Origin of the sequence: Sphingomonas alba, assembly GCF_023516555.1 — a bacterium.
In the GTDB taxonomy this organism is placed as follows: Bacteria; Pseudomonadota; Alphaproteobacteria; order Sphingomonadales; family Sphingomonadaceae; genus Sphingomicrobium; species Sphingomicrobium album.
In genome coordinates, this window is the sequence record NZ_JAMGBD010000001.1 from 167,595 (window position 1) to 278,691 (window position 111,097).

At 63.6% G+C, this 111,097-nt stretch carries 109 protein-coding genes, 4 tRNA genes and 1 other RNA gene (2 of these 114 only partly in view); 56 read left to right on the top strand and 58 right to left on the bottom strand.

Going from position 1 to position 111,097, the window contains the following annotated elements:
- From secA to LZ536_RS00875, 3 genes are all read left to right on the top strand, one after another.
- On the top strand, window positions 1-456 hold the end of the coding sequence (gene secA, locus LZ536_RS00865) for a preprotein translocase subunit SecA (protein WP_249846426.1). 2,268 nt of this gene lie to the left of the window's left edge; the window shows 456 of its 2,724 coding nt (coding positions 2,269-2,724); its start codon lies beyond the left edge, outside the window; it ends in the stop codon at window positions 454-456.
- 8 nt (window positions 457-464) lie between these two features.
- On the top strand, window positions 465-3,575 hold the full coding sequence (putA, locus tag LZ536_RS00870) for a bifunctional proline dehydrogenase/L-glutamate gamma-semialdehyde dehydrogenase PutA (RefSeq protein WP_431357929.1): 3,111 nt from the start codon (window positions 465-467) through the stop codon (window positions 3,573-3,575).
- A gap of 186 nt (window positions 3,576-3,761) precedes the next feature.
- Window positions 3,762-4,934, top strand: a complete 1,173-nt coding sequence (locus LZ536_RS00875; RefSeq protein WP_249846428.1) for a sensor histidine kinase — start codon at window positions 3,762-3,764, stop codon at window positions 4,932-4,934.
- A 25-nt stretch (window positions 4,935-4,959) separates the two neighbouring features.
- On the opposite strand, the gene LZ536_RS00880 is transcribed toward LZ536_RS00875, so the two are convergent.
- Both LZ536_RS00880 and LZ536_RS00885 read right to left on the bottom strand, forming a co-directional pair.
- Window positions 4,960-5,034, bottom strand: a tRNA-Asn gene (locus LZ536_RS00880).
- A 92-nt stretch (window positions 5,035-5,126) separates the two neighbouring features.
- Window positions 5,127-5,954, bottom strand: coding sequence for an NAD kinase (locus tag LZ536_RS00885; RefSeq protein WP_249846429.1), 828 nt, complete (start codon window positions 5,952-5,954; stop codon window positions 5,127-5,129).
- Window positions 5,955-6,046: 92 nt separating this feature from the next.
- Here LZ536_RS00885 and LZ536_RS00890 point away from each other — a divergent pair, with 92 nt between their 5' ends.
- Window positions 6,047-6,862 (top strand): EAL domain-containing protein, encoded by an 816-nt coding sequence (locus LZ536_RS00890; protein WP_249846430.1) that lies wholly within the window; start codon window positions 6,047-6,049, stop codon window positions 6,860-6,862.
- Here LZ536_RS00890 and mfd read toward each other — a convergent pair.
- Window positions 6,859-10,353 carry a transcription-repair coupling factor gene (gene mfd / locus LZ536_RS00895; RefSeq protein ID WP_249846431.1) on the bottom strand — a complete coding sequence of 1,165 codons (3,495 nt, stop codon included), beginning with the start codon at window positions 10,351-10,353 and terminating at the stop codon, window positions 6,859-6,861. The two genes, LZ536_RS00890 and mfd, sit on opposite strands and share 4 nt — an antisense overlap.
- On the bottom strand, window positions 10,350-10,628 hold the full coding sequence (locus tag LZ536_RS00900; RefSeq protein WP_249846432.1) for an FAD assembly factor SdhE: 279 nt from the start codon (window positions 10,626-10,628) through the stop codon (window positions 10,350-10,352). Before LZ536_RS00900 ends, mfd begins: the two co-directional genes overlap by 4 nt.
- 54 nt (window positions 10,629-10,682) lie before the next feature.
- On the opposite strand from LZ536_RS00900, the gene recG reads away from it, so the two are divergent.
- Complete coding sequence (gene recG / locus LZ536_RS00905) at window positions 10,683-12,737, top strand: ATP-dependent DNA helicase RecG (RefSeq protein WP_249846433.1); 2,055 nt, start codon at window positions 10,683-10,685, stop codon at window positions 12,735-12,737.
- Here the strand turns inward: recG and tyrS are convergent.
- Complete coding sequence (gene tyrS, locus LZ536_RS00910) at window positions 12,724-13,953, bottom strand: tyrosine--tRNA ligase (RefSeq protein WP_249846434.1); 1,230 nt, start codon at window positions 13,951-13,953, stop codon at window positions 12,724-12,726. The two genes, recG and tyrS, sit on opposite strands and share 14 nt — an antisense overlap.
- An 86-nt stretch (window positions 13,954-14,039) precedes the next feature.
- Between tyrS and LZ536_RS00915 the strand changes: the two genes are divergently transcribed.
- The 4 genes from LZ536_RS00915 (at window position 14,040) to LZ536_RS00930 (ending at window position 16,474) form a co-directional block, all read left to right on the top strand.
- The gene (locus tag LZ536_RS00915) at window positions 14,040-14,384 is read left to right on the top strand and encodes a GIY-YIG nuclease family protein (RefSeq protein WP_249846435.1); all 345 of its coding nucleotides are present in this window, start codon (window positions 14,040-14,042) and stop codon (window positions 14,382-14,384) included.
- The gene (locus LZ536_RS00920; protein ID WP_249846436.1) at window positions 14,375-14,911 is read left to right on the top strand and encodes a DOMON-like domain-containing protein; all 537 of its coding nucleotides are present in this window, start codon (window positions 14,375-14,377) and stop codon (window positions 14,909-14,911) included. Before LZ536_RS00915 ends, LZ536_RS00920 begins: the two co-directional genes overlap by 10 nt.
- 9 nt (window positions 14,912-14,920) lie before the next feature.
- On the top strand, window positions 14,921-16,120 hold the full coding sequence (locus LZ536_RS00925) for an exo-beta-N-acetylmuramidase NamZ family protein (RefSeq protein ID WP_249846437.1): 1,200 nt from the start codon (window positions 14,921-14,923) through the stop codon (window positions 16,118-16,120).
- Window positions 16,121-16,219: 99 nt separating this feature from the next.
- Window positions 16,220-16,474, top strand: coding sequence for a YdeI/OmpD-associated family protein (locus LZ536_RS00930; RefSeq protein WP_249846438.1), 255 nt, complete (start codon window positions 16,220-16,222; stop codon window positions 16,472-16,474).
- Window positions 16,475-16,650: 176 nt separating this feature from the next.
- Here the strand turns inward: LZ536_RS00930 and LZ536_RS00935 are convergent, their stop codons facing one another.
- Window positions 16,651-17,829, bottom strand: a complete 1,179-nt coding sequence (locus tag LZ536_RS00935) for a vWA domain-containing protein (RefSeq protein ID WP_249846439.1) — start codon at window positions 17,827-17,829, stop codon at window positions 16,651-16,653.
- A 177-nt stretch (window positions 17,830-18,006) separates the two neighbouring features.
- On the opposite strand from LZ536_RS00935, the gene LZ536_RS00940 reads away from it, so the two are divergent.
- Window positions 18,007-19,407 carry a methyl-accepting chemotaxis protein gene (locus LZ536_RS00940; protein ID WP_249846440.1) on the top strand — a complete coding sequence of 467 codons (1,401 nt, stop codon included), beginning with the start codon at window positions 18,007-18,009 and terminating at the stop codon, window positions 19,405-19,407.
- Window positions 19,408-19,459: 52 nt separating this feature from the next.
- Here the strand turns inward: LZ536_RS00940 and LZ536_RS00945 are convergent, their stop codons facing one another.
- The 8 genes from LZ536_RS00945 to LZ536_RS00980 form a co-directional block, all read right to left on the bottom strand.
- Entirely contained in the window at window positions 19,460-20,302 is an 843-nt protein-coding gene (locus tag LZ536_RS00945) for an AAA family ATPase (protein WP_249846441.1), read from the bottom strand.
- A 23-nt stretch (window positions 20,303-20,325) separates the two neighbouring features.
- The gene (locus LZ536_RS00950; RefSeq protein WP_249846442.1) at window positions 20,326-20,994 is read right to left on the bottom strand and encodes a DUF6975 family protein; all 669 of its coding nucleotides are present in this window, start codon (window positions 20,992-20,994) and stop codon (window positions 20,326-20,328) included.
- Between the two features lie 131 nt (window positions 20,995-21,125).
- A complete protein-coding gene (locus LZ536_RS00955; protein WP_249846443.1) occupies window positions 21,126-21,506 on the bottom strand; it encodes an OmpA family protein in 381 nt (126 codons plus the stop codon).
- Window positions 21,507-21,664: 158 nt separating this feature from the next.
- The gene (locus tag LZ536_RS00960; protein WP_249846444.1) at window positions 21,665-21,973 is read right to left on the bottom strand and encodes a PspC domain-containing protein; all 309 of its coding nucleotides are present in this window, start codon (window positions 21,971-21,973) and stop codon (window positions 21,665-21,667) included.
- A 176-nt stretch (window positions 21,974-22,149) separates the two neighbouring features.
- On the bottom strand, window positions 22,150-22,554 hold the full coding sequence (locus tag LZ536_RS00965) for a PilZ domain-containing protein (protein ID WP_249846445.1): 405 nt from the start codon (window positions 22,552-22,554) through the stop codon (window positions 22,150-22,152).
- Between the two features lie 52 nt (window positions 22,555-22,606).
- Complete coding sequence (locus LZ536_RS00970) at window positions 22,607-24,715, bottom strand: tetratricopeptide repeat protein (RefSeq protein WP_249846446.1); 2,109 nt, start codon at window positions 24,713-24,715, stop codon at window positions 22,607-22,609.
- Window positions 24,716-24,787: 72 nt separating this feature from the next.
- A complete protein-coding gene (locus tag LZ536_RS00975; RefSeq protein WP_249846447.1) occupies window positions 24,788-25,018 on the bottom strand; it encodes a hypothetical protein in 231 nt (76 codons plus the stop codon).
- A gap of 145 nt (window positions 25,019-25,163) precedes the next feature.
- Window positions 25,164-25,373 carry a cold-shock protein gene (locus tag LZ536_RS00980; RefSeq protein WP_249846448.1) on the bottom strand — a complete coding sequence of 70 codons (210 nt, stop codon included), beginning with the start codon at window positions 25,371-25,373 and terminating at the stop codon, window positions 25,164-25,166.
- A gap of 215 nt (window positions 25,374-25,588) precedes the next feature.
- On the opposite strand from LZ536_RS00980, the gene LZ536_RS00985 reads away from it, so the two are divergent.
- Window positions 25,589-26,341: a hypothetical protein gene (locus LZ536_RS00985; RefSeq protein WP_249846449.1), complete on the top strand. Its 753-nt coding sequence runs from the start codon at window positions 25,589-25,591 to the stop codon at window positions 26,339-26,341.
- Between the two features lie 477 nt (window positions 26,342-26,818).
- On the opposite strand, the gene LZ536_RS00990 is transcribed toward LZ536_RS00985, so the two are convergent.
- From LZ536_RS00990 to dnaG, 7 genes are all read right to left on the bottom strand, one after another.
- Entirely contained in the window at window positions 26,819-27,097 is a 279-nt protein-coding gene (locus LZ536_RS00990; RefSeq protein ID WP_249846450.1) for a hypothetical protein, read from the bottom strand.
- 29 nt (window positions 27,098-27,126) lie between these two features.
- Window positions 27,127-27,585: a ubiquitination-like system serine protease family protein gene (locus tag LZ536_RS13150; protein ID WP_431357905.1), complete on the bottom strand. Its 459-nt coding sequence runs from the start codon at window positions 27,583-27,585 to the stop codon at window positions 27,127-27,129.
- Window positions 27,531-28,718, bottom strand: a complete 1,188-nt coding sequence (locus tag LZ536_RS00995) for a DUF6791 domain-containing protein (RefSeq protein WP_249846451.1) — start codon at window positions 28,716-28,718, stop codon at window positions 27,531-27,533. The genes LZ536_RS13150 and LZ536_RS00995 overlap by 55 nt, the downstream gene beginning before the upstream one ends.
- Window positions 28,693-28,938, bottom strand: a complete 246-nt coding sequence (locus LZ536_RS01000; protein WP_249846452.1) for a multiubiquitin domain-containing protein — start codon at window positions 28,936-28,938, stop codon at window positions 28,693-28,695. Before LZ536_RS01000 ends, LZ536_RS00995 begins: the two co-directional genes overlap by 26 nt.
- 306 nt (window positions 28,939-29,244) lie before the next feature.
- Window positions 29,245-29,535 (bottom strand): hypothetical protein, encoded by a 291-nt coding sequence (locus LZ536_RS01005; protein ID WP_249846453.1) that lies wholly within the window; start codon window positions 29,533-29,535, stop codon window positions 29,245-29,247.
- 350 nt (window positions 29,536-29,885) lie between these two features.
- Window positions 29,886-31,922 carry an RNA polymerase sigma factor RpoD gene (gene rpoD / locus LZ536_RS01010; protein WP_249846454.1) on the bottom strand — a complete coding sequence of 679 codons (2,037 nt, stop codon included), beginning with the start codon at window positions 31,920-31,922 and terminating at the stop codon, window positions 29,886-29,888.
- Between the two features lie 13 nt (window positions 31,923-31,935).
- Window positions 31,936-33,783, bottom strand: coding sequence for a DNA primase (gene dnaG / locus LZ536_RS01015; RefSeq protein WP_249846455.1), 1,848 nt, complete (start codon window positions 33,781-33,783; stop codon window positions 31,936-31,938).
- Between the two features lie 215 nt (window positions 33,784-33,998).
- Here dnaG and LZ536_RS01020 point away from each other — a divergent pair, with 215 nt between their 5' ends.
- Complete coding sequence (locus LZ536_RS01020) at window positions 33,999-34,370, top strand: hypothetical protein (RefSeq protein WP_249846456.1); 372 nt, start codon at window positions 33,999-34,001, stop codon at window positions 34,368-34,370.
- A gap of 52 nt (window positions 34,371-34,422) precedes the next feature.
- Here LZ536_RS01020 and LZ536_RS01025 read toward each other — a convergent pair whose 3' ends face one another.
- The gene (locus tag LZ536_RS01025; RefSeq protein ID WP_249846457.1) at window positions 34,423-34,875 is read right to left on the bottom strand and encodes a GatB/YqeY domain-containing protein; all 453 of its coding nucleotides are present in this window, start codon (window positions 34,873-34,875) and stop codon (window positions 34,423-34,425) included.
- Window positions 34,876-35,016: 141 nt separating this feature from the next.
- Between LZ536_RS01025 and carA the strand changes: the two genes are divergently transcribed.
- The 6 genes from carA to LZ536_RS01055 all read left to right on the top strand — a co-directional run bounded on the left by carA (window position 35,017) and on the right by LZ536_RS01055 (window position 41,451).
- Window positions 35,017-36,210: a glutamine-hydrolyzing carbamoyl-phosphate synthase small subunit gene (gene carA, locus LZ536_RS01030; protein ID WP_249846458.1), complete on the top strand. Its 1,194-nt coding sequence runs from the start codon at window positions 35,017-35,019 to the stop codon at window positions 36,208-36,210.
- The gene (locus LZ536_RS01035; protein WP_249846459.1) at window positions 36,195-36,653 is read left to right on the top strand and encodes a hypothetical protein; all 459 of its coding nucleotides are present in this window, start codon (window positions 36,195-36,197) and stop codon (window positions 36,651-36,653) included. The genes carA and LZ536_RS01035 overlap by 16 nt, the downstream gene beginning before the upstream one ends.
- The gene (locus LZ536_RS01040; protein WP_249846460.1) at window positions 36,650-36,922 is read left to right on the top strand and encodes a hypothetical protein; all 273 of its coding nucleotides are present in this window, start codon (window positions 36,650-36,652) and stop codon (window positions 36,920-36,922) included. Before LZ536_RS01035 ends, LZ536_RS01040 begins: the two co-directional genes overlap by 4 nt.
- The gene (gene carB / locus LZ536_RS01045; RefSeq protein ID WP_249846461.1) at window positions 36,922-40,260 is read left to right on the top strand and encodes a carbamoyl-phosphate synthase large subunit; all 3,339 of its coding nucleotides are present in this window, start codon (window positions 36,922-36,924) and stop codon (window positions 40,258-40,260) included. Before LZ536_RS01040 ends, carB begins: the two co-directional genes overlap by 1 nt.
- An 82-nt stretch (window positions 40,261-40,342) precedes the next feature.
- Window positions 40,343-40,819: a transcription elongation factor GreA gene (greA, locus tag LZ536_RS01050; RefSeq protein ID WP_249846462.1), complete on the top strand. Its 477-nt coding sequence runs from the start codon at window positions 40,343-40,345 to the stop codon at window positions 40,817-40,819.
- Window positions 40,820-40,827: 8 nt separating this feature from the next.
- On the top strand, window positions 40,828-41,451 hold the full coding sequence (locus LZ536_RS01055; protein WP_249846463.1) for a rhomboid family intramembrane serine protease: 624 nt from the start codon (window positions 40,828-40,830) through the stop codon (window positions 41,449-41,451).
- Here the strand turns inward: LZ536_RS01055 and LZ536_RS01060 are convergent, their stop codons facing one another.
- The 5 genes from LZ536_RS01060 to LZ536_RS01080 are packed head-to-tail and all read right to left on the bottom strand — an operon-like array spanning window position 41,452 to window position 43,373.
- Window positions 41,452-41,694: a DUF4170 domain-containing protein gene (locus LZ536_RS01060; protein WP_249846464.1), complete on the bottom strand. Its 243-nt coding sequence runs from the start codon at window positions 41,692-41,694 to the stop codon at window positions 41,452-41,454. It abuts the gene before it with no gap.
- Between the two features lie 49 nt (window positions 41,695-41,743).
- Window positions 41,744-42,142 (bottom strand): hypothetical protein, encoded by a 399-nt coding sequence (locus tag LZ536_RS01065; RefSeq protein ID WP_249846465.1) that lies wholly within the window; start codon window positions 42,140-42,142, stop codon window positions 41,744-41,746.
- A gap of 18 nt (window positions 42,143-42,160) precedes the next feature.
- Complete coding sequence (locus LZ536_RS01070; protein WP_249846466.1) at window positions 42,161-42,526, bottom strand: hypothetical protein; 366 nt, start codon at window positions 42,524-42,526, stop codon at window positions 42,161-42,163.
- Entirely contained in the window at window positions 42,523-42,870 is a 348-nt protein-coding gene (locus LZ536_RS01075; protein ID WP_249846467.1) for a phage holin family protein, read from the bottom strand. The genes LZ536_RS01070 and LZ536_RS01075 overlap by 4 nt, the downstream gene beginning before the upstream one ends.
- Window positions 42,870-43,373, bottom strand: a complete 504-nt coding sequence (locus tag LZ536_RS01080) for a hypothetical protein (RefSeq protein ID WP_249846468.1) — start codon at window positions 43,371-43,373, stop codon at window positions 42,870-42,872. Before LZ536_RS01080 ends, LZ536_RS01075 begins: the two co-directional genes overlap by 1 nt.
- A 139-nt stretch (window positions 43,374-43,512) precedes the next feature.
- On the opposite strand from LZ536_RS01080, the gene eno reads away from it, so the two are divergent.
- The 6 genes from eno (at window position 43,513) to LZ536_RS01110 (ending at window position 48,868) form a co-directional block, all read left to right on the top strand.
- Window positions 43,513-44,790: a phosphopyruvate hydratase gene (gene eno / locus LZ536_RS01085; protein WP_249846469.1), complete on the top strand. Its 1,278-nt coding sequence runs from the start codon at window positions 43,513-43,515 to the stop codon at window positions 44,788-44,790.
- Between the two features lie 191 nt (window positions 44,791-44,981).
- Window positions 44,982-45,227 carry an FtsB family cell division protein gene (locus tag LZ536_RS01090; RefSeq protein WP_249846470.1) on the top strand — a complete coding sequence of 82 codons (246 nt, stop codon included), beginning with the start codon at window positions 44,982-44,984 and terminating at the stop codon, window positions 45,225-45,227.
- 75 nt (window positions 45,228-45,302) lie between these two features.
- The gene (gene pdhA, locus LZ536_RS01095) at window positions 45,303-46,358 is read left to right on the top strand and encodes a pyruvate dehydrogenase (acetyl-transferring) E1 component subunit alpha (RefSeq protein ID WP_249846471.1); all 1,056 of its coding nucleotides are present in this window, start codon (window positions 45,303-45,305) and stop codon (window positions 46,356-46,358) included.
- Complete coding sequence (locus LZ536_RS01100; RefSeq protein ID WP_249846472.1) at window positions 46,358-47,773, top strand: pyruvate dehydrogenase complex E1 component subunit beta; 1,416 nt, start codon at window positions 46,358-46,360, stop codon at window positions 47,771-47,773. The genes pdhA and LZ536_RS01100 overlap by 1 nt, the downstream gene beginning before the upstream one ends.
- 43 nt (window positions 47,774-47,816) lie before the next feature.
- On the top strand, window positions 47,817-48,371 hold the full coding sequence (locus LZ536_RS01105) for an isoprenoid biosynthesis enzyme family protein (RefSeq protein ID WP_249846473.1): 555 nt from the start codon (window positions 47,817-47,819) through the stop codon (window positions 48,369-48,371).
- A 65-nt stretch (window positions 48,372-48,436) separates the two neighbouring features.
- The gene (locus LZ536_RS01110; RefSeq protein WP_249846474.1) at window positions 48,437-48,868 is read left to right on the top strand and encodes an EF-hand domain-containing protein; all 432 of its coding nucleotides are present in this window, start codon (window positions 48,437-48,439) and stop codon (window positions 48,866-48,868) included.
- Here LZ536_RS01110 and trmFO read toward each other — a convergent pair.
- Window positions 48,865-50,196 (bottom strand): methylenetetrahydrofolate--tRNA-(uracil(54)-C(5))-methyltransferase (FADH(2)-oxidizing) TrmFO, encoded by a 1,332-nt coding sequence (gene trmFO / locus LZ536_RS01115; protein WP_431357930.1) that lies wholly within the window; start codon window positions 50,194-50,196, stop codon window positions 48,865-48,867. The two genes, LZ536_RS01110 and trmFO, sit on opposite strands and share 4 nt — an antisense overlap.
- 78 nt (window positions 50,197-50,274) lie before the next feature.
- Between trmFO and LZ536_RS01120 the strand changes: the two genes are divergently transcribed.
- Together LZ536_RS01120 and LZ536_RS01125 are read left to right on the top strand one after the other, a co-directional pair.
- A complete protein-coding gene (locus LZ536_RS01120) occupies window positions 50,275-51,171 on the top strand; it encodes an MBL fold metallo-hydrolase (RefSeq protein ID WP_249846476.1) in 897 nt (298 codons plus the stop codon).
- Window positions 51,146-51,577, top strand: a complete 432-nt coding sequence (locus LZ536_RS01125; protein ID WP_249846477.1) for a DUF488 domain-containing protein — start codon at window positions 51,146-51,148, stop codon at window positions 51,575-51,577. The genes LZ536_RS01120 and LZ536_RS01125 overlap by 26 nt, the downstream gene beginning before the upstream one ends.
- On the opposite strand, the gene LZ536_RS01130 is transcribed toward LZ536_RS01125, so the two are convergent.
- A complete protein-coding gene (locus tag LZ536_RS01130; RefSeq protein WP_249846478.1) occupies window positions 51,574-52,029 on the bottom strand; it encodes a host attachment family protein in 456 nt (151 codons plus the stop codon). The genes LZ536_RS01125 and LZ536_RS01130 overlap by 4 nt on opposite strands.
- A 101-nt stretch (window positions 52,030-52,130) precedes the next feature.
- Window positions 52,131-54,848 carry a DNA gyrase subunit A gene (gene gyrA / locus LZ536_RS01135; RefSeq protein ID WP_249848518.1) on the bottom strand — a complete coding sequence of 906 codons (2,718 nt, stop codon included), beginning with the start codon at window positions 54,846-54,848 and terminating at the stop codon, window positions 52,131-52,133.
- A 359-nt stretch (window positions 54,849-55,207) separates the two neighbouring features.
- Here gyrA and LZ536_RS01140 point away from each other — a divergent pair, with 359 nt between their 5' ends.
- Both LZ536_RS01140 and LZ536_RS13100 read left to right on the top strand, forming a co-directional pair.
- On the top strand, window positions 55,208-56,518 hold the full coding sequence (locus LZ536_RS01140; RefSeq protein WP_249846479.1) for a tetratricopeptide repeat protein: 1,311 nt from the start codon (window positions 55,208-55,210) through the stop codon (window positions 56,516-56,518).
- A 166-nt stretch (window positions 56,519-56,684) separates the two neighbouring features.
- Window positions 56,685-58,256 carry a histidine kinase dimerization/phospho-acceptor domain-containing protein gene (locus LZ536_RS13100; protein ID WP_249846480.1) on the top strand — a complete coding sequence of 524 codons (1,572 nt, stop codon included), beginning with the start codon at window positions 56,685-56,687 and terminating at the stop codon, window positions 58,254-58,256.
- 15 nt (window positions 58,257-58,271) lie between these two features.
- Here LZ536_RS13100 and LZ536_RS01150 read toward each other — a convergent pair.
- From LZ536_RS01150 to LZ536_RS01180, 7 genes are all read right to left on the bottom strand, one after another.
- Window positions 58,272-58,346: transfer RNA gene (locus LZ536_RS01150), tRNA-Ile, on the bottom strand.
- A 141-nt stretch (window positions 58,347-58,487) separates the two neighbouring features.
- Window positions 58,488-58,564: transfer RNA gene (locus LZ536_RS01155), tRNA-Pro, on the bottom strand.
- Between the two features lie 39 nt (window positions 58,565-58,603).
- A complete protein-coding gene (locus LZ536_RS01160; protein WP_249846481.1) occupies window positions 58,604-58,867 on the bottom strand; it encodes a hypothetical protein in 264 nt (87 codons plus the stop codon).
- A 23-nt stretch (window positions 58,868-58,890) separates the two neighbouring features.
- Window positions 58,891-60,291, bottom strand: a complete 1,401-nt coding sequence (locus LZ536_RS01165; protein WP_249846482.1) for a M28 family peptidase — start codon at window positions 60,289-60,291, stop codon at window positions 58,891-58,893.
- Window positions 60,292-60,345: 54 nt separating this feature from the next.
- Window positions 60,346-61,416 carry a PA0069 family radical SAM protein gene (locus LZ536_RS01170; RefSeq protein WP_249846483.1) on the bottom strand — a complete coding sequence of 357 codons (1,071 nt, stop codon included), beginning with the start codon at window positions 61,414-61,416 and terminating at the stop codon, window positions 60,346-60,348.
- A 193-nt stretch (window positions 61,417-61,609) separates the two neighbouring features.
- Window positions 61,610-63,355 (bottom strand): lytic transglycosylase domain-containing protein, encoded by a 1,746-nt coding sequence (locus LZ536_RS01175; protein ID WP_249846484.1) that lies wholly within the window; start codon window positions 63,353-63,355, stop codon window positions 61,610-61,612.
- Complete coding sequence (locus LZ536_RS01180) at window positions 63,352-64,056, bottom strand: uracil-DNA glycosylase (protein WP_249846485.1); 705 nt, start codon at window positions 64,054-64,056, stop codon at window positions 63,352-63,354. The genes LZ536_RS01175 and LZ536_RS01180 overlap by 4 nt, the downstream gene beginning before the upstream one ends.
- Before the next feature lie 95 nt (window positions 64,057-64,151).
- On the opposite strand from LZ536_RS01180, the gene LZ536_RS01185 reads away from it, so the two are divergent.
- From LZ536_RS01185 to LZ536_RS01205, 5 genes are read left to right on the top strand one after another with little or no spacing between them, the layout of a single operon-like run.
- A complete protein-coding gene (locus LZ536_RS01185) occupies window positions 64,152-65,798 on the top strand; it encodes an electron transfer flavoprotein-ubiquinone oxidoreductase (protein WP_249846486.1) in 1,647 nt (548 codons plus the stop codon).
- A gap of 1 nt (window position 65,799) precedes the next feature.
- On the top strand, window positions 65,800-67,446 hold the full coding sequence (locus LZ536_RS01190) for a tetratricopeptide repeat protein (protein ID WP_249846487.1): 1,647 nt from the start codon (window positions 65,800-65,802) through the stop codon (window positions 67,444-67,446).
- Window positions 67,443-68,249: a 4-(cytidine 5'-diphospho)-2-C-methyl-D-erythritol kinase gene (locus LZ536_RS01195; protein ID WP_283938367.1), complete on the top strand. Its 807-nt coding sequence runs from the start codon at window positions 67,443-67,445 to the stop codon at window positions 68,247-68,249. Before LZ536_RS01190 ends, LZ536_RS01195 begins: the two co-directional genes overlap by 4 nt.
- A gap of 10 nt (window positions 68,250-68,259) precedes the next feature.
- Window positions 68,260-69,618, top strand: a complete 1,359-nt coding sequence (locus tag LZ536_RS01200) for an NAD(P)H-hydrate dehydratase (RefSeq protein WP_249846488.1) — start codon at window positions 68,260-68,262, stop codon at window positions 69,616-69,618.
- Window positions 69,615-70,799: a class I SAM-dependent RNA methyltransferase gene (locus tag LZ536_RS01205; protein ID WP_249846489.1), complete on the top strand. Its 1,185-nt coding sequence runs from the start codon at window positions 69,615-69,617 to the stop codon at window positions 70,797-70,799. The genes LZ536_RS01200 and LZ536_RS01205 overlap by 4 nt, the downstream gene beginning before the upstream one ends.
- Here LZ536_RS01205 and LZ536_RS01210 read toward each other — a convergent pair.
- The 3 genes from LZ536_RS01210 to LZ536_RS01220 all read right to left on the bottom strand — a co-directional run bounded on the left by LZ536_RS01210 (window position 70,796) and on the right by LZ536_RS01220 (window position 73,716).
- Complete coding sequence (locus LZ536_RS01210; RefSeq protein WP_249846490.1) at window positions 70,796-71,260, bottom strand: MAPEG family protein; 465 nt, start codon at window positions 71,258-71,260, stop codon at window positions 70,796-70,798. The two genes, LZ536_RS01205 and LZ536_RS01210, sit on opposite strands and share 4 nt — an antisense overlap.
- A 58-nt stretch (window positions 71,261-71,318) precedes the next feature.
- Window positions 71,319-72,404 carry a 1,9-bis(guanidino)-5-aza-nonane synthase gene (locus tag LZ536_RS01215; RefSeq protein ID WP_249846491.1) on the bottom strand — a complete coding sequence of 362 codons (1,086 nt, stop codon included), beginning with the start codon at window positions 72,402-72,404 and terminating at the stop codon, window positions 71,319-71,321.
- Between the two features lie 124 nt (window positions 72,405-72,528).
- Window positions 72,529-73,716 carry a type III PLP-dependent enzyme gene (locus LZ536_RS01220; RefSeq protein WP_249846492.1) on the bottom strand — a complete coding sequence of 396 codons (1,188 nt, stop codon included), beginning with the start codon at window positions 73,714-73,716 and terminating at the stop codon, window positions 72,529-72,531.
- Between the two features lie 197 nt (window positions 73,717-73,913).
- Between LZ536_RS01220 and LZ536_RS01225 the strand changes: the two genes are divergently transcribed.
- On the top strand, window positions 73,914-74,867 hold the full coding sequence (locus LZ536_RS01225) for a threonine ammonia-lyase (protein WP_283938369.1): 954 nt from the start codon (window positions 73,914-73,916) through the stop codon (window positions 74,865-74,867).
- Here LZ536_RS01225 and LZ536_RS01230 read toward each other — a convergent pair.
- A complete protein-coding gene (locus LZ536_RS01230; protein WP_249846493.1) occupies window positions 74,864-75,115 on the bottom strand; it encodes a hypothetical protein in 252 nt (83 codons plus the stop codon). The genes LZ536_RS01225 and LZ536_RS01230 overlap by 4 nt on opposite strands.
- 52 nt (window positions 75,116-75,167) lie before the next feature.
- Between LZ536_RS01230 and LZ536_RS01235 the strand changes: the two genes are divergently transcribed.
- Window positions 75,168-75,335, top strand: coding sequence for a hypothetical protein (locus LZ536_RS01235; RefSeq protein WP_249846494.1), 168 nt, complete (start codon window positions 75,168-75,170; stop codon window positions 75,333-75,335).
- Here LZ536_RS01235 and LZ536_RS01240 read toward each other — a convergent pair.
- The gene (locus LZ536_RS01240; RefSeq protein ID WP_249846495.1) at window positions 75,332-75,982 is read right to left on the bottom strand and encodes an alpha/beta hydrolase; all 651 of its coding nucleotides are present in this window, start codon (window positions 75,980-75,982) and stop codon (window positions 75,332-75,334) included. The genes LZ536_RS01235 and LZ536_RS01240 overlap by 4 nt on opposite strands.
- A 91-nt stretch (window positions 75,983-76,073) precedes the next feature.
- Between LZ536_RS01240 and LZ536_RS01245 the strand changes: the two genes are divergently transcribed.
- From LZ536_RS01245 to LZ536_RS01255, 3 genes are read left to right on the top strand one after another with little or no spacing between them, the layout of a single operon-like run.
- A complete protein-coding gene (locus LZ536_RS01245; RefSeq protein ID WP_249846496.1) occupies window positions 76,074-77,144 on the top strand; it encodes a cysteine desulfurase family protein in 1,071 nt (356 codons plus the stop codon).
- Complete coding sequence (locus LZ536_RS01250; RefSeq protein ID WP_249846497.1) at window positions 77,141-78,250, top strand: cysteine desulfurase family protein; 1,110 nt, start codon at window positions 77,141-77,143, stop codon at window positions 78,248-78,250. Before LZ536_RS01245 ends, LZ536_RS01250 begins: the two co-directional genes overlap by 4 nt.
- Window positions 78,247-78,582 (top strand): 2Fe-2S iron-sulfur cluster-binding protein, encoded by a 336-nt coding sequence (locus LZ536_RS01255; protein WP_249846498.1) that lies wholly within the window; start codon window positions 78,247-78,249, stop codon window positions 78,580-78,582. The genes LZ536_RS01250 and LZ536_RS01255 overlap by 4 nt, the downstream gene beginning before the upstream one ends.
- Here the strand turns inward: LZ536_RS01255 and LZ536_RS01260 are convergent.
- A complete protein-coding gene (locus LZ536_RS01260) occupies window positions 78,579-79,322 on the bottom strand; it encodes an EF-hand domain-containing protein (protein ID WP_249846499.1) in 744 nt (247 codons plus the stop codon). The genes LZ536_RS01255 and LZ536_RS01260 overlap by 4 nt on opposite strands.
- 99 nt (window positions 79,323-79,421) lie before the next feature.
- Here LZ536_RS01260 and ffs point away from each other — a divergent pair.
- The 6 genes from ffs to LZ536_RS01290 all read left to right on the top strand — a co-directional run bounded on the left by ffs (window position 79,422) and on the right by LZ536_RS01290 (window position 85,931).
- Window positions 79,422-79,516: signal recognition particle sRNA small type (gene ffs / locus LZ536_RS01265), an RNA gene on the top strand.
- A gap of 54 nt (window positions 79,517-79,570) precedes the next feature.
- On the top strand, window positions 79,571-81,214 hold the full coding sequence (locus LZ536_RS01270; protein ID WP_249846500.1) for a DNA polymerase III subunit gamma/tau: 1,644 nt from the start codon (window positions 79,571-79,573) through the stop codon (window positions 81,212-81,214).
- A gap of 2 nt (window positions 81,215-81,216) precedes the next feature.
- Complete coding sequence (locus LZ536_RS01275; RefSeq protein WP_249846501.1) at window positions 81,217-81,546, top strand: YbaB/EbfC family nucleoid-associated protein; 330 nt, start codon at window positions 81,217-81,219, stop codon at window positions 81,544-81,546.
- A 125-nt stretch (window positions 81,547-81,671) separates the two neighbouring features.
- Window positions 81,672-83,258, top strand: coding sequence for a long-chain fatty acid--CoA ligase (locus tag LZ536_RS01280; protein ID WP_249846502.1), 1,587 nt, complete (start codon window positions 81,672-81,674; stop codon window positions 83,256-83,258).
- 66 nt (window positions 83,259-83,324) lie between these two features.
- On the top strand, window positions 83,325-85,004 hold the full coding sequence (gene ettA / locus LZ536_RS01285) for an energy-dependent translational throttle protein EttA (RefSeq protein WP_249846503.1): 1,680 nt from the start codon (window positions 83,325-83,327) through the stop codon (window positions 85,002-85,004).
- 3 nt (window positions 85,005-85,007) lie between these two features.
- The gene (locus tag LZ536_RS01290; protein WP_249846504.1) at window positions 85,008-85,931 is read left to right on the top strand and encodes a DMT family transporter; all 924 of its coding nucleotides are present in this window, start codon (window positions 85,008-85,010) and stop codon (window positions 85,929-85,931) included.
- Here the strand turns inward: LZ536_RS01290 and LZ536_RS01295 are convergent.
- Window positions 85,928-86,395, bottom strand: coding sequence for a hypothetical protein (locus tag LZ536_RS01295; protein WP_249846505.1), 468 nt, complete (start codon window positions 86,393-86,395; stop codon window positions 85,928-85,930). The genes LZ536_RS01290 and LZ536_RS01295 overlap by 4 nt on opposite strands.
- A 133-nt stretch (window positions 86,396-86,528) precedes the next feature.
- On the opposite strand from LZ536_RS01295, the gene LZ536_RS01300 reads away from it, so the two are divergent.
- Window positions 86,529-86,822 carry a DUF1905 domain-containing protein gene (locus LZ536_RS01300; protein ID WP_249846506.1) on the top strand — a complete coding sequence of 98 codons (294 nt, stop codon included), beginning with the start codon at window positions 86,529-86,531 and terminating at the stop codon, window positions 86,820-86,822.
- Between the two features lies 1 nt (window position 86,823).
- On the opposite strand, the gene LZ536_RS01305 is transcribed toward LZ536_RS01300, so the two are convergent.
- Complete coding sequence (locus LZ536_RS01305) at window positions 86,824-87,291, bottom strand: DoxX family protein (RefSeq protein ID WP_249846507.1); 468 nt, start codon at window positions 87,289-87,291, stop codon at window positions 86,824-86,826.
- A gap of 156 nt (window positions 87,292-87,447) precedes the next feature.
- On the bottom strand, window positions 87,448-88,155 hold the full coding sequence (locus LZ536_RS01310) for an NYN domain-containing protein (protein ID WP_431357931.1): 708 nt from the start codon (window positions 88,153-88,155) through the stop codon (window positions 87,448-87,450).
- Window positions 88,156-88,270: 115 nt separating this feature from the next.
- Between LZ536_RS01310 and LZ536_RS01315 the strand changes: the two genes are divergently transcribed.
- Complete coding sequence (locus LZ536_RS01315; RefSeq protein ID WP_249846509.1) at window positions 88,271-88,600, top strand: YMGG-like glycine zipper-containing protein; 330 nt, start codon at window positions 88,271-88,273, stop codon at window positions 88,598-88,600.
- 14 nt (window positions 88,601-88,614) lie between these two features.
- Here the strand turns inward: LZ536_RS01315 and LZ536_RS01320 are convergent, their stop codons facing one another.
- Window positions 88,615-89,256, bottom strand: coding sequence for a carbonic anhydrase (locus tag LZ536_RS01320; protein ID WP_249846510.1), 642 nt, complete (start codon window positions 89,254-89,256; stop codon window positions 88,615-88,617).
- Window positions 89,257-89,321: 65 nt separating this feature from the next.
- Here LZ536_RS01320 and lipA point away from each other — a divergent pair, with 65 nt between their 5' ends.
- Entirely contained in the window at window positions 89,322-90,257 is a 936-nt protein-coding gene (lipA, locus tag LZ536_RS01325; RefSeq protein ID WP_249848521.1) for a lipoyl synthase, read from the top strand.
- Window positions 90,257-90,718 carry a type II toxin-antitoxin system RatA family toxin gene (locus tag LZ536_RS01330; protein WP_249846511.1) on the top strand — a complete coding sequence of 154 codons (462 nt, stop codon included), beginning with the start codon at window positions 90,257-90,259 and terminating at the stop codon, window positions 90,716-90,718. The genes lipA and LZ536_RS01330 overlap by 1 nt, the downstream gene beginning before the upstream one ends.
- Here the strand turns inward: LZ536_RS01330 and LZ536_RS01335 are convergent.
- Complete coding sequence (locus tag LZ536_RS01335; RefSeq protein WP_249846512.1) at window positions 90,679-91,182, bottom strand: CinA family protein; 504 nt, start codon at window positions 91,180-91,182, stop codon at window positions 90,679-90,681. The genes LZ536_RS01330 and LZ536_RS01335 overlap by 40 nt on opposite strands.
- Window positions 91,179-92,321, bottom strand: a complete 1,143-nt coding sequence (locus LZ536_RS01340; protein WP_249846513.1) for a bifunctional 2-C-methyl-D-erythritol 4-phosphate cytidylyltransferase/2-C-methyl-D-erythritol 2,4-cyclodiphosphate synthase — start codon at window positions 92,319-92,321, stop codon at window positions 91,179-91,181. Before LZ536_RS01340 ends, LZ536_RS01335 begins: the two co-directional genes overlap by 4 nt.
- Window positions 92,322-92,372: 51 nt before the next feature.
- Between LZ536_RS01340 and dusB the strand changes: the two genes are divergently transcribed.
- From dusB to hflX, 5 genes are read left to right on the top strand one after another with little or no spacing between them, the layout of a single operon-like run.
- The gene (gene dusB, locus LZ536_RS01345) at window positions 92,373-93,371 is read left to right on the top strand and encodes a tRNA dihydrouridine synthase DusB (RefSeq protein ID WP_249846514.1); all 999 of its coding nucleotides are present in this window, start codon (window positions 92,373-92,375) and stop codon (window positions 93,369-93,371) included.
- A 56-nt stretch (window positions 93,372-93,427) separates the two neighbouring features.
- Complete coding sequence (locus LZ536_RS01350; protein WP_249846515.1) at window positions 93,428-95,719, top strand: sensor histidine kinase; 2,292 nt, start codon at window positions 93,428-93,430, stop codon at window positions 95,717-95,719.
- Window positions 95,719-97,101: a nitrogen assimilation response regulator NtrX gene (gene ntrX, locus LZ536_RS01355; RefSeq protein WP_249846516.1), complete on the top strand. Its 1,383-nt coding sequence runs from the start codon at window positions 95,719-95,721 to the stop codon at window positions 97,099-97,101. The genes LZ536_RS01350 and ntrX overlap by 1 nt, the downstream gene beginning before the upstream one ends.
- A gap of 9 nt (window positions 97,102-97,110) precedes the next feature.
- On the top strand, window positions 97,111-97,605 hold the full coding sequence (gene hfq, locus LZ536_RS01360) for an RNA chaperone Hfq (RefSeq protein ID WP_249846517.1): 495 nt from the start codon (window positions 97,111-97,113) through the stop codon (window positions 97,603-97,605).
- A complete protein-coding gene (gene hflX / locus LZ536_RS01365; protein ID WP_249848522.1) occupies window positions 97,602-98,900 on the top strand; it encodes a GTPase HflX in 1,299 nt (432 codons plus the stop codon). Before hfq ends, hflX begins: the two co-directional genes overlap by 4 nt.
- On the opposite strand, the gene mazG is transcribed toward hflX, so the two are convergent.
- From mazG to LZ536_RS01410, 9 genes are all read right to left on the bottom strand, one after another.
- Window positions 98,888-99,631, bottom strand: coding sequence for a nucleoside triphosphate pyrophosphohydrolase (mazG, locus tag LZ536_RS01370; RefSeq protein WP_348538797.1), 744 nt, complete (start codon window positions 99,629-99,631; stop codon window positions 98,888-98,890). The two genes, hflX and mazG, sit on opposite strands and share 13 nt — an antisense overlap.
- Before the next feature lie 87 nt (window positions 99,632-99,718).
- Window positions 99,719-100,306: a retropepsin-like aspartic protease family protein gene (locus tag LZ536_RS01375; RefSeq protein WP_249846518.1), complete on the bottom strand. Its 588-nt coding sequence runs from the start codon at window positions 100,304-100,306 to the stop codon at window positions 99,719-99,721.
- The gene (locus LZ536_RS01380; protein WP_249846519.1) at window positions 100,303-101,070 is read right to left on the bottom strand and encodes an MBL fold metallo-hydrolase; all 768 of its coding nucleotides are present in this window, start codon (window positions 101,068-101,070) and stop codon (window positions 100,303-100,305) included. Before LZ536_RS01380 ends, LZ536_RS01375 begins: the two co-directional genes overlap by 4 nt.
- Window positions 101,067-101,867, bottom strand: coding sequence for a TatD family hydrolase (locus LZ536_RS01385; RefSeq protein WP_249846520.1), 801 nt, complete (start codon window positions 101,865-101,867; stop codon window positions 101,067-101,069). The genes LZ536_RS01380 and LZ536_RS01385 overlap by 4 nt, the downstream gene beginning before the upstream one ends.
- Window positions 101,864-103,369 carry a methionine--tRNA ligase gene (metG, locus tag LZ536_RS01390; protein WP_249848524.1) on the bottom strand — a complete coding sequence of 502 codons (1,506 nt, stop codon included), beginning with the start codon at window positions 103,367-103,369 and terminating at the stop codon, window positions 101,864-101,866. The genes LZ536_RS01385 and metG overlap by 4 nt, the downstream gene beginning before the upstream one ends.
- A gap of 11 nt (window positions 103,370-103,380) precedes the next feature.
- Window positions 103,381-104,358: a DNA polymerase III subunit delta' gene (locus LZ536_RS01395; protein WP_348538798.1), complete on the bottom strand. Its 978-nt coding sequence runs from the start codon at window positions 104,356-104,358 to the stop codon at window positions 103,381-103,383.
- On the bottom strand, window positions 104,355-104,978 hold the full coding sequence (gene tmk / locus LZ536_RS01400) for a dTMP kinase (RefSeq protein WP_249846521.1): 624 nt from the start codon (window positions 104,976-104,978) through the stop codon (window positions 104,355-104,357). The genes LZ536_RS01395 and tmk overlap by 4 nt, the downstream gene beginning before the upstream one ends.
- A gap of 3 nt (window positions 104,979-104,981) precedes the next feature.
- Window positions 104,982-106,157, bottom strand: a complete 1,176-nt coding sequence (locus LZ536_RS01405) for a D-alanyl-D-alanine carboxypeptidase family protein (RefSeq protein ID WP_431357932.1) — start codon at window positions 106,155-106,157, stop codon at window positions 104,982-104,984.
- A gap of 45 nt (window positions 106,158-106,202) precedes the next feature.
- Window positions 106,203-107,333, bottom strand: a complete 1,131-nt coding sequence (locus tag LZ536_RS01410; protein ID WP_249846523.1) for a lytic murein transglycosylase — start codon at window positions 107,331-107,333, stop codon at window positions 106,203-106,205.
- Window positions 107,334-107,467: 134 nt separating this feature from the next.
- Here LZ536_RS01410 and LZ536_RS01415 point away from each other — a divergent pair.
- The 3 genes from LZ536_RS01415 to LZ536_RS01425 form a co-directional block, all read left to right on the top strand.
- Window positions 107,468-107,557, top strand: a tRNA-Ser gene (locus LZ536_RS01415).
- Window positions 107,558-107,716: 159 nt separating this feature from the next.
- The gene (locus LZ536_RS01420) at window positions 107,717-109,897 is read left to right on the top strand and encodes a TonB-dependent receptor plug domain-containing protein (RefSeq protein WP_249846524.1); all 2,181 of its coding nucleotides are present in this window, start codon (window positions 107,717-107,719) and stop codon (window positions 109,895-109,897) included.
- A gap of 73 nt (window positions 109,898-109,970) precedes the next feature.
- Window positions 109,971-111,097 carry the 5' portion of an acyl-CoA dehydrogenase gene (locus LZ536_RS01425; RefSeq protein ID WP_249846525.1) on the top strand. 64 nt of this gene lie beyond the right edge of the window, so 1,127 of the gene's 1,191 nt are visible here — the first part of the coding sequence; its start codon is at window positions 109,971-109,973; its stop codon lies off the right edge, out of view.

The following is a 111,097-nucleotide window of genomic DNA, read 5'->3' on the forward strand; positions in this document are numbered from 1 at the left end:
AAGAGCCTGCTGCTCCAGAACCTCGACCATTTCTGGAAGGAGCATCTCGCCACCCTCGATGCCCTGCGCCAGGTCATCCACCTGCGCAGCTTCGCCCAGAAGAAGCCCATCGATGAGTATAAGCAGGAGGCCTTCCTGCTGTTCGAGCGGCTGCTGATCGCCATCCGCGAGGAAGTGACCCGGACGCTGATGCGTGCGCATATCCAGATCCAGGACGTCCCGCCGCCGCCGATGGAGCTGCCGGACTTCATTACGACCCACTTCGACCCGCTGTCGGGCGATGACGATACGGCGGATTTCGACCTCGCGGCGATCACGGGCTCCGGCGAAAACGGCCCGCCCGCAATGCCCCTGCCGCCGATGCCTGAGGGTGCCGGCGTTCCCGAGAGCCGTAATGCGCCTTGCCCGTGCGGGTCGGGCCGCAAGTTCAAGCATTGCCACGGCGCCCTGGCCTGATCGCTCAGATGGTCGACCGCTCCGCGCTGCGCCGCGCTTACCGGCCCGATGAAAATGCCATTGTCGAACAGAGGCTTGCCGAAGCCGAGCTGACGGCGTCGCAGGCCAAGGAAGCCGCGGCGATTGCCCGCTCCCTGTCGAAGTCCGTCCGCGCCCACAAGCCGACGGGCATTGACGCGTTCATGGCCGCCTATGGCCTTGGCAGCGATGAAGGTATCGCCCTCATGTGCCTTGCCGAGGCACTGCTGCGCATTCCGGATGCCGAGACCGCCGACGACCTCATCGCCGACAAGCTTTCCGGACCCAATTGGGCGGACAAGCTCGGCGAATCCTCTTCGCCCTTCGTCAATGCGGCGACCTTCTCGCTGCTTTTGACCGGCAAGGTCCTCGACAACGCCAAGGATTCGACGGAGGGCTGGACCGCCGCTCTAGGCCGAGCCGTCGGCCGCCTCGGCGAGCCGGTGATCCGCGCCGCCGTCAGCCAGGCGATGAAGATTCTGGGCAAGCAGTTCGTTTTCGGCCGCACCATCGATGAAGCGATGAAGCGCGCAGCGCCGGAGCGCCGGCAGGGCCTCAGTCACAGTTTCGACATGCTCGGCGAGGCTGCAAAGACCCACGCCGACGCAGCGCGCTATGCCAAGGCCTATTCGTCGGCACTCGACCGCATTGCCAAGGAAGCGAAAGACGGCTTCCGCAAGTCGCCCGGCATCTCGGTTAAGCTCTCGGCGCTGCACCCGCGTTACGAGTGGAGCCATATCGAGGAAGCCAAGGCGGCCATGCTGCCGGTCCTGCGCGACCTGGCGCTGAAAGCCTCGCGGGCGGATGTCCACTTCACGATCGATGCCGAGGAAGCTGATCGGCTCGAACCATCGCTCGACATCATCGAAGCGCTGGCCGCCGACGATGAGTTGTTCGCCAATGGTTGGGGCGGCTTCGGCCTCGCCATTCAGGCCTATCAAAAGCGCGCCGTGCCCCTTTGCGATTGGGTCGCCGAGCTGGCCCGCAAGCACAACCGTCGCTTCATGGTGCGCTTGGTCAAGGGCGCCTATTGGGACACTGAGGTGAAGGCGGCGCAGGTCGCGGGCCTCGACGATTACCCGGTCTACACGCGCAAGATCGCGACCGACGTCTCCTACATCGCCTGCGCCAAGCGCCTGCTCGCGGCGAGCGATGTGATTTACCCGGCCTTCGCGACGCACAACGCCAACACCATCGGCGTCATCAAATCGCTGGGCGGCAGCGGAGAGTTCGAGTTCCAGCGCCTGCACGGGATGGGCGAGGGCCTCTACGAGGAACTGGCGAAGCTTGAGAAGGGCATTGGCGAAGACCGCACCCCAGTTCGCATCTACGCGCCGGTCGGCAGTCATGAGGACCTGCTCGCCTATTTGGTCCGCCGCCTGCTCGAAAACGGCGCCAACAGCAGTTTCGTGAATCGCATTGCAGACGAGCAGGTGTCGCTCGACGAACTGGTTCGGGACCCGGTCGCGGAACTTCAGGCACTCGAACCGAAGCGCAATCCGAGAATCGTCGTGCCCGCCGGCCTCTTCGGAGCGAAGCGCCGCAACAGCGCCGGCGTCGACCTCAGCGACCCGCTGGTCCGCGAGCCATTGCTTGAACGCCTGAAGGCGCTCGAGGCCCGCAGCTGGACCGCGAAGCCCGGTCTTGGAAAAGGTGAGGCAAGGTCCATCGTCTCCCCGCATGACCATCGGATCACCGTGGGGACGACATTCGAGGCGACAGCCGCCGATGTCGACCGAATGGTTCGTGCCGCGTCTGACGCGCAGATAGCCTGGGATTCGCTCGGCGGCGAGAAGCGTGCCCGGCTGCTGGAGCGGGCCGCCGACCTGTACGAGGAGCATGCGGAGGAGTTCTTCTCCCTATGCACCCGCGAAGCCGGGAAGACCCTGGTCGACGGAGTGCTGGAAGTGCGCGAGGCAGTGGACTTCCTGCGCTTCTACGCGTCGGAAGCGCGGCGCCAGTTCACCAGGCCGCTGCCGCTGCCCGGTCCAACGGGCGAACAGAATGAGCTGAGGTTGCATGGCCGCGGCGTGATCGCCGCCATTGCCCCCTGGAATTTCCCGCTCGCGATCTTCACCGGGCTTGTTTCCGCGCCTCTGGCTGCCGGCAATGCCGTGATTGCCAAGCCGGCCGGGCAGACGCCGTTGGTTGCCGCGCTTGCAATCGAACTCATGCATAAAGCCGGTATCCCCCGGGACATCGTGCAGCTTGCGCCTGGCTCCGGCAGGGTGGTGGGCGGTACGCTCACCGCGCATCCTTTGCTCTCGGGCGTCGTATTCACCGGCTCCACCGAAACCGCCCGCATGATCAACCGCACCTTGGCCGAGCGCGATGGCCCGATCATCCCGTTCGTCGCCGAAACCGGCGGTCAGAATGCGATGATCGTCGATAGCTCGGCGCTGCCCGAGCAGGTGACTCGCGACGTCATTTCCTCGGCGTTCCAGAGCGCCGGCCAACGCTGCTCGGCGTTGCGCGTGCTGTTCGTCCAGGAAGACGTTGCCGACAGCATGATCTCCATGATCTCCGGTGCGATGGAGGCTCTCACGGTTGGCGATCCGGGCGATCTCAAGACGGACGTCGGACCGGTGATCGACGAGGCAGCGAAGAAAGTGCTCGATGACCACATCGAGTGGCTCGACAAGAATGCCAGGAAGATCTGCCGCTTGGACGAACCGAAGGAGGCTACGAACGGCACCTTCGTTTCTCCCGCCTTCTACGAGATCGAATCGCCGAGCCAATTGAACCAGGAAAACTTCGGCGCCATCCTCCATGTCGTCCGCTTCGGCAACGACGAGCTCGACAAGGTGGTCGAGGCGATTAACACGACGGGCTATGGCCTGACCCTCGGCCTGCACAGCCGCATCGACACGGTCCGCGACTATGTCGAGGCGCATGCCCGGGTTGGCAACTTCTATGTCAACCGCAACCAGATTGGCGCCGTGGTCGAAAGTCAGCCATTCGGTGGCGAGGGCCTTTCCGGGACGGGACCCAAGGCCGGTGGCCCGCATTATGTCGCGCGCTTCGCGACCGAGCGCGTAACCTGCATCGACACGACGGCCGCGGGTGGAAACGCATCCTTGATGGCGGCCCTCGAAGGTTAGGGCGAGAAGACCGAAAGTTCCGTCTTTCGACGATTCTGACCTCTATTTTCGACCAACTACCTCACCTTAGTTATCCATGCGGGTTTGTACCGATGTTGATAACTTATGATAACCGGCCTATCTGGGACATTACTTAGGGGATTACCGCCCGAGTCTGCGTATGTGGGGCTAGCACGCGGGGCTTTTATGGAGTTTGGACCGGAACCTCCGGTAGTATTGGGGCATCACCCCAAGGATTCTCCCCATCTGGCCTTTGAGCTTTCTCAGGCCCCCGCCGTAACTTCATTCACCTCGTCCAGCCGGCATGAATTCGTTGCCACTTTCCGCCAGATCATCAGCGGGCTTCCCGAGCAGATCGCACTCGTCGACGAACATTGGCAGATCCTCGCGGTCAACCCGGCCTGGATCAAGACCGCCGCCATGTACGGCTATGATTCCCTCACGCCGGGGACCGATTATCTCGCCTTTTGCGATGCGCGCGCCCGTGACGGGCACCGCCCGGCGGCGATTGCCGTCGACGGCATCCGGGCGATGGAGCGCAATGGCGATCCGTCGTTCCGCTTCACTTATCACGGCAAGGATCGCTGGGAGGGATTCGCCTTCCAGTTGTGCGTGAACCGGATCGAGGTCGGCGGACGGGTCATGCACACCATTACGCGCTACGACGTGACGGAGCTCGTCAACCTCCGCCAACTGCGCGAGGAGTTCAGCCATTCGCTGATCGAGCACCAGGCCGAAGAACGGCGTCGTATCGCGCGAGAGGTCCATGATTCGACCATGCAGCTCCTGGCCGGGCTTGGACTGTCGATCGCGCATCTCAAGGAAACCAAGCGCAAGCCGAAGATCGAAATCCAGATCGTCGACGAGATGGAGCAACTCCTCGGCGAAGCCCAGCGCGAGCTCCGCGCCATTTCTTTCCTCGCCCACCCGCCGATGGTGAGTGAGCTTGGCCTGGCCACGGCGATCCGCCAGCTCGCCGGCGGCTTCGCAAAGCGGACCGGCCTCAAGATTACGACGAACGCCGAAGGAGACATCCACATGTCGCCGGCAGCGGAGGTCGCGGTCTACCGTATGGTCCAGGAGGCTTTGTCGAACGTCCACCGCCATGCGCGCGCCAGCGACGTCGCCGTCGGCGTCTACCTGCGCCGCTCGATGCTGCACATCGCGATCGTCGACAATGGCATCGGCATGCCGGAAAAGGTCCGCAAGGGCGTCGGCCTGTCCAGTATGCGCGAGCGGATCGACGAGATCGGCGGGCGCCTGATGATCCGCCACGGCAAGCCGGGGACGATCATCATCGCCAGCGTGCCGACGCACCCCGAGATCCGGCACAAAGGCGACCTCGCGATCGCCTGCTGATTTCCCTCCTGATTTCTGGGAAAAATGGCTCCCCGGGCCTGATTCGAACAGGCGGCCGTCCGATTAACAGTCGGATGCTCTACCGCTGAGCTACCGGGGAGCGGTCCCGTGGGACACGGCGCGCTAAATAGCGAAGCAGGCTCCAAACGCAAGCGGCTAAGCGATCCGGTTGACGGATCGCGACCACAAATATCACGTCGCGAATTGCTCCATCGCGATCCGCTCGTCGAGTGCATGCTCAGGATCGAACAACAAGGTCATCGACCGTTCCTTGTCGAGCCTGACATCGACCGTGCGTACCTCGCGGACCTCGAACTGGTCGGCAACGGCGGAAACCGGGCGATTTTCGGCCTCGAGCACACGGAATCGGACGGCGACGTCGTCGGGAAGGATGGCTCCGGACCAGCGCCGAGGCCGGAAGGCGGCAATCGGCGTCAGCGCCAGGACCTTTGATGCCAACGGCAGGATCGGTCCGCGTGCGGAATAGTTATAGGCGGTAGAACCCGCGGGCGTCGCCACCAGCACACCGTCGCAGACCAGTTCGGGCATGACGACGCGGCCATTGACGCTCAGTTCGATCTTCGCCGTCTGGCGGGTTTCACGGAGCAGGGACACCTCGTTGATCGCGGAATGGCGATGAACCTCGCCGCTGACCGTAGTCGCCTCCATGTCCAAGGGCGCCACCCTGATCGCCTTGGCTCCCGCGATCCGCTCGGGCAGGCGGTCCAGGCGCCACTCGTTCATCAGGAAGCCGACCGTGCCCCGGTTCATTCCGAACACGGGCTTGGGATCGCCGCCCTCCATCATGCTGTGCAGCGTCTGCAACATGAACCCGTCGCCGCCCAGGGCAACGAAGGTTTCGGCTTTGTCCGTGTCCGCCCATTGATAGCGCCGGCGCAGCATCTTTTCCGCCGCCTGGGCGGCCTCGGTCGGGGAGGCGAGCAGGCCGATTCCAGCCGCGGCTAGGTCGCGGTTACCGTTCTCGGGCCGGGGCGCTTCGGCGGTCACGCTGCGGAACATAGGGATTTCTGGTGCCTGCGCCACTGTCCCGTTGTGGGGCTGGCGCTAACGCGTGCTGGAGCAGGCCACTACGAAGGCGTAGCCGCACTCTGATGAGTAAACAGCGTGCCACGAACAAGCAGCGCGCCTCGGACCGGCTGCAGAAGCTGGTCGTGCGCCGCCGCGACCCTGTGCTCGAGGATGCGATCGAGCAGGACCGTATCGCCATCCATTTCCAGCCGCAGATCGAGCCGGCGACCGGCCGCATCGTTGCGGTCGAGGCCCTGGCGCGCTGGGACGGTGAACCTTCGGCCTCCGAGCTCTTCCAGCGCGCACGGCGCGGCGGTCTCAAGGAGCGGCTCTCCCGCTTCGCCCAGCGCAAGGCGCTCAGGATGGCGGGCGCCTGGCCTGCTCCGCTTTCCGATCTCAGGATTTCCATCAACCTCCTCGCCGAAGACCTAGGGCGGGACGGCTACGACCAATGGCTGCTGGAAGAGATCGCGCTGGCCGGCCTCGCGCCTGACCGTGTGACGGTCGAGATCACGGAGGACAGCCTGCTTGCGGACGGCCGGTTGATTGCGGAGCGCCTGGGCCGCCTGCGCGAAGCCGGTATCCAAATTGCCGTCGACGATTTCGGCACGGGCTATGCCAACCTTGCCTATCTCACGAGCTTGCCGCTCGACACGCTGAAGATCGATCGCGGGCTTATCACCGACCTTGCCGAAGAGAAGCGCGGCCGCATCGTCGTCCGCGCCATGATCGATATGGCCCGCCAGCTCGACCTCAAGGTCGTCGTCGAAGGCGTCGAAACGCCTGAGCAATTGGCGCTGATCGCCGACTGGGGCTGCGATTTGTACCAGGGCTTCCTCGGCTCCGGCGCACTGGCCGAACAGGATCTCGCCGAACTGATTCAAGCCGCAGCCGCTTAAGCCGGTTCCAGCTCTTGCTTCTCGCCGGCGGCCACGACCCGCGCCAGCCCTCGCGACAATTGAAGCGCGCCGTTCAGCCGGGCTTCGCCGGTCGCCCAGTCGCGGCTTACTATCAGCTTGCTGTCAGGTCTCAGCCTGGCGGCACCCTTCAGGCGATCGACATAGCCCAATAGTCCGGCAAGGTCGGGGAAGCCGCTTTCGATGAAGGTCACAACCGCACCCTTCGCGCCGACATCCAGCTTTGCGATGCTGGCGGCGCGGCAATTGATCTTAGTCTCGACGATCCGCAGCAAATTTTCGGTTTCCGGCGGCAGCGGGCCGAAACGGTCGATCAGCTCGGCGCCAAAGGCCTCGACGCTTTGCCTGTCTTCCAGCTCGCCCAAGCGCCGATACAGGCCCATGCGAAGATCGAGGTCCGGAACATAAAGCTCGGGAATCAGGATCGGCGCATCGACGCTGATCTGCGGCGAGAACTCCTCACGGCGTTCGCTGCCTCCCGACTTCATTTCCAAAATCGCGTCTTCCAGCATCGACTGGTAGAGCTCGAAGCCGACTTCCTTGATGTGCCCCGACTGCTCGTCGCCCAGCAAATTGCCGGCGCCGCGAATGTCGAGGTCATGGCTTGCCAGCTGGAAGCCCGCGCCGAGGCTGTCGAGGTTGGCCAGCACTTGAAGGCGTTTTTCCGCGCCCTCCGTCATTTGCCGATCCGCAGCCGTCGTCAGATAAGCGTAGGCACGGGTCTTCGATCGTCCGACGCGTCCGCGCAACTGATAGAGCTGCGCCAATCCAAAGCGGTCGGCGCGGTGGACCACCAATGTGTTGGCCGACGGAATATCTAGGCCGCTCTCGACGATCGTCGTCGACAGAAGCACGTCGTATTTGCGGTCGTAGAAGGCGCTCATGCGTTCTTCGACCTCGGATGCGCTCATCTGGCCGTGGGCGGTGATGGCCTTCACCTCCGGCACTTCCTCACGCAGCCATTCCTCCATGTCGGGCAAATCGGCGATGCGCGGGACGACGAAGAAGCTTTGGCCGCCGCGATAATGCTCGCGGAGCAAGGCTTCGCGGACGACAACCGGGTCCCAGGGCGTGATGTAAGTGCGGACCGCAAGCCGATCGACGGGTGGCGTCTGGATCACCGACAACTCGCGCAGGCCCGACATCGCCATCTGCAGCGTCCGCGGGATCGGCGTGGCGGTCAGCGTCAACACGTGGACGTCGGCTCGCAGCGCCTTCAGCCGCTCCTTGTGGGCAACCCCGAAATGCTGCTCCTCGTCGACAATGACGAGCCCCAACTTCTTGAATTTGATGGTCTTCGCCAACAGCGCATGCGTACCGATGACGATGTCGACCGTGCCCTTTTCAAGCCCTTCCTTGGTCTTCTTGGCCTCGGCTGCAGGGACCAGCCGCGACAGGCGGCCGATCTCGATCGGGAAGCCCTGAAAGCGCTCGACGAAATTCTTGAAATGCTGGCGAGCGAGGAGGGTGGTCGGGCAGACCAACGCCACCTGATAACCCGCCATGGCGGCGACGAAGGCCGCCCGCAGCGCCACCTCGGTCTTGCCAAAACCGACATCGCCGCAAACCAGCCGGTCCATCGGCCGTCCCGCCGACAAATCTTCCAGAACCTCCCCGATCGCACGGTCCTGGTCCTCGGTTTCCTCATAGGGGAAGCGGTTGATGAATTCCGGGAAGGCGGAATCGGCTTCCGCCACCTGCCCGGCGCGGGTTGCGCGCACGGCGGCGGTCTTAATGAGTTCGCCGGCAATCTCGCGGATGCGCTCCTTCATCCGCGACTTGCGACGCTGCCAGGCCTCTCCCCCCAGCCGGTCGAGCCCGGCATGGTCGCCCGCGCCGCCGTAGCGCGTCAGGACATCGATATTCTCGACCGGGACATAGAGCTTGTCGCCGCCCGCATATTCCAGCGCGACGCAATCGTGCGGCGCCTTGCCGACCTGGATCGACGTCAAGCCTTCGTAACGGGCGATCCCGTGGTCGGCGTGGACAACAAGGTCCCCGGGCGAGAGGGCCGCGAGCTCGGCAAGGAAGGCATCAGCGCTCTTGCGGCGCTTCTTGCGGCGGACCAGCCGGTCGCCGAGCATGTCCTGCTCGGTCAGCACAGCGACTTCCGGGCTGGTGAAGCCGTGGTCGAGCGGCAGGACCATCAGCGCCGCATCGGATTTCGCTCCCAGGGCTTCCTGCCAGGTGCGAACCTGCTTGACCGACTTTAGGCCATGATCCTCAAGCAACCCGGTCAGGCGCTCGCGAGCGCCGGCGCTATAGCTTGCAAGCACAATCTTGTGCTTGTCTTTCCGTAGCTTGCCGATGTGTTTGACGACTTCTTCGTAGATGTTGCTGTTCTGCGCCCGCTCCGGTGCAAAGTCGCGGGCCGGGTCGACGCCAAAGTCGATGACGCGGTCGCTCTCGGGCTCGTGGAAGGGCGAGGTGAGGTGAATGGTCCGCGCCTTGAGAGCATCGCGCCATTCGTTCGAGCTTAGGTACAATGCAGTGGGAGCCAGTGGACGGTAGCTGCCGGGCTCGGACACCATCGCCCGCTCACGATTGGCGAAATAATCCTGGATCGCCTCCTGCCGCGATTCCAGCGCGCCATCGGTGCCGCTGTCGCGCAGGATGACGTCATGATCGCCAAGATGGTCGAAGAGGGTTGCGAGCTTGTCCTCGAAGAGGGGCAGCCAGTGCTCCATCCCTGCAAGGCGCCGCCCCTCCGAAACCGCTTGGTAGAGGGGATCGCCGGTCGCGGTGGCGCCAAATTCCTCGCGATAGCGGGCGCGGAATCGCTTGACGCTGTCCTCGTCGATCAACGCTTCGGACGCAGGCATCAAAGTGAAGGCCTCGGCTGGGCCGGTGGTGCGCTGGTCGGCGGGTTCGAAGCGTCGCATCGTCTCGATTTCGTCACCGAAAAAGTCGAGACGGATCGGACTGGGCTCGCCCGCTGGGTACAGGTCGACGATCGAACCGCGCACGGCATATTCGCCCGCATCGTGAACCGCGTCCGTGCGCTGGTAACCGTTGGCGGTCAGCAGCTTCACCAGGGATTCGCGCTCGATCCGTTCGCCTTCCGCCAGCCGCCGGGTCAATTGCCGGACCCGGAACGGCGTCACGAGCCGCTGCGCCGCCGCATTGGCGGTCACGATCAGCAGTTGCGGGCCTTTACGGGGCGCCTGGAGCGCATGCAGCGTCGCCATACGCTCCGCCATCACGCGCAAAGCCGGAGAGCTGCGGTCGTAGGGCAGGCAGTCCCAGGCCGGGAGTGTCAGCACCTCGACGTCGGGCGCGAAAATCGGGGCCGTCTCGGCCAGCGCCCGCATCGCGGCCTCATCTGCTGCAATCACGACCGCACGACCGCCGGCGCCCGTTCCGTGCGCCGCGCGGGCCAGGTCGGCCGCCAGCCCCGGCAGGAAACCCGCGGGGACGCCGCTAAGGGTGAGCGGCTGTCTTGCCTTAAGGATGCGTTGCAGGGCGTCGCTCACTTTGGCGCTTTCAGGTAATCGAGGCGCTGCATCGCCTGCATCATCGGTCCCTGGAAGCGCGCCGGCGGTTCGGCGGCGCCGATGGCCCAGGCCATGATGTCGACGTCCTGTTCCTGCAGCAGGCCGGAGAACCAGTCGCGTTCCTGCGAACCCCATTGCTCACGGTGAGCATCGAAGAATCCCCCGATCATCAGGTCGGCCTCGCGAGTGCCGCGATGCCACGCGCGCCACTGCAGCGCCTTCAGTTCGTCATCCATCGGGGGCATGGCGGCCATGTAGGGCGAGGGGAGCCATATTGCGAGCGGGGAATGACCCGCTAAACCTTCGTCATGCGGCCGGACATCCTCAATCCCCTGTTTGCCGAGGTAGAAGCGCTGCCCGGCGTTGGCCCGCAGGTCGCCAAGTCCCTGAAACGGCTCGATATCACCCGCGCCATCGATCTAGCCTTCCATTTGCCGACCGGAACGATTGAGCGCGTCCGGGCGCCCGAGGCCAGCGCCGCTTTGATTGGCCGCATCGTTGTCCTGGAATTGACCCCGTTCGAGACCCGGCAGGGCGGGCGCGGGCCCATGCGGGTCTTCACCAGCGACCGCGACGGCAACACCATAACGCTTGTTTATTTCAACAACCCAGGCTGGGCGAAGAAGCAGCTGCCGCTCGGTGAGACGAAGACCGTTGCCGGTAGGCTCGATGCCTATGGCGACGAATGGCAGATCGTGCACCCCGAAGTCCTGGGTGCCGGCAAGGCGGCCGACTTGCCGCTCCGCGAGCCGGTCTATCCACTGACGGAAGGGATCGCCAACCGCCGGATGCGCGAGCTGGCGATTGCGGGCGTCGATCGTGCTCCGGATTTGCCCGAATGGATCGAACCGTCCGTGCTCTCGCGCCATGGTTGGCGCGATTGGCGCTCGTCCTTGGCCGAGGCACATTCAGAACCATTGGCAAACGACGTCCGTAACCGGTTGGCATATGACGAGATATTCGCAAATCAGCTGGTGCTGTTGCTGCTCCGGCAGGCCAGCCGTCGCAAGCGCACCAAGCCACTGCAGGGCGATGGCCGCCTGACCGGCAAGCTCCAACTGCCATACAGCCTCACCGGTGCCCAGCGCCGGGTCACAGAGGAAATCCGCGGCGACATGGCCCAGTCCTCACCGATGTTGCGCCTGCTCCAGGGCGATGTCGGATCCGGCAAGACGCTCGTCGCCCTGCTGGCGATGCTCTCTGCCGTCGAAGCCGGCGCCCAGGCCGCCTTGCTCGCACCAACCGAGATTCTTGCCCGCCAGCACCATGCGACGCTGCTGAATCAGGTCGACAGCCTCGGCGTGCGCGTCGCCATCCTCACCGGCCGTGAGAAGGGCAAGGCGCGCGAAAGCGTCCTCATGGGCCTCGCCGACGGCTCGATCGACATCCTCGTCGGCACTCACGCCATTTTCCAGGAGAAGGTCGGTTACAAGAACCTCGGCCTCGCCGTGATCGACGAGCAGCATCGGTTCGGCGTTTCGCAGCGGCTGCTGCTCTCGTCGAAGGCCGAACACCCGCCGCACTTGCTCGTCATGACGGCGACACCCATCCCGCGCACCCTGACCCTCACGCAATATGGCGAAATGGACGTCAGCCGGATCGATGAAATGCCGCCGGGCCGCACGCCTATCGAGACCCGAGTGATTTCGGACGAGCGCGTCGGCGACGTAGTCGATGGCCTCGCCCGCCACATCGCGTCCGGCGGCCAGGCCTATTGGGTCTGCCCGCTCGTGGAAGAGAGCGAGAAATCCGACGCCGCGGCGGCCGAAGCCCGCGCCGCCGTCCTTCGCCAGCGCTTTGGCTCCGACAAGGTCGGCCTCGTCCATGGCCGCATGAAAGGGCCCGAAAAGGATGACGTCATGGCGTCATTCGCGTCCGGTAAGCTCGCCTTGCTCGTCGCCACGACCGTCATCGAGGTCGGCGTCGACGTCCCCAACGCGACCCTCATGATCATCGAAGGCGCCGAGCGCTTCGGCCTCGCCCAGCTTCATCAGCTTCGCGGCCGTGTCGGGCGCGGGGAGGGCAAGAGCACCTGCCTCCTCCTCCGCGGCCAGCAACTCTCGGAGACGGGCAGGGCCCGCCTCGCCCTGATGCGCGAGACCAATGACGGCTTCCGCATCGCCGAGGAGGATCTGCGGCTGCGCGGCCCCGGCGAAATCCTCGGTACCCGCCAGTCGGGCGAAGTCGGCTTCCGGCTCGCCACGCCAGAACAGGTCGCCGAGCTTGCCCCGATCGCCACCAGCGACGCGCAATTGCTGCTCGACCGCGACGGCGGCCTCGACGGCCCGCGCGGCCAGGCGGCTCGCGTCTGCCTCTACCTTTTCGAACGGGATGCGGCAGTCGGCTTGCTCAGGAGCGGGTAAGCAGCCCGTGCTTCTTCTTGCCTAGGCTGATCTTCACCGGCTCCTCGGCTGTCGCCACCACTGCCATCGGATCCTTCACGACCTCGCCGTTCACCCGAACCGCGCCTTCGTCGATCTTGCGGCGGGCCTCGCCCTTGGAATCGACGAAACCAAGCCCGATCAGGATGGAGACGATCGGCAAGTCCGCATCGTCGGTCTCCAGCGTCGGCAAGTCCGCTCCGACGCCGCCACCCGCGAACGTCGCCTTCGCCGTCTCCTCGGCCGCCCGCGCGGCCTCTTCACCATGCAGCATCGCCGTCGCAGCGGTCGCCAGCGTCACCTTGGCGTCATTGATCGCCGCCCCGCCGGCACTGACCAGCGCCGCAATCTCGCCGAGTGGCAAATCGGTAAAGAGCTTCAGGAACCGCTCGACATCGGCGTCCTGCGTGTTCCGCCAGAATTGCCAGTAATCATAGGGGCTCAATTGCTCGGCATTCAGCCAGACCGCGCCCCTCGCGGTCTTGCCCATCTTGGCGCCGTCGGCGGTCGTCACCAGCGGCGTCGTGACGCCATAGACCTCCGTCCCGTCGATCCGCCGCGATAGCTCGATGCCGTTGACGATATTCCCCCACTGGTCCGACCCGCCCATCTGCAGGCGGCACCCGGAGCGTCGGGAAAGCTCGAGGAAATCATAGGCCTGGAGGATCATGTAATTGAATTCCAGGAACGTCAGCGGCTGCTCGCGATCCAGACGCAGCTTGACGCTGTCGAAGGTCAGCATGCGGTTGATCGTGAAATGCCGGCCGACATCCCGCAGGAACGGGACATATTCCAGCTTCGACAGCCATTCGTCATTGTCGACCATGATCGCGTCGGTCGGGCCGTCGCCGAAGGTCAGGAAGCGCTCGAACACCCTGCGAATGCCGGCGATATTGGTCTGAATGGTTTCGTGGCTGAGCAGCTGGCGGCCTTCGTCCTTACCGCTGGGATCGCCCACCTTGGTCGTCCCGCCGCCCATCAGCACGATCGGCTTGTGCCCGGCCTGCTGCAGCCGCCGAAGCTGCATGATTTGCACCAGGCTGCCGACATGGAGCGACGGCGCAGTGGCATCGAAGCCGATATAGCCAGGCACCACCTGCTTCGACGCCAGCGCATCCAGCGCCTCGGCATCGGTGACCTGGTGAATATAACCACGCTCGTCGAGCAGCTTCAGGAGGGAGGATTGGTAACCGGACATAGCTCTTCGGTTAGACGACCGAGTTCAAACCAACAACCGTTCGTCCTGAGCTTGTCGAAGGACTGTCCTTCTGCCTACCAAAGAGCATGACCTTCTGGGCTTACATGTTGCATTGCCGCGGCGGCTATTTCTACGCCGGTCATACCGAAGACTTGGAGTTGCGTGTCGCCCAGCATGAATCCGGCATGTTGCCGGGGTTTGCATCCGACCACTTGCCGGTCCACTTGGTCTGGTCTCAGGAATTCCCCACTCGCTACGAGGCCTTGGCCGTCGAGAGGCAGATCAAAGGGTGGAGTCGAGCCAAGAAACTGGCCCTCATCCAAGGCGACTGGCTGAAAATCTCTGCGCTGGCCAAAGGGAATGGCAGTCCTTCGACAAGCTCAGGACGAACGGATGTTGCGGAGACATCGGACGAGGGCCAGTGCAGCTAAATCTCTCGCCCCATCCACAAACGCCCCCGGAGGACCCCGACTTCAAAGTCTGGGCAAGTGCCGAGCTTGCGGCGGCCTTCGGTGCGGCGGCGACGCTAAACATCTGGTTCTGCGTGGGGGCACCTGCATCCCGCTTCCTGCTTCCAGAAGCTACGGAGGAGGGGCGAGCGGACGAGCTCTGGAAGACGACCTGCTTCGAGGCATTTCTCCGCGCCGACGGCGATTCCGCCTACCGTGAATGGAATTTCGCGCCTTCCGGGCAGTGGGCCGCCTATGACTTCACTGCACCGCGCGAAGGCATGACCAATGCTGACGTCGGCGCTCCGCCTTATGTGCGCGTGGAGGACAATCTGACCTGGTGGACGCTCGGCGCGACCATCGCCGTCGATGCGGGCCAAAGCTGGAACCTGGGCTTGAGCGCGGTGATTGAGGAGAAAGACGGCACCAAATCTTATTGGGCCCTGGCTCATTCGTCGGAGAGGCCGGACTTTCATCATCCCGATTGCTTCGTCGCCCAGCTTGCCTAGACAGCGCACATGACCCTGTTCGGCATCGACCGGCTGCTCGCCGATCCTGAGCTTCGCAAACCCCTCGAAGGCAAGCGCGTCGCGCTCCTCGCGCATCCCGCCAGCGTCACGAAGGACCTGACCCACAGCCTCGACGCCTTGGTCGCGGCGGGCGTGAACATCTCGGCGGTCTTCGGCCCGCAGCACGGCGTCCGTGGTGACCTCCAGGACAATATGATGGAGTCCCCGGACTTCACCGATCCCAAGTACGACGTCCCGGTCTTCAGCCTCTACGGAGAAGTCCGCCGCCCGACCGGCCAGTCGATGGGCACCTTCGACGTCATCCTGATCGACCTGCAGGACCTCGGCTGCCGCATCTACACCTACGTCACGACCTTGCTGTATATCCTCGAAGCAGCGGCCGAGCACGGCAAGACCGTCTGGGTGCTCGACCGCCCCAATCCCGCCGGCCGCCCCGTAGAAGGCACGGCCTTGCTTCCGGGCTGGGAAAGCTTCGTCGGCGCCGGTCCGATGGTCATGCGCCATGGCCTGACCCTGGGCGAAATGGGCCACTGGTTCATCCGCCACTTCAACCTCGACGTCGATTATCGCGTCATCGAGATGCACGGTTGGCGGCCCGACAACGGTCCCGGCTTCGGCTGGCCCGAGGACCGCATCTGGATCAACCCATCCCCCAACGCCGCCAATCTCAACATGGCCCGGGCCTATGCCGGCACCGTCATGCTGGAAGGCGCGACCTTGAGCGAGGGCAGGGGCACCACCCGCCCGCTGGAGCTGTTCGGCGCACCCGACATCGATGCGCTGGCAGTCATCAACGAAATGCACCGCCTCGCGCCCGATTGGCTCACCGGTTGCAAGCTCCGCGACATCTGGTTCCAGCCGACCTTCCACAAGCATGTCGGCCAGCTCTGCAACGGTGTCCACATCCACGCCGAGGGCGGTTTCTACGACCACGCCGCCTTCCGCCCGTGGCGGCTGCAGGCCCTGGCCTTCAAGGCCATCCGCAACCTCCAGCCCGATTACGATCTCTGGCGCGATTTCGCTTACGAATATGTCTTCGACAAGCTGGCCATCGACGTCATCAACGGCGGCCCTGCGCTGCGTGAGTGGGTGGACGATGCCAACGCCGCGCCCGGCGACCTCGACGCGCAGGCCAGCGCCGACGAAACGGCTTGGATCGTCCAGACCAAGGACCTCCGCCTTTACTAACCGTCACCCTGAACTTGTTTCAGGGTCCATTGCGACGAGGGCACTGCGGATCGAAAATGGATGCTGAAACAAGTTCAGCATGACATACAGCGCTTATCTATGACCACGACCAAGACTCTTCCCGGCGGCGTCGTCCATGACCTTCCTGACGATTTGCAGGACGCGCTGATCCGCGATCCGGCAGCACTCGCGACCTGGCAGGACATCACCCCGCTCGCCCGCAACGAATGGATCTGCTGGGTCGAATCCGCGAAGAAATCAGAGACCCGAAGCAAGCGCATCACCTGGGGCTGCGAAAGCCTAAGCGAAGGCAAGCGCCGCCCCTGCTGTTGGCCGGGCTGCAAGCACCGCTGAGAACCGAAAGGCTAATGTCCGCTTTCCACCCAAAGCGGACATTAGATTTCTCTGTCCTACAGCGCGCCGCCTGTGCCACCGAGCCGATGGCTCATTCGCATCGTTATGATCTGCTGCCCTCGCGTGCGCGCCCACGCGCGTGCGTTGGGGAGCGACCTTAGCGACCTTTCGGCACCTTAGCGCTTCCGGCTGAGCTCGCGCATTGCGTCGTCCAGCCCTTCGAGCGTCAGCGGATACATGCGGTCGTGCATCAGCTGCTTTATCAGCTGGGTCGAATAGCTGTGGCCCCAATATTGCTCGGCCGTCGGGTTGAGCCACACCGCGGCGGGATAGGTGGTGGTCAGCCGGTCGATCCAAACCGCGCCGGCCTCTTCGTTCATATGCTCGACCGACCCGCCTGCATGGGTGATCTCATAGGGGCTCATCGCCGCGTCGCCGACGATCACGAGCTTATGGTCGTGGCCGAACTTGTGCATGACGTCGAAGGTCGGCGTCCGCTCGGCGAACCGCCGCCGGTTCTCCTTCCACACGCCCTCGTAAATGCAATTGTGGAAGTAGAAATGCTCGAGATGCTTGAACTCGGTCTTGGCGGCCGAGAACAATTCCTCGCAGAGCCGGACGTGCCCGTCCATCGAACCGCCGATGTCGAGGAAAAGCAGCACCTTCACCGCATTGTGCCGCTCCGGCCGCATATGGACGTCGAGCCAGCCCTGCCGCGCGGTGCCGTCGATGGTCGCGTCGAGGTCGAGCTCATCCGCCGCGCCCTCGCGGGCGAAGCGCCTTAGCCGCCGCAGCGCCACCTTGATGTTGCGCGTCCCGATCTCGCGGCTTGAGTCTAGGTCCTTGAACTCGCGCTTTTCCCAGACCTTGAGCGCCCGGCCGTGCTTGCCCGGACCGCCGATCCGAACGCCTTCCGGATTATAGCCGCCATGGCCGAAGGGGGAGGTGCCGCCGGTGCCGATCCACTTCGATCCGCCCTGGTGCCGGCCCTGCTGCTCCTCCAGCCGCTGCTTCAGGGCCTCCATAATCTCGTCCCAGGAGCCGAGCGACTTGATCGCCTCCATCTGCTCGGGCGTCAGGTAGAGTTCGGCCACCAGTTTCAGCCAATCTTCGGGGATCGCCTTGGCCGGGTCCTCCATCTCCTGGAGCACGCCCTTGAACACTTCGCCGAAGATACGGTCGAAGCGGTCGAGCATCGTCTCGTCGTGAACGAAGACGGAGCGGGCGAGATAATAGAATTGCTCGGGCTCAGCGGCGATGACCTCGGCATCCATCGCTTCGAGCAGCAGCAAATGCTCCTTCAGCGACGCGGGAATGCCGCCTTTGCGCAAAGCCTCGACGAAGGAGATGAACATTGAGGCTCTCACCGTCACCCCGGACTTGATCCGGGGTCTGCCTTTCTTTCGCGCTTCAAGAAGAAGGCGGATGCCGGGTCAAGCTCGGCATGACGAAAGGGTGCCGAGCTTGGTTAACCGGCTGGTGACAATTTCTCCCTACACCCACTGCGACCGAGAGTTGAGGAAGTGAGAGTTATGGCGACGGCCGGCATCGAGGAAGTGACCGAAAACGCGATCCGCGCGGTGGCGCGAGACTGCGGCTCTTTGTCGATCGAATGCAGCGACGTCGCGGGTTACGTCCAGGACGTCGCCGAGCGCATCAGCGTCCACCTGAACTCGCTCGACGATCTTGAGGAGGTCACGACCCGCCTGCTCACCGACCAGGCCCGCGTTTCCGACAGCACCGACGAAGCCCGCCTCCTGTCTGAGCAGGCCAAGGCCAAGCTGGATGCAGGCCGTGAGGCGATCGAGCAGACCATCGCCGGGTTCAAGGGCCTGACCGAGCTGGTCGTCCAGCTTGGCGAGCGCATGGCCGGATTCGCGACGGCAATGAACCAGGTCCAGACCGTCTCTTCGACCATCGAGACCATCGCCCGCAAGACCAACATGTTGGCATTGAACGCCACCATCGAGGCCGCCCGCGCCGGTGACGCGGGCCGCAGCTTCGCGGTCGTCGCCGCCGAAGTGAAGAAGCTGGCCCACGACACACGCTCGGCCACCAGCCAGATCGCCACCACCATCGGCGAGCTGACCCGGGAGGCCAGCGCCGTCACCACCGAGATCAAGACCGGCGTTGATCGCAGCCGCGCCGCCCAGCTGGGCTTCGCGCAGATCAACGACACCGTGAAGGAAGTCAGCGAGATCGTCGGCATGGTTGATCGCCAGACCGAAGGCATCGCCCACTCGACCAGCATGATCCAAACCAGCGTCGACCGCGTGAAGGCCGGCCTGACCGCCTTCGCCGGCGATGCCCGCGACAATGGCGGCCAGCTGATCAAGGCCCAGAAGCGCCTCACGCACCTCGAGCTTCTGTCGAACACCATGCTCGACACGCTCGCCAATTCCGGCGCCGAGATCGACGACACGCCGTTCATCTCCCTGGCTCAGGACGCGATGCGCGCCATCCAGCAGGCCGTCGAAGCCGGCATCGCTCGCGGCGAGATCGACGAGGACGCCGTCTTCGACCGCGACTATGTCCAGATCGAGGGCACAAACCCGCCGCAGTACAACAACGGCTTCGCCGACTTCGCCGACGTGCATGTCCGCACCGTGCTCGACCGCTTCAAGGCGCGCGACGGCCGCATCATCGGCTCTGCGATCACCAACATGGACGGCTATCTCCCGACCCACTTGTCGGAACGCTGCCATACGCCTGGCCCGGATCCGGTGTGGAACGACGAACATTGCCGCAACCGTCGCATTTTCATGGACGAGACGACGCGCAACGCCTGCAACAGCGACAAGCCGGCGATGCTCGCGACCTACCGCATGGAGCTCGGCGACAAATATATCCCGGTGAAAAACGTCTTCGTGCCGCTGTCATTCAACGGCCGCCGCTGGGGCAATTTCGAGCTAGCTTACCGGGACGATCGTTGAGCGCAGCTAGTGCGGGGCACTAGCGAGCACAGCGATGCGAAGCCTGTAAGGGTCAGCCGTTCCGCCGCGCCATGAAGGCGAGGCGTTCGAATAGCATCACATCCTGCTCGTTCTTGAGAAGCGCACCGTGCAGCGGCGGGATCGCCTTGGTCGGATCCCGGTTCTGCAGCACGTCCAGCGGCAGGTCTTCGTGCAGAAGCAGCTTCAGCCAATCGAGCAATTCGCTGGTCGAAGGCTTCTTCTTCAAGCCCGGCACATCCCGGACTTCATAGAAGATATCGAGCGCGCGGCTGACCAGGATCTTCTGGATGCCGGGAAAGTGGACGTCGACGATTCGCTCCATCGTCTCGCGGTCCGGGAACGAGATGTAATGGAAGAAGCACCGGCGCAGGAACGCGTCGGGCAGTTCCTTCTCGTTGTTCGATGTGATGACGACCACCGGTCGCTCCGCTGCCCGGACCGTCTCGCCGGTCTCGTAGACGTGGAATTCCATGCGATCGAGCTCCTGGAGGAGGTCGTTCGGGAATTCGATGTCGGCCTTGTCGATCTCATCGATCAGCAGCACCGGAAGCTCGGGACTGGTGAAGGCGTCCCACAGCTTTCCGCGCTTGATGTAGTTGGCGATATCGTGGACCCGCTCATCGCCGAGCTGTCCGTCGCGAAGCCTAGCCACCGCATCATATTCATACAGGCCCTGGATCGCGCGGGTCGTCGACTTGATGTGCCACTCAATCAGCGGCGCGCCGATCGCCCCGGCGATTTCATGGGCGAGAACCGTCTTGCCGGTGCCGGGTTCGCCTTTGACGAGCAGCGGCCGCCGCAACTTGACGGCGGCATTGACCGCGACCTTCAGGTCATCGGTGGCGACGTAATTGGAAGTGCCTTCGAAGCGCATGAGGCCGCACTAAGCGGCGATGGCTAGTCCTGTCGAGCCTCGGCACGCGCTTCGAGTAGGTCGAACAGGGCACGGTGCTGGAGCAGGAGCTGCTCGGAGCCGAAGGCCAATGCGCGCTCGGCGCCCGGAGTATCGGCGCCTGCCGTGATGGCCTGAGCGACCGATTCCTCATCGGGGAGAGTGCACGCCGGAATGTCGATGCCGGCGCGATTGGCGGCGCGGTCGAGCAGGCGGCGAAGCGAACGCCAGTCTTCAACGAGCGCAGTTGCGGCGCCCAGGGCGCAACCTTTGCGCTCGGAGGTCGCAAGGGTTTCCAGTGCGTGGCGTTGAGCAGCGATCGCCGATTCGGTTTGCGCCGAGCCGGCCGTCGAGGGTTGCGGGCCGACAGCGGCGGTCAGGCGGACGAGATAGAGACGTTCCCGCTCGAACGATTCGGCAGCGTCCTTGACCCAATTGGCGGCACCGCCGGCGGTCCCCGACTGTACGACGAGGTCGGTCAGGCCCGGATGGCGGCCGTAGAGATGACAAAGGAGGTGAACGGCGTCGGCAAGGTCGCGCGCGGACGAAGGGCCCGATGCGGCGAGGAGCGAAGCCAGCTGCGGATGGCGCGCGGTCCCAGCATTGGCGACGCGTGCAAACTGCGCCTCCACGACACCGGGCTGGTTGCGATCGACTGCCGCGTTTGCCGCCATTTTCTTCACTCTCCCTGCCACATGGCTGGACACTATCGACCGGCTTGTAATGGAAGGGCGTAAAGACACGGTTTCCGTCGCCTTCATGATTTGGTGAGCGAGGTTAAATTCTGCCTCGAAACGGGACGGAATCAGCGCCATTCGACGCTGACAAAGCGATTGTCAGGTTTGGCCGAGGTTTTTTGAGCGGCATTGCGAATCTGGATCCGGCCGCGATCGATGCCGTTCTTGGCCAAAACGGATGCCACATTGGAAGCCCTGACCGCGCTGAGTCTCGTCTGTTCGTCAGGGTCGGCATGGCCGATGACGGTGGCGCGGGCCGACGGGCATGCCTCGAGGGTGGCGACGGCGAGGAGCACCTGCCCGACGGCGTCGAGGTCAAGTTGCGTCCTGCCCGGAGAGAATCGGACGAAGACTCCATCCTTGCAGGACTTCACCGGTTCGGCTGGCAGGGCGCAGGAGCTCAACAACATCGGCACGCCGGCAACAGCGAGAAGCCCCCCAATTCGCATTTCCCAGTCCTCGGCAGCACTGACAGAGCGGGACGCAACAAGGCAATTGTTTCAACCAGTGCAGCCGGAGAGGTCAAGCGGGTTAAATGATAAATTAACAAGGAGGGCGGGGCGTCGCTGAGGAAGCTGCGACGCCCCCGGGGGTGGAGGTTGAAGGCTTAAGCGGCGATCAATTCCGGTTCGCGATCCCCTGTGACATCCATCGCTTTGGCTTCGACCAAGTGAGTGGCGGCCGGCGCGGCCTTGCCGATGTCGGCGCGCTTGTCCGGGAAGGCGAAGCGGATGGCGGCGACGAGAATGCCGAGGCCCAGATAGGTGCCCATGACCAGTGCCGGGTTCCAGAACATCGGGATGCAGAAAGCGACCCTCAGCCAGTTCGGGTTGAACCCAAAGTCCTGGCCAATCGCCTCGCAGACGCCAAGGATGGTGTCGTTGCGGAGCATGAGGTTGGTCGTCTTGGCGGTCATCTGGTCAGGTCCTTCATTTGCCTTTGCGGAGCGGCGGTGCCGCCCGATGCAAATCAATAAGCAAGGGCCGTGCCAGATTAGTAAGTATTTGATTTACAAGACATTGCTGCGTCGCAGCGCATGGTGAAATTTGCCAATTCGTGCTTCAGGTTGGCGAAATCCGCCAAGCTTGAGGGTTAGAAGCCCGCGTAAGCCTGCCAGTCTTCGGCGCCCAGTTGGTCCTCGCGGCTCACTCCATCCATGGCCACGGTGCGGCCGCGGCTCTGGAAGGTTGCGAGCTGGCGGTCGCTGAGCGGCGCATCGAAGACGATCCCGCAATTATGGCCGCGGACCCAGCGGACAATCCCGAAGATCTGGACGTCGGAAACCTTCAGCCAGACTTCCTGCCCGCGGTACATCGGCTCTGGCATGGTCATCTTGGCACCGGTGTTGGAGACGTCGAGCAGGGTCACGGGTCGCGAACAGTTCAGCGCCTGCAGCGAGGCCGACAGGCGCACGGCGCTGCGTCCGGCCTTGCGCTGACCGCCAGGAACATCGAGTCTTTTGCCGAATGCCATGTTGCCCTTGGACCCGCGCTTCAAACCAACCCCCTCACATCCAGGGGTCTTTTGCCAAGAATGGGTTAAGGGCCGTTTATCCCGACTGGTTAACAGGGCGCGCTGCGACCTCGAAATCGTTCGCCGGTTCCCCATTCACCAAACGTCCGAATGCGTCGTCATATCCAGCTTCGATCGCCCGGGCGAAGCGCGGCGCGTCGAACAGGGGCGAGCTGTCAATTGTCGCCCTGAGCTTGCCGCGGATAGCGGCGAGTTGCTCGGGATTGCGCGCCAGGTTCAGGGCCATCGCTTCGTAATCCGTTTCGCTCGTCGTGATCAGTTCAGCCATCCCGGCGGCCGTGAGTATGATCGCCGCCACGCGTGCCGCGAAACCGTCTCCCAGCTTCGTTACCAGCGGTAGCCCCGCCGCCAGCGCATCGCTCGCCGTCGTGTGAGCATTGTACGCAAATGTGTCGAGGAACAGGTCGGCCAGTGCCTGACGGTCAAGATGGTCCGGAACCGACGCGGGCGGCGCGAAAACGAGGCGGTCGGCGGATACGCCGCGTCGCTCGGCCTGGACCCTAAGGTTACGCTCAACGTCCGGCGTTGGTGCAAGGAGCCAAAGGACGCTGCCGTCGACGGCCTTCAGCAGCCGCATCCAGATGTCGAACTCTGGTGGTCCGATTTTGTAGCTGTTGTTGAAGCAACAGAAGACAAAGCCATCTTCCGGAAGCCCAGCCTCGGTGCGGGTTGGTACTTGCTTCGCAAGGCTGCGGCGGCCGTTGGGCTGGTAGCAATCCGGCAGCAGAATGAGCTTTTCCGAATAGGCGTCCCGCCATTGGGGCGGGCAGACGATCGGGTCGGCGATCATGTAATCCATGAACGGCGCGCCGGTGGTGCCTGGATAGCCGAGAAAGGTCATCTGCAATGGCGCGGCGCGATGGGCAAAAATGCCGAGACGGGAGCCCTCTGTGTAGCCTTGCAGGTCGACGGCGATGTCGATGCCGGCCTTGCGGGAGGCAGCGGCGATGGCCGCGTCCGACAGGGTGGAGACGTCGGTGAAGCGGTCGAATGCCGCCTCCAGCCGGCGCCGCATCGGATTGTCCTTCGGCGGCCCGTAAGAGAAGGCATGGAGTTCGAACCTGTCACGGTCATGGGCCTCGAACAGTCCGACGGCGAGCTGCATCACCGCATGCTCGGTATAGTCGAAAGAGAAATAGCCGATCTTGAGCCGCTCGGGCCGGGTCGTGGGCGCGGCAAGCGGTGGCGCGACCTTCGCGAAGGTCTGGGCAGCGAAACGCCGGGAGCGCTCCAGGTGCCGCATCGGCGCATCTTCGAGGCCGAGGACTGCGAAGGGCGGGATGATGCCTCCCTCAACGCCGAGCCGGGGCAGCAGCTTCATGTCCGCCTCCAGCGCATCCCAATCACATTTGCGGGCCAGGAAATGCATACGCTGGGCCCGGGCGAGGGCATTGCCGGGATCGACCTCCAGCGCCCGGCTGAAGCTGGCGATGGCTTCGTCCCGGCGGCGCAGGCTGGCGAGGGCGACGCCGAGGTTGAGATGCGCCAGCGCAAAGCCGGGCCTCAAGGCGGTGGCCTGTTTCAGGCACTGCACTGCCTGTTCCATCTGGCCGAGAGTCACGAGCAAGGTACCAAGATTGTACCAGGCTTCGACGTATGTCGGCTGCAGCTCCACGGCCTTGCGGTGACAGGCGATGGCGTCGTCGTTGCGGCCCAGGTCGCGATAGGCGTTGCCAAGATTGCTGATCGCCTGTGCGGAGGCGGGATCCTGCTGCATGGCGCGGTGGAAATCCGCCACCGCATCCTGCGCGCGGCGGAGGTCGAGCAAGGCGATGCCGCGATTATTGTAGCAATCGGGAAACGTCGGCTGCGCCTCCAGCGCCTGGTCGAACCAGCCCAGTGCCTCTTCCTGGCGGCCGCAGTTGCGGCAGACGAGGCCCATGTTGTGCAGCGCCTGCGAGTCCGCGGAATTAAGGCGCAGGGCCTCGCTCAGCGGCTGTTCGGCCTCGGCGAACTTGCCGAGATGGACCAGCGCCGCGCCCAGGTTGTTCTGCGCCGGCGCCAGGTCCGGGTCGAGCTCGACCGCGCGGCGAAAGCAGGCCGCCGCCTCCTCGAACTTGCCGGCACTGACCATGCCAAGGCCAATACCGTTCCAATCCACGGCTTTCGCCGACCGCTCGCTCATGGGGCGAGCCTTAGCAGCGGTTATCGCCGCCGCTAGAGGCCAAAAGTCGCAAGAGCTGCAGCGAAATCGCCCTTAGGCCACCGGCTCCGCGGCGGCGGCAGCCTCGGCGGCTTTCGCCGCGTCGCTGGCCTTGGCGACTTCATGCGCGACCCGCATCTTCTCCGTGCGCTCGGCGCGCTCGGCCATCACCGTCCAGGCAGATTCGGCGCGCAGGCAGCGCTCACGGACGTTGGCGAGCGTCGCCTTGTCCGCATCGGCGCGGGCTTCGGCGGCGCGCTGGAGGTAGATGTCACGGTCTTTCATTCAACATTCCTTCCCGCCGGGGCCGTCACGGGAGTGAATCCCGTGACGTCAGTCCTGACCGCTCGCGCGGCAGGCTGGCCGGCTTTCGCGAGCTCTTCGCGCCGCGCCGCCGGCGTTTCACGCCGGCGTCGCTGCGCTCGGTTGCTTAGCTGGCGTCCTGAAGGTTGACGGCGCGAGCCTTGCCACGCTGGTCGGTCTCGACGTCGTAGGTGACCTTCTGGTTGTTGCTCAGCGTGCGGAGGCCCGCGCGCTCGACATCGGTAATGTGGACGAAGCTGTCGGTGCCGCCATCATCCGGCGAGATGAAGCCGTAGCCCTTGGTTTCGTTGAAGAATTTTACGGTGCCTGTCGGCATGGGAGATTTTCCTTTCACTTGCGAGGACCGCCAATCGGTCCCCGGGCGCTAGGAGTAGCGAAGCGAAGGAATGAGGAGCCGCAAAGCGCCTGTAGACCGTCAATTTGCGACTAGTAGCTGCATCCCATGTAGGGCGTCCGACCCGAAATAGCGAATCCGGGGCTTTTCTCCCGACCCGCCAATGCTGCTAAGCTCGGCGGAAAGGGGGCAGGGTCATGGCGCTCAACTTGCGACCGGCGCACGGATGGAGGGCATTTGCCGGCGAGGTCGGAGTGATCGTCCTCGGCGTCCTGATCGCTCTGGGTGCACAACAAGCGGCCGAAGCCTTGAACCAGCGGAGCGAGGCGGCGGAAACCCGGACCGCGCTCACCAACGAGATCGAGGAATCGCTCGGCACCCTGGAGCTGCGGCGTGCGGCCCAGCCGTGCATCGACAAGCGCCTGAAGGAACTGCGCGGGCTCGTCGATGAATGGGGCCGCACCGGCAGCTACAAGACGCCGCGCTGGGTCAGCCAGGCGACCTGGTTCGCGATCGGGACCCAGCGTTTCGACGCCGCGGAATCCGCGGGGCGGCTCGCACTGCTGCCAGCGGAAGAGCAATATCGGCTGGGCTTCATTCACGGCGCGCTGGTCAATTATCGGGCGGTCCAGGACCGGGAGAGCGAGGCCTGGGGAAGCCTGAGGATGCTGCAAAGCGGCGCCGACACATTGTCGCCGACCGATCGGACGGCGATCCGGCAGGCGCTGCAGGAAGCCTCGACCCTCAATTACTTCATCAAGATCCGGGTGGGCCAGAGCCTGGAGCAGGCGGCCAAATATGGCTGGAAGCCCGACATGCGACGCGCGAAGGACACGATGAGGCTGGCATGGAAGGACGGCAAGTTCGTGCCGTCGGTCTGCCTTCCCATCGACACGCCGCCCGAGGTGGCGAACCGCCAGGCGAACCAGAGGTATGATCTGCCGGAATAAGCGAGCTGCCGAGTGCAGGGGAGGGATTGCATAGCAATCGCGAGGCAGCACGAAGAGACAGTGAGCCTCGGCCAGCCTGCCGCGAAGCGGACCGGACTGACGTCACGAAGTGAGCGGCAGCCATGCGCCAGCATGGCGAGAGCGAGCGGATGTGGCGGGGGCGTTGTTTCAGCGAAGTTCGCAGCCCGATGCGGCGCGAGGGTAACACCAAACCCTACCAAAACGGGGGGTTGTTACCTGCGTTACCTTTGCTGCTGCGGGCGACACGGTGACACCCCAAGCCTGTGAAAACGGGGGGTCGTCAACTTCGTCAACTTTGCCCCGTCGCGGGGCGGGTGGTTGAGGCCCGGATTCGACAATCTGAAAGAGCAAAGGGACGCTGGCACAGGGGACGCCCTGTAGGACAGCGAAATCGTGTGGTTGGGGCGGCGGGTCGGGGAATTGAGTGAGCTGTCGTCGTAATTCCCGTAATTTCTTTCACCGTAATTGCGCTTTGGCATCCAACCAATCAATCATATGCATGAAGAAGTTGCGATTGCTATTGTCGATAAAAGTATTGAGCCTAGTCATTAAGACGACTGTGCCGATTACTACCGCTGCGTAATCCCACCCACTCAAATGCCGTGCCAAGAAAGCTACGGCAGCGAACACCACTAGATCCATTACCTGGATCTGTCGGTGATCTCTTTTATAGTCGCGCTGGAGCGCTTCATAGACCCCTTGTCGATCCGCATACGCGAACAGATTCTTGTGCACGGCATCACTCCCTTCAAGGCTAGGGTACCTTACCGAAATAGTCCAATTATACTGTCGAGTGCCTTCCGAATACGTCGCCATGCTGGCTGGAGAGAATCAATTGGATCGCTCTTCGCACTTCGGAATCTGCGCTCCTTCGCCGCGGCGTCTTGAACTTCCTCATTTGACCAAGTGCGGCTGGGAATGACCCGCCCATCCCTTATCCAATAGTGTGATCGACAGGGCAGATTCCAATTGCCTATCGAAGGATAGAGGGAAGGCCCTCGGCTCGATTCATCCAAGCTCCAATCGATGTTGCCGATTGGGGTGATCACCCGTTCTCCGCAGCCGCAAGCGCACAAGTGCGCCGCAACCCTAAACCGCTCGCTGAAGTAGATAATGCCAGGTTCCAAAACCTTCGGCAGGCGTTCGACGCGTTCTAATTCCAGGCGGTCTAACACGGATATCTTATCGTGGAGCCGGTTTGGACCGTGAGCAGGCTCTGCCATGTTTGTGGCATCTCCGCGTAGTAACCAGCATATTTCTTGAACATCATCACCGCCGTCGCCGCATTTAGCGCATTCAGGTCTGCGGTCTGAATATTCGTATGATAGATATTCTCGGCCACCTCGTGCGCGGGGGTCGTGAATTCGGCTTCTATCATGGGGCGAGATTCGGGACGGCTCAATGTAGTCCGAACCATTCCAGTTAAGCCGGCGGCGCTGCGATCCAGACCCATTCCGGTGTCGATGAATGGAATGTCTTTCTCGAGCAGCAAAGTTGCGAGTTCTCTTCGGACCCCTTCTTTGTCCACACACACGAACACGAACGTGAGTCCTTCCAGCAGCTCGGCATTCGCCGGACTCACAGCCACGTTGTGGTGTTCCACCCTCTTGTGAGATCGAAGATATCGATGCGCCAACAGTTCTGCCTTTGGCCGCCCTAAATCCTCTCGGATCGCGGGCCCTGGGCTGCGAAAGGTGTTGTGAACTTTCAAAATGTCAGGATCGAACACGACAATCTTATTTACGGGAGACTTGCTTAGTAAGTCGACGATGAAGCTGCCAGTTCCACCAACCCCGATCACTCCGACTCTATGAGCCAAGAGATTTTCTCGTAAATCCATCACAGCAGCTCTGGCCGAGTGTTCATCATTAAAAACAAAAGGATTGTTGTCGTCCTCGACCGAAAGCACGTTTACAAACGGCTTAAGTTCGACATCAGGATATAGATGGCGGACAGGTGCAGTTATAGCGTCGAAGTGGTGTCGAAACTTCTCGTAGAAATCAACATAGTCCCGAGCTTGTCCATTTTCAGTTTTTTTGAATGACCAGAACCAATCGGCATTCACATTGTCAAAAATTAGTCTGTTGTCGGGACCGCCACCAAGTACCAATTGAGTACCATCAATGTTACTCGGGGTCCCACCGGAGAAGAGGAACTGATGCAGAAACGGGGATTGCCCTGCCACGCCACCCGCTTCCTCCGAAATCGCGTCGATTAGGAGGCCATGTTGAACGGTCAGGTTGGCATCCAAAAAAGGTACGCGACCCACGATGAAGGCTCCGTGCCGATACAGCGTGAAACCTTCATCCAGGAGCCTTTGGAAGCTGTCGTTATGAGAAGGCGGTAAGAGAGACATTGAAGATCATGCCCTTGTGGATCTCAACTTCACCCTTCTTGGGCAGATCTTTGTCCTCTCCGCTTTGCCCCGCTTGGTAGGTAACCTTATAGCCGGCGTTCAAATCTGCTCCTTCACCAAAAGCGAGCTGGACGAGCCGATCAAACGTGATCTTTCCCTTGGGCTCGTTGTGGCTGTCGGTGTTGACAAATATCTCTACAAGATGTTCGTGGTCGTTCATCTCTTGTTCTCCTCACAAGATAAATGAGACACGTTTTGTTCCGCGTCAAGATCGCGTGACTCAGACGTAAGAAGGGGCTGATTTTTTGAGACGTGCCTCGTCGCCCTCCATCAAGAGGCGTTCGGCACAGGCCCACTATAGCGTCTCAATTTCCGACGCGCGAGTATGCAAGAACGACTGTCACGCGAGTGAATTGTGGAGTCAGTCGAGTTCACCTTGCGCTGACCCGCCGGCCGGCTTTCGCGTCCCCGCCACACAAAGGAAAAGGGGGCCGCGAACGGCCCCCGATCCATCCTCGTTCCAGAGTCACTTGGAGGCCATGAAGGCCTTCTGGTTAAAGCCGTCCCCGAGCGTCACGCCCTTGGGAAGCTCGATCGACCTGGCGGCACTGGCGACGGCCTCCGACAGCGACTTGCGCAGATGCTCGTTGGCGAGGTGGCCGATGCCCTCGTTGATTATCGCGAGAATATCGAGGTCGTCGAACAGGCGGAATTTCGGATCGGGATCCGGTTTCTTCCAATGCACGATCTCGCGGTAACGCGGTAGGCACAGCTCCGTGCCGTTGTCCAACCTGACGGTGTATCCGGCGCATGACATAGTGACGTCCCTTTCCATTGAAGGTCGTCCGAGGCGGTCGAAGCGGCGAATAAAAAAGCTCGCCTGAGCGCCTTTGGGCGACTCAACCGAGCGGGGGTCTATTTAATCTAAATTAAGGGACTGGGGAAGGGCGAGCAGTGGCCGAATCTCGCGCGGTGGGATAAGTCTCTGCCGGTCGGGAGTGATTCCATTCGGGCAACGCTCTTGTGGGCGCCCCTCGGCCGAAAGGCTGGCTCCCGGCACGCAGAATTCAGGTCGTCCGAATCTCGTTTTCAACAAGCGGGGTTCCCGCTTTCGCGGGAATGACGAAAGAAAGGTTCGCGGGAATGACGATCAGTGAGGCGGCAGCCTCACTGATCGAGAAAGGAGCGCATCTTCCGCGACCGCGACGGATGCTTCAGCTTCCGCAAAGCCTTTGCCTCGATCTGACGGATGCGTTCGCGGGTGACGCTGAACTGCTGGCCGACTTCTTCCAGCGTGTGATCGGTGTTCATGCCGATGCCGAAGCGCATGCGGAGCACGCGTTCTTCGCGTGGGGTTAGGCTCGCCAGCACGCGGGTGACGGTTTCCTTGAGGTTGGCCTGGATCGCCGCATCGACGGGGATGACGGCGTTCTTGTCCTCGATGAAATCGCCCAGGTGGCTGTCTTCCTCGTCGCCGATCGGCGTTTCGAGGCTGATCGGCTCCTTGGCGATCTTCATCACCTTGCGGACCTTCTCCAGCGGCATGGAGAGGCGCTCGGCCAGCTCTTCCGGCGTCGGCTCACGGCCGCATTCGTGGAGGAACTGGCGCGAGGTGCGGACCAACTTGTTGATCGTTTCGATCATGTGGACCGGGATACGGATGGTGCGTGCCTGGTCGGCGATCGAGCGGGTGATCGCCTGCCGGATCCACCAGGTGGCGTAGGTCGAGAATTTATAGCCGCGGCGGTACTCGAACTTGTCGACCGCCTTCATCAGGCCGATGTTGCCTTCCTGGATGAGGTCCAGGAACTGCAGGCCGCGGTTGGTGTATTTCTTGGCGATGGAGATGACGAGGCGGAGGTTCGCCTCGACCATTTCCTTCTTGGCGATGCGGGCTTCGCGTTCGCCTTTCTGGATCTGGTTGACGATGCGGCGGAACTCGGCGAGCGCCATGCCGGTCGACTGGGCGATCTCGCTGATTTCGCCGCGGATGCGCTCGACCGTGTCGCCCTCGGCGTCGGCGAAGGCGGCCCACTTCTTGTCGGTGGCGGACGCGCGCTTCAGCCATTTGTCGTCGAGCTCATTGCCCATGTAGCTGTCGAGGAAGGCCTTGCGCGGCACGCGGTGACGCTCGGCGAGGCGGAGCATCTGGCCACCGAGCGCGGTCAGGCGGCGGTTGTAGCTGTAGAGCTGGTCGACGAGATATTCGATCTTCGACGCGTGGAACTGGACGCTCTCGACGAGGGCGGTCAGCTCTTCCGACAGCTTCTGGTACTTCTTCTCGTCGGCGGGGGCGAAGGCCTGTGCGTTGCCGAAGGCCTCGAGCCGGGCCTGCTGCACCTTGGAGAATTTCTTGTAGGTCGCCGTGATCTGCGCGAACCGCTCAAGCGCCAGCGGTTTCAGCTGCTCTTCCATCTGGGCGAGGGAGAGGGTGTTGTCCTCGTCCTCTTCCTCCGTGGGGCGCGGCGTGCGGCGTTCGGTGAGCTCGTCCTCCTCGTCCTCGGCGGCGGGCTCTTCCTCGACGTCTTCCTCTTCCTTGATGGTCGGGCCGGCGGTCTTCTCGCTGATTTCGCCGTCGCCTTCGCCGTCCTCATTCTCGGACTCGCTGATCTGCTCGGCCGTCGGGCCCTTGGAGACCATGGCGTCGAGGTCGAGGATCTCGCGGAGCTGCATGCTGCCTTCGTTCAGCATGTTCGACCATTCGATGATGGCGTTGAAGGTGATGGGGGATTCGCAGAGGCCCCAGATCATGGTGTCGCGGCCGGCCTCGATGCGCTTGGCGATGGCGATCTCGCCTTCGCGGCTGAGCAGCTCCACCGCGCCCATCTCGCGCAGGTACATGCGGACCGGGTCGTCGGTGCGGTCGACGGCTTCCTTCTTGACCGCGGCGGCAGGGCGGGGGCCGCCATCGTCGAGGGGATCGACCTCGTCTTCCTGGGGTTCGTCCTCTTTCTCGTCCTCGTCGTCCGAATCCTCGGCGCTCTCGACGATGTTGACGCCCATCTCGCTGATCGCGGACATGATGTCCTCGATCTGCTCGGACGACATCTGGTCCTGCGGCAGGGCTTCGTTGAGCTCGTCATAAGTGATGACGCCGCGTTTCTTGGCACGGGCGATCAGCTTCTTGATCTGAGCATCGTTGAGGTCGATCAGCGGGGCATCGCCGCCTTCGGCCTCGATTTCGGGGGTTTCGTTTTTCGCCATATTAATTCGCCGCTTACTCACTGCTGGCGAGGGACGCCAGCCTGTTATCCACATCACGGATCGCCGCACGCAAATGCGCCTGCTTGGCAAGCCGTTCTTCGGTGATTTCCGCCTTCAGTTCGTCCGTCGCCTGGTTGAAGGCGTTTTCCAATAATCCCTTGTCCACCAGCATCATCAAAACGCCTTCGAACTCGCGATATGCGCGCGCTGGATCGGCGTCCTTCTGGTTGAAAGAGAAGCTTGTGCGATCGGGACGCAGCAACTTCGCCGCCAAAGGCTGATGTTCGCTGTCCCTTAATGTGGTTTCCAGCAGGGCCGAATCAAGGCTGGGGTGTGAAAGCGCGAATTCGACCAGGAAGTCGCGGAGCGCCGCCAGCGGTTTGTCGGCGATGCGGAAGAGCGAGACCTGCTCGACATGGTCGTGCAGCACGCTCGGGTGGCGGATGCAGCCGGCGACCACCGCCGCCGCCATCGCCGGGGCGACGCCGATCTGTGAAATGGCGCGGGCAGCTTGGCCGACCGGGGGGGTCGGGGGCGTAAACTTGCCCCGCTTCCACTCGCCGCGGCGGGTGAAGGCCTGGCCCTGCTGCTGGGTCTGCTGGCTGCGGAACTGGCTATCGAACCGGCCCAGCCATTCGTCGCGGTAGAGCTGGCGGACGTTGGGGTCGGCGATGGCCTGCGTGTGGTCGAGCAGCCGCTTGCGGAGGCCGGCACGGGCTTCTGGCGTGTCGAGCGGCGCGGCATCGACTTCGGCTCGCCACAGTCGATCGACGAGCGGCTCGGAGAGTTCGAGCAAGGCCTCGAATGCCGCCTTGCCGCCGGAGCGGACGACATCGTCGGGATCCTGGCCCGCGGGCAAGGCGACGAAACGCAGGGTACGGTCGGGGCTGAGGTGCGGAAGGGCGCGCAAGGCGGCTCGGACGGCGGCCTTCTGTCCGGCGGCATCGCCATCGAAGCAGCAGATCGGCGCCGGCTCCAGCCGCCACAGCCGCTCCAGCTGGTGCTCGGTCAGTGCGGTGCCGAGCGGCGCGACGACTTCGCCGATGCCCGCCTGGTCGAGCGCGATGACGTCCATCTGCCCTTCGACGATGAGGACTCGGCCCGCCTTGCGGCTGGCGGGGCCGGCGAGGTCGAGGTTGAACAGGGTGCGGCCCTTGTCGAAGAGCGGCGTGTCCGGGCTGTTGAGATATTTGGGCTCGCCGTCGCCGAGGATGCGGGCGGAAAAGGCTACGACGCGGCCACGCGGGTCGCGGATCGGGAAGGTCAGGCGGCCGCGGAACCGGTCGTAAGGTTCCTTCTTGTCCTCATGCTGGATGAGGAGGCCGGCTTCGACCAGCTTGTCGTTGCCGAAGGTCTCCAGCGCCTTCTTCAGTTTGCCGCGCGAATCCGGGGCGAGGCCGAAGCCGAACTTCTTCTTCGTCGCGTCCGAGATGCCGCGCTGCTTGAGATATTTGCGGGCGTCTCCCCCCTCGACCCCATCCAGCTGCTCGACGAACCAGCGCTGCGCGGCTTCCGTGACGTCGTAGAGACCGGCGGAGCGCTCGGCCTGCTCCTTTGCGCGCGGGTCCATGGCCGGGACTTCCATGCCGGCCTTGCCCGCCAGTTCCTTGACGGCGTCCATGAAAGGTAGGCCCCGCGCGTCGGTTAGAAAGCGGATGGCGTCGCCATGCGCCCCGCAGCCGAAGCAGTGATAAAAGTGCTTCTCGTCATTGACGTAGAAGCTCGGTGTCTTCTCGTTGTGGAACGGGCAGCACGCCTTGAACTCGCGCCCCGCCTTGATGAGCTTCACCGACGGCGCAAGTATCGCGGACAGCAAGGTCCGCGAGCGCAATTCGTCCAGCCATTGCGGGGAAAGGGTCACATCACCAGCGATAATGACTCGGGCCGGACTGCTCAACCGAGTCGGTAATTTTGCCCAACTACTAATAGGCGAAATTCCGGCAGTGGCCCCAACATGTTGAATCAGAAAGATTCATTCCATCCTGTGGATAAGTGTTTTTGGGGTTAACCTGTTCCCGTTCCGTAACAAGGCGGCGCAAGATCGCTTCGACGGAATTCTTAGGGGAGGGGTTTCCTATGTTGAACATGGTCAGCGGGCTTGCCCGCACACTCTACATCATCGTCGCCATCGTTACGGGGTTCGTGGCCCTGCCGATGGTGGTTGTTCCGGTGTGGCTGGTCTTCCTGGGCCTGGTTGCCGGCATAACCTTGCCGCAGGACCGCTATGTTACCGCCGGTGTCACGGTCATCGCCTTGCCGATCCTCGGCGCGGCCATCGCCAATATTCCGGCAATCGGCGCGCAGCTCGCCGCGATCTGCGGCAATTTGCAGCTCGGCATGGCCGGCGCCCTCTTCACCGCAATGGCGATCCGTCTTTATGGCCTGGCGGTCGAAGGCATCCCGGGCCTTGGAGCAATGATGCCGGGCGGCAAAAGAGCCACCGCATAAGTTCCAGCATTCGGGAAATTGGGCTCCGCCGTCGCCGACGGCGGGGCCTTTTTTATGCCAAAGCGGCTTTGACCAAAGCGCTGGCGCGGGCGGGCTCAATGGCGCTGGCGTGGCGTTCTTTCACCAGAGCCATGACTCGGCCCATGTCCCTCATCGAGGAGGCGCCGGTTTCGGCGATGATCGCCTGGATCGCGGCATTGGCTGCGGCCTCGTCCATCTGGGCCGGCAGGAAGCGCTCGATCACGGCGATCTCGGCCTCCTCGTTGGCGGCCAGCTCCTCGCGGTTGCCCTTGCGGTAGAGCTCGACCGATTCGCGGCGCTGCTTGATCATTTTTTGAAGCACCTCGGTGACGAGCAGATCGTCGTCCGGAGCCTTGTCGGACGTGCGCAGTTCGATGTCGCGGTTCTTGATCGCCGACTGGATCAGCCGGATCGTCGAGGTCCCCGCCTTGTCGCCGCCCTTCATCGCCGCGACAAGCGCAGCCTTGATGTCATCGCGAATCATCGCCCGATGTTCTCCATCCGCCGGAAAAAGCCAGATGTAGCGATGGTTTTGCGCGATTTACAGCGGTTGACCTGACAGGCCCAAACGCTCAAAGGCTGTGGCTTAGCAACATCGCCGAAAACCAACCTCAAGGAGCCTGTCTTGGCCGATCCTGCCGCTACGCCTGCGCAAGTCCCCGAGGGGGCAACAGGTGTTGTGGTTTTCGCGGACGGCAGGCTGGCCTGGGGTCAGGGTTTCGGGGCCGAGGGCGAAGCGGTCGGGGAGCTGTGCTTCAACACCGCCATGACCGGCTACCAGGAGGTCATGACCGACCCGAGCTATGCCCGGCAAGTTGTCGCCTTCACATTTCCCCACATCGGCAATGTCGGCGCGAATGCCGAGGACGTCGAAGCGCATGATCCGCATGCGCTCGGCTGCCTCGTCCGCGAAGCGGTGACGGGCCCGTCGAGCTTCCGCGCGGAAGTGGATTTCCCGACATGGATGCGGGACAATGGCCGCATCGGCATCGCCGGGCTGGATACGCGGGCGCTGACGCGCCTCGTCCGCAAGGAAGGGCCGCCGACCATCGTTATCGCCCACCGCGCCGACGGCCAGTTCGACATCGCGGCGCTGCAGAAGATGGCGGAGGATTGGCCGGGCCTTGAAGGCATGGATCTGGCCAAGGACGTCAGCCGAGAGCAGCTCGAGGAATGGAGCGGCGGCAAGTGGGAGCTTGGCGCCGGTTATCGCATCGGCGGCGACGATCCCGACCGGCCGCATGTCGTCGCCATCGACTATGGCGCCAAGCGCAACATCTTCCGTAACCTGGTCGAGGCCGGTGCGAAGGTGACGATCCTGCCCGCCACCGCCGGGTTCGACGAGGTCATGGCGCACGAACCCGACGGCTTCTTCCTGTCGAACGGCCCGGGCGATCCGGCGGCAACCGGCGAATATGCGGTACCCGTCATCCAGCAGATGCTGGAGACGAAGAAGCCGCTCTTCGGCATTTGCCTTGGCCACCAGATGCTGGCGCTCGCCGTCGGCGGCAAGACGAGCAAGATGTTCCAGGGCCATCGCGGCGCCAACCATCCGGTGAAACGGCTCGCGGACGGCGCCGTCGAGATCACCAGCATGAACCACGGGTTCGCCGTCGAGCGCACCGGCCTGCCCGACAATGTCCGCGAGACCCATGTCAGCCTGTTCGACGGCTCCAACTGCGGAATTGAACTGACTGACCGCCCCGCCTTCAGCGTCCAATACCATCCCGAGGCCAGCCCCGGCCCGCAGGACAGCTTCTATCTGTTCGAGCGGTTCGTGGCCCGGATGAAGGAGGAGGCACGATGCGCAAACGACTGAATGCCCTTGCCGCTTTGACGCTCATCACATCGCCCGCTGGCTCTCAGGAAATCGTCAAGGTGAAGGCAAGCGAGGCCAATGTCGCGCGGCCTGACGACATCTTCAGCCTGCCCGCCGGGCAATGGTATGTCGCCAAGGCCGTGACGCAGGGCACGGAGGCCTGCACGATTGAAGCCTGCGAGGCCGGTTTCAACACCGGCGACCTAGTGATCAGCGTCGAGCACGCCAACGAATATACCCGCGTCATTGCCGGTTTCCGCGGTTGCGAGGCGGTGGCGTTCCAGGAAGCGCAGACCGGCATCAAGCCGAGCTCGTCGCAGCGCGGCGAAGTGTCCCACTTGCTAAAAAAGGTGGTCAAGGCCGCCGAGAAGTCGTGCGGTGTCAAGGCGCCCTCGGTGCCCAAGCTGGACGTGAAATCGCTCTATCCGGCGAAAAGCGGATGAGGGGAGGGCGCCCGATCCAGATCGGTGTCGGCGCCCTGATGCTTTCCGGCTGCGTTACGGCCCGGATGCACAGCCCGGAAGAATTGAATGTGGTGGCGAATGCATGCGGGCTGGCGCTTGGGCAGGTCGCGCAGGACGAAGAGGAAAAGAGACTGCTGTTCGTGATGCAGGACAAACCGACGCCGCCGCAACGTGCCTGCGTCCACCATTGGGCGCGCCGCAACCATTTGAATGCCGTCTTCATCGAGGGCGTGGAGTTCACTCAATAATGCCCAAGCGTACCGACATTTCCTCGATCCTCATTATCGGCGCCGGCCCGATCGTCATCGGCCAGGCGGCGGAGTTCGACTATTCGGGATCGCAGGCCGTGAAGGCCCTGAAAGAAGAGGGCTATCGCGTCATCGTCGTCAATTCGAACCCGGCGACAATCATGACCGATCCCGAGCTCGCCGACGCCACCTATGTCGAGCCGATCACCCCGGCGGTCGTCGCCAAAATCATCGAGTTGGAGAAGCCGGACGCGCTGTTGCCGACCATGGGCGGGCAGACCGGCCTCAATACCGCGATGGCGCTGCACAATGATGGCACGCTGGAACGGCTGGGCGTCAAGCTGATCGGCGCCAATGCCGAGGCGATCGAAAAAGCGGAAGACCGTCAGAAATTCCGCGACGCCATGGACCGCATCGGCCTCGAAAGCCCGAAATCGGCGGTTGTGCATAGCGTCGAAGAGGCCATTGCCGTGCTCGATACGGTCGGCCTGCCCGCCGTCATCAGGCCCAGCTACACGCTGGGCGGAACCGGCGGCGGCATCGCCTACAACCGCGAGGAATATGAAAGGATCGTCCGCACCGGCCTGGAAGCCAGCCCGACGACCGAGGTGTTGATCGACGAGAGCCTGGTCGGCTGGAAAGAATTCGAGATGGAGGTGGTCCGCGACAAGGCGGACAATGCCATCATCATCTGCTCCATCGAGAATATCGACCCGATGGGAGTCCACACCGGCGACAGCATCACCGTCGCCCCGGCGCTGACCCTCACCGACAAGGAATATCAGCGCATGCGTTCGGCCTCGATCGCCGTGCTGCGCGAGATCGGCGTCGAGACCGGCGGATCCAACGTCCAGTTCGCCATCCAGCCGACGACGGGCCGCATGGTCGTCATTGAGATGAACCCGCGCGTGTCGCGCTCTTCGGCGCTGGCGTCCAAGGCGACCGGCTTTCCGATTGCCAAGGTCGCAGCCAAGCTTGCGGTCGGCTACACGCTCGACGAGATTGCCAACGACATCACCGGCGGCGCGACCCCGGCGAGTTTCGAGCCGACCATCGACTATATCGTCACCAAAATTCCGCGCTTCGCCTTCGAGAAGTTCCGCGGCCATGAAGGCACGCTGACGACGGCGATGAAGTCGGTTGGCGAGGTGATGGCGATCGGCCGCAACTTTGCCGAGAGCCTGCAAAAGGCGCTGCGCGGGCTGGAGGTTGGCCTTTGCGGTCTCGACCGCGTGCAGAGCTTGATGAACGTCGATCCGAGCGAGATCGAGAATGCGCTGAGTACGCCGACGCCGGACCGGTTGCTGGTCGCGGCCGAGGCGCTGCGGCAGGGCTTCACCATCGAGCGGATCCAGCAGCTGGCGGGCTTCGACCCCTGGTTCCTGGGGCGGTTGGCGGAAATCGTCGCCGCCGAGGAGCGGCTGCGGGACGAGGGCCTGCCGCGCGACGCCGCCGGCATGCGCCGCCTGAAGGCGATGGGCTTTTCCGACGCACGCCTGTCGCAGCTGGCGCTCAGGGCGGCCAATGTCGATCGCGAGATGAGCGAAGCGGCGGCGCGGGGTTCGGGCATCGTCCACGACGCGCTGCGCGGACTGACGGGTGGGGTTACGGAGGAGGAGGTGCGGACGCACCGGCTCCGCCTGGGTGTCCGGCCCGTGTTCAAGCGGATCGACAGCTGCGCGGCGGAGTTCGATGCAGCAACGCCTTACCTCTACTCAACCTATGAAGCGCCCTTGTTCGGCGAGCCCGAGGACGAGGCGGATATTTCCGACCGTCGCAAGGTGGTTATCCTCGGCGGCGGGCCGAACCGGATCGGCCAGGGGATCGAGTTCGACTATTGCTGCTGCCACGCCGCATTCGCGCTGCGCGATGCGGGGTTCGAGACCATCATGGTCAATTGCAACCCGGAGACGGTTTCGACCGACCCGGACACGAGCGACCGCCTGTATTTCGAGCCGTTGACGCATGAGGACGTCCTCGAAATCGTCAGCCGTGAGGCCGAAAAGGGTGAATTGGCGGGTGTCATCGTCCAGCTTGGCGGGCAGACCCCGCTGAAGCTGGCCGAAGGGCTACAGGCGGCGGGCGTACCGATCCTCGGGACATCGCCGGACAGCATCGACCTTGCAGAAGACCGCGAGCGGTTCGCGCGGTTGGTCACCAAGCTCGGCCTGCTGCAGCCGTCCAATGGCATCGCGCGGAGCCGCGACGAGGCGCTGACCGTTGCCGACCGCATTGGCTACCCGGTGCTGATCCGCCCGTCCTACGTGCTTGGGGGCAGGGCGATGGAGGTCGTCGACGGGCCCGCCCAGCTCGACAATTACATCGCGAACGCTGTGGCGGTGTCAGGAACCTCTCCCGTGCTGATCGACCGCTATTTGCGCGATGCGGTCGAGGTCGATGTCGACGCGATCTGCGACGGCTCGGATGTCGCGGTTGCGGGCATCCTCCAGCATATCGAGGAAGCGGGGGTGCATTCGGGCGACAGCGCCTGCTCGATCCCCCCCTATAGCCTGCCCGCCGACATCATCGCCGAAATCGAACGCCAGACGGAGGCGCTGGCACTGGCGCTGAAGGTCAAGGGCCTGATGAACATCCAGTTCGCGGTGAAGGACGGCAAGGTTTACCTCATCGAGGTCAATCCGCGCGCCAGCCGTACCGTGCCGTTCGTTGCCAAGTCGATCGGTCGGCCCATCGCCAAGATCGCAGCCCGCGTGATGGCCGGCGAGAAACTGTCGGCCTTCGACCCCATTTCCCGCGACATTCGGCATATCGCCGTCAAGGAATCGGTCTTCCCGTTTGCACGCTTCCCTGGCACCGATCCTGTCTTGGGACCGGAAATGAAGAGTACCGGAGAAGTTATGGGAATTTCAGGCGATTTCGATATTGCCTTCGCCAAATCGCAACTCGGTGGCGGCATCGAGTTGCCCGATGGCGGCACGGCCTTCGTCTCGGTCAAGGACAGCGACAAGGGCAATATCCTGCCGGCGGCACAGCTTCTCGTGAAGCTTGGCTTCAAGATCATCGCGACTGGCGGCACGGCGAGCTTCCTCGAAGAGCAGGGCCTGCCGGTCGAGCGCGTCAACAAGGTGGCACAGGGACGCCCCCATATCGTCGACAAGCTGACCGACGGCCAGGTGCAATTGGTCTTCAACACGACCGAGGGCTGGCAGTCGCTGAAGGACAGTTTTTCGATCCGGGCGACGGCACTTAATCGCAAGGTGCCCTATTTCACGACGGCGGCGGCCAGTTTGGCGGCAGTCAGGTCAATCGGGGCGCTGAGGGGGCACGAGCTTGAAGTTCGGTCGCTCCAATCCTATTATTCCGCCGCCGAGCGATAGAATTTCCAGCCATTCCGGACCGCATCAGCGCCGCACTTGAGACGGCGCCGGGACGAGGCTTTGAGTTGAAGGGATTGATAAGATGGCGAGCGAAAAGGTGCCGATGCTGGCCGAGGGCCACCGCCACCTCAACGATGAGCTGCGGCGCCTCAAGGTCGAGGAACGCCCCGCCATCATCGAGGCGATCGAAGAGGCGCGCGCGCATGGCGATCTCAGCGAGAATGCCGAATATCATGCCGCCAAGGAGCGCCAGGGCCAGATCGAGGCGACCATCGCCGACCTCGAGGACCGTCTCAGCCGCGCCATGGTCATCGATCCGACGACGCTTTCGGGCGACAAGATCGTGTTCGGCGCGACGGTGACGTTGCTCGACGAGGACGACAAGAAGGTGAAGTACCAGCTGGTCGGCCAGACCGAGGCGGATGCCCGCGTCGGCCGCATCAGCTACAACTCGCCGCTCGGCCGCGCCCTTATCGGCCGCGAGAAGGGCGACGAGGTTGAGGTGACCACCCCGTCCGGCGACAAATATTACGAAGTGGCCAAGATCGAGTTCGTCTGAGCCCGGTTGTGAAGGGGCGGCTGACCGCGACCTGGGCGCTGGCGGCGGTCACTGCCGTCGCGTTCATCCTCATTCTGCTGAGCGGGCAGGCCGAACAGGCCTATCTGCAGCTCGGTTTCATTCCGCTGCGGCTGCATCTGGCCGCTCCCGGCGCATGGTTGCCGGTCTGGCTAACGCCGCTGACTGCGACCCTTGTCCATGGCGGTGTACTACATTTGGCGACCAACATGCTGCTCCTCGTCTGGTGCGGGCGCGAAGTTGAGCGTGTGCTTGGGCCGGCCTCGGTGGTCACCCTCTATCTGGTGGGCGCCTATCTCGCAGCTGCAGGCCAATATGTGCTCGACCCGACGTCGGAGCTCCCGATGGTCGGCGCCAGCGGGGCGATCAGTGCGCTGGTCGGCGCCTTCGCACTGAGCTTTAGCCGGCCGAAGCCGCTGGTCCGTAATTTCCGCATCAACCGGGCGCTCAACACCCTTTGGATCCTGGTCGCCTGGGTCGTGCTGCAGTGGATGACCGGCCTCTTGATGGGCATGTCGGGCATCGGCGTCGCCACCGGCGCTCACGTCGGCGGATTCATCGCCGGCGTGCTGCTCCAGAAACCGCTGCTGCTCTGGCGCTACCGCAAAGCGTAGCTAGGCGTTTGCCTTGGGTCGGTTGATGCCATCGGCGTCGGGCTCGAGCAGCCGGTGTAGGTGGACGACGACATATTTCATCTCGGCATCGTCGACCGTGCGCTGGGCTGCGGCGCGCCAGGCTTCCTCCGCCGCCGCGTAGCTGTCGTAGAGACCGACGAGGTCCATTTTGTTCAGGTCGACGAATTCCAGGCCCTGCGGATCCTTGACCCGCCCGCCGAATACCAAATGAAGCTTGCTCATGGCCGGCTCGCTAGCAGCAAATGCGACCGGTGCGAACCGGCCAAAACCCTCAGTTCTCAGTGCCACGAATGCTGGCGACCGCCGCCTCGGCGGAAGCCTTGAACGCATCCCCCGCACCTTCGACGATCGAGCGCAGGGCGTCGGTGCCCTTGTCGCGGGTCAGACCCAGTTCGTCGAGCCGCGCCTGGCCGGCGTCCTTCGCTGCTTCCACGGCATCGCTGGCGCGGTCCTTGATGCGATCCGCAACCGGGCCAAGCAATTCGCGTTCCTTGCGCGAGGCCGGGATGAGGGCAGCCAGCACCGCGCCCGCCGCCAAGCCGCCCGCCAACGCCAGCAGCGGCGAATCCTCGATCCCGCCCGCAGCCTTGCGACGGGCGCTGTCATAAGCCTCGATCGCTCGGGTGCGCGACGTCTGGTTTCCCGAACTGCCGGTCTGCTTCGTAACCATTACTCGTCCTCCAATATTCTACTTCGCCGTTGCCGGCTTTCTCGGCGCTCGCGGTTTGGCGGCAGGTTTTGCCGGCGCCTTGGCCGAGGGTTTCTTCTTTGACGTCATGGCGTCAGTCAGCTTGCCGAACAGGTCCATGATCGGCTCGCGGGCGATAAACAAAGCGAGTGCAGCAACCGCCCCGCTGGCGGCATATGGCCGCTTGCGGACCGCATCGACGGCGTCCTCGGCCAGATCGGCGCCCTTTTCCTTGGCGCTTTCCCAGGCGTCGCGCGTGAGCTTGCCCGGTTGCAGCCGCTGCTGAAGCACCTTTGCGGTGCCAAGCATTTCGGCTTTCGACCGCTCGACCTCGATCCGAGCCGCTTCGACCTTGGGGTCCGTCATTTGACCCCCTGCAGGCGCTTCACAGCCAGCCAAGCCAATAGCCCGGCAGCGCCGCCAGCCAGCAATACGCCGACCACCCCACCACCGACGATCCCGATGAAGGGCTCAAGCCCCAGAGCCACCGTGATCGCCAGCACGGTCACCGCCGCCTGGGCGAACAGCAAAGCGCCGAACAGGAAGACCGCCGGGAGCTTGAACTCGGCGAGCTTGGCCAGGGCCTGTGCTTTCGCCAGCTCGACCTCGGCCTTGGCATAGGCCTTGCCCTGTTCGACGAGGTCGGAAACGACCTCGCCGATCGACTGCTCGTCGTCAGGTTCCTGCGATGGATCGCCGCGCTTCAGCATCAATCCTCGCCGTCGCGGTTGCGGCCGCGAGCATCGTCGAGGCCGCTCTTCACCAGCCGTGCAAGCGCGAAGCCGACGATCGCTGCACCGGCGAGCGCAATGCCCGGGCTCTTGCGGACGAAGTTGCGGGTGTCCTCGATCAATTCGTCCGGGTTCTTGGACGCGAGGCTGTTGGCGACATCGTCGATCGCCGTCGCCGCCTTGCGGGCATAGTCGCCATATTCCTCGCCGAGGCGCTCATCGAGCCCGGCGGCGGTGTCGCCGACCAGCTTGGAAACGTTGGCGAGCGCCTCGCTCGACCTTTCCAGTCCCTGGCCAACCAGTCCGCGGGTCTTGTCGGCGGCCTGGCCGGCGAGCTTGCCGCGGCCGTCGCGCACTTTCTCCAGCATCCGGTCACGCGTCGTTGGTTCGCGCACGATCAGCGCCTCCTCATTCTCGTTTTTCACTGCGGCCCCTGAAATCACGGTATCGGTGCCCTCGGGTAGTTCTTTGGGATCGGCCATACGTCCTCCTTGCTCTCACCCCCGATGAACCCCGAATGCCGCGCCACGTTCCTGCGGTCTGGCCGGAAAGTTGCGCGGTTCGGCCCGCGCCGATAGAGCGCGTGCCTCACCTCAATAACACGGAACCGGAACGACTCCCATGACCGCGATTGTCGATATTCACGCCCGAACCATCCTCGACAGCCGCGGCAATCCGACGGTCGAAGTCGACGTCACGCTGGAAGACGGCTCGATGGGCCGCGCCGCCGTGCCGTCAGGCGCTTCGACCGGGGCGCATGAGGCGGTCGAGCTGCGTGACGGCGACAAGAGCCGGTGGGGCGGGAAGGGCGTCGACAAGGCCGTGCAGGCGGTGAACGGCGAGATCGCGGATTCAATCGTCGGCTTCGAAGCCGAGGACCAGGCCGAGATCGATGCGGCGATGATCGACCTCGACGGGACGGAGAACAAGGGCCGGCTTGGCGCCAATGCCATCCTCGGGGTCAGCCTGGCGGTGGCGAAGGCGGCGGCCGATGCCCGCAGCCTGCCGCTCTACCGCTATATCGGCGGGGTCGATTCCAACCTGCTGCCCGTGCCGATGATGAACATCCTCAACGGCGGCGCGCATGCCGACAATCCGATCGACTTCCAGGAATTCATGGTGATGCCAGTCGGCGCCCCAACCTTTTCCGAGGCGTTGCGCTGCGGCGCGGAGATCTTCCACGCATTGAAGAGCGCTTTGCACGCCAAGGGCCTGTCGACGGCAGTCGGGGACGAAGGCGGGTTTGCTCCAAACATCGCTTCGGCCCGCGCGGCGCTCGATTTCATCGGCGAGGCGACAGCGGCTGCCGGCTACAAGCTTGGCGATGACGTCATGATCGCGCTCGACTGCGCCGCCACCGAATATTTCAAGGGCGGGTCCTACGTCATGGAAGGCGAGGGGAAGAGCTTCTCGTCTGCCGAAAACGCCGAATTCCTGGCGTCGCTAGCGGCCGATTATCCGATCGTGTCCATCGAGGATGGCATGGCCGAGGACGACATGGCCGGCTGGAAAGCACTGACCGACAAGCTCGGCTCGCAGGTCCAGCTCGTCGGCGACGATCTATTCGTGACCAATGTGAAGCGCCTCGAGAAGGGCATCGACGACGGCATCGCCAATTCGATCCTGGTCAAGGTCAACCAGATCGGCACCTTGACCGAGACCATCGACGCGGTTCGCATGGCGCAGTCGTCGGCTTACACCGCCGTCATGTCGCACCGTTCCGGCGAGACGGAGGATTCGACCATCGCCGACCTCGCAGTCGCGCTCCACTGCGGGCAGATCAAGACCGGCAGCTTGGCGCGGTCCGACCGTACCGCGAAATACAACCAGCTGCTGCGGATCGAGGAAGAATTGGGCGAAGCGGCGCAATATGCGGGCCGCGAGGCGTTGCGCCAGTAGGGCGGTTCATCACATCGCGATGTGAATCGATGTGACGCCGGAATTTGCCCGATCCACAACTTTCTCCGGCAAATCATTCTTTTTGCTTGCCTTCATGGCGGCTTCGTGATTCTCCTGTCTGTGCCATGGGGGGACGCAAACAAAGCCTCAGTTTGATCCGGCGCTCGGTATTTCCGGCGTTGGCGCTTGTCGTGGTCGGGACATTTGCAGGCCATGCGGTCGCGGGGCCCAACGGATTGCTGGCCTGGGGCGGCTATCATCACGACCTGCAGAAGCGCCAGGTCGAACTCGCGAGCCTCATTGAGCAGCGCGACCAGCTTCGCCATCGTTCGGCCCTGCTGAACCCGAAGAAGGCCGATCCCGATCTTGCCGACGAGATGGTCCGCAAGGACCTCGGCCTCGTCCGCTCCGACGAAGTCATTCTTCCGCTTAACTAGGGCTTTGTCCGGTTGCCGCTTGGCGCCAGCAATCCTATAGGCGCGCCAACAACAGATAAGACATCGGAGAGGCCTGTGGCGCGAACCGCCAAGAAAGCCGCCGCCAAGACCGCGGCGCAGCTCAAATCTAACCGTGAGCGCCCGGCAGAGCCAAGCCGCTACAAGGCGACGAAGGACGAGCTTCTCGACTTCTACAAGCAGATGCTGCTCATCCGCCGCTTCGAGGAGCGCGCGGGCCAGCTCTACGGCCTCGGCCTGATCGGCGGTTTCTGCCACCTCTACATCGGGCAGGAGGCGGTCGCCGTCGGCCTGCAGTCGGCGATGAAGGTCGGTCGCGACAGCGTCATCACCGGTTATCGCGATCACGGCCATATGCTGGCCTATGGCATTGACCCCAAGGTCATCATGGCCGAACTGACGGGGCGCGCCGCCGGCATTTCCAAGGGCAAGGGCGGATCGATGCACATGTTCAGTGTCGATCATGGCTTCTACGGCGGCCACGGCATCGTCGGTGCACAGGTGGCGCTCGGCACCGGTCTGGCCTTCAAACATCAATATGCCGGTGATGCCGGCACCTGTCTCGCCTATTTCGGCGACGGCGCGGCCAACCAGGGGCAGGTCTACGAGAGCTTCAACATGGCGAAGCTGTGGGACTTGCCGGTCATCTACGCGATCGAGAACAACCGCTACGCCATGGGCACGGCGGTCGAGCGCTCCGCATCCGAGCCGGAATTCTACAAGCGTGGCGAGAGCTTCCGCATCCCGGGCATACAGGTCGACGGCATGGACGTACTGGCGGTGCGCGGGGCGGCCGAGGAAGCCATGGCCTGGACCCAGGCAGGGAAGGGCCCGATCATCCTCGAACTTCTGACCTATCGCTATCGCGGTCATTCCATGTCCGACCCGGCCAAGTATCGGACGAAGGAAGAGGTGCAGGATTATCGCGAGCACCACGACCCAATCGACCATGCCGCCAGCGAGCTCGAAAAGCTCGGCGTCAAGGAAGATGAATTGAAGGCAATCGACAAGCAAATCAAGGAGATCGTCGTCGAAGCTGCGAAGTTCAGTGAAGAAGCGCCAGAGCCCGCGCCAAGCGAACTCTATACCGACGTGCTGGTGGAGACCTACTGATGGCGATCGAGCTGAAGATGCCGGCCCTGTCGCCGACCATGGAAGAGGGCACGCTGGCCAAGTGGCTGGTGAAAGAGGGCGACGAGGTGAAGTCCGGCGACATCCTCGCCGAGATCGAAACCGACAAGGCGACGATGGAGTTCGAGGCGGTCGACGAAGGCACGATCTCGAAGATCCTGGTCCCTGAAGGGACTGACGGAGTGAAGGTCGGTGCGCCGATCGCGCTGCTGGCTGGCGATGGGGAAAGCGCCGAGCCTGCGCCCAAGGCCGACGAGCCGAAATCCTCCGCTCCCGAGCCGAAGGCCGCCGCGCCTGTACCGGCGCCGGAGAGCGGCGCAGCGCCGACGCCGCACCAGATGGAAACGGCGGCCCGCGACCTGGTCGCCGATGTCGCGAAGACCCACGATGCGCCGGAAGTGCCTGACGGCACGCCGCTGACCAGCGTCACCGTTCGCGAGGCCCTCCGCGACGCCATGGCCGAGGAAATGAGGCTGGACGACCGCGTCTTCGTCATGGGCGAGGAAGTCGCGCAGTATCAGGGCGCCTATAAGGTGACGCAGGGCCTGCTCGACGAGTTCGGGCCGAAGCGCGTCGTGGATACGCCGATCACCGAATATGGCTTTGCCGGTTTGGGGTCGGGCGCGGCGATGGGTGGTTTGAAGCCCATCATCGAGTTCATGACCTTCAACTTCGCCATGCAGGCGATCGACCACATCATCAATTCGGCAGCCAAGACCAATTACATGTCGGGCGGCCAGATGCGCTGCCCGATCGTCTTCCGCGGCCCGAACGGCGCCGCTGCCCGCGTCGGCGCCCAACACAGCCAGAATTACGGTCCCTGGTACGCGAGCGTACCCGGCCTGATCGTCATCGCGCCCTACAGCGCGGCCGATGCCAAGGGTCTGCTGAAGGCGGCGATCCGTAGCGAAGATCCGGTTGTATTCCTCGAGAACGAGCTGCTTTACGGTCAGCATTTCGACGTGCCCGACATGGATGACTACGTCCTGCCGATCGGCAAGGCGCGGATCGTGCGCCCGGGTACTGACGTCACGCTGGTGACCTATTCGATCGGCGTCGGCGTCGCGCTGGAAGCCGCGCAGGAACTGATGGCTGAAGGCATCAATGCCGAAGTCATCGACCTTCGCACCTTGCGCCCGCTCGACAAGGCGACGGTACTGGAGAGCCTGAAGCGGACGAACCGCATGGTCGTGGTCGAGGAAGGCTGGCCGACCTGCTCCATCGCCAGCGAAATCATCGCCATCGCCATGACCGAAGGCTTCGACGACCTCGACGCGCCCGTCCTGCGCGTGAACAACGTCGACGTGCCGCTGCCTTATGCCGCGAACCTCGAGAAGCTGGCGCTGATCAAGGCGGCGGACGTGGTCAAGGCGGCCAAGGAAGTCTGCTATCGCTGACCCGACCGACCGCGGTCTTGTCCGGCTCTACTGGCCGGTCGATTTGCGGGGGGCTTTCGACGCGTTGTTCGCGATCGATGATGCCATGGGCGACGTCGTCGCGAAGGCGACCGAACCGGCTTTGGCGGCGATCAAGCTCGCCTGGTGGCGGGAGCGGCTCGAAGAGCTGGATGCCGGGAAGGTGCCCGCCGAGCCGCGATTGCAGGCGGCCGCAGTTGAGTTGCTGACCCGGAGCATCGCCGGAGCATCCCTGGCAGAGCTGGAGGATGGCTGGGCGGCGCTGCTGGATGCCGACCCCGACCCCGAACGAGTCGCCAGTCGCGGGGCCAAATTGTTCGACATGGCCTCGAGCTTGGTCGGCGTCGTCGATCCAATGACCGGAATGGCGGGCCGCCTCTACGTTCTCGCGCGCCTGGGTCATCGACCGAAAGTGCCGCTGGAGCTGGCGGGGCACCGGTTCCCCAAGCCATTGCGCCCATTGACCGGCCTCGCAGCATTGGCAGCGAGAGATGCGATGCGCACCAGCCCCGAGCCAGAGGGAACGCCGGGCCGGGCGCTGGCCCTCCTTCGCCATCGCCTGACCGGCCGCATCGGCTGATTGCAATTCCGCGCGTACCGCAATAGCGTCCGCCGCGCCGGATCGCCCTCTTCGGGAGGTGCCCCGTGGCGCGTACCTTGGCTGCAATCGTTTCCGGACTCTTCCTCATCATTGGCGCGGTACTTCTCTGGCAAGGCAGGCCAGAGAAGGCAGAAGCGGTCACGCTGCCTCCACCCCCTCAGGCCGATCAAAGTCGTGCACCGCTCGTCAGTGCGCCGGAAGCCACCCCGAAGTCCCGCGAGGAAAGGCGTTTCTCCCGCGCCGACAAGGACAAGAACGGCAAGATCAGCGCCGAGGAGCTCTATGGACCGCGCCGCAAGGCGTTCGCCAAGCTCGACACCAACGGCAACGGCAGCCTCAGCTTCGAGGAGTGGGCGGCGAAGACGATCGACAAGTTCGAAGGCGCGGACAAGGACAAGTCGGGCTGGCTGACGGCCGCGGAATACGCCACGACCGCCCCGCCGCCGCCCAAGAAGAAACCGCGTTGCGGCTGTTAGGCGGGCTCTAGCTCCGCTGACGTCAGCCATTCGCCGAGGGCCACCCGCGCCCGCTCAGTGTAGAGTTTCTTGCGGTCGGCTTTCTTGGTTTTTGGGCCGGTAAGCGGCGGCATCAGCCCGAAATTGACGTTCATCGGCTGATAGGTCTCGGCATCGGCGCCACCCGTGATGTGGTTGAGCAGCGCGCCCAGCGCCGTCTCGACCGGCGGCGGGGGTAGGGTATGGCCTTCGCGCTCGGCAGCGGCGAAGCGGGCGGCGAGAATGCCGACCGCGGCGCTCTCGACATAACCCTCGCAGCCCGTGATCTGCCCGGCAAAACGGATGTTCGGCTTCGATTTCAGCCGCAGCTGCCCGTCGAGCAGTTCCGGCGAGCGGATGAAGCTGTTGCGGTGAATCCCGCCGAGCCGCGCGAACTCGGCATTTTCGAGGCCCGGGATGGTGCGGAAGATGCGGACCTGCTCGCCATGCTTCAGCTTGGTCTGGAAACCGACCATGTTCCACAAGGTGCCGAGCGCATTGTCCTGGCGCAGCTGGACGCAGGCATAGGGCCAACGGCCCGTCTTCGGATCGTCGAGCCCAACACCCTTCATCGGGCCATAGCGCAGTGTCTCAACGCCGCGCGCCGCCATCACTTCGATCGGCATGCAGCCTTCAAAGTAGGGCGTGTCCTTCTCCCACTCCTTGAACTCGGTCTTCTCGCCCGCGTTCAGCGCGGCGACGAAGGCGTCATACTGCTCCTTGGTCATCGGGCAGTTGATATAGTCCTTGCCGCCCTTGTCCCACCGCGCGGCCATCCAGCAGACCGACATGTCGATGCTGTCGCGGTGGACGATGGGCGCAATGGCATCGAAGAAGGCGAGGGCGTCGCTGCCGGTTTCCTTCGCGATCGCCTCCGCCAGAGCCGAGCCCGTCAGCGGGCCGGTGGCGATGATCGTCGGGTGATCCGGCAGGACGTCGATGCGCTCGCGGACGACCGTGATGTTGGGATGGCCCCCGATGGCCGCCGTAACCTCGGCGGCAAAAGCTTCGCGGTCCACCGCCAGCGCCGAGCCCGCCGGCACCTTGTGCTTGTCGGCCGCGCGCATGATCAGCGAGCCCAGCGCGCGCATCTCCTGGTGCAGCAGGCCGACGGCGTTGTTTTCGGCATCGTCGGAGCGGAAGCTGTTCGAGCAAACCATTTCGGCCAGCCGGTCGGTCTCGTGTGCCGGGGTCATGTCGCCGCCGCCGCGCATTTCCGAAAGGCGGACCTTTACGCCGGCCTCGGCGAGCTGCCAGGCGGCCTCCGAACCGGCGAGCCCGCCACCGACAATCTGTATCCCAAAGGCCATGTGCGCGCGAATAGACATTGGATGCCGCGCGAGCAAACCGCTGAACGAGCGCCTGGCACCACCAAATAGGGGACGACGATGAAATCACGAATGATGTTGGGCCTGCTGGCGAGCATGCTGGCTGCTGCGCCGGTTTCGGCCGCTCCCCCGCCGCCTGAGGTGCAATCTCTAGGTAACGGCCTGTCGGTCCTCATCGGTTCGAGCTGCAACGTGTTGATACTGCCCGGTGACACCGGAGTGCTGATCGTCGACGACCAGCGTCGCTCGACTTTCGATGAAACCATGGCCGGCATACGCTCGGTTTCGGACCTGCCCGTGCGCTATGTGGTTGATACGCACTGGCACCTGGACCATTCGGGCGGGAACGGCTCGTTCACAAAGGCCGGGGCGGTCATCGTCGCCCAGCGCAATGTTCTCGTTCGTCGGTCAGCAGAGCAATATATGGCGCCTTACAAGCAGCATATTCCGGCGGACCCCCAGGAGTCCCGGCCCGTGATCATCTTCGATGACAGCCTGGACTTGCGGCTCGGAGCGGAAACGGTCGAACTTCGCCATGTCGCCATCGCCCACACGGACGGCGACACGCTCGTCCATTTCCGGAATGCGAACGTGGTTGCGATGGGTGACGTCTTCTTCAACCACATCTTCCCCTTCATCGACCGCAGCAGCGGGGGCAGCATCCAAGGCATGATCAAGGGCGTCGAGACGGCCTTGGCAATGACCGACGAGAAGAGCCGCATCGTACCCGCTCACGGGCCTGTTGCGACCCGTGCCGAGCTCAGCGCCTATCACGACATGCTGCTGGACGTGGCGCGCCAGGTGCAGACCGCGAAACGCAAAGGCCGGACCCTGGAGCAAGTCGTCGCTTCGCATCCCGCCGCCGCATATCGCGAGGGCATGGAAGGCGAGGAAGACAGGTTCGTCGAAGCAATCTATGACAGCTTCGGCCATGCGGATCTTCACCATCGGATATGAAGGCGCGACGATGGGCGAATTCCTGTCGGCGCTGCAGAACGCCAAGGTCGAGCGGATCATCGACGTTCGCGCTGTGCCGAATTCGCGCCGCCCGGGATTTTCCAAGACGCCACTGAAAAATGCTCTGGCGGAGGTGGGGATCGACTACGTCCACCTGCGCGCACTCGGCACTCCGGCCGCCGGGCGCGAGGCGGCGAGGGCAGGGCGCAAGGCCGAGCTGGAGGAAATCTACGCCGGGCAGCTGGAAACGCCGCAGGCGATGGCCGAGGGCGCCCAGATGCTCGACCTCGCGGCAGAGAAACCAAGCGCCTTGCTCTGTTACGAGCGTGATCCCGCATGCTGCCACCGCACCCTGCTGTGGCAGGCGCTGGCCGAGGACGCGGAGATCATCGACCTCTACGCCTAGGCGGGCGGAGAGCCTTCGCCGATCAACAGATCTTCAATGTCCGGGATCGGGCGATCGGTCATTTCCTTGTTGAAGGTCGCGACGACCCGCCGTTCGACTTCCTTGTGCAATTCCTTTCGGAGCACGCCCAACGCCTTCGGCGGCGCGACGATCGCCAGCGCGTCAAAATCGTTACGCAAGGCGCGGTCCTTCAGCTTGACGGCGGCATCCTTCACCCAGCGGTCTTGCTCCTGCTGGTGGAAGTCGGTCTCCCCCAGCGCCGGGCGGCCCCATCCAAAGCTTTGTTTGGAAGAGCCCGCGGCATCGGTCTTGATCTCGTGATCCTTCCGATCCGCCCGCTCATCATGAGCTTCGGTGCGCAGGTCGATCTGGTTCTCGTCGCCATGATTGCGAAGGAACAACGACTTGCGGCCGTCGGTAACGAAGACAAGGGCTTGGTTGGGAAGCGGCATAGGTCCTCCAATTACTGGTCCATAAGCCAACGAGCGTTTCCGCTGCCCCGTTCCTTACTCCTCGCGCCCTGAATCGACGAACGGTTTGTTGCGTCCGTCCGTCACTCGATTTCGGGGTCGGCGGGCTTGTCGAGTTCCTGCTCGCCCGTCGCCGCGCCGGTATCCGGAGCGAGTTCGTCGCCGCCCTCGATCTCGATCTCCTCTTCCTCGCTCTCGTCGATCTTGGCGACGCTGACCACATGCTCGTTGTCGGCGACGCGGAAGATCGTCACCCCCTGTGTGTTGCGGCCCATGATGCGAATGTCGGCGACGGTCGTGCGGATGATCTTCGCCTGGTCGGTGACCAGCATCAATTGCTCGCCGGGCTTCACCGGGAAGCTGGCAACCACGCCGCCATTGCGTTCGGAGGTGTCGATGTTGGTAATGCCCTGGCCGCCGCGATTGGTGCGGCGATATTCGTAGGTTGAGCTCCTTTTGCCATAGCCGTTCTCGGTAATGGTGAGCAGGAACTGTTCTTTTTCCGCCAGCTCGGCGTAACGGTCCTCCGGCAGCGTGGAGTCGACGTCCTTCTCGCGCCAGGCCGGGCACTTCAGATAGGCCTCGCGCTCTTCCTGCGAGGTGCCGATGCGGCGCAGGATCGACATGGAGATGACTTCGTCGCCGTCCTTGAGCCGGATGCCGCGGACGCCAGTCGACGAGCGGCTCTGGAATTCGCGGACGTCAGTAGACTTGAAGCGGATAGCCTTGCCCTGGCGGGTGGCGAGAAGGACGTCGTCATCCTCGGTCAGTAATTCTACGCCAATCATCCGATCTGTGGGGTCGCCGTCGCCTTCAGCCTCGTCTTCGCTCTCGCTCACGCCGAACTTCATCGCGATCTTGCCGGCGGTGGGGATGTTGGTGAAGGCCGCCATGCTGTTGCGCCGCACGGTGCCATGGGCGGTGGCGAACATGATGTGCAGGCCGCCCCAGGTCTCTTCATCTTCCGGCAGCGGCAGGACGGTCGAAATCGTCTCGCCCTCGCTCAAGGGCAGGAGATTGATCATTGGCCGACCCTTGGCATTCGGTCCGCCCTCGGGAAGGCGCCAGACCTTCATGCGATAGACGCGGCCGAGGTTGGAGAAGAACAGCACCGGATTGTGCGTCGAGGTGACGAACAGCTCTGTGACGGCATCCTCGTCCTTCGTGGACATGCCCGAGCGGCCCTTGCCACCGCGCTTCTGCTCGCGGAACAAGGCTAGCGGGGTGCGTTTGATGTAGCCGGTGAGGGTCACGGTCACGACCATGTCCTCGCGCTCGATCAGGTCCTCATCTTCGATGCCGTCGGCGGCAGCGCCGATTTCGGTCACTCGCGGCGTTGAGAAGTCGGCATCGACCTCGTCGAACTCCTCACGCATCACTTCATAGAGGCGCACGCGATTACCAAGGATTTCAAGCAATTCACCGATGTTCTTGGCAAGGCCTTCGAGCTCGTTACCGATCTCGTCGCGGCCGAGCGCCGTCAGGCGATGGAGGCGAAGCTCTAGGATTGCTTTCACCTGCGCTTCGGACAGGCGGTAGGCCGCGCCGGCCTTTTGCGGTTCGACGGCCTCGACCAGCTGGATGTAGGGGCGGATTTGCTCGCCCGGCCATTCGCGGGCCAGCAGCTTCTCGCGGGCCTCGGCGGGACTGGACGATCCGCGGATCAACTTCACGACCTCGTCGAGATTGGTGACCGCCACGACCAGGCCCAGCAAGATGTGGGCGCGCTCGCGGGCCTTCAAAAGCTCGAACTTGGTGCGGCGGGTGATGACCTCTTCGCGGAACTTGACAAAGCTCTCGATGATATCTCGCAGCGTCAGCGTTTCCGGCCGTCCGCCGCGGATGGCGAGCATGTTGGCAGAGAATGACCCCTGCGCTGGCGTGTGCCGCCAGAGCTGGTTCAGCACGACCTCCGGAGTGGCATCGCGCTTCAGGTCGATGACGATGCGGACGCCTTCGCGGTTGGATTCGTCGCGGATGTCGGAAATGCCCTCGACGCGCTTGTCCTTGGCGGCTTCGGCGATCTTCTCGACCAGCGCGTTCTTGCCCTGCTGGTAAGGGATTTCGGTCAGGACGATCGAGCGGCGGTCGTTGCGGCCTTCCTCGACGTGATGGCGCGATCGGAGCAGGATCGAGCCGCGGCCAGTCGTGTAGGCGCTGCGGAGACCCGTCTGACCGAGGATGATGGCTCCGGTCGGGAAGTCGGGGCCTTTCACATGCTCCATCAGGCCTTCGGTGGTGATCGCCGGATCGTCGAGGAAGGCGCGGCATGCGGCCAGCACTTCGCCGAGGTTATGCGGCGGGATGTTGGTTGCCATGCCGACGGCGATGCCGCCGGCGCCGTTGACAAGCAGGTTCGGGAAGCGGGCAGGAAGGACCTGCGGTTCGCTCTCCGACGCGTCGTAATTCGGCTGGAAGTTGACGGTGTCCTTGTCGATGTCGCCGAGCAGGAAGTTGGCGACCTTGGCGAGGCGGGCTTCCGTGTAACGCATGGCCGCGGGCGGATCCGGGTCCATAGAGCCGAAATTGCCCTGGCCGTCGATCAACGGCACGCGCATCGACCAGCTCTGGGTCATCCGGGCGAGGGCGTCGTAAATCGCGCTGTCGCCGTGCGGGTGATACTTACCCATGACGTCACCGACGATGCGGCTCGATTTGCGGTAAGGCCGTCCGGCGACATAACCGGCTTCCTGGCAGGCATGGAGAATGCGGCGGTGAACGGGCTTCAGGCCGTCGCGCACGTCCGGCAGCGCGCGGCTGACGATGACGCTCATCGCATAGTCGAGGTATGAGGTCTTCATCTCATCGACGATGGAGATGGGGGCGATGTCGCTTCCGCCGGACGGCGGTTGTTGATCGTCAGTCGGACGGTCGTCGACGGGGGGCGTCGTGGCCAAGGTTGTTCCTGCTCTTTTGGTGACAATTGGACGCGCGGGATCGGCTGACCGCCCCCGCGAATCCGGCCTAGCCGATTGCAGGACGGAGCGCCACCCCGCGTGCGTGCACGCGCGTGCGCGAGAGTTTTAAGCTAAGTCATTGGTTCAATTGGGGTTAAGGCGACTTTATCCAATATCGTTGGCACTCGCGCACAACGGGTCTATGCCCCGCGCGCATTCCTTAGCATTGCATGAGAAGCCCTTTGGGGCGGGAGAGGAAAGAGATGAGGATTTCCACCTACGCACTGGCGAGCGCGCTCGCTGCTTTGACCCTGGCTGCCCCTGCAACGGCACAGCGAGTGGAGCAGAGCAAGAATACGCAGACCTCGATCCGCGGCCAGTCTGGCGGCGCCGCCAGCAAGAGCGAGGAGAAAGCCGAGGAGCAGCAAAGCGCCGACAAGCTCAGCACCGGCCGCAAGCTGGACATCTCCAAGAAGGCGCGGCCCGCGATCATTGAGTTGCAGAACGCCGTCATTGCCAATGACACGGCGAACATCCCGGCGAAGCTCGCCGCGGCCCAGGCTGTCGCCCAATCCGCCGATGACAAGTACGCGATCGCCATCAATCAGATCAAAGCTGCCACCAACGCCAATGATTTAGCGGGCATGAAGGCCGGGATCGACGCGCTGAAGGCGTCAAGTGGCGCCGAACCGGCTGATCTGGCTTCGCGCTACAACAATCTCGGCAAGCGTTACTACGATGCCAAGCAACTGGATCCGGCTGTTGCCGCATTCGAATCGACGCTGGCGGTGGACGCCAACAATTCGGACGCGCTAAAAATGCTCGCCAGTGTCCGCAACGACCAAGGCCGGCCCGCCGATGCCGCGTCGCTGATGGGCAAGAGCCTGGCCGCCATGAAGGCGGCAGGCCACAAGCCGAGCGAGAACGACTACAAATTCGCGGCGAAGGTGGCATTTGCCTCCAAGTCGCCAGCGTCTGACGACATTACGCGTGGCCTGCTGACCGACTATCCGACACAGGGCAACTGGCGGACGGTGCTGGGGATCTACCGCGATGCCAACCGCCTGCAGGGCGATTCCAAGGTGGACGTCCTGCGCCTGGCCAGTGCCGCCAATGCGCTGCAGGGCGACGGCGACTATTTCGCTTACGTCAATGAGTTGGTGATGCTCGGATATCTCAACGAAGCCAAGACGGTCGTCGACCAGGCCAGTGCTGCCAAGGCGATCGACCCCAACAAGCAGGTGTTCAAGCAGTTTGCGGCCAAGCTCGCGACGGCGCCTTCGCGTGCGACGATCGACTCGGTCGCCAAGACAGCACTTGCCGGCCCGCCCCAGAAGGCGATGGATGCCGGAAACGCCCTCTACGGCGTTGGCGCCTATGCCGAGGCGGCTCCCTACTACAAGGCGGTTGCGGCCAAGGGGGGCGCCGCGGCAAACGAGGCCAACCTTCGCCTGGGCATGGCGCTCGCGCGTTCGGGCGACAAGGTCGGCGCGGCGGCGGCGCTGAATGCCGTTACGGGGTCGCAAGCCGGCATCGCCAAGTTCTGGCTAATCTGGCTGAACTCACAAGGGTAAGTAGTTGTAATTCTGAAATATCATCAGGGCGTCGGAGCATTTCCGGCGCCCTTTCTTTGAAACCGCTGCTGTGTCCCAAAGCAGGACGGTTAACGCTCGGGCGCTATCGCGCGCGTGGGGTCTGGATACAGGCTCAGCCAAATTTCTGGCGGGAGTAGTTCCACTAGTGCGTTTCGACGATCGCTTGGCCACGGTGCTAGCGCAGCCGGTGGAATCCGCGCGCGACCGCGCGATCCGGTGGCGGCAGCTCGTCGACCTCGTCGCCCGATCCGGCGGCGATGGCGATCCTTTTGTCCTGGGCAAGGCTATCGATGCCATCCGCGAGGACGGCCCTGAAGTCGGGGAACAGGTCCGGGCGGCGACGGCGCGCGCGATCGCTGGCAAGCCGGTCCCGCTCGGACTGCTAGAGGTATTTGCCGGCGACAGGCTGGCGATTGCGGCACCCCTGTTGGCCGCGGCCCAGCTGGATCCGGCCAGCGTCCAGGCTCTTCACTCCGTGGCGTCCGACGAGGTGAAGCCTTTCCTGGCATCTTTGGCGCCGCCCCTCGCTGACACGGCGCCCACAACACTGCGCCCCCAAGCGGAAACGCCTGCTGAACCTGCTCATCAGCCGGCAAAGGCCGAACCGGTGCCCTCCATCAGCGATGTGGTGGCGAGGATCGAGCGGTTGCGCTCGAGCCGCGAACGTGGCGAGCGGCCCCCTGCCGCCGTCGCCGGTCCGCCGATGTCGTCACCCTCGCTATTCCGGTGGGAATGCGGACCGAGCGGCGAGATCGACTGGGTGGAAGGCGCACCGCGCGGAGCCATGGTAGGCCGATCGATTGCCGCTGCCGATATCGAAGAGGGGGTCGACGATTGCGTTGAGCGAGCGTTCGAAGTTCGTGCGCCGTTTCGCGATTGCGTATTGGAGCTTGGCGACGAGGGGCCGCTGGCTGGCCATTGGATCATCAGCGGTGTGCCGGCTTTCAATCCGAGCGATGGGAGGTTCATCGGATATCGCGGCGTCGCCCGGCGCGACGAGGTTGAGGAAGAAGGACCCGTCGAGGCTGCCGCCAAGGCCGCGACCGTGGGGCCGGTCGACCATGATTCCCTGCGCGAAATGATCCACGAAATCAAAACGCCCCTGAATGCCATCATCGGCTTCGCGGAAATCATCGATGGCCAGTATTTCGGGCCAGCCCACAGCCGTTACCGCGAACGTGCCGCAGAGATTGTCGCAAATGCCCGCTCGTTGCTCGAGGCGGCGGAAGACCTGGACTTCGCGGCCCGGCTGCAGTCGGCCCGGGCAAGGCCAGGCGAAGGCACGGAAATGAGTGCATTCCTGCCGGCATTTGCAGAGACGCTGCAGGCGCGGGCGGCCCGTCATGGCGTGGCCATCGACATGAACGCGGCGTTGGGCCTCGGGCGCAGCGCCCTGGACCCTGAGTTGATGGAGCGGCTCCTGCGTCGATTTACCGATGCGGTGCTGAGCGCCACGGCGAGTGGGGAGCAATTGAAGCTGAATGTCAGGCCGGCCGGCAAGGCTTTGGCCTTCGACATCACCCGGCCGGGCGCGACAATGATGGCGGGCAAAGAGGAGCTGCTCGACCCGGAGTTCACGATTGGCGATGCCGACCGGGCGCTGCTCGGCCTCGGCTTCTCGCTGCGACTGGTGAACGGCCTTGTTGGAATTGCCGGCGGCTCACTGGAGATCGGCGAGAGCCAGTTCACGCTCAGCGTGCCGCTGGCGAAAGCCTGATTGGCCGGACGGGATTGGTGGGCCCGGCAGGACTCGAACCTACAACCAAGCCGTTATGAGCGGCCAGCTCTACCATTGAGCTACAGGCCCCACCAACCTGGCCAAGCCGTCACGGAGTAAATCCGTGACGTCGATCGACACCGCATCGCGGGTCGTCGGCCGGCTTTCGCCTTTTCTGGCGCAAGCATTGGATTGTTCCAATCCATGCGCTTGCGCTTCGGGCTCAAGCAATGGTCGGGGAGACAGGATTCGAACCTGCGACCCTCTGCTCCCAAAGCAGATGCGCTACCAGGCTGCGCTACTCCCCGACGACGGCGCCTCTAACAGCGCCCGCCGGGGGCGCAAACTCAATTCGAGTTGGCCGTCTTGTTATTGTCGGCTTTGTTCGTGTCGACGTTGACGTCCACGTCGACATTCTTGACCTTGTCGGCCGCGTCGCTGGCGCTGTTCGAGATTGCGGCGCCAGCATCCTTCGCGCCATTGACGACATCGGCGGCGGCATTCTCGGCGACATCCTGGTTGTACTGGACCGTCAACTGGTTGTTGCCCTTGTCCTCGGTCACCTGGCAGGCGCCGAGCGCAACAATCGGAAGCAAATAGAGCATGCGCATGGAAATTCTCCCTTTCGGAGAGCCTAACGCCGCTTGCCCCGCGATGGTTTCGGTACCGGTTCAATACCACCGGACAGGACGGCTAAAGTCGCCGTCCAGGCAGCAACATTCTGTCGCAGCTGGGCGGGATCGATCTTGTCGAGAGTATCGTTCGACGTGTGGTGCAGGTCGAAATAGCGCGTGCCGTCCTGACTGAGCCCAATGGCCGGCTGCCCGTCCTCGATCATCGGTCCGATGTCGCTGCCGTCGGCTGCGTCGAACTTGCCGGTGACGACGCCGAGAGGCGCCAGGGCCGCGCCGATCATCCGCGCCTCGTCCTTGCGGGCATCGCCGAGTTTGCTGTCTACCTTGTAAATCTTGTCGGCGCCGAAGTCGCTTTCCAGCATCGCGTAATGGGGCAGCTTGCCATAGCGCTTGCGATAATCCTCACCGCCGAACAGGCCGATCTCTTCCGACCCAAACCAAACGATCCGGATTGTGCGGAGGGGTTGGCCGGCGTCCATGATTCGCTTGGCGGCAGCGGTCGCGATCGCGACACCGCTGGCGTCGTCGATGGCGCCGGTGCCCATGTCCCAGCTGTCCAGATGCCCTCCGACGAGGATCGGCGGCAGCGACGGGTCGCGACCGGGAACCTCGGCGATTACGTTTCCTGAAGTGCCCTCGAACGGGGTGCTTTCGAGCACCAAGCGCATCGACACTGGCTTGCCGCGCTTCAGGATGCGCACGAGTTGCTCCGCGTCGGGAACGCTGAGCGCGCCGGCGGGAATGGCCTTGGCGCCATTGGCGAAGGACATCACGCCGGTATGTGGCGTGCGATTATGGTCGGTGCCGATCGACCGTATCACGAGACCTACGGCGCCTTTTAAGCTGGCGACGGTCGGCCCCTGGCGACGTGGGGCGCCGAACTGGCCGTAGCCGGAGCCGTCCTGATTTGCAGGCATGTGGTGGTCGATAAAAACGATCTTGCCGCGCACCGCCGAATCCGGCGCCAGACGCAAAGCATCGACGCTGTCGAACCCGACGACATCGGCGGTGATGCCGGTCGGGCCGGTTGAGGCGCTGTTGCCGAGCGCATTGACCACGAGTTTCTGAGGGAAGGGCGCCAGAATCTCCGCGGACTCCAGGCCTCGCACCTGGTTCTGGACCGGAAATTCCTCAACGCGAACATTGGCGAACCCCAATTGCCTGAGCTTGGCGGCAGCCCAGACGCGAGCGCGCGCCTCAGCCTCGGTACCGGCCTTGCGCTGGCCGACCTCGGTGGTCAGGCCTTCGGTGATGTCCCAGGCGTAATCGTCGTTCAGCGCGGCATCGCGGAGCGCGACGACCTTCGGATCGACCGCGATCGGTGGCGGCGGGGCATTTTGGGCGAGGAGGGGAAGGGGAGCGGCGGCAGCGAACAGGAACGCAACGACGAGCTTTTTCATGGGCACCACCTAACCGTCAGTTTGGCGCCTGTCATCGGTCAGTTCGACGAACAGTCAAAACAGCCGCATTTGTGCGCCCTCGGGCGGCGTGAACAGGTCGCGGCGAAGCGGGAATCTGGTCTGTCTCAGGCCGTAACGCTTAACCGCCTTTTCAAAACGGGTGCGCAGCAGGTCGGCCCAAGGGCCCTGGCCGCGCATCCTGGAGAAGAAATTGGGATCATTGTCGCGGCCGCCGCGGAGCGATTGGATCGTCGCCATGACTTTGGCGGCACGGTCCGGAAAATGCTCGTCCAGCCAAGCCCGGAAGAGCGGTGCGACCTCGTGCGGCAGGCGCACGGGCAAATAGAAGGCGCCGGCCGCCTTCGCTTCGACGGCAGCCTCCACGATATGCTCAAGTTCATGGTCGGTGATCTGCGGGACCACCGGCGCAATGGCGACATGACAGGGCACGCCGGCCTCATTGAGCAGCCGGATCGCTTCGATCCTTTTGCGGCCTGAGGGCGCGCGCGGCTCCATCGTCCGGGATATCTTTGGGTCGAGCGAAGTCACCGAAATGGCGACCGAGGCGATGCCAAGCTTCGCCGCTGGGACAAGCAGGTCCAGCTCGCGAAGGACACGGTTCGATTTGGTGGTGATCGTGAAGGGGTGGCGCGTTTCCAGCAGCACCTCGATCACCGACCGCGTCACCTGCCAGGTCTCCTCGATCGGCTGATAGGGATCGGTGTTCGTTCCCATGGCGATCGGCGCGCATTCATAGCCGGGTCGTGATAAGGCACTGTGCAGGAGCTTGGCGGCGTCCGGCTTGACGAAAAGCCGACTCTCGAAATCCACGCCCGGCGACAGGTCATGATAGGCGTGGGTCGGTCGCGCGAAGCAGTAGATGCAGCCATGCTCGCAGCCGCGATAGGCGTTGATCGAGCGATCGAAGCCAATGTCCGGTGAGCTGTTACGCGTCAGGATGGACTTGGGCTTTTCGATAGTGACGGAGGTTCGCCGCGAGGAAACGCCGTCCAGAGCCTCGACCTGGTCTAGCCAATCACCTTCCGCCATCCGCTCTTGAAGGTTGAAGCGAGTCGGCGTTGCATTGCGCGTCGCCCCGCGCCCGTGGATCGACTCGACCGGCATGAGCGCATGATGCGCTCACGACAAGAACAAAACAAGAACGATTAGCGTGCTTGGTCTAAAATAAGATGACCAGAAGGATGATTAGAAGGATCAGTCCGCCAATGCCAATATACATCACAGCCTCCTCAACCCCGTTCGGATCACGAACCCGCGGTGATGGCGAGCGTTCCGTCCGTTTCGGAGACGTAAGGCTCTAGCGCGCCTTGGTTGGGAAGGTGGGCCACTGGTGCTCGGCCATCGCCTTCAGGCTCGGCTGCTGCGTTCCCTCTAGCTCCTGATAGACCCACAGGTTCCGCATGATCGCAGGGACGTAGTAACGCGTTTCCCAATAGGGCAGGCTCTCGATCCACAGCAGGGGGTCGCCCTTGGCGTTGATATAGTTCCAACGAGCGACCGGCAGAGGCCCCGCATTGTAAGCGGCAATGACCTTGAGGAGCTGACCCTGCGTTTCCGGCTTGGAGCGCATGAGCTCGATGAAGCTTTGGCCAAACTCCAGGTTCGTTGGCGGATGGGTCAGATCGCCAACAGCCGTTCCGCGGGAGCGGGCGAAATCGCCTGCGGTGCCGGGGCGGACCTGCATCAAGCCGACGGCGCCGGCCGGACTGACCGCGCCGCGGCGGAAGTCGCTTTCCTGCCGGGTGTGCGCATAGGCGAGCGCAGGATCGATCCGCCAGCCGGTGGCGGGCTGCCAGCGGGGCAGCGGAAAGCGAGCCTCTCCAGGCACGCGCGTCCCTGCCGGGCCGTTATGGGCGAGGAAATATTGGACGCCCGAGAAGTCGATCCGTTGTGCCAGCGCGATCAAGGCGAGGTGATCCGAAGTCGGGCCTATGGCGGCCTGATGGCGGATCATGTCCTCGGCCAAACGATATTCGCCGATCTCGGCCAGCTTCAGGGCTCGGCGCACATTTGGCAGGCTCTCGACGCGTCCGGGGGCCGGTAATTGCCCACCAAGGCCCTTGTCCATGCCAAGCGTCTCGCGGGCCAGGAGGCCGTAGAAACTCTCTGGTGAGCGCGAAGCGGCGCGGAGCAGCGGCTCCACGGCCTGCGGCCTGCGGCAGGCCTGCTCGGAACGCGCGGCCCAATAGGCACCGGCGGCTGCCAGCTCCGTCTCGGCGCGGCCATAAGCGACCGAGCGGAAATGCCGTGAGGCGGCTTCGCAATCGTTCATCCGCCAGGAGGCGAGACCGGCGATCCAATTCGCCTGGGTCACCCAATCGCCCGCGCCATCGCTGGCGGTTTCGGCGATTCGGCGGGCGTCGGCGTCGCGGCCCACGACGTAGTAGATCCAGGCGACGCGTTGCGCGGCCTCGGCGCGCCCTTCCGGCGTCAGGGTCGGCAGCGCTTGCTGGTACAGGGCTTCGGCCTCGTCAGGAGAATCGGTCTTCACCAGCGGATCGAGCGCCAGCCGCAAGGCATCGGCCGCCGGATCTCCTTGGACCGGCTGGGAACGATGTCGGCGAGGGGCGCTGGCCAGCGGTACCATGCGGCGCTCGGCGGGGACCGTGGGCAATAAAGTGATGTCGGCGCCGCGAGTCTGCGCGAGGCGCAAAAGTTGGGCGGATTTGGGCAGTTCGGGTGCCTCGGTAACCAACGCGATCAGCGAAGGCAGGTCGACCTTGGGCGAATTTGCAGCTGTGTAAAGTTCGGCCTTGGCGACCGCCTTCAGGCCGTCATCGGGAAGCGTGGCAATGCCGGCCTGGGCGCCGGGCCAATCGCCATTGCGGATTGCAGCGAACACCCCCCGCCAATCCTTCGGGACGACGACAGGCTTGATGACGGGCGTTGCGGGCTGGGCGGGCACTGTGACGGGTGCGGCGTCTGGTTCCGGCGGGGCGGTATCTTCGGTTTCCGGCGGGAGGGGCGACAGAGGATCGTCCTGGCCAAGAGCGGGGGATGCGATCGCCGCGAGCAAGAGTGCGGCCGCAGTCAAACGGATCAAACGTCATCCTCCATCAACAACAGCAAATCGGCCCATGCTTTCGATTTATGGTTCGGTTGTTGCAAGAGCATGCGCGGGTGGAAGGTGGCGATCGTGCGAACGCCGTCCACCTTGTGTGCCCGGCCCCGGGCAGAGACCATTTTCTCACCCAACAGGGCACGGCAAGGGCCGTCGCCGAACAAGAGCAAGTGCTTGGGCCTGGCGAGGGCGATGTGTTTGCGGGCGAGCTCACCGCAAGCCGCGAGGTCGGTTTCGCTCACTCGGCCTGTCGCGGACGCAAAGCAGGAGAGGGACGCGCTATAAGCGTCTTCGGGCTCGATACCGATCGCCCTCAACATCTTGATCGTCAGCGTCCAGGCCTCGCCTCCGATCGGTTGGCCGCTGGCCAAGTCCTCCAGTGCCGGCGCGTCGCTGAGCAGCATGACCGCCGCGTTTTCCGGTCCGTGCGGGAGAATGCGATTCGCGCTTGCCGCCGCGAGCGGCGCCTGGAGGCTGCTGGACAGCCAATTGCGCAGGTCGCCAAGCGTTTCGTGACTCGGCTCGGCGACATTAGCTGTTCGCGCTGGCTCTGTCGTCGGCGTCTCGGCCGGTTTCAGCCAGTCGCGCGCCTCTTCCTGCACGGCGACATCGACTCCGGCCTCAACCCACCATTCCAGCAGGCCGGCCAGCTCGCGCGCCGTGAAATCCCTCTCCCCGTCCATTGCCCTACCTTCGTCGAAGGTTGACGGAGCGGTCAAGGAATTGGCACTGCTGTCACCGGTGAAACGCTCCGCGGGAGCGACAGAAGGGCCGGCTGATGAGCGACCGCGAGTCCATGGAATATGATGTCGTGGTTGTCGGCGCGGGGCCAGCCGGGCTGGCGACGGCCATCCGACTGAAGCAATTGGCCGCCGAGAAGGGCAGCGATGTTTCCGTCTGCATCCTCGAAAAGGGCAGCGAGGTTGGCGCGCATATCCTTTCGGGCGCCGTTATTGACCCGAAGGGGCTGACCGAGCTCATCCCGGACTGGAAGGACAAGGGCGCGCCGGTCGGCGTCGCCGTGAGCGACAACCAGCACTGGTTCCTGTCCGCCCACCGCAAATGGTCTTTGCCGCATTGGGCGATGCCGCCGTTCCTGTCGAACGAAGGCAATTACACGTGCAGCCTCGGCAACCTGACGCGCTGGCTCGCAAGCCAGGCGGAGGAATTGGGTGTCGAAATTTTCCCCGGCTTCCCGGCGGCCGAGATTCTCTACAACGACGATGGCTCAGTGAAGGGCGTCGCAACCGGGGACATGGGCATTGCCCGCGATGGCACGCATCGCGGCGATTACCAGCCGGGCATGGAACTGCACGCCAAATATACCGTCTTCGGCGAGGGCGCGCGCGGACATTTGACCAAGCGGCTCACCGAGCTGTTCAATCTTCGCAAGGATTCCGGGCCCCAGGTTTACGGGCTTGGTATCAAGGAATTGTGGGACGTTCCTGCCGAGCAGCACGAGCCCGGTAAGGTCGTTCATACTCAGGGTTGGCCGCTTGACGACGCCTGGGGTGGGGGGTTTCTCTACCACCAGGAGAATGGCCAGGTCGCCTTGGGCTTCGTCGTCGCGCTCGACTACAAGAACCCCTACCTGTCTCCGTTTGAGGAATTCCAGCGCTGGAAGACCCATCCCTCGATCCGGGCGGAGGTCGAGGGCGGCAAGCGTGTCTCTTACGGCGCCCGCGCTATTAACGAGGGCGGCTGGCAGTCCATCCCCAAGCTGGCATTCCCGGGCGGCGTGCTGGTCGGTTGCGCAGCCGGGTTCGTTAACGTGCCGCGTATCAAGGGCAGCCACACTGCGATCAAGTCGGGCATGCTGGCAGCCGAAGCGCTCTACCAAGCGATCGGCGGCGGGCGTCGCAATGACGTAGTCGAGAGCTATGAACCTGCGTTGCGCTCAAGCTGGATCGCCAAGGAGCTAAAGTCGGTCCGCAACGCACAGCCAGCGGTCGCGAAGTGGGGATCGACCGTCGGCACAGTCTATGCGGGCATCGACATGTGGATGAATTTCTTCCGCATTGGCTTGCCTTGGACTCTGAAGCACCATGCCGACCATACGAGCATCCGTCGCAAGGATCAGACTGCGCCGATTGTCTATCCCAAGGCCGACGGCGTCCTGACGTTCGACCGGCTCTCGTCGGTGTTCATTTCGAACACCAATCACGAGGAAGACCAGCCGGTTCATCTGACGCTCAAGGACGCACAGGTACCGATCAGCGTGAACCTCGCGCTCTACGACGCGCCCGAGCAGCGTTATTGCCCGGCAGGCGTCTATGAGATTGTCGAGGAAAGCGGAGCGCCGCGCCTTCAAATCAACGCCCAGAATTGCGTCCATTGTAAAACCTGCGACATCAAGGACCCCACCCAGAACATCAACTGGGTGACACCGGAAGGCGGAGGAGGCCCCAATTACCCGAACATGTAGGATGAAGGCCGCCCTGCTCGCTGGCTTTGCCGCGTTTTCCGCGCCGGTTTCGGCCTCTGTTCCGGGATCCAGCGCCGACCAGCTTTCCACCTATGTGACCGCGCGAGCGGCCGATGCGCTCGGAGATCCGGCAAAGGCGGCCGTCCTATACGCCAACTTATCACGCGAACGCCCTGACGACATGAGCATCCGGCGCCGAGCGGTCATCGGCGCGATCGCCGCTGGCGATACGAAATTGGCGCTGGACCTGTCGCGCGGCATGCCGATTGCCAACACGCCGCTCGACCTTCGCATGCTGATGGTCGCGAACGAGCTACGCGCGGGGCACAACAAGGAAGCGATCGACATCCTGCGCACCAAACAGGGTCTGATCGACTCCAGTTTCCTGGCGCCCTTTGTCGAGGCCTGGGCGCTGGCCGAAAAGCGCAACGCAAAGGCAATCGACGCACTGGCACCGGTCCAGGAAGGAAGCGCGCTTGCTTCCCAGCTGAATGAACAGAAGGCGCTCATCCTGCTGAAGCTGAAGCGACCTGCGGAGGCCCTGCCTTTGGCTCAATCGGCGCTCGAATCCGCCGGCGGCAGGGCAGATCGATTGCGCCTGGCATTTGCCGACGGTTTCCTTGCTGCTGGCGATCGCAACAATGCGCTGTCGATGTTGCCGGACGAAAGCCCCGCCTTGACCGAAGGGCGCGCTCGGATCGCAGCGGGCGAATCGACGGGCCTTGCCATCGACAATGCCCAGAAAGGCTTTGGCGAATTGATGATCGGCCTGTCGCTGGCGCTCGGTCGAATGCAGGACAAGGGCTTGCCAATCGCCTTCGCGCAGGTCGCGCGTTACGCCAACCCTTCGAACAGCGCCGGCGCGATCCTCTTGGCGCTACTGCTTGAGGACGACGACCGCCCCACGGACGCGCTCGATATCCTCTACAAGATTCCGCCGGGCGATCCCTTCGCCAACCAGGCGGAAGACGCCGAAATCCGCATGCTGATCGATTCCAACCGGCAACAGGAGGCGTTGCGACGGGCGCAGGAGATCATCGCATCCAATCCGGGCCCCGATGCCTATGCGCGCCTTGGTGTCGTCCATATCGAGATGAAGAATTATGCAGCCGCGGCGGACGCGTACGGCCGGGCGCTTCAGCTCTCGGCCAATGCACCCAGTTCAGACGAGCCGTGGACGCTCCGCCTCTATCGAGCCAGCGCACTCGAAGATGCCGGGCGTTGGGAAGAGGCAAAGTCGGAGCTGGCGCTGGCGCTCAAGGACAAGCCGGACAACCCGCTGCTTCTCAACTTCCTCGGTTACGGCAAGCTGGAGCGGGGCGAGGACATGGAGGCGGCGGAGGCCATGGTGCGCAAGGCCAGCGCGCTTCGTCCGGACGACGCGTCGATCACGGATTCGCTCGGCTGGGCGGAGTTCAAGCGCGGCAAGGTGTCGGAGGCGATTGCGACGCTGCAGCGCGCCGCTGAAGCCGACCCCGGCCAGGCGGAGATCCAGGAGCATCTGGGTGACGCCCTTTATTCCGCAGGCCGCCGATACGAGGCGAGCTTCGCCTGGCGAGCGGCGATGGCCAATGCCGAGGACGAGGACAAGAGCAGGCTTCAATCCAAGATCGATTTCGGCGTCGCCACGACGACGGCGGCGCATTGATCTACAGCGAGCCGGCGCCGGCCAAGCTCAACCTCGCTCTGCACGTTCGCGGAAAACTCCCGGATGGTCGGCACCGTCTGGAGACGGTCTTCGCATTCTGCACTGACGGCGACCTGGTTGCGGCGGAAGAGGCCGATGGGCTTTCGCTGTCGAGCTCCGGGCCTTTCGCTCCGGGACTTTCGACAGGGGAAGATAATCTGGTTCTTCGAGCTGCCGCGCTGCTTCAGAAGGCTGCCGGTACAGATCAGGGCGCCACCCTGTCGCTGCAAAAGAACTTGCCGGTGGCCTCAGGCATCGGTGGCGGATCTGCCGATGCGGCCGCCGCGCTGCGACTGCTCACGAGGCTGTGGAAGATCGATCCGGCACATGCCGCCGCCGTTGCGCCCGAACTCGGTAGCGACGTACCGGCTTGCCTGCTGAGCATGAGTGCCCGTGGCGTGGGGGCGGGGGACGAGCTTGAGCTCTTAAATGATCCAGGGGTTTCCGGAACGGCGGTTCTGCTGGTCAATCCACTGGCGCCGCTCTCGACTGGAGAGGTCTTCGCGCATTGGGACGGAGAGGATCGCGGTCCGCTCGATGATTGGCGCGAAGGCCGCAACGATCTGGAGAGCCCTGCGGTAGGCCTTGTTTCTGAGATTGGCGAAGTGTTGAGTTGGCTGAAAGCGCGGCCCGGCGCCGCTTTCGTTCGGATGTCGGGCTCCGGCGCGACGTGCTTTGCCTTTTTTGATGACGAGAGCACGCGCGATGAGGCCGCACGCGCGGTGCCGGAGAGTTGGTGGCATCTGGCGACCTACTTGCGCTAGGGGATCGGCCATGACCGGCCGACCGATCCTGACTGCTGAAGCCATGCGCACCGCCGAAAAGGCCGCGATCGATTCGGGCACGAGCGTCGAAACGCTGATGGAGCGGGCAGGGGCCGCGCTGGCGGAAGCCGTCTTGCGCTTTGCCGGCAATCGCCCGGTGCTGGTGGTTTGCGGGCCGGGCAACAATGGCGGCGACGGCTATGTTGCCGCCCGGCATTTACAGGCGCGCGGGGTACCAGTCCGGGTGGCCGCGCTCTCCGAGCCAGCCACCGATGCCGCAAGATGGGCGCGAAAAGGGTGGGACGGTCCAACCGGCGAATTCAAAGGAGCCGAGCCCGCGGCGGTCCTGGTCGACTGCCTGTTCGGAACGGGACTGAAGCGAGGATTGGACGAGAGCGTCGCTGGGCAGCTGCGCGACCTGGCAGGCCGTTCGCAGATTCGGGTGGCTTGTGACCTGCCGAGCGGGGTCGATGCGGACAGCGGCGCGCTCTTGTCGGCGATTCCTGACTTCGATCTCACAGTCGCGTTCGGCGCATTGAAGCCCGCTCACCGACTGATGCCCGCAATGGCGCACATGGGCCGGGTTGTATCCGCCGATATCGGGATCGACGCAGTTGGCGACTGGCACGAAATCGGCGTGCCAACCTTGCCCGCGCTCGCAGCCGATGCCCACAAATATAGCCGCGGCCTTGTCCACGCATTGGCCGGAGAGATGCCCGGCGCCATTGCTTTGGCGGCCAATGCGGCTGCGCGTGCGGGTGCGGGTTACGTGCGCGTCAGCACTTCGCGCAGCATCGACAATTTGCCCGCGGCGATCGTCCAGACGGACACTGCCACGCTCAACGATCCCCGCATCGGCTGCGTGCTCGTCGGTCCTGGCATGGGCGATATTCCGCAGGTCCTGACGCTCGCGCTGACGTCGAAAGCGCCGATCGTGATCGATGCCGATGCGCTGGGGCAGATCGGAGAACCGGAACGCCTGCGCGGACAGGATGCGATCGTTACCCCGCACGAAGGCGAGTTCGTGCGCCTCTTCGGCGAAATTGTCGGCAGCAAGCCCGAGCGGGCAGCGGCCGCGGCAAAGCAGTCCGGGGCGGTCGTCGTCTACAAGGGGCCGGATACGTTGGTGGCCGCACCGGATGGGCGCCTCGGCTTTGCGCCGCCCGCACCGGCCTGGCTCGCGAGCGCTGGGACCGGTGACGTGCTGGCGGGAATGATTGCCGGGCTTCGGGCTCAGGCGATGGACGGCTTCGAGGCTGCCTGCGCGGCCGTATGGCTGCATGGCCGAGCGGCCGAGATTGCCGGCCCGGCTATGATCGCAGACGAACTGATCGAGGCATTGCCGCATGCACTCGTTCTTTGCCGGTGAGCGAACCGATCGTCCGCATTGCCGCTAGGGGTGACGGAGTCACCGACAGCGGCCGCTATGCGGCACTGGCAGCGCCGGGTGATATGTTGTTGGCAGATGGCACGGTCGAGCCAGGTCCGAACCATCAGCAGCCACCGTGCCGTCATTTTCCAGAATGTGGCGGCTGCCAGCTGCAACACGTCGCGGACGATGCCTACCGCGACTATCTGAAGGACCGCGTTGCCGGCGCGCTGACCCAGCATGGGCTGGCGACCGAGATCCGCGATCCGCACCTGTCGCCGCCGAATAGCCGCCGGCGGGCAACGCTGCGAGCGCTAAGGGCGGGGAAGAGTCTCGTCATCGGCTTCAACGCGGAACGGTCCAACCGCATCGTCGACATGCGGGAATGCCATATTCTTCGGCCTGAATTGTTCGAACTAATCGATCCACTGCGCCACTTGCTTGCGACTTTGTTACCGCTGCGCCGGACCGGCGAGGTGCATTTGACGCTAGCGGATCAGGGGGTCGATGTCGCACTCAAGGGCGTCGAGGCCGAAGGCTATGAGGCAGCCGAGGCCTTGACGGCCTTTGGTGACGCGAACGGCCTCGCCAGGCTGAGCCTGGATGAAGGCCACGGACCCGAAGTTCGATACGAGCCAGAACCCGCCACGATCACTCTTTCGGGCATGGCAGTGGCTTTGCCGATCGGCGCGTTCCTGCAGGCGACTGGAGACGGCGAAGCCGCGCTTGTGGAAGGGGTTCGCGAAGCTTGCGGCGGCGCCAGCCGCATCGCGGATCTCTTCGGGGGCCTGGGCACCTTCGCTTTTGCTCTTGGCGGCGAAATCGTTGCGGCCGAAGCAGCCCGCGACGCTGTGCTGGCCCTTCAATCCGCAGCGAGGCGAGCTGGGCGCCCGATCACGGCCGATCACCGCGACCTCTACCGCCGGCCTTACGACGTGAAGGAATTGGCAGGATTCGATGCCGTGGTTCTCGATCCCCCGCGCGCCGGTGCCGAGGAGCAGGTGAAACAGCTAGCGGCCTCGGCGGTGCCCCGCATCGCCTATGTCAGCTGCAATCCGGCAACATTCGCTCGCGATGCGGCCATCCTCGCTGCTGGCGATTACAAGCTCGATTGGGTGCGGCCAGTCGGGCAGTTCCGCTGGTCGACGCACATCGAATTGGCGGCCAGCTTCAGTCGCTAGTGCATCATCCAATGCCAGCCGAGGCAGTCGTGCAGGATGCGCGCACCGGCATGCACTGTCAGGCCGAGCAAACAAAGTGTTGCCAACCCGAAAATCGGTAACCGGATGGCGACGACGTTCACCGTGCATTGCACGAGGCTGTGGAGGATCCGGAAGCCAACATAGCCCCAGGCCAGCCAATAGTTGATGCCGCCACCGAAACCCATCAGCGCCAGCGTGATCGCAATGGCGTAGAAGATGGTCGGCTGTTCCATCAAATGGTTGTAATTGTGGGACTTCCACTGCGCCTTGGGATCGGCCCGGCCTTCAAGGTCGACGCCGCGCGAGCCAGGGGGAACCTTGTCGACCTTTACCCCGAGCCGTTTGAATTCGGAAAATCGGCTGACAAACATCCAGAGCATGACGAGCAGCGTCCACGCCACAAGCGCGACGACTGGCACTAGGATTGGGCTGTATTCCATGAACTGGCTCCCCCCGAAGATCAGGGGGAGACTGCGTCAGAACGTTGCGGGCCGCAACCTATTCGAACAGCTTGGCGAAGGCGCGCTTGGCGCGGGTCTTCCAATGGCCGCGATGATAGGCGTCGCTGGCGATCAGCGGCAGGACCGAGGTCGCCTCCGCGAACACCATCTGCTCCAGCGCGGTCGAGACCTTGCCCCAGCTCGCCGCTTCCTGAAGCGTCGATGACGAGCAGGCGCCGTCGCGGACGTCGGCGACGGTGATCTGCACGGCGTACTTGTGGACTTCGACATCGTCATGGCCGAGGATTTCGGCGCAGACCACCGTGTCCTGGGTGAAGTTCTTCGGAACGCCGCCGCCGATCATCAACAGGCCCGTCGTGCCCGCCTTGATCTTGATGTCCGTCAGTTCGCGGAAGTCGGCGATGGCGTCGAGCACCATGTAGTGGCCGCCGCGCTTCATGGCATCGACCTGGTGCTTCACTAAGCCGAAGCCCGCCGAGGAATCGACGAACGCCGGGCAGAAGATCGGCACGTCATGCTCATAGGCGGCCTGGACGAGGCTGTTCGCCTTCTTGGCGTTGCCGTCGGCGAGCCACTTGCCCATTTCCTTGATGAACTCACGGCTCGAATAGGGCCGCGGCTCAAGGCTGTCGGCGATCTTGCCGATGGTGTGGTCGCAGTCCTGCAGCGCTACTTCGTCGATGTAGGTATCGTAGATGCGATCGATGTAGAGCGAGCGCAGGGTGTCGTCGTCGGGGATTTCGAGCGCCTGATAATGCTTGTGACCGAGCGCTTCGAAGAAATCCATGTCGACGATGGTGGCGCCGGTGGCGACGATGGCGTCGACCATGTTGGACTTCACCAGCTGGGTGTAGAGGTCCATGCAGCCGCCGGCCGAGGTCGAGCCGGCGATGACGAGAATGACCGAGCATTCGGGGTCCGACAGCATCTGGTTGTAGAGGTCCGCGGCGCGCGCGGTGTCGCGGCTCGTGAAGCTCATCTTGCCCATGGCCTCGACGATCGGCCTCGCGTCGAACGAGGTGATGTCGATATGTTCGACCTGCTTGGACAGCAGCTCCGCCTTGCGGGTGTCGTTGACCAGGGTCTCGGTGTCCTGGACCTTGTTCAGCGTGTCGGTGGTCATTTCAAAACTCCAATCATCCCCCTCCCGCGTGCGGGAGGGGCTAGGGGAGGGAATGTAGTTTCGGTCGCCAATAGGAGGGGCAGGCCCTCCCCTCAATCCCTTCCCGCAGGCGGGAGGGGAGGCACTACAGCTTTACGACGTTGGAACGCGCCGCTTCCCGGCTTTCCCCGCCATAGAGCGACGCCATGGGCTCGTCGTCGACAATGACCCGGTCTTCGACCCCAAAGCCATTGAACCCGGTGCGCATGGCACAGCCATAGGCGCCCAGCATGCCGACTTCGATGTAATCGCCGGGCTGGACGTCGGCGGGCAGCTCGAAGGGGCCCGCCATATGGTCGAGGTCGTCGCAGGTCGGGCCGTAGAAGCTGAACCCCATCGGCTTGGTGTCCGACTCCGGCTCGCGGAGAAGCTTCACCGGATAACGCCAGCCGATGTGCGCCGCATCGAACAGCGCACCATAGGCGCCGTCGTTGATGTAAAGCTCGGCCCCGCGGCGCTTCTCGACGCGAACGAGAACGCTTGCATATTCGGCACACAGGGCGCGGCCCGGCTCACACCAAAGCTCCGCCGAATAGGAGATCGGCAGGGCTTCGAAGGTGTTGTGAATGACCTCGAAATAGGTCTCGAGTGGCGGAGGCTCCATGCCGGGATAGGTCGATGGGAATCCGCCACCGACGTCGACGATGTCGACGGTGACCGCCGCATCGACGATCGATTCGCGAACGCGCTCCATCGCATCGGCATAAGCCGCCGGGCTCATCGCCTGGCTGCCGACGTGGAAGCAGATGCCGAGCGCGTCTGATGCCTGGCGGGCAGCCTGGAGCAGGGCCTTCACTTCCATCGGCTCGGCACCGAACTTGGCGGCGAGGCTCAGCTTGGAATGGTCGGAGCTGACGCGCAGCCGCACAAGCAGGTTGAGGTCGGTCGCTTCCTTGGTGGCGCGCACGATCTTCTCGAGCTCGTCGAGCGTGTCGAGGCTGAAGGTCTTCACGCCGTGCGTGAAATAGGCCTCGGCAATCGCTTCTTCAGCCTTGACCGGGTGCATGAAGCAGAGCGTCGCTTCCGGAAGCGTGTTCGCGACCAGCCGGACTTCGCCCAGCGAGGCGACGTCGTAGTGGGTGACGCCCGATTCCCACAGGATCTGCAGCAGTTCCGGCGAGGGATTGGCCTTCACGGCATAGAGCGACTTGCCCGGAAACTTCTCCACGAAGAAGCGGGCGGCGCGCCGTGCAGCGTGCGGACGAAGAAGCGTGACCGGTTCGACCGGTCGAAGGGCGGCAGCTAGCCCCAGCGCGCTATGATGCTTGTGCAACTCAAGGGACCTCCAACAGGTATTGTTCGACAGTTAAGCTGCCTTGCGGTTGGAAGTCCCATGGGGCAGCGGGGCGCGATATATGTGTGGGGGTCCCCGCTGTAAAGAATTTTTGGGGTCACTGACGCAGTTCCGGAGCAATTTGTCGCCATGCAGCAACGCTTTGGCGAAAGCATAGGATAATCAAGGAGTTGCCCTTGTCCGCCATTGTCACTCGCGAAGATGTTGTCGCCGCCGCCGCCCGTATCGATGAAGACGTCGAGCATACGCCGCTGATCGCGTCGCACATCGATGGGGTGCGAATCTGGCTAAAATGCGAGTGCCTTCAGACCGGAGGGGCCTTTAAGTTGCGGGGGGCGACCAATCGGCTGATGCAGCTGACGCCGGACGAGCGGAAAGCGGGGGTGGTGGCCTTTTCGTCGGGCAATCACGCGCAAGGGGTGGCTATCGCCGCCAAACGGCTTGGCATTCCGGCAACCATCGTCATGCCAGCCGATGCACCGGCAATCAAAATCGACAGCACGCGGAGCCATGGGGCGGAAATCGTCTTCTACGACCGTCGCGCCGAGAGCCGCGAAGAGATTTCCGCGAGGCTGGCCGCCGAGAAAGGCGCCGTCGTCGTTCCCAGTTTCGACGATCCGAGTATCGTTGCTGGACAGGGGACGGCGGGACTTGAAGTCATGAAGCAGCTGGAGGAACTCGGAGAAGCACCGCCACCGGCTATCGCCATTCCGGTAGGTGGCGGCGGGCTAGCGTCTGGAATCGCCCTGGCGTGCCCGGATGCCGATATTATCGGGGCCGAACCCGATGGCTGGGATGACATGCGTCGATCGCTTCAGGGTGGTGAGATTGTTCCAGTCGCCAAGGACGCGCCGCCAACCCTGTGCGATGCACTACAGACCCCGCGCGTTTCCCCGATTACCTTTGGCATCCTTCAGGCGCGGAAGGCCCAAGTGATCCCAGTGTCCGAGGACGAGGTCGCCAATGCGGTCAAATGGGCCTGGCAGCATCATGAACTTATCGTCGAGCCCGGTGGGGCGGCGGCGCTTGCAGCCGTGCTGTCCGGCAAAGCACCGGCCCGCGAGGGCATGGTGATCATATTGTCAGGCGGGAATATTGACCCTGAGCTGCACGAGCGCCTGGTAAACTAAGCGACGGCGGTCCGATATTCGCCTGGCTCGACATGGGCCGGGCTGGAGCGTTCTACGGCCTGGGTGAGCTCTTCGAGCTCAGCCGCGAGGGTCTGGAGTTCAGCCGCAAGCGCTTTCGGGTCGGTTTCGGCAATGCCGGCCGAGGCGTCGAGCAGGGTTTCGAGCATCATGGCGATGCACGGCAGGATCGTTTCCTCGATCCGCTCGAATGCCTCTTCGAGGCGAGCCTGCTGCTGGTCGGCGTTCATGGAAAACGATAGTTGCTCAAACCAGGTTAAGTTTGAGTGAAAGCTTTACGGAATGGGAACGATTTCCTCTGTCGCGCCCGCGATCGCCATGCTCGCAGCGATATTGCTGGTGCTTGGCGGTATTCGGATGATCCGCCGCGGCGAAAACCGCAAGCAGGGTTGGCTGATGATCGTTGCTGCAGCGGTGGTCGTCGGAAACGTTCTGATTCTGACGCTCTAGCGCTTGAGATCCTTCTCGAGGCGCATGTCGAGATAATCATCGACGCTCTTCATCATCAGGTCGAGCTCGTTGGCGAAGAAGTGGTTCGCGCCCGGGATCGTGTCGTGATGAATGGTGATGTGCCGCTGGGTCCGCAGCTTGTCGACGAGCTTTTGGACAGCGCTTGGAGTGACGACCTCGTCTGCCTCGCCCTGGATGATGATGCCCGACGAGGGGCAGGGTGCCAGAAAGCTGAAATCATACATGTTGGCAGGCGGGGCGATCGAGATGAAGCCCTTGATCTCCGGGCGACGCATCAGAAGCTGCATGCCGATCCAGGCGCCGAAGCTGACGCCTGCGACCCAGGTCGTCTGCGCTTCAGGATGGATCTGCTGCACCCAGTCCAGGGCCGAAGCGGCATCGGACAGTTCGCCAATGCCATTGTCGAACGTGCCCTGACTCTTGCCGACGCCACGGAAGTTGAAGCGCAGGGTCGCGAAACCGCGGTTGACGAACGTCTTGTAGAGCAGCTGGACGATCTTATTGTTCATCGTCCCGCCCGCCTGCGGGTGTGAGTGCAGGATCAGGGCGACAGGCGCCCGCGCCGGTGCCGGATGAAAACGGCCTTCGAGACGGCCTTCGGGACCGGGAAAAATGACTTCAGGCATGCTGGCTCGCGAATGGAGGGTGGGCGGAAACTGGCTGCGGCGTATATAGGCCCGAAGCAGACAATCGCAATTGGCAGATGAGCGCCGAAAAATGACCCAACGCATCTATTTCGACCATGCGGCGACGACGCCTGTCCTTCCTGAGGCGAGGGAGGCGATGGCGCTGGCGCTGGACGTATGGGCCAATCCGTCTTCGCCGCACGGCGAGGGACGGGACTCGCGCAAGGCGCTGGAGGAGGCGCGGCAGACGCTCGCTGAAGTGCTCGATTGGCGTCATGACGTCATTTTTACGAGCGGAGCCAGCGAGGCCGTCAGCATCGCTGGCAGGCGGGCGGCCGTGCCCGGCCGGGCCTATGGAGCGACGGAGCATGATATCGTTCCCGCATCGATGGGTGAGCGCGCGAAAGTGCTGCCTGTCGATGGCAACGGTCTTGTTGACATGGAGGCGCTGGGCGAAGTGCTGTCGGGCGAGCCAGCGCTGGTTGCCATCCAGCAGGCCAATAACGAGACCGGTGTCATCCAGCCGATGGATGCAATCGCGAGCAGGGTGCGCGAAGCCGGTTCGCTCCTCCTGGCCGACTGCGCCCAGTCGGCTGGCAAGATGCCGCTACCCGATGCTGACTTCATCGCCATCTCGGCACACAAGTTCGGCGGACCGCCGGGGACCGGCGCCTTACTGGTCAAGGACCTGGCGACGCTGGAGGCGAGCGGTGGCCAGGAGAAAGGGTACCGCCGCGGGACTCAGAACCTGCCCGGTGCAATGGGAATGGCTGCGGCGCTGCAATCCAGGGCTTTCGAGCATGCCATGCCGCGCCTCGTGGAGTTGCGGCGGCGGCTCGACGATGGCGTCAAGGCAGCAGGCGGGGTGGTGATCGCCGAGGATGCCGAGCGGATCGCCAATATCGGCGCGATCGCGATGCCCGGCGGACAGAGCAGTGGATTGTTAGTTCAGTTCGATCTTGCCGGCTTCGCGGTATCGATGGGGAGCGCTTGCGGTAGCGGTTCGATGAAAGAAAGCCGTGTTTTGAAGGCGATGCATGTCAATCCTGAGATCGCTTCTGGCTTTTTGAGGATCAGCTTCGGGCCCTCGACCAGCGAGGCGGATGTCGATGCGTTTTTGGCCGAATGGCAACGGATCGTGTCCCGCCAGAAAGCGGCATGATCTACCTCGATTACCAGGCGACGACTCCGGTGGCGTCGGAAGTCGCCGAGGCGATGCGGCCATGGATCGAGGAGAAATTCGCCAATCCCCATTCGCCGTCGCGCTGGGGACGGGAGGCCGCCGCGGCGATCGAGGTGGCCAGAAACCAGGTCGGCGCGCATTTTCCGGCGGGTACGGTGGTTTTCACGTCGGGAGCGACGGAAGCGCTCAATTGGGCGTTGAAGGGCACGTTCGAACTGTCCGATCGACGCAAGCTGGTGACCGTGGCGACGGAGCATGCAGCGGTGCTCGACACGGCGGAATGGCTGCAAGGCGAGGGCGTCGATCTGATCGTGCTCCCGGTCGGGAGTGACGGCCTGGTCGATCTCGATCAGGCGAATGACGTCATCGACGAGAAGACGGCGCTGGTCGCGGCGATGCTGGTCAACAACGAAATGGGCGCTATTCAGCCGATCGCCGAGATCGCCAGGCTGGTGCACGCCAAGGGCGCGCTGATGCTCTGCGACGCGGTCCAGGGCTTCGGGCGCATGGCTTTGCCGGAGGGGCCGGACCTGTTCGCTGTTTCGAGCCACAAGATCCACGGCCCCAAGGGCGTTGGTGCCCTCTGGATTCGCGACGGCGTGACGCCACCGGCTCCGCTCCTGCATGGAGGCGGGCAGGAGCAGGGACTGCGCTCGGGCACCTTGTCCCCCGCACTCTGCGTCGGCTTTGGCGCGGCCGCGAAACTGGCGTCAGAGCGTCAGAATGCGGACCAAGCGCATATCTCGCGCCTGTGGGACCGGGCGATGGAAGTCTTTGGACCGGGCTGGAGCGTCAACGGCTCGCTCACCCAGCGTTACAAGGGGAATCTCAACATTCGCCGGGATGGATTGGATGGCGCGCGGCTCATTGGCGAGCTGAGGGACATCGCCTTTTCGCTGGGCAGCGCCTGCGCCAGCGGATCGGGGCGTCCTAGCCACGTCCTACGGGCATTGGGCCTCAGCGATCGTGAAGCCAGGAGCAGCATTCGTCTCGGTTTCGGCCGCTATACATCGGAAGACGAATTGCTGGACGCCTGCCGGCGGATCGATGCAGCTGCCCGGGCCCAGGAAAGTTTCGCGGCGTGACCAAGGTTCGTTTCCTGAAGGTCGATGGCGAACTGGACGCCGAGGTCGAAGCGCCAGCTGGAGCAGTGCTGCTGGATGTTGCCCAACAGGCCGGGCAGCCGCTGGAGGGCGCGTGCGAGGGACAGATGGCCTGTTCGACCTGCCACATAATTGTCGATCCCAAGGATTTCGAGCGCCTGCCGCCGGCGAGCGAAGAGGAGGACGATTTGCTCGACCTTGCGTGGGGCGTCATGCGGACGTCGCGGCTGGCCTGTCAGATCACGCTCACCGACGAGTTGGATGTGCTGACGGTGAAGATGCCTGGCGGGTTTCACAACTGGCAGGGGCGCTAGTTCCCTTCAGGGAGTGGCAGTCCAACGCGCTGGTCGCGGCCATCGTCGTCGGGGAATTTGCGGAGCTTTTTCCCTTTGGGCCGCGTCGGCAGGAGAGGCTCGAGGTCCTGTATCGCGAGCCTGCCCGCATGCTTGCTGTCGAGCAGCTGGAACCGTTGGGCCGCGGCGCGACGGAATTCTTCTAGCGTGATGCTCCGGTTGAAATCGGCATCGGCGCCGGCGACGGGTTCGGGGATGTTGAGCAGCCCGTACCTTGCGGCTCCCTGCAGCCCGTACAATTGGTAGCCGTCAATGCCATTGTCTTCCGGGCCCCAGGCGCCCGGCCTGTGACTACGGCGGTGCCTCGACGGCTCAGGCGCCTTCGCCTCCGCTGGCTTCGCTTCCGCCAGCTCCTGGCGGGAGCGCTTCCACTTTGAATCGACCTGAACTTCGGTCGTGACCTCAGTCTCGTAGACGTTGATTTCCTCCGGATCGATCTGGCCGTCGTGATTGTCGTCGAGCGTGCGGAAGAAGCGGTCCGCATCCGCCTGCATTTCATCGAGCGTCAAAATGCCGTCGGCGTTACGGTCTGCCTGATGAAACCAGCGCGCGAACGGGTCGTCGTTGGTATCCGTGGCGCGGAACGGTTCGCCCATCGGGCTGATGAACGGCGCCCAGGGGCGGCCGACGACCATGATCGGCGCCTCGACCTTGGGCTGGTCCGCCAAGGCGAGGGCGGCAACAATCATCAGAAAGGGCATTCACGGCCTCCCGCTTGGCCCGCCCGCATCATCCAGCCTGCGTGAACGGTCAATGAAGAAGCGCGCTTGCCAGCGTGGCGAACCTTCCCCATATGCGCCCCCGGAAGTCGGCGGACGGCGCTGTCGCCAACCTGGTCAGATCCGGAAGGAAGCAGCCACAACGATTTCGTGCCGGGTCGTCGGCTTCCACCTTCCCAGACCGTCAAAGCGCCTTCGCAAGTGGCGCGCCCGCGCCTACACAGGTGACGATGTCCGATTCACCCGAACCGTCCGAAGAACCCGGCCTCGGCCTGGACCTGCCTGAAGTGCCTCAGAAGCCCATTTCCGCTTCCCCCTATCGCGTGCTCGCCCGCAAATATCGGCCGCGCGATTTCTCCGAGCTGATCGGGCAGGATGCGATGGTCCAGACCATCGGCAATGCCATCGAACGCGGCCGGATTGCCCATGCCTTCCTGCTGACCGGCGTTCGCGGTGTCGGCAAGACGTCGACGGCTCGGCTCATCGCCAAGGCGCTCAACTGCATCGGCCCGGATGGAAAGGGCGGCCCCACCATTAATCCCTGCGGCGTCTGCGAGCCGTGCGTCGCCATTGCCGAGGGCCGGCATATCGACGTGGTCGAGATGGACGCTGCGTCCCACACCGGCGTTGATGACGTACGCGAGATCATCGAGGCGGTCCGTTATGCGTCCGTGTCGGCGCGCTTCAAGATCTATATCATCGACGAAGTCCACATGCTTTCCAAGAATGCTTTCAACGCTTTGTTGAAGACACTTGAGGAGCCGCCTGAACATGTAAAATTCCTGTTCGCGACGACAGAAGTCGACAAGGTGCCGGTGACGGTCCTGTCGCGCTGCCAACGCTTCGACCTGCGCCGCATTCCCTCGGACAAATTGGCGGCGCATTTTGCGCGAGTGGCAGAGGCCGAGCAGGTCGACGTCGAGCCGGAAGCATTGAACGTCATTGCCCGCGCCGCCGAGGGCTCGGCGCGTGACGGGCTGTCGCTGCTCGACCAGGCGATTGCCCATGGCGAGGGGCATGTGACGGCCGCCGAGGTGCGGACGATGCTGGGGTTGGCCGACCGGGGGCGGATTCGCCGCCTGCTTGAGAGCATCCTGAGTGGCGACGCAGCGGCGATGCTGGCGCAGCTGGATGAGGCGCACGACCTCGGCATCGATCCGACCTCTTTGATCCGCGGCCTCATGGATTCGCTGCACACCGTGACTCGCGCCAAAGCGGGGGCGAGCCGGGACGCGTTGCAATCCGAAGAGGAACGGGACGCCGCCGCTCAATGGGCTTCCAGCCTTAACTGGGCCGGCATCCACCGGCTTTGGCAGATGCTGCTGAAGGGCCTGAACGACGTCGGCCAGGCGCCGGACCCGCAGGAAGCGGCCACCATGGCGCTGCTGCGGCTCATCCATGCCGCGGATTTGCCCGACCCGGCCTCGCTGGTCGCGAAGCTGTCGGGAAGCGACGCTGGAGCGGCCGCCGCAGCACCGGCGGCGGCACCGGCCAAGCCTGCAGGCCCGCGCAGCTACCGCGAATTGATTGACGCGCTGCACGGGGCCGGCAAGCGCATCCTTTCGCAGGAGCTGCACGACCAGGTAGGCCTGGTGAGTTTTTCCGAGGGCGAGCTGGTGCTGAAGCCGCTTCGCCCGCTCGGCGCGGACTGGACCCGCGACCTTGCCGCCGCGTTAAAAGACGTCACGGGCACCAAGTGGATCGTCAGCTTCACCGACCAGGGCGGCGAGCCCTCGCTGCAACAGCAGGAGCAGATCGCCGAGGAGACAATGCGCTCCGCCGTGCTTGACGAACCCAATGTCCGTGCGGTCTTGGAGAGCTTCCCCGAAGCGAGCCTCGACTCGTTCGGCCCCGCCCAAGCAACGAGAGACTGACCATGCCCGACCTCGACCTCGATAAGATCATGCAGATGGCGCAGAATGCGCAGGCCGAGTTGCAGAAGGCCCAGGACAATCTCGACAATGTCGAGGTGGAAGGCGCGAGCGGCGGGGGGCTTGTCAAAATCCAGGCCTCGGCAAAGGGCCGCATCATCGCCGTGAACATCGACGAGAGCCTGATGCAGCCGAGCGAGAAGAGCATGCTGGAAGACCTGATCGCTGCGGCGTTGAACGATGCCCGCGCCAAAGCCGACCAGGCGGCCGCCGCGGAAATGGAGAAGATGAGTTCCGGCCTGCCGCTGCCACCGGGATTCAAATTACCCTTCTAAGCCTGTCGCGCTTTCGCAAACGGCGGTCGTTCGCCCATAAAAATGTAGCGCTTGCCTGCCCCTAATTCCGCCGCCACATTGGTCGATACGCGGCCGGAGGGGACTGAACGGTGCGACTGGGGCAAATGCAGGACTGGCCACTGCGCGTCATGCGCCTGGTCGATCATGCCGAGCGCGAGCACGGCAATCAGGAAATTGTCGGCGCGACGGGCGAGGAAATCGTTCGGACGACCTGGGGGCAGGTCGCCCGCGACGGTCGCCGCATGGCCCAGGGCCTGGAGCGCATGGGGCTGAAGCCCGGCGACCGCATCGCCACGCTGGCCATGAACAGCATCCGGCACCTGACGTCATGGTACGGCGCGATCGGCATGGGCGGCGTGCTCCACACCATCAACCCGCGCCTGTTTGACGAGCAGCTCGCTTACATCGGCAACCATGCCGAGGACCGGGTGCTCCTCTATGACAAGGCATTCAAGCCGATCGTCGAACGCCTGAAGCCGGAGTGGAAGACCATCGAGCAGTACATCTGCTTCGAGGAGGACTTCGACAGCTGGGTGGCGAGCGAGGATGGCGATTATCGCTGGGTCGAAGGCGACGAGCGCGACCCCTGCGGCCTCTGCTACACCAGCGGGACGACCGGCAATCCCAAGGGCGTGCTCTACGAGCATCGTTCGACCATGCTTCACACCTATGCCGAGGTGTCGCCCGACTGCTTCGATTTGTCGGCGCAGGCGGTGGTGCTGCCGATCGTGCCGATGTTCCACGCCAATGCCTGGGGCATTCCGTGGGCGGCGCCCATGACGGGCTGCAAGCTGGTGCTGAGCTCCGATTATCGCCCAGCACAGATGTGCAATCTGTTCCACGAAGAGAAGGTCAGCCATTCGGCGGGCGTGCCGACTGTCTGGCTTGGCATGATCGAGCATATCGAAAAGACCGGTGAGGATCTGGGCGCACTCAAGACCGTCACCATTGGCGGATCGGCCGCTCCGCGCGCGATGATCGAATGGTTCCGGGGCAAGGGAATCAAGGTCGGGCACGCCTGGGGCATGACCGAATTGTCGCCCATCGGCACAGTCGGCTCGCCGCCGGCGCGCTGGGAGGAAATGAGCGACGAGGAGCAGCTGGACTATTGCTGCAAGCAGGGACGGTCGCTGTTCGGCGTCGAGCTGAAGATCGTCGACGACGACGGCAATGAGCTGCCGCGCGACGGCGTTGCTTCGGGGCGGTTGCTGACCCGCGGCTATTGGGTGGTGAAGCGCTACTTCAAGGCGGAAGAAGACGCGGTCGACGAGGATTGCTGGTTCGACACCGGTGACGTCGCCGCCATCCATCCCGACGGCACGCTGCAGATCACCGACCGGTCGAAGGACGTCATCAAGTCGGGCGGTGAGTGGATCAGTTCGATCGAGCTTGAAAACGCCGCGGTCGGCTGTCCTGGCGTGCTCGAAGCGGCGGCAATCGGCATTGCCCATCCCAAGTGGGACGAAAGGCCGCTGCTGGTCTGCGTGCGCGACGAGGGCAGCAATGTCTGTGCCGACGAGGTTCGCGACTTCCTGGTCGCCCATGTCGCCAAATGGTGGCTTCCGGATGCCGTCGAGTTCGTCGATGAACTGCCGCATTCCGCCACCGGCAAACTGAGCAAGAAAACGCTGCGGGAGCAGTTCAAGGACTATCGTTTCGCCGACGCCGTGCAGATGGTGGGGCGCGACTAGACCCTAGGCCGCGCTTCTTCTAAACGCGCCGGCAAATCCCGTATTTGAAGGAAGAGACGCGACCCCATGGCCGCCCAATATGCATTCGTCATGAAGGACATGACCAAGTCCTTCCCCGGCGCGCAGAAGCCGGTGCTGAACCACATCAATTTGCAATTCTATCACGGCGCCAAGATCGGCATCGTCGGCCCGAACGGCGCCGGCAAGTCGACGCTGATGAAGATCATGGCCGGCATCGACAAGGACTTCCAGGGTGAGGCCTGGCCGGGCGAGAACGTTACCGTCGGCTATTTGCCGCAGGAGCCGCAGCTCGACCCCAGCAAGAACGTATTGGAGAACGTCAAGGACGGCGCCCGCGACGTCGCCGACATGGTCGACCGCTTCAATGCAATCTCGGCCGAGATGGGCGATCCCAAGGACGACACCGACTTCGACGCGCTGATGGAGGAGATGGGCGATCTCCAGGGCAAGATTGACGCGGTCGACGGCTGGACGCTCGACAACCAACTGGAAGTGGCGATGGAGGCCCTGCGCTGTCCGCCGTCCGACTGGCCGGTCGAGAATTTGTCAGGCGGCGAAAAGCGCCGCATCGCGCTGACCCGCCTGCTGATCCAGAAGCCGTCGATCCTGCTGCTCGACGAGCCGACCAACCACCTCGACGCCGAAAGCGTCCAGTGGCTGGAGCAGCATCTCGCCGAATATGCGGGCGCGGTGCTGATGATTACCCACGACCGCTACTTCCTCGACAATGTCGTCAGCTGGATCCTGGAAATCGATCGTGGGAAATATTTCCCGTACGAGGGCAATTACTCGACCTATTTGGAGAAGAAGGCCAAGCGTCTTGAGCAGGAGGACCGCGAGGAGTCCGGCCGCCAGAAGGCGATCAAGGACGAGCTCGAGTGGATCCGGCAGGGCGCCAAGGCCCGTCAGACAAAGTCCAAGGCCCGTATCGCCAAGTTCGACCAGCTCGTGGCCTCGCAGGAGAAGCGGATCCCGGGCAAGGCGGAAATCCTCATCCAGGTGCCGGAGCGCCTCGGCGGCAAGGTCATCGAGGTCAGCAACATCTCCAAGGCCTATGGCGACAAATTGCTGTTCGAGGATTTGAGCTTCACGTTGCCGCCGGGCGGGATTGTCGGCGTCATCGGCCCGAACGGCGCCGGCAAGTCGACTTTGTTCAAGTTGATCACTGGCCAGGAGCAGCCGGACACGGGCAATGTCGACATCGGCCCGACCGTGCACCTGGGCTATGTCGACCAGAGCCGCGACCACCTCAACGACAAGAACAATGTCTGGGAGGAGATTTCCGACGGCCTCGACTATATGAAGGTCAACGGCCACGATCAGTCGACGCGCGCTTATGTCGGCGCCTTCAACTTCAAGGGCCCGGACCAGCAGAAGAACGTCGGCAAGCTGTCGGGCGGCGAGCGCAATCGAGTCAACATCGCCAAGATGTTGAAGCGCGGCGGCAATGTCCTGCTGCTCGACGAGCCGACCAACGATCTCGATGTCGAGACACTGGGCGCCCTGGAAGAAGCCATCGAGAATTTCGCCGGTTGCGCCGTGGTCATCAGCCACGACCGCTTCTTCCTCGATCGCCTGGCGACGCACATCCTGGCGTTCGAAGGCGACAGCCACGTCGAATGGTTCGAGGGCAATTTCGAAGCCTATGAGGAGGACAAGGTCCGCCGCCTGGGGGAGGAAGCGACCCGTCCGCACCGGACCAGCTACCGGAAGATGACACGCTAAGGCATGGACCGGGGGGCCGCTGGACATGACCATGAGCTGGTCGTCAGCGGCATCCTCTGCCGTATTGGATCAGGGCTGAGCTTCTCGATCATGGGCGCCATGCTGAAGCTGGCGTCCACCCGCGGCTTCAACGCGCCCGAGCTGGTCTTCTACCGGTCGGTGTTCAGCCTGCCGGTCGTGCTGTTCTGGGTCTTGAAGCGCGAGAACCTTCGCATCCTGCGGCCGAACCGTCCTATGGCGCACGTCTGGCGGGGGTTGATGGGCATCGTGTCCATGGGCCTGACGTTCCAGGCCCTGATCCTGCTGCCGCTTGCCGAGGCGACGGCGATCAATTTCACCGCGCCAATTTTCGCGACGATCCTGTCGTTCCTGGTGCTGCGCGAAGAAGTCGGCATTCATCGCTGGTCAGCCGTGATTTTGGGCTTCATCGGCGTCCTCGTTGTCGCGCAGCCTACGGGCACGAGCCTGCCGCTGCTGGGAGTTGCCGTCGCGCTCGGAGCGGCATTCGGGCAGGCGTCGGTGACGACGACACTTCGGCATCTCCAGCGCTCCGAGCATATTTCCACGATCGTCTTCTGGTTCGCGGTCTCCGGGATCGTGGCGGGCGGACTGGCAATGCCATTCTTCGGCCAGTGGCATGATGCGGTAGGCTATGCCTTCGTCATTGCCGGCGGGCTGGCAGGCGGCATCGGCCAGTTGTTCATGACGAGCTCTCTGAGAGCGCCGGTCGCCGTCATCGCGCCCTTCGATTACCTGCAAATCGTCGCCGCGACCGCATTCGGCTGGCTGCTATTCTCGGACGTGCCAAACCTGTCGACGATTACCGGTGCCGGCCTGATTGCCGCCAGCGGGATCTACACGGCTTGGCGCGAACATGTGCGCCGCCGCCGGCTTCGGCTTGAGGTGGGGACGGTCCCGGCCGTTTAGCTCCTGACCGCCTCGCGGACCGACTCGCGAACCTCATCGCGGATTTGCTTGCGGGTCTCGTCGCCACGAGCGCGGGCGGCCTCTTTCTGAGCGATCATTTCCGCCTTGATCTGCTCCATCTCGGTACGAGCCTTGTCGCGGTCGTCCGTGGCGGCATTCACCTCGTCGTCGCTGCCGCTGATCTTGACCGCCGCGAGGTTGGCCTCCGTCTTGACCAGCTGGCCGATTGCCCTGGCCATGGCGTCTTTCTGGGCTTCCGTGACAGGATATTCGCGGCCGTCGATGGTCACCACGTCCGAATCGTCCCAGGCACTGTCGACGGCGCGGCTGACCTCGGCTTCGATCTTGGCCGACCGGTCGGTGTCGTGGGTCCAGGAGAAGATGTGGCCGCCATCCTGCACAACCATGCCGGTGACAAGGGCCGCACCCGCCAACAATACCCACATGACACGACTGCCCATCATTCGCCTCTTCTAGCTGTGTCGCCGATATAATACAGTCGGCAGCGTCCTGCAAAGGCAGGAATCGCGGCGGCGATTAGTTCGGATTATGGCTCGGAAAAGAGGGGATGGCGATGCTCGAAGGCCTCAACGCCAAATGATTGTAGTCGAGGCACCCCTGTGGCTCTGGTCGAGCGAGGGCGGCAGTTGGCACTTCATTACGATTCCCGCCGAAGAGGCCCTCGAGATCAGGTTGGAGAGCGCCGCTTCAGGGCTCCGGCGCGGATTCGGCTCCGTGCGCGTTCAGGCAAGCATCAATGGCGTGGACTGGAAGACGTCGATCTTCCCGCAGAAATCCGGCGGCTACCTGCTGCCTGTAAAAGCAAGCGTCCGCCGCGATGCCGGGATCGCGGCGGACGACATTGTCACCGTAAAGGTGGAGTTGGTCTGACTTATTCGTCGAGGTCGGAACGCTCGCCGCCGGGAGCGGCATAGCCCCAGACGTGAGAGCGCTTGCCGGCGAGGATCTTGTCGATGCTCCAATTGCCGGCGCCGATCACGGCCAGCGCCAGGAAGATGAAGCAGAACAGGATCGCGGCTTCGCCCTTGTTGACCAGCGGGAAGGCCGAAACCTTGGCGTGGATCATGAAGTAGCCGACCGCCATTTCGCCGGCGAGCAGGATACCGATCCAGCGAGTCCACAGGCCGACGAGCAGCAGCGCGCCGCCCACGAGCTCGAACCAGCCGGCGATCCAGTACATCGACCAAGGCGAAGGAAAGGCGATTTGCGGGACGTCGGGGAAACCGAGAAGCTTGGCGGTGCCATGCTCGATGAAAAGAAGCGCGGTCACGATTCGCAGGATGGCGATAACGGTCGGGGCCCAGCGCTCGCTGAATTCGTCAGGTTGATCAATGAACATCTAAAAACACCCCCATTAAGGCGGCCGGGAACAGGCACGCATTACACGCCGCCATATGCACCTTACCCCTTCGTGAGGCTAGCGACGCGCTCCTCATAGCCGATGGCCTTGGCGTCGAGAACCCTGCTTGCGGGCCAAAAACGCCGGTTTTGTGCCTTAACGGAGGCGTTTCACGGCCAGGCGGCCGTCTTCGCCCGTTTTCACTTCGAAATTGGGGACAGCTCGAATGAGATCGGACAGGCGCGTGAACCCATAGTTGCGAACCGCGAAGCTGGAGACCGCCTTGGCGCGCTGGCCAAGCTCGGAGAGTGGCGCATAACCGTCGTCGTCGCGCTTCGAAGCCTTGTAGGCGGCGCCGAGCACGTTGAGCAGGTCCTCGTCGATGGGATTGTCGCTGGTGTCGTTGTTCGAGTCTGCAAGGGCGGCGACGTCGAAGAAGCGCGAGCAGGCCTGCTGGAAACTCTGCGGCGTCTTGGCGGTGCCGAAACCATAGACCTGGAGCCCGTCTTCCCGGATGCGCTGCGCCAGCGGCAGGAAGTCGCTGTCGCTCGACATGATGCCAAAGCCGTCGACGTGGCCGCGGTAGAGGAGATCCATCGCGTCGATGGTCATCCGCATGTCCGTGGCGCTCTTGCCCTTGACGACGTCAAACTGCTGAATGGGGATGATCGAGTGCTTGCCGGTCAGCGTTCCCCAGTTCTTGAGCGCCGGCTTCTGCCAATTGCCGTAGGCCCGGCGGATATTGATGGTGCCGAGCTCGCCCAGGACCAGCAGGACTTCGTCGAGATGATCGGGGGACGCATTGTCGGCATCGATCAGCAAGGCGATGTTGAGTTCCTGTTCAGGTTCCTGCCGTTCAACCATCGTCATTTTGCTCCTGTTCAGCCCACATAACGCATCGCAGGCGGAACGAAACCGTCCAGCAGGTGGTTTTGTTTGTGCATGAGCGTCGGGGTTTGTTCGAGGGAAGGTGAGGACAATGAAAAAGTTAGTTCTAGCCGCCGCAGCCGGTACGCTGTCGCTGTCGGCCTGTGCTACGAATCCGTACGGCTACAATGATGGTTATTATGGCGATCGCACAGCTTCGCGCGCCGCAACCGGGGCCGCCATCGGTGCCGCCGGCGGCGCCGCGGTTGGCGCTGTCGTACATGGCGTGAACCCGGTCGAAGGCGCACTTGCCGGCGCAGTGCTCGGCGGAGTCCTGGGCGCAGTGGTCAAGGGCAAGCAATATTATCGCGACACCCGCGGTTATTGCTATTACGTCGACCAGTACGGCCGCCCGGTGTACGATTATAACGTTCGCTGCTAGTTCAGTAGCTTAAGTTAATCTGTTGTGACGGGGCGGAAGGTATCTTCCGCCTCGTCCAGCAAATACAACTGCCCTTCCGAAATCGAGAAATGACAACCGAGGAGCACGAGTTCCCCGGCGTCTTCGCGTTCCTTCACGAAAGGGAAGCTGCGAAGGTTTGCCAGGCTCTGCCGGATGGCGACCTCCTCCAGTTCGCGGGCTGCTTCTGGGCCTGTGCCGCGGCTTTGCGCGATCTCGTTCGCCGGTTCCTCGATCTGTGACATCCAGCGATGCACGAATCCGCCTTCGCCGGCGGCCGCGCCATGGAAGCAGCCTGTCAGGGCCGCCTGGATGCCGCCGCACCTTTCGTGGCCCATGACGACGATTTCCGGCACTTTCAGCTGGGTGACGGCGAACTCGAGCGCCGCGGAGACACCGTGGCGGCCGCCATTGGCCTCGAACGGCGGCACGAGATTGGCGACGTTGCGAACGACAAAGATCTCACCGGGATCTGTGTCGAAGATGGTGGCCGGGTCGGCGCGGCTGTCGGAGCAAGCGATGACGACGGCGCGGGGGGACTGTCCCTCGGCCAGGTCCTTCCACATGCCCCGCTCGGTCTCATAGCGATTGGTGCGAAAGCGGCGATAGCCTTCGAGGAGATTGCCGAAACCCTTCATGGCGCGCTGCCTAACGGGGCGGGGAAGGGGTGGCAAGGCGGGCCAAGCATCGCTATCTGGCCCGCATGAACGCTCCGCTCCCCGTTCCGCCGAAGCAGCGCAAGCCGGACTGGATCCGCGTCAAGGCGCCTACCAGCCACGGCTATAACGAGACGCGCAAGCTGATGCGCTCGCTGAACCTCGCGACGGTCTGCGAGGAAGCGGCCTGCCCGAACATCGGCGAATGCTGGACGAAGAAGCATGCGACGGTGATGATCCTGGGCGACACCTGCACGCGCGCCTGCGCCTTCTGCAACGTCAAGACCGGCATGCCGCGGGCGGTCGATCCGCTGGAGCCGGAGCATGTGGCGACCGCAGCGGCGGAATTGGGGCTCGAGCATATCGTCGTCACCTCGGTCGACCGCGACGATCTGCCGGACGGCGGCGCGAGCCAGTTCGTGAAGGTCATCGAGGCGCTGCGCCGCAACACGCCGCAGACCACGATCGAGATTTTGACGCCGGACTTCCGCAACAAGTCGGAAGCGGCGGTCGAGGCAATTATCGCCGCCGGGCCGGACGTCTACAATCACAACCTGGAGACCGTGCCGAGGCTCTATCCGACCATCCGTCCGGGTGCGCGTTACTATGCGTCGCTGCGCCTCCTGGAGAGCGTGAAGCGGCATGCGCCCCATATCTTCACCAAGTCCGGCGTCATGGTCGGGCTCGGCGAGGAGCGGCTTGAGGTCCATCAGGTGATGGACGACATGCGCTCGGCCGACATCGATTTCCTGACCATGGGCCAGTACCTGCAGCCGACGCCGCGCCATGCGAAAGTCGAGGAATTCGTCACGCCGGACGCGTTCAAGGCCTATGCGGCGATTGCCCGGGCCAAGGGATTCCTGCTGGTTGCGGCCTCGCCGCTGACGCGATCGAGCTATCATGCGGGCGACGACTTCCGGAAGATGCAGGAGGCGAGGGCTAAGCAGCTTGCGCCAAAAGGAGCTTCGGGAGCCGGCGCCTGATGCCTCGCCATAGCGAGACCCGCCATCTTCCTTACACACCCGAACAATTGTTCGACCTCGTCTCGGACGTGGCGCGCTATGACGAATTCCTGCCATGGGTCGTGGCGGTTCGAATCCGATCGAGTTCCGAGGAAGAGACGGTTGCCGACCTCGTCGTCGGATTCAATGCCTTCAAGGAGCGCTTCACGTCGCGGGTTCATAAAGAACGGCCAGGCCGCGTCTGCGTCGATTATATCGAGGGGCCGCTGAAATACCTGCACAACGAATGGAAGTTCGAACCGGCCGATGACGGCGGCACCAATGTCCATTTCTCGGTCGATTTCGCCTTCAAGTCGCGGATTTTCGAGACTCTGGCGGGCCAGATGTTCGACCGGGCGCTGCGGCGGATGATCGGCGCTTTCGAAACGCGCGCCGCGGCGCTTTACGGCATGAGCAGGTCAAGCGCGCAGAGCGCCGCCTGAAGCCGGACTCCGGCGCGGTTCTCATTCTCGAACAATTTCTGGTCCGCAGTGACCTCGTCGGGGCCGGGAAGGCGCTCGGCGCGGGCGAAGACGACGGTGCCGACCGGCTTGCCGGGACTGCCGCCGCCGGGGCCGGCGATGCCGGTGATGGCGACGGCGATATCCGCATTGGATGATTCCAGGGCGCCCTGGGCCATCGCCCAGGCCGTGGCGACGCTGACGGCGCCGAAGGTTTCGACGACATCGGCGGAAACATGCAAATCGGCCGCCTTGGCCTCGTTAGAATAGGTGATGTAGCCGGCGTCGAGCACTTCGGATGAGCCGGGGATTTCGGTCAAGGCCGCGCAAACGAGGCCGCCGGTGCAGCTTTCGGCGACGGCGACGGTGCGGCCCGCCTTGCTGTTCGCCTCGACCACGGCCCGGGCCTTTTCGACCAGTTCGGTGGGAAGCAGATATTCCCTCATGCTTGCCGCTCCATACGGACGGAGGCGACTGCCTGGGCGGCAATGCCTTCGCGCCTGCCGGTAAAACCCAGCCGCTCGGTGGTGGTTGCCTTGATGCTGACCGAAGTTTCCGGAAGGTCGAGGATACGGGCGACGTTGGCGCGCATGGCAGCGCGATATGGGCCGACCCTGGGCTCTTCGCAAATCACGGTGCAGTCGACATGGTCGATCATCCCGCCGGCAGAGCGGATCAGGGTGGCGGCGTGTATCAGGAAAATGTCCGACGAAGCGCCTTTCCATTGCGGATCGGAAGGCGGGAAGTGCTGGCCGATATCGCCGAGGCCGGCAGCGCCGAGCAGCGCGTCGGTGATGGCGTGGAGGACGACGTCGGCGTCGCTGTGGCCGGCGAGGCCGCGCTCATGAGGGACGGCGATGCCGCCCATCATCACCGGACCCTCGCCGGCGAAGGCGTGGACGTCATAGCCGAGGCCGGTGCGCGGGGTGAGACGCGCCGTCAGCATCTGCTCGGCGCGGGCGAAGTCGGCGGCGGTGGTCAGCTTCTCAAGGGCCGGGTCCCCATCGACCAAGGCCACCTTGAAACCCGCACCGCGCACAACCGTCGATTCGTCTGTGGGACTGGGGCCGCTCCACCGCGAATAAGCGTCGATCAGGCTGGGGAGGCGGAATGCTTGGGGGGTCTGCACCCGGATGAGGCTGGAGCGATCGACTGGCTCGCCAAGATCAGCGCCAGCAATCGCCAGCGTGTCGGCGACCGGCAGGGTGGGGACAGCGGCAACCTCGTCCCCGAGTGCGATGAGCAATCGATCGACGACCGATGGCGGGCAGAATGGCCGGGCCGCGTCGTGGACGAGGACGGCATCGCCTTGGATGGCGGCGAGGCCCGCGCGCACGCTGTCGGCGCGCTCCGCTCCGCCGACGATCAGCGATCCGACGTCCCGCCCTGAGAGCGCCGTCTCGGCCAGTTGTTCCTGGCCCTTTCCGATCACGACACAGACGGAACCAATGCGAGGGTGTGCCGCAAGAGCGTCGACGGCATGGGCGAGCACGGACTTGCCACCCAACGGTCGATATTGCTTGGGCAGGCCATCGCCCATGCGGGAGCCCGATCCGGCGGCAACGATGAGGGCGGTGACATGCATGGGCGCGCGCCTTGCTCACATCACGGCCCTCCTGTAAAGGCGCGCCTTCCCATGAGCCTTGTGAAGCCCATCCACGTCGGTCCCGTGACCATCGACGCGCCGGTCATCCTGGCGCCGATGACTGGCGTCACCGATTTGCCGTTCCGCAAGATCGTCAAGCGCTACGGCGCGGGCCTTACCGTCAGCGAGATGATCGCCAGCCAGGCGATGATCCGCGAGACGCGCCAGTCTCTGCAGAAAGCGGCCTGGGACCCGGTCGAGGAGCCGGTGTCCCTGCAGCTCGCCGGCTGCACGCCGTTCGAGATGGGTGAGGCGGCGCGACTCAACGAACAGCGAGGCGCGGCGATCATCGACATCAACATGGGCTGCCCGGTGAAGAAGGTCGTCAATGGCGATGCAGGTTCGGCGCTGATGCGCGACCTGCCGCTCGCCGCCAGCATCATCGACGCAACCGTCAAGGCCGTGAAGGTGCCGGTGACGCTGAAAATGCGCATGGGCTGGGACCATTCGAGCCTCAATGCGCCCGAGCTGGCACGAATCGCAGAGGACCTCGGCGTTCACATGATCACGGTCCACGGGCGCACGCGCTGCCAGATGTACAAGGGCAGCGCCGACTGGAGCTTCATCCGCAAGGTCAAGGAAGCGACGAAGCTGCCGGTCATCGCCAACGGCGACATCTGCAGCCTCGAGGATGCGCGGACGGCGCTCGAGCAGTCCGGCGCCGACGGCGTCATGATCGGCCGCGGCGCCTATGGCCGCCCGTGGCTGCTGGCGCAAGTCATGAGCGACCTGACGGGCGGCGGTCACAGGCTGGACCCGTCGATGGACGAGCAGCTTGAGGTCATCCTCGAGCAATATGACGCCATGCAGTCACTCTATGGCCGCCAGACCGGCGTGAATCTCGCCCGCAAACATATCGGCTGGTACACCAAGGGCCTCACCGGATCGGCCGAATTCCGCAACAGCGTCAACCAGCAGGACGATCCGGCGGTAGTCGTTGAAATGCTGCGGGAATTCTATTCGCCGTGGCTGTCGCGCGCCGCTGCCTGAGACGCCCAAGCAACTGTGTTTTTTATGCAACGCAACCGTGCTAGGGCGGTTGCTTGATGGACGCCCAAGCCACGGATTCCGACTTGCAGCCCGCCTCTGAAGGGTGGTTGGCTTGGCTCGCCCGCGAGCGCGCCAGCGGCCGCTTCTATCGCTGGGCGACAATCGGCACGGCCGTCGTCCTGGCGGCGATCCTGATCTCGCTGGTTCCGATCCTCGTTCGGTCTGGCGATCCCGGGTCCTTGTTGTCACCGCCCCTGATCGCACTCTCCCTGGTCGCCATCCTGATCCCGGCAATTGCGCTGATGGTGCTGCTGTCGCGCCGTTTCGCTCAGACGCGGGCGAGGGAGGGGGGCCTGGAAGGCGGCACGCTGCATACTCGCCTCGTCGCCTTGTTCTCGGTCATCGCCGCCGTCCCGACCGTTCTCGTCGCCATTTTCGCGTCGCTCCTGTTCCAGTCCGGCCTGGAGTTCTGGTTTTCCGGCAAGGCGCGAGGGATGATCGAAAATACGGTCGCGGTCGCCCAAAGAACCTATACGAACGAAGTGGAGCGCGTATCGCTCGAGACGCTGACCATGAGCGGCGACCTGTCGGGCTACCTTCGTGCTGTCCCCTACGATGATCCGCGGTTTGCCGAGGGTTTTGGGCGCCAGGTTCTGAACCGCAATCTGAGCGAAGCGATCATCGTCAACGTCGGCCGCGACGGCGTGCTGCGCTCGATAGCCTTGGTCAATCCTTATGATCGGCCGCTCGAAAAGGTGATCACCAAGGCAAAGCTGGCCGAACTTGCCAGTAAGGAATCGGTGGCAATCACCAGCAGCGATCGCATCGGAGCGCTGGTCAAACTGGATTACGCCTCGGGAACATATCTCTACGCAGCGCGCGTGTTCGATCCGCAGTTCCAGCAGCAGATTTCGCGTGCTGGAGAGGTCCAGTCCACCTACCGCGAGTTGCTGGACCGCTCCCGGCTCTATCAGCTGCGCTTCAATGCAGCCTTGCTGCTCGGCGCGTTGATCATTGTGGGCTTGTCGATCTTCATCGCCTTGAGGATCGCCGATCGCCTTGTGCGGCCTGTCGGTCAGTTGGTCGATGCCGCCGGTCGGATCGAGGGCGGCGATTTCTCGGTTCGGGTGCCAGTGGCGCCGAAGACCGACGAAATCGGCATGCTGTCGTCGGCCTTCAACAGGATGACCGGTCGCCTTCAGGAGCAGACCGGGGCGTTGGTCGCCGCCAACGAGCAGCTGGACACACGCCGGGCCTTTATCGAGGCCGTGCTCTCCAGCGTTACAGCCGGTGTTATTGCTCTCGACGACAAACGCCGCGTCCTGCTGATCAATCGCTCCGCCGAAGGGCTGCTTCGGCCCGATGGCGAGCAGGTTGAAGGGCGAACCATCGATGTGGTTTCGGAAGATCTGGCCGAGTTCCTGAGCACCGAGGCGCGCGAAGCCAACGTCATTGTCGCCGCCGAGGGTGAGCAGCGGACACTGGCGGTCAAGCGCCTGCGCTATTCCGACGGCACCGTGCTGACCTTCGACGACATTACCGAGCAGTTGAGCGATCAACGCCGTGCAGCCTGGTCGGACATCGCCCGGCGCATTGCGCATGAGATCAAGAACCCGCTGACTCCGATCCAGCTGGCTGCGGAACGGCTGCAACGGCGCTACGGCAAGGAAGTGACGACCGAGCCAGAGACGTTCGAGCGCCTGACGGGGACCATTGTCCGCCAAGTCGGCGACCTCAGGAGGATGGTCGATGAATTCTCCAACTTCGCGCGCATGCCGAAACCAGTGTTCCGCGAAGAGAATGTCCACGAGATTGCCCGGGCCGCCCTGTTCCTGCACGAAGTCGCGCATCCCGGCATGACTTTCTCCATCGACCCCCCGCATGCCGACATCCGTCTTGTCTGTGACCGCCGCCAGCTGGCGCAAGCGCTCACGAATGTCGTCAAGAATGCGGTGGAAGCCATTGAAGCCAGACGGAATCGCGGCGATGTCAGCTTCGAAGGCGACAAGGTCGAACTCAAGGTTCGCGAGACCGAGGAGCAGGTGGTCATCGATGTGATGGACACGGGTGTCGGCCTGCCCGAAGAGCGCGAGCGGTTGACCGAACCCTATATGACGACCCGCGTGAGAGGGACCGGTCTCGGCCTCGCGATCGTCAAGAAGATCGTCGAAGAACATATGGGCGAAATCGCCTTTCTCGACCGTGCGGGCGGAGGCACGCATGTCCGCATTGCCTTCGACGTCCACCGCCTGGCGGTGTTGGCGGGAGAGGACACAGCCGAAACCGGCGAAGATGCTGGGCCGCGCCGCGGCGATGACGGCGAATATGATGAGGAGGACCAGGGCTGATGGCGCTCGAAGTGTTGGTAGTGGACGATGAGGCCGATATCCGGGAACTGGTCGCCGGGGTCCTGGAAGACGAAGGTTATACCGTCCGCACCGCCGCCGACAGCACAAGCGCGCTGGACGCCGTCGAGGACCGCCGGCCGAGCCTCGTCCTGCTGGATGTCTGGCTACAGGGCTCCCGCCTCGATGGCCTTCAGCTCCTGGAGGCGATGAAGAGCCGCGACCCGACGCTGCCGGTGATCATGATTTCCGGCCACGGCAATCTCGACACGGCCGTCGCCGCCATCCGTGAGGGCGCCGTCGACTTTATCGAAAAGCCGTTCGAAGCTGGGAAGTTGCTGCATCTTGTCGGGCGGGCGACAGAAACCGACCGTCTGCGGCGGGAAAATGCGGCCTTTCGCCAGCAATTCGCCACCGACGATTATCTTGGCGGCAGTTCGGTCAGCATCAACACGGTGCGCGCCACGCTGAAGAGGGTGGCGCCGACGGGAAGCCGCGTGCTGATCACCGGGCCTGCCGGCGTCGGCAAGGAAATCGCCGCGCGCATGATCCACAATTGGAGCCCGCGCGCATCGGCGCCTTTCATCACCGTTTCGGCGGCTATGATGAGCCCGGAACGGATGGAAGAAGAGCTCTTCGGCTCCGAGAACGAGGGCGTCGCCCGGCCGGGCCTGCTGGAGCAGGCGCACGGCGGCACGCTTTTCCTCGACGAGATTGCGGACATGCCTCTGACGACCCAGGCGAAGATGCTGCGGGTGTTGACCGACCAGAGCTACACCCGGGTTGGCGGGCAGAGGCCGGTCAAGGTCGACGTGCGCGTCCTCAGCGCAACCTCTCGCGACCTGCAGGACGAAATCGCCGCCGGACGCTTCCGTGAGGACCTCTATTACCGCCTCAACGTCGTACCGGTCCGCATTCCGTCGGTCCGGGAGCGCCGTGAAGACATCCCCGACCTGGTGAACCAGTTCCTGACCCGCTTCGCCGCCGAGCGCCGCATTGTTCCTCCGAGCATTTCCGAGGAAGCGATTGCCGCGCTGCAGGCCCATGACTGGCCTGGCAACGTCCGCCAGCTGAAGAATATCATCGAACGGACGCTCATCCTGGCGCCGAGCGACCGCGTGGAGTGTATCGAGATTGACCTGTTGCCGCCGGAAATCGTCGAGGGGCAGGGGGCGGGGAGTATCAACACCACGTCCATCGCCATCATGGGATCGCCGCTGCGCGAGGCGCGTGAGAGCTTCGAACGTGAATATCTGCGCATCCAGATCCGCCGCTTCTCGGGCAATATCTCGCGCACCGCCTCGTTCATCGGTATGGAGCGCTCGGCTCTCCACCGGAAGCTGAAAGCGTTGGGCCTTGGGGACAAGCGCGACTTCGACGAATAGGAGATCAAGGTGGCCGACAAGGCGATGAGCCTGCAGGACCAGTTCCTCAACAGCGTCCGGCGTTCAAAGACGCCGGTGACGATCTTCCTGATGAAGGGCGTCAAGCTGCAGGGCATCATCACCTGGTTCGACGCTTTTTCGATGCTGCTTCGCCGTGATGGTGGGGCGCAGTTGCTCTACAAGCATGCCATTTCGACCATCATGCCGACGTCCGTGCCAGAAGGATTGCCGCAGCCTACGGTAGCGGAAGGCAAGAAGCCGGCGTTGCAGGATGTGTTCCTCGCCGCCGCGCATCGCCAGAAGGAACCGATGACGATCTTCCTCGTCAATGGCGTGATGCTGCAAGGGACCGTCCAGGGCTTCGACCAATTTTCCATCCTGCTGGAGCGCGGCGGGCAGGTGCAGATCGTCTACAAGCATGCCGTCTCAACCCTGCAGCCGGCGCATCCGCTCGATTTGGCGGGCCATGGCGGCGAGGGAGAAGGCGAAGGGGACACCGCCTGAGCGTCTTCAACCGTAGCGACGAAGCCGGAATCACCCGCGGCGAGCGCGCCGTGCTTGCCCTTCCCGATGACGGATCCGCGAAGAATCTGCGCAGCGCCGAGGCGCGGCTCGATGAGGCTGCCGGCCTTGCCGAGGCGATCGGCATCGATGTTGTCGACCGTCGGGCGTTCCGCCTGCGTGCGGCGCGGCCCGCGACGCTGTTCGGAAAAGGGCAGGCCGAGGCCATCGCCGAGATGGTCGAGGAGAACGAAGCGGGACTGTTGATTGTCGACGCGGCCCTTTCTCCGGTACAGCAGAAGAGCCTGGAGGACGTCACCAAGGCGAAGGTGATCGATCGGACGGGCCTGATCCTGGAAATTTTCGGCGAGCGGGCAGCGACGGCGGAAGGGCGGCTGCAGGTGGAACTGGCCCACCTCGACTACCAGGCCGGGCGCCTGGTGCGGAGCTGGACCCACCTCGAGCGCCAGCGCGGCGGATTCGGCTTCCTTGGCGGTCCGGGTGAAACGCAGATCGAGGCCGACAGGCGCCTGATACGCGATCGGATGGCCAAGATCCGGCGCGAGCTGGAGCAAGTGAAGCGGACACGCGGGCTGCACCGCGACCGGCGGCAACGGGCGCCATGGCCGGTGATTGCCCTGGTCGGCTATACGAACGCCGGTAAATCCACCCTTTTCAACCGGATGACGCGGGCCACGGTAATGGCGGAAGACCTCCTGTTCGCGACGCTCGATCCGACCTTGCGCGAAATCCGCCTGCCGGGGTTCGACAAGGCGATCCTGTCGGACACGGTCGGCTTCGTATCGGACCTGCCAACGGAGCTGGTCGCAGCATTCCGCGCGACGCTGGAAGAGGTGGTCGCCGCGGATCTCATCCTTCACGTCCGCGACCTGGCGCATCCGGATAGCGATGCGCAGGCGGCGGATGTCGAGGCGGTGCTGGAGACATTGGGCCTGGCCGGACAGAATGCGCCCCCACGGCTTGAGGTATGGAACAAGATCGACGCCTTGGAGCCGGCCGCGCGTGAGGCGATGCTCAATGAGGTCGCCCGCCGCGAGGATGTCGTCGCCATCTCAGCACTGACGGGAGAGGGGCTGGACAGGCTTCGCGACGCCATTTCCGAGCGCCTGCAGGCGGGATCGGAAGTGCATCGGCTGACGTTGCCGGTCACCGATGGTGAGCGGCTGGCATGGCTGCATTCGCGCGGTGAGGTGCTCGATCAACAAGTCAGTGATGACGTGATGCAGGTGGCGGTGCGTTTGTCGCCCGACAATTGGGCACGATTTCAGGCGCTCTGAGCCGCTTTTGCCTTCACCCAGAGTTCTTCCATCTGATCGAGATCCATGTCGTTGAAGCCAGGCTCGGCCTCGATGGTGCGGAAGCGGCGTTCGAACTTGCGATTGGCTTCGCGCAGCGCCGCTTCCGGTTCAATGTTGAGATGGCGTGCGAGATTGACGACGGCGAATAGAAGGTCGCCCATTTCCTCCAGCTTGCGGTCATGGCTTGTCTCCGCCTCGAGCTCGGCCAGTTCCTCATCGATCTTGGCGCGTGGGCCGCTGGCGTCGGGCCAGTCGAAGCCGGTGCGCGCAGCGCGGCGCTGCAGTTTGGCGGCCCGTTCGAGGGCCGGCAACGCAAGGGCAACGCCGGCCAAAGCGCTCTTGTCGGGGTCTTGCGCGCGTTCCTCGGCCTTGATGATCTCCCAGAGGTGATGGCCGCCTTCGGCCGCGTTGCCGAAGATGTGCGGGTGGCGGCGCTCCATCTTGGAGCAAATGCGGTCGACGACGTCGTCCAGCGTGAAGTAGCCGGCTTCTTCGGCCATGCGGGCATGGAAGACGACCTGGAGCTGTAGATCGCCGAGTTCGTCTGCGAGCGCATCCATGTCGTCGCGGGCGATGGCGTCGGCGACTTCGTAGGCTTCCTCGATCGTGTAGGGCGCGATGGTCGCGAAAGTCTGCACGCTGTCCCATTCACAACCGGTCTTCGGATCGCGAAGCCGCCGCATGATCTCGATGAGCCGCTCAAGAGGCACGAAGAGGCCCTTTCTCTCTATAATCTGTAAGTCTGATAATATGCATTATGTAAAGTGTAGAGGCACTCAGAGGGGGTTTGCGGCGAATCATGGCTGCAGCACCAGCCACCGGCCCTCGACGCCCCACCGCTGCAATGACGACAGGAAGTTCATGCCAAGCACATTCAAATCGTCGTCCTGCGTGACGTGGAGCTGCATCCCCTGGCGAACGATTGGCCCAATCTCGACGGTTTCGGCGGACCCGCTGGCCACGCGGACCATGCCGTTGCCTGTGCGGACGAGCTGATCGCGGCCAGAATCGACGGATACGTTCGCATCCCGGGCGGTCTTCATCCCGATCGTGGTCATCGTCGCGCCGCTATCGACCAGGAATTTGACGTCATGGCCGTTGATCCGGGCCGTGACCCAGAAATGCCCGTCGATCGCCATTGGGATGCGCAGGGTCTGGCCGACTTCGACTGGCGTGCCCGTGGCTTCGGCACGGAGACGCTGCGCAACCCAACCGAGATTGTCGCGAAACGTGAAAAGCACGAAGCCGCCGGCGAAGATCGCCACCCAGGCCAGCCCCATGACGGCCAGCTTTGCCAAGGGCTCCCGGCGTGACATCAGCCCGCCGAGGACCAGCATGGCGGCCATCAGGAGATAAAGCCCTCCGAGCATGACGTCATTGGTCATGCCAGAACGACCTCCTGCCCGTCATAGGCGGGTGCGGCCCAATCGGGCAGTTCCGCTGATAACGTCTTGTAATCCATGCTGTTATCGAGGTGCGTGAGGAGCAATTGTCCGACGCCAAGGTCCTTGGCCCAACCGATGACCGCGTCGAGGTGGGCATGGGTCGGATGCGGTGCGCGGCGCAGGCAATCGCAGATCCACAGGTCGAGGCCGCGGTACATGCCGAACATCTCATCCGTCATTTCATGGAAATCAATGGCGTAGCCGGCGCTATAGCCGCCCTCGTCCGCCCGCATGCCGAGCGACGTGATGCCTCCGTGTGGCTGATCGACGAACCGCAATATCGCCTCGCCCACGCTCAGATCGCCCTGGATTGGCGTTGCTTGCATGACCGGACGGTAGAAACGCGTGTCGATGAAGATGTAGCGGAAACGTTGCTCCAGGCGGTCAAGGACGTCGGCACGCGCCAGTAGCGGCACCGGACCGCCCTTCGCCTGGGCGATTGGCCGCAAATCGTCGATGCCGTGACAATGGTCGGCGTGATCGTGGGTGACCAGAACCCGATCGATGCTTTCGACGCCAGCGGTCAACAGCTGTTCACGCAAGTCAGGCCCGCAATCGACAAGCAGGGTCTCGCCGCCGCTTTCGAGTAGGATTGAGGAGCGCAGACGCCGGTTCCTGGGCTCTTCGGGGTCGCACGCGCCCCAACCGGTTCCGAGCCGCGGCACGCCGGTCGACGTCCCGCAACCCAGGATGCGAATTTTCATGCCGCCCCTCGACCTCGCTCGGGGCAGGCTTTGCTGAAGAGTTTGAAGAAGTTGCCGGTAGTTTGCTCAGCAAGCGTCTCAACATCGACGCCGCGCAGGCCTGCCACGAAACGAGCGGTATCGGCCACGAATGCAGGCTCGCACTTCTTCCCACGATGCGGGACCGGCGCAAGGAACGGCGAATCCGTTTCGACCAGCAGCCGGTCATCCGGGATGATCTTCGCCGTTTCCTGAAGATCCTGCGCGTTCTTGAAGGTCACGATGCCGCTGAGCGAGATAAAGAAGCCGATATCCAGCGCCTTGCGGGCGAGTTCCTGGCTGCCGGTGAAGCAGTGCAGTACTCCCCTCACCCCGCCTGCGTTCACGGCTTGTTCCAGCATGTCGGCCGTGTCGTCCTCCGCATCGCGGGTGTGGACTACGAGCGGGAGACCGGTGGCTCTTGCGGCCTCGATGTGCGCCTGAAACCCCTCACGCTGTGCCTGGCGGTCGGATTTGTCGTAATAGTAATCGAGCCCGCATTCGCCGATCGCGATCACACGCTGATGTGATGCGGCGTCGACCAGCGCTTTGGCGCCGAGGTCCGGATGCGCGTCCGCCTCGTGCGGATGGACGCCGACCGTGGCCCAGACGTCCTCATTGGCCTCGGCAACGGCGATGACGTCATTCCACTCGCGCTGGCGCGTGGAGATGTTGAGAAAACCGGTGACGCCGGCGGCGCGGGCATTGGCCAAAACTTCGGGCTGGCGCTCAGCAAGGCCTTCGTAATTGAGGTGGCAATGGCTGTCGATCAGCCTCATGCGGCCTCTTCTTCCGGCAGTTCAAGGCGCGGGAAGATCGGCTGGGGCTGGGCAATCGGCTGTCCCCCTTGACCGCTATCGATCAGAGTGAGGAGCTTGTCAGCTGATGCCGGCACGATTGGCGCCACGGCGACCGCCAGCTGCCGAATGGCGACCACCAATGTCCCGAGTACATCCGTCATGCGGGCCGGATCCGTCTTGCGGAGCGCCCAGGGCGCGGCCGTGTCGACATAGGCATTGCAGGCGAAAACCGCGTTCATCCAGGCCTCAAGTCCGGCCGAGAAGGCGAAACCGTGAAATTCGTCCGTCAGCTTGTTGCAGGCCTGTTCGACCACATCGAGGAGAGCCCGGTCTTCGTCAGCATGACCGGCAGCAGGGATGACGCCGTCCAAATTCTTGAAAATCATAGACAAGGTACGCTGGGCGAGGTTGCCGAAGCTGTTGGCGAGCTCGGAATTGACGCGATTGACGATGGCTTCGGCGCTGTAGCTGCCGTCCTGGCCGAACGTGACCTCGCGTAGGAGGAAATAGCGCAGGGCGTCGACGCCAAAGCGCTCGGCCAGTTCGATGGGGTCGACGACATTGCCGACGCTCTTCGACATCTTCTCGCCGCCGCGGGCGAGCAGGAAGCCGTGGCCGTAGACCGTCTTCGGCAGCGCAATGTCCGCCGACATCAGGAAGGCCGGCCAGTAGACGGCGTGGAAGCGAACGACGTCCTTGCCAATCAGGTGAACGTTGGCCGGCCAGTAGCGCTTCCAGAGCTCGGTCTCGTCCGGATAGCCGAGGCCGGTGATGTAATTGGTGAGCGCATCCAGCCAGACGTACATGACATGGTTGTCGCTGCCCGGCACCGGCACGCCCCAGTCGAAGCTGGTGCGCGAAATGCTGAGATCCTTGAGCCCGCCTTCGACGAAGCGCACGACTTCGTTGCGGCGGCTTTCCGGTTGGATGAAGTCTGGATTGGCAGCATAGAGGTCCAAAAGCGGCTGCTGGTACTTCGACAAGCGGAAGAACCAGCTTTCTTCGACGGTCCATTCAACCGGCGTGCCCTGCGGCGACAGCTTGCTGCCGTCCTCCGCGTCGGTCAGCTCCTCGGCTTCGTAATAGGCTTCGTCGCGGACCGAGTACCAACCCTCGTAGCGGTCGAGGTAGAGGTCTCCCCTCTCCGCCATCGCCTTCCAGATCGCCTGGCTGGCGCGATAATGGTCGGCCTCCGACGTGCGAATAAAACGGTCATATGACACATTAAGAGTATCGCACATCTCTTGGAAAAGCGGCGACATTTCGTCAGCAAAGGCGCGCGGCTCGATGCCCTTGTTGCGAGCGCCCTGGGCCATTTTCAGGCCATGCTCGTCCGTGCCGGTCTGGAACCGCACGTCGCGACCCTGGGCACGCTGGAAGCGGGCGATGACGTCGGCGGCAATCGCCTCATAAGCGTGGCCGATATGCGGCTTGCCGTTGGGGTAGCTGATCGCGGTGGTGATGTAGAAGGGCTCGGCCATTGCCGAAGCCACTAGCCGCGCCCTGCAGAAGGGGCAACCGAGGCGAGGATGCTTCCCAGCTGGAAGACTGTGGCCGCCGCGTCCAGCGAGAGGCGCGGGGCAATACGGCTGGTTTCGGAGGCGCGCTCATAGGCATCGAGCGCGCGGCGGCGAGCCGCTCCGTCGAGGCTGCGGGCTTCGCGAGCAATCAGGGTCGGCGCCATCTCGAGGAATGCGTGATAGCGTTCCGCTGCAGCCTTGCCGGAGAGGGACTGGGCAAGCTTGGAGCGCTTGGCGTTGTCGCGATCGCCCTCACGAAGGATCGCCAGCGCCTGGCTTTCGAGCGGGGCCAGGTCGAGCGCTGCGTAAGCGAGCGCCTTGCTGACCGAACCGTCCGCCAGAGGAATGAGCTTTTCGCGCTCGGCGGCGCTCAATCCGGGCAACTCCGCTTCCAGAATTGACGTCATGGCGTCATCGCCAAGCGGTTGAAAATCAAGGCGACGGCAGCGCGAACGGATGGTCGGCAGCAGCCTGCCCGGCACATGGCTGACGAGCAGGAATAGGCAGTTTGCCGGCGGCTCTTCCAACATCTTGAGCAGGGCGTTGGCGCCGGAAGCCTCAAGCTCGTCGACCGTGTCGATCACGACTACGCGCCAAGGCGACAAAGCCGGTGTCACCGTGAATAGCTCACCAAGCTCGCGGACCTGGTCGACGCTGATATTGCGGGCAAGCCCGGTGCCGCTCTTGTTTTCGATACGCTCGAGCAGGCGAAAATCGGGGTGGCTGCCGGCGGCGACCAGGCGGCCGACGGGGTGATCCTCTGGAGTTTCGATCCCCGGTGCGTCGAATGGTGGCCCCGCGGCTTCAGCGAGGACGCGCTCGGCGGCGGCCAGAGCGAAACTGGCCTTGCCGACGCCACGAGGGCCCGTAAGCAGCCAGGCATGGTGCATGGCGCCCGATTTCCAGGCGCTGAAAAATTGATCGACAGCCTTTTCCTGCCCCAGGATCACGGCAGCAGGTCCGCGACCGCCTCAAGTAGGCGCCCAGTCACCTCGTCGGGCTCACCCGATGCGTCGATGATCCGCACACGTTCAGGCTCTTCGGCGGCGATCTCGCGAAAGCCCAGGTCTACCTTCTGATGATAATTCTCCGGACGGCCGCCGATGCGGTCTCCGACGTGGTTGTCTCGTGCGCGTGCGCGAGCGCCGCCTTCGGCGAGGGCCAGAACCAGGGTGCGGTCAGGGAAGCAGTCATCGATCCCGAAGGCATTGATGGCGCGAACCGCATCGATGCCGAGGCCGCCAGCGCCGCCCTGATAGGCAAGCGAACTGTCGATGAAGCGATCGGAAATCACCCATTGCCCCGCCTCGAGTGCCGGCCGGATGGTCTTGTCGACGTGATCAGCTCGCGCAGCGGCGAACAGGAGTGCCTCTGCCCGCGGCCCCCATCGTTCCTCGGAGCCGGTCAGGAGAAGTTCACGGATCTTCTCCGCACCCTCGCTGCCGCCCGGCTCGCGGGTCTCGACGACTTCGAGGCCCCGTTTGCGAAGCTCGTTGGCGAGGGCCTTGAGCTGGGTCGACTTCCCGGCCCCCTCCCCGCCTTCGAGGCTGATGAACCGCCCCCTCGGCAAGGGTCAGGCCATTCCGAAGAGCTGTTTCAACCCGATCCAGATACGGGCGAAGAAGCCGGCTTCGCCGACATCGTTGGCGGCGACGAGCGGCATCACCTGCTCCCCAGAGTCCGAGGTCATGACGACGAGATCTGCAATATGCTGGCCCTTGGCGATCGGCGCTTTCACGGGTCCGTTGTAGCGGACCTTCATGCCCTGCACCTTGGAGAGCACGCCGGCGGGGATGGTGATGGCCAGGTCGCGGGGGGCGACGAGGTCGACCTCGCCGGACCCGGCCATCTGGACCTTGGCGGTGCCGAGAACTGTGTCCTTTTTGAACAAAGGTTGGGCCTGCCACGCGTTGAAGCCCCACTGCATCATGCGAACCGATTCCTCGATCCGGCCATTGTAAGAGTCGAGCCCGGCTACGACCATGATCAGGCGGCGGCCATTCTGGACCGCTGAGCCAGTGAAGCCGTACCCCGCTTCGTCGGTGTGACCGGTCTTGAGGCCATCGGCGCCAGGCACGCGGCCCAGCAGCGGGTTGCGGTTGGCCTGGGTAATGTCGGCCCCCGAGCCCAATGTCTTGCCGTGAGTGTAGGAGACCAGGCTGTAATATTTCTTGTAGAGGTCGGGATAGTTTTCGATCTCGGCGCGGGCCAGGGTGGCGAGGTCGCGAGCGGTCACATAGGTCCGCCCCTCATCCGGCCAGCCGTTCGCGGTGCCGAAATGGCTGTTTGTGAGGCCGAGGCGCTTGGCGTTCTCGTTCATCACATTGGTGAAAGCGTCTTCGGTCCCGGCGATGCACTCGGCGAGCACGACCGAGGCGTCGTTGCCCGACAGGGTAATGATGCCCTTCAGCAGTTCATCGACGCTGACCTGCTCTCCGGGCGAGAGGAACATGGTCGAGCCGGCCTGCGGGCCGTGCCATTTCTGCCATGTTTCCGGCCGCACGGTGCACATCTTGTCGGCCTTGAGGTCGCCCTTGCGGATGAGCTCGAACGCGACATTCGTGGTCATCATCTTAGCCATCGATGCCGGCGGCATGCGAACGTCGGCATTCTTCGACAGCAAAACCGCGCCTGACGACAGGTCAATCAGATAGGCGACCTTGGCCGGAGTATCGAAAGGCGGTGCCTTGGCTGGCGCGGAGCCTGCGAGAAGCGAAACGGAAACGGCGGCAAGCAGCGAAGCGCGGATCATGGATGAGGCTCGAATCCCTTGGAGGCGTGGACTCGAAGAGCTTTAGCGGCCGACGATAGCGTTTGCGAGCAAACCCACGGACAAAGCGTAGAAATTCGAACAATTATATTTGAGGATCGCCTTGTAGTTGCCGGTCAGCAGGTAAGCGGTCTGTCCCCGCCCGTCCGGCTCCAGTAGCGTCGCGGTTTCGTTATCGGGGATGCTCTGGCTGTATGGCGTCACGCCGAGCGCCCGCCACTGGGCCATGGTCATCGGGCGGCTGTGACGAGCATGGACGCGCGGGCATTCGGTCGCGGCCACGGTATTGCGGATGGAATTGCGATCGAGGATCGACGGTACTCTGACAGGGATTCCCCAGGGAACGCCCGCTTTCCAGCCAGCGTCCTTGAGGTAGTTGGCGATCGAGGCGAGGCCATCGACCTGGTTCGACCAGATTTCCGCCTTGCCGTCGCCATCCCCGTCGGCCCGCAGGCGTATGACGGTAGAAGGCATGAACTGCGGGTAGCCGGTTGCGCCGGCATAGCTGCCCTTCAGGCGCCAGCGCGGGATGCCCATGTCGATCAGCTTCAGGCCCGCGACGAATTCGCTTTCAAACAAAGGTCGGCGCCTGCCCTCATATGCGAGGCTCGCCAGCGCTTCGATGATGTCGAAGCCGCCGGTGACGCTGCCGTAGCTGGTCTCATGGCCGTAGATCGCCATCATCACCGAGGCCGGGACGCCGGTGCGCTGTTCGACGCGAGAGAGCCAGGGCCAAAGGTCCCGGTACCGGCTCTGCCCCCTGTTGATCAGGTCGGAGGTCACATGCTCGCGGCGATAGGGCGCGAAGGGCGGGGTGTAGCTTGTGTTGCCGACGGCGCCGGGCTGTCCGCGGTCGAGCCGGATCACGCGGTTGTTGAGCTGGAGGTACGGCACGATGGCGGCAATCGTCGCTTCGCTGATGCCGCCGCTGCGGGCGATGTAGGTCAGGCGCTGCCTATAGGCTTCGAAACCCGTCGAAACCTGAGGGGCGAGGCTTGTCGCGACGGGCACCACCGGTACCAGTTGTTGGGTCGGCGGAGACCTGGACTCGGGCAAGGGCGCCAAAGGGTCCAGCTGCGCAGAGGCAGTCATTCCAATGGATGAGCCCACGACAGCCAATACGCCACGCAACAACAAGGTCCCGACCCGCTTCATTATTCAGTCTGCTAGCCTTTCAACGCGGTTCTTCGCCAATTGGTTCGCCGCACGCCTTGCACGGCCCGCCCCGACAAGCGATAGGCCCAAAATGATGAACCGCGGGTTGGCACTTCTTTTTTGCCTTCCCGCCCGGAGAGGTGGCCGAGTGGTTTAAGGCAGCGGTCTTGAAAACCGCCGTGGGTTTACGCTCACCGTGGGTTCGAATCCCACCCTCTCCGCCATCACCCAATCCGTCCAGTGGGGGAATTGCCGAGCAATTCTCCGCTTCATCGGCATCGCAGGTCTTCAGGCAGAACCGTTCGTCGGTTGGTCGAAGACTACTAGTGTAATCGTACACGCCGCCTTAGTGTCTTAGGCGAACAATACAGGGGCAAATTCCGATGAAAACGTACCGGGCTCGTACCAGCCTGTTCGCACTGGCCGCCGTAATGGCCACTCCCGCTTTTGCGCAAGCGTCGGGCGATGCCCCTGCCCCCGCGACGACATCCTCCTCATCGCGGACCACCGTCTATCCGGCGAGTTTCTTCGCCCAATATGCGCCGCGTAACGCGCTCGATATCGCGAGGCAGGTCCCCGGCTTCCAGATCGACTTCGGCGACCAGTCGATCCGCGGGTTCAGCGGGGCGGCGGGCAATGTCGTCATCAACGGCCAGCGCCCGAGCTCGAAGTCGGAGAATCTCAACGACATCCTGCAGAAAATCCCCGCCAGCAGGGTTGTCCGCGTCGAGGTCGGCCCCGGCGATCTCTATGGTGCCGATTATTCGACCAGGAACCAGGTCCTGAACGTCATCCTGTCGGCAGAAGGCGGGATCGACGGCAATATCACCGGCTCGCTCCGGCGGCTCTACACCGGCGCGGTCAATCCGGACGGATCGGTTTCGGCGCTGATCCGGCGCGGAGCTTCGACCATCAACCTGTCGGCGGGCTTCAACAACAACGTCAATCATGAAGAAGGCACGGACACGATCCGCGACATCACGCCGCCGCTCGTGACCGGTGACCTTCTTGAGCACCGCCGCAAGTTCAACAGCTATCACGACTTCAACCCATATATATCGGCCAGCTGGGCCCTCGAACGGGCGGCGGACAAGTCGATCCACGTCAACGCACGCTGGTCGCCGGGCCAGTTCGACCTTTATCAGCGCAACCGCGTCACCGTGACTGGCGAGGACCCACGCGACGACAATCTCATCCAGGATTATGACCAGGGTTCCTTCGAGCTTGGCGGTGACATTACGCGGCCGCTGGCGGGTGGCGCGATCAAGCTGCTCGGCCTGGCAACCCGCCGGAACGTGGATAATTTCGACAGTTACATCCTGCGGAATGGCTTGGTGGAGGATGGCGCGGTTCGTGTCGGAGGATTCGAGCAGACCCAAGTCGCTGACCGCAACGAGACCATCGGTCGCCTCACCTGGTCGCGGCAGAATCTTGCAGGATTCTCGTTCGAGACAGGCTTTGAGGCGGCCCTCAACACGCTCGACAACACGACCGAGTTGTTCGATGTCGAGGAAGACGGCACCCTAACGCCGCACCCGCTTCCGGTCACCAGCGCTACCGTGAAGGAAAAGCGAGGCGAGGCCTTCGTCAACATCGGCAAGCAGCTTAATCCGAACCTGCGCGTCGATGGCGGCGTCCGCTACGAATTCTCGCACCTGACAGTGAATGGCGATGCCGAGGCCGACCGCAGGCTCCAGTTCTGGAAGCCCAGCCTGACGATCGACTGGAAGCCGGGCGGCAAGTGGCACACGCAATTCTCGGTCAAGCGCACTGTCGCCCAGCTCAACTTCTTCGATTTCGTCACCGCGGCGGAGCTCTCAACCGACCGCGTCAACGCCGGCAACGCCAATCTGGAGCCGCAGCGCACCTGGGAATTTCGCGCGACCGCTGACCATCCTTTGCTTGGCGATGGGCAGGTCAAGATCGATCTCGGCTACGACAACATCAGCATGTTCCAGGATCGCGTGCTGATCTGCGACCCCGATCATCCGGGTGACGCGTCATTCTGTTTCGACGCGCCGGGCAACATCGGTACCGGCAAGAGGGCCTTCGCGGCACTGACGGTCGATGCCCCGCTCGACAAGTTGATTGGCCTGTCCGGAACTCGGCTGAAGGTCTTCGCGCAGGTGCAGAAGACACGGGTCGAAGACCCGATTTCCGGCGACAAAAGGAACTTCAGCGATTTCTACCCCGAGTGGCAGTGGAGCGTCTCGATCCGCCGGGACAAAGGCTCATGGTCCTACGGCTTCGACCTATCCGATCGCGATCGCTTTACCTTCTATCGAACGGACGAGTTCGACACGAACTTCAACACCCAGCCCTATGCATCGGCGTTCGTCGAGTACCGGCCGGACAAGCGCACCTCCATCACGTTCGACATCGACAATGCGATCAACACGCATGGCGCGCGCGACCGGCAGATCTACTTCCCGAACAGGGCGGACTCGAACCCGTTCATTGTCGATGAGTTCCGGGAGCGGAATCGGCACCTGAACCTCGGCCTGACCATCAAGCGGACTTTCGGTGGCGCGGGTGCGCAGGCGAGCGCAGGCCAAGGCAATTGAGGCTCGTCTAGCCGCGTAACGAATTGCCCGCTAAAGGCCGCGAAATCCATTCATACGCGGGAGTTACGGGCAAGTGGGCGAACCACAGATCAGGCCATTCGACTGGGCAGACCCCTTCGCCATCGACGACCAGCTCGACGATCACGAGCGGCTGGTCCGGGATACCGCGGAGTCTTACGCCCAGGAGAAGCTGCAGCCGCGTGTCACCGAGGCGTATCTCAACGAGAATTTCGACCGCGAGATCCTGCGCGAAATGGGCGGGCTTGGCCTTCTCGGCGCGACGATCCCACATGAATATGGCGGCGCCGGTCTAGGCTATGTCAGCTATGGCCTGATTGCCCGCGCAGTTGAGCGCGTCGACAGCGGCTATCGCTCGGCCATGTCGGTCCAGTCCAGCCTCGTTATGTATCCGATCTATGCTTACGGTTCGGAGGAGCAGCGAAAGAAGTACCTGCCGGGCCTTGCAGCGGGCGAACTGGTCGGTTGCTTCGGCCTGACGGAGCCCGACGCCGGCTCCGATCCGGGCGGCATGCGTACCAAGGCGGTGAAGACGACCAACGGCTACCGCATCTCCGGCTCGAAGATGTGGATCACCAACTCGCCGATCGCCGATGTCTTCGTCGTCTGGGCGAAATCCGAAGAGCATGGCGGCCAAATCCGCGGCTTCGTGCTTGAGAAGGGCATGAAGGGGCTCAGCGCGCCGAAGATTAAGGAGAAGCTGTCGCTTCGCGCTTCGATCACCGGCGAGATCGTGATGGACGAGGTCGAAGTTGGCGAGGATGCCCTCCTGCCCAACGTCTCCGGCCTGAAGGGACCGTTCGGTTGCTTGAACCGCGCCCGTTACGGCATCGGCTGGGGATCCATGGGCGCTGCCGAGGCCTGTTATGCGGCCGCGCGCCAATATACGCTCGACCGCAGGCAGTTCGACCGGCCCCTCGCCTCCAACCAGATCGTCCAGCTCAAGCTCGCCAACATGATCACAGAGATCACGCTTGGCCTGCAGGCAGCGCTGCGCATCGGCCGCCGGCTTGAGGCGGGCGAGTTGATCCCGGAGACGATCAGCCTCCTAAAGCGCAACAATTGCGGCAAGGCTCTCGATATCGCCCGCGTCGCCCGCGACATGCACGGCGGCAACGGCATCAGCGCCGAGTTCCAGGTCATGCGCCACGCGGCAAACCTTGAGACGGTCAACACCTACGA

What these genes read in the sequence shown, in the direction of transcription:
- putA (WP_431357929.1), top strand. Translation starts at nt 465, where the DNA reads ATGGTCGACCGCTCCGCGCTGCGCCGCGCTTACCGGCCCGATGAAAAT.
- LZ536_RS00875 (WP_249846428.1), top strand. Translation starts at nt 3,762, where the DNA reads ATGGAGTTTGGACCGGAACCTCCGGTAGTATTGGGGCATCACCCCAAG.
- LZ536_RS00885 (WP_249846429.1), bottom strand. Translation starts at nt 5,954, where the DNA reads ATGTTCCGCAGCGTGACCGCCGAAGCGCCCCGGCCCGAGAACGGTAAC.
- LZ536_RS00890 (WP_249846430.1), top strand. Translation starts at nt 6,047, where the DNA reads ATGAGTAAACAGCGTGCCACGAACAAGCAGCGCGCCTCGGACCGGCTG.
- LZ536_RS00900 (WP_249846432.1), bottom strand. Translation starts at nt 10,628, where the DNA reads ATGGCCGCCATGCCCCCGATGGATGACGAACTGAAGGCGCTGCAGTGG.
- recG (WP_249846433.1), top strand. Translation starts at nt 10,683, where the DNA reads ATGCGGCCGGACATCCTCAATCCCCTGTTTGCCGAGGTAGAAGCGCTG.
- tyrS (WP_249846434.1), bottom strand. Translation starts at nt 13,953, where the DNA reads ATGTCCGGTTACCAATCCTCCCTCCTGAAGCTGCTCGACGAGCGTGGT.
- LZ536_RS00915 (WP_249846435.1), top strand. Translation starts at nt 14,040, where the DNA reads ATGACCTTCTGGGCTTACATGTTGCATTGCCGCGGCGGCTATTTCTAC.
- LZ536_RS00925 (WP_249846437.1), top strand. Translation starts at nt 14,921, where the DNA reads ATGACCCTGTTCGGCATCGACCGGCTGCTCGCCGATCCTGAGCTTCGC.
- LZ536_RS00930 (WP_249846438.1), top strand. Translation starts at nt 16,220, where the DNA reads ATGACCACGACCAAGACTCTTCCCGGCGGCGTCGTCCATGACCTTCCT.
- LZ536_RS00935 (WP_249846439.1), bottom strand. Translation starts at nt 17,829, where the DNA reads ATGTTCATCTCCTTCGTCGAGGCTTTGCGCAAAGGCGGCATTCCCGCG.
- LZ536_RS00940 (WP_249846440.1), top strand. Translation starts at nt 18,007, where the DNA reads ATGGCGACGGCCGGCATCGAGGAAGTGACCGAAAACGCGATCCGCGCG.
- LZ536_RS00945 (WP_249846441.1), bottom strand. Translation starts at nt 20,302, where the DNA reads ATGCGCTTCGAAGGCACTTCCAATTACGTCGCCACCGATGACCTGAAG.
- LZ536_RS00950 (WP_249846442.1), bottom strand. Translation starts at nt 20,994, where the DNA reads ATGGCGGCAAACGCGGCAGTCGATCGCAACCAGCCCGGTGTCGTGGAG.
- LZ536_RS00955 (WP_249846443.1), bottom strand. Translation starts at nt 21,506, where the DNA reads ATGCGAATTGGGGGGCTTCTCGCTGTTGCCGGCGTGCCGATGTTGTTG.
- LZ536_RS00960 (WP_249846444.1), bottom strand. Translation starts at nt 21,973, where the DNA reads ATGACCGCCAAGACGACCAACCTCATGCTCCGCAACGACACCATCCTT.
- LZ536_RS00970 (WP_249846446.1), bottom strand. Translation starts at nt 24,715, where the DNA reads ATGAGCGAGCGGTCGGCGAAAGCCGTGGATTGGAACGGTATTGGCCTT.
- LZ536_RS00975 (WP_249846447.1), bottom strand. Translation starts at nt 25,018, where the DNA reads ATGAAAGACCGTGACATCTACCTCCAGCGCGCCGCCGAAGCCCGCGCC.
- LZ536_RS00980 (WP_249846448.1), bottom strand. Translation starts at nt 25,373, where the DNA reads ATGCCGACAGGCACCGTAAAATTCTTCAACGAAACCAAGGGCTACGGC.
- LZ536_RS00985 (WP_249846449.1), top strand. Translation starts at nt 25,589, where the DNA reads ATGGCGCTCAACTTGCGACCGGCGCACGGATGGAGGGCATTTGCCGGC.
- LZ536_RS13150 (WP_431357905.1), bottom strand. Translation starts at nt 27,585, where the DNA reads ATGGCAGAGCCTGCTCACGGTCCAAACCGGCTCCACGATAAGATATCC.
- LZ536_RS00995 (WP_249846451.1), bottom strand. Translation starts at nt 28,718, where the DNA reads ATGTCTCTCTTACCGCCTTCTCATAACGACAGCTTCCAAAGGCTCCTG.
- LZ536_RS01000 (WP_249846452.1), bottom strand. Translation starts at nt 28,938, where the DNA reads ATGAACGACCACGAACATCTTGTAGAGATATTTGTCAACACCGACAGC.
- LZ536_RS01005 (WP_249846453.1), bottom strand. Translation starts at nt 29,535, where the DNA reads ATGTCATGCGCCGGATACACCGTCAGGTTGGACAACGGCACGGAGCTG.
- rpoD (WP_249846454.1), bottom strand. Translation starts at nt 31,922, where the DNA reads ATGGCGAAAAACGAAACCCCCGAAATCGAGGCCGAAGGCGGCGATGCC.
- LZ536_RS01020 (WP_249846456.1), top strand. Translation starts at nt 33,999, where the DNA reads ATGTTGAACATGGTCAGCGGGCTTGCCCGCACACTCTACATCATCGTC.
- LZ536_RS01025 (WP_249846457.1), bottom strand. Translation starts at nt 34,875, where the DNA reads ATGATTCGCGATGACATCAAGGCTGCGCTTGTCGCGGCGATGAAGGGC.
- LZ536_RS01035 (WP_249846459.1), top strand. Translation starts at nt 36,195, where the DNA reads ATGCGCAAACGACTGAATGCCCTTGCCGCTTTGACGCTCATCACATCG.
- LZ536_RS01040 (WP_249846460.1), top strand. Translation starts at nt 36,650, where the DNA reads ATGAGGGGAGGGCGCCCGATCCAGATCGGTGTCGGCGCCCTGATGCTT.
- carB (WP_249846461.1), top strand. Translation starts at nt 36,922, where the DNA reads ATGCCCAAGCGTACCGACATTTCCTCGATCCTCATTATCGGCGCCGGC.
- greA (WP_249846462.1), top strand. Translation starts at nt 40,343, where the DNA reads ATGGCGAGCGAAAAGGTGCCGATGCTGGCCGAGGGCCACCGCCACCTC.
- LZ536_RS01060 (WP_249846464.1), bottom strand. Translation starts at nt 41,694, where the DNA reads ATGAGCAAGCTTCATTTGGTATTCGGCGGGCGGGTCAAGGATCCGCAG.
- LZ536_RS01065 (WP_249846465.1), bottom strand. Translation starts at nt 42,142, where the DNA reads ATGGTTACGAAGCAGACCGGCAGTTCGGGAAACCAGACGTCGCGCACC.
- LZ536_RS01070 (WP_249846466.1), bottom strand. Translation starts at nt 42,526, where the DNA reads ATGACGGACCCCAAGGTCGAAGCGGCTCGGATCGAGGTCGAGCGGTCG.
- LZ536_RS01075 (WP_249846467.1), bottom strand. Translation starts at nt 42,870, where the DNA reads ATGCTGAAGCGCGGCGATCCATCGCAGGAACCTGACGACGAGCAGTCG.
- LZ536_RS01080 (WP_249846468.1), bottom strand. Translation starts at nt 43,373, where the DNA reads ATGGCCGATCCCAAAGAACTACCCGAGGGCACCGATACCGTGATTTCA.
- eno (WP_249846469.1), top strand. Translation starts at nt 43,513, where the DNA reads ATGACCGCGATTGTCGATATTCACGCCCGAACCATCCTCGACAGCCGC.
- LZ536_RS01100 (WP_249846472.1), top strand. Translation starts at nt 46,358, where the DNA reads ATGGCGATCGAGCTGAAGATGCCGGCCCTGTCGCCGACCATGGAAGAG.
- trmFO (WP_431357930.1), bottom strand. Translation starts at nt 50,196, where the DNA reads ATGGCCTTTGGGATACAGATTGTCGGTGGCGGGCTCGCCGGTTCGGAG.
- LZ536_RS01120 (WP_249846476.1), top strand. Translation starts at nt 50,275, where the DNA reads ATGAAATCACGAATGATGTTGGGCCTGCTGGCGAGCATGCTGGCTGCT.
- LZ536_RS01125 (WP_249846477.1), top strand. Translation starts at nt 51,146, where the DNA reads ATGCGGATCTTCACCATCGGATATGAAGGCGCGACGATGGGCGAATTC.
- LZ536_RS01130 (WP_249846478.1), bottom strand. Translation starts at nt 52,029, where the DNA reads ATGCCGCTTCCCAACCAAGCCCTTGTCTTCGTTACCGACGGCCGCAAG.
- gyrA (WP_249848518.1), bottom strand. Translation starts at nt 54,848, where the DNA reads ATGAAGACCTCATACCTCGACTATGCGATGAGCGTCATCGTCAGCCGC.
- LZ536_RS01140 (WP_249846479.1), top strand. Translation starts at nt 55,208, where the DNA reads ATGAGGATTTCCACCTACGCACTGGCGAGCGCGCTCGCTGCTTTGACC.
- LZ536_RS01160 (WP_249846481.1), bottom strand. Translation starts at nt 58,867, where the DNA reads ATGCGCATGCTCTATTTGCTTCCGATTGTTGCGCTCGGCGCCTGCCAG.
- LZ536_RS01165 (WP_249846482.1), bottom strand. Translation starts at nt 60,291, where the DNA reads ATGAAAAAGCTCGTCGTTGCGTTCCTGTTCGCTGCCGCCGCTCCCCTT.
- LZ536_RS01170 (WP_249846483.1), bottom strand. Translation starts at nt 61,416, where the DNA reads ATGCCGGTCGAGTCGATCCACGGGCGCGGGGCGACGCGCAATGCAACG.
- LZ536_RS01180 (WP_249846485.1), bottom strand. Translation starts at nt 64,056, where the DNA reads ATGGACGGGGAGAGGGATTTCACGGCGCGCGAGCTGGCCGGCCTGCTG.
- LZ536_RS01185 (WP_249846486.1), top strand. Translation starts at nt 64,152, where the DNA reads ATGAGCGACCGCGAGTCCATGGAATATGATGTCGTGGTTGTCGGCGCG.
- LZ536_RS01190 (WP_249846487.1), top strand. Translation starts at nt 65,800, where the DNA reads ATGAAGGCCGCCCTGCTCGCTGGCTTTGCCGCGTTTTCCGCGCCGGTT.
- LZ536_RS01200 (WP_249846488.1), top strand. Translation starts at nt 68,260, where the DNA reads ATGACCGGCCGACCGATCCTGACTGCTGAAGCCATGCGCACCGCCGAA.
- LZ536_RS01210 (WP_249846490.1), bottom strand. Translation starts at nt 71,260, where the DNA reads ATGGAATACAGCCCAATCCTAGTGCCAGTCGTCGCGCTTGTGGCGTGG.
- LZ536_RS01215 (WP_249846491.1), bottom strand. Translation starts at nt 72,404, where the DNA reads ATGACCACCGACACGCTGAACAAGGTCCAGGACACCGAGACCCTGGTC.
- LZ536_RS01230 (WP_249846493.1), bottom strand. Translation starts at nt 75,115, where the DNA reads ATGAACGCCGACCAGCAGCAGGCTCGCCTCGAAGAGGCATTCGAGCGG.
- LZ536_RS01235 (WP_249846494.1), top strand. Translation starts at nt 75,168, where the DNA reads ATGGGAACGATTTCCTCTGTCGCGCCCGCGATCGCCATGCTCGCAGCG.
- LZ536_RS01240 (WP_249846495.1), bottom strand. Translation starts at nt 75,982, where the DNA reads ATGCCTGAAGTCATTTTTCCCGGTCCCGAAGGCCGTCTCGAAGGCCGT.
- LZ536_RS01245 (WP_249846496.1), top strand. Translation starts at nt 76,074, where the DNA reads ATGACCCAACGCATCTATTTCGACCATGCGGCGACGACGCCTGTCCTT.
- LZ536_RS01250 (WP_249846497.1), top strand. Translation starts at nt 77,141, where the DNA reads ATGATCTACCTCGATTACCAGGCGACGACTCCGGTGGCGTCGGAAGTC.
- LZ536_RS01260 (WP_249846499.1), bottom strand. Translation starts at nt 79,322, where the DNA reads ATGCCCTTTCTGATGATTGTTGCCGCCCTCGCCTTGGCGGACCAGCCC.
- LZ536_RS01270 (WP_249846500.1), top strand. Translation starts at nt 79,571, where the DNA reads ATGTCCGATTCACCCGAACCGTCCGAAGAACCCGGCCTCGGCCTGGAC.
- LZ536_RS01275 (WP_249846501.1), top strand. Translation starts at nt 81,217, where the DNA reads ATGCCCGACCTCGACCTCGATAAGATCATGCAGATGGCGCAGAATGCG.
- LZ536_RS01280 (WP_249846502.1), top strand. Translation starts at nt 81,672, where the DNA reads ATGCAGGACTGGCCACTGCGCGTCATGCGCCTGGTCGATCATGCCGAG.
- ettA (WP_249846503.1), top strand. Translation starts at nt 83,325, where the DNA reads ATGGCCGCCCAATATGCATTCGTCATGAAGGACATGACCAAGTCCTTC.
- LZ536_RS01290 (WP_249846504.1), top strand. Translation starts at nt 85,008, where the DNA reads ATGGACCGGGGGGCCGCTGGACATGACCATGAGCTGGTCGTCAGCGGC.
- LZ536_RS01295 (WP_249846505.1), bottom strand. Translation starts at nt 86,395, where the DNA reads ATGATGGGCAGTCGTGTCATGTGGGTATTGTTGGCGGGTGCGGCCCTT.
- LZ536_RS01300 (WP_249846506.1), top strand. Translation starts at nt 86,529, where the DNA reads ATGATTGTAGTCGAGGCACCCCTGTGGCTCTGGTCGAGCGAGGGCGGC.
- LZ536_RS01305 (WP_249846507.1), bottom strand. Translation starts at nt 87,291, where the DNA reads ATGTTCATTGATCAACCTGACGAATTCAGCGAGCGCTGGGCCCCGACC.
- LZ536_RS01310 (WP_431357931.1), bottom strand. Translation starts at nt 88,155, where the DNA reads ATGGTTGAACGGCAGGAACCTGAACAGGAACTCAACATCGCCTTGCTG.
- LZ536_RS01315 (WP_249846509.1), top strand. Translation starts at nt 88,271, where the DNA reads ATGAAAAAGTTAGTTCTAGCCGCCGCAGCCGGTACGCTGTCGCTGTCG.
- LZ536_RS01320 (WP_249846510.1), bottom strand. Translation starts at nt 89,256, where the DNA reads ATGAAGGGTTTCGGCAATCTCCTCGAAGGCTATCGCCGCTTTCGCACC.
- lipA (WP_249848521.1), top strand. Translation starts at nt 89,322, where the DNA reads ATGAACGCTCCGCTCCCCGTTCCGCCGAAGCAGCGCAAGCCGGACTGG.
- LZ536_RS01330 (WP_249846511.1), top strand. Translation starts at nt 90,257, where the DNA reads ATGCCTCGCCATAGCGAGACCCGCCATCTTCCTTACACACCCGAACAA.
- LZ536_RS01335 (WP_249846512.1), bottom strand. Translation starts at nt 91,182, where the DNA reads ATGAGGGAATATCTGCTTCCCACCGAACTGGTCGAAAAGGCCCGGGCC.
- LZ536_RS01340 (WP_249846513.1), bottom strand. Translation starts at nt 92,321, where the DNA reads ATGCATGTCACCGCCCTCATCGTTGCCGCCGGATCGGGCTCCCGCATG.
- dusB (WP_249846514.1), top strand. Translation starts at nt 92,373, where the DNA reads ATGAGCCTTGTGAAGCCCATCCACGTCGGTCCCGTGACCATCGACGCG.
- LZ536_RS01350 (WP_249846515.1), top strand. Translation starts at nt 93,428, where the DNA reads ATGGACGCCCAAGCCACGGATTCCGACTTGCAGCCCGCCTCTGAAGGG.
- ntrX (WP_249846516.1), top strand. Translation starts at nt 95,719, where the DNA reads ATGGCGCTCGAAGTGTTGGTAGTGGACGATGAGGCCGATATCCGGGAA.
- LZ536_RS01375 (WP_249846518.1), bottom strand. Translation starts at nt 100,306, where the DNA reads ATGACCAATGACGTCATGCTCGGAGGGCTTTATCTCCTGATGGCCGCC.
- LZ536_RS01380 (WP_249846519.1), bottom strand. Translation starts at nt 101,070, where the DNA reads ATGAAAATTCGCATCCTGGGTTGCGGGACGTCGACCGGCGTGCCGCGG.
- LZ536_RS01385 (WP_249846520.1), bottom strand. Translation starts at nt 101,867, where the DNA reads ATGAGGCTGATCGACAGCCATTGCCACCTCAATTACGAAGGCCTTGCT.
- metG (WP_249848524.1), bottom strand. Translation starts at nt 103,369, where the DNA reads ATGGCCGAGCCCTTCTACATCACCACCGCGATCAGCTACCCCAACGGC.
- LZ536_RS01410 (WP_249846523.1), bottom strand. Translation starts at nt 107,333, where the DNA reads ATGAAGCGGGTCGGGACCTTGTTGTTGCGTGGCGTATTGGCTGTCGTG.
- LZ536_RS01420 (WP_249846524.1), top strand. Translation starts at nt 107,717, where the DNA reads ATGAAAACGTACCGGGCTCGTACCAGCCTGTTCGCACTGGCCGCCGTA.